The organism is Kitasatospora sp. NPDC040550 (assembly GCF_055594965.1).
On sequence record NZ_JBVIWC010000006.1, the window covers coordinates 141636 to 256978 of the forward strand.

Consider the following 115343-nt stretch of genomic DNA (forward strand, 5'->3'; position numbering starts at 1 on the left):
GCCGGTCACTGGGTCAACGGCGCCTGGTGGAGTGAGCGTTGAGCCCGTCAACGGAACCCGGCCGGCGACGGACGACGAGCCGGACGGAACCACCCGACGGACCCGAGGAGAAGCACCATGGACACCGACGTACTCGTCGTCGGAGCCGGCCCGACCGGCCTGACGGCGGCCAACGAACTGCTGCTGGCGGGCGCGTCGACCGTAGTCGCCGACCGCCTGCCCGCCCGCAGCACCCTGTCCAGGGCGGGCGGCGTGCAGACCCGCACCCTGGAACTGCTCGACCAGCGCGGCCTGCTGGAACCGCTGCTGGCCGGCGGGGACCACCCCGTCGGCGGGAGCCACTTCGCGGGCATCCCGCTGCCGGACGCCCCGGCCGACGCCCCCGGGCCGGGCGCCTTCCGCCCGCGCCGGCCCTGGCGCTCCGTCCCCCAGGTCGTGCTGGAGGCCTTCCTGGAGGAGCACCTCGCCGGGCAGGGCCTCACCGTCCGGCGCGACCACGAGCTGGTCGACCTCGCCCAGGACGAGGAGGCCGTCACCGCGACCTTCGCCGGGGGCCGGGTGGTCCGGGCCCGCCACCTGGTCGCCGCCGACGGCGGCCACAGCACCGTACGCTCCCTGCTCAAGGCCGAATTCCCTGGCCGGGAAGGCACCTTGACCACGATCGCCGCGGACGTACGGCTGAGCGGCGCCGACGACCTGCCCACCCACCACCGCAGCCCGGACGGCCACTGGACGGGGATCTTCCCGCTCGGCACCGACGGCCGGGGCCGGCCGCTGCGCCGACTCGCCATGGGCGGGCCGGGCCGGTCGCTGCCGAGGGACGTGCCGATCACCGAGGAGGAGATCCGCGAGGGGCTGCGGGCTGTGTTCGGCGAGCGGGTGCGGCTGCTCGAACTGTGCCACGCCCGCCGCATCACCAACGCGGCCCGGCAGGTCGCCCGGTACCGGCACGGGCGGGTGTTCCTGGCCGGCGACGCGGCCCACGTCCACCTCCCGCTCGGCGCCCAGGGCATGAACGGGGGGATGCAGGACGCCTTCAACCTCGGCTGGAAGCTCGGCGCCGCCGTCCGGGGCTGGGCGCCGGAGGGCCTGCTCGACAGCTACCACGCCGAACGCCACCTGGCCGGGACCACCGTGCTGCGCAACGTCCAGGCGCAGGGCCTGCTGATGGACTGGGCGGGCAGCCGCGACCCGGACGTGCTGGCCACCCGGGACCTCTTCACCGAGCTGATCGCCCTGCCGGAGGTCCACCGCCGGCTGAGCGAGGTGATGTCCGGGACGGCGACCCGCTACCCGATGCCGGACGCCGGCCCCCACCCGCTGCTCGGCGGGCCGGTGCCGGACGCGGACCTCGGCCCGGCGCGGCTGCACCAACTCCTGCGCTCCGGACGGGGCGTGCTGATCGACCCGCGGGGCGTCCTCGCGGAGGCCGTCGCCCCCTGGTCCGACCGGGTGGACCGGTTCGGCGGGGGAGCCCCCGTGGAGCCGATGCTGATCCGCCCGGACGGCCACGTCTGCTGGGTGGGCACCCCGGAGACCCTCCGGCCCTCCCTCGCCCGTTGGTTCGGCACCCCGCACCGGGTCGCCTGACGTACCGTCAGTCTGGTGGCGCCCCCGTACCGTTCCTGGTGCGGGGGCGCCACGGCTCACCCGGTCGGCGACGGGTAGCCCCGGGCGCGGACCAGGTCGTGCGCGAGCGCGGTGAAGGCCCCGGTGGCGGCGCTCCGGTAGGCCTCGGTGCGGTGCAGCAGGGCGACGGTGCGGGTGGGGAGGGGCGGTTCGAGCGGGATGCGGGCGAGCCGCGGGTGGTCGTGGGTGACGGCGTCCGGGAGCACGGTGGCGAGCGGGGTGCGCTGGACGACCTCGGTGAGGGCCTGGACGGAGTTGGCCTCGACGGCGATCCGCGGGCTGACGCCGTGCCGGGCGAGGTAGTCGTCGATGTGGCCGCGGGTGGCGAAGTCGCCGCTGAGCAGGGCCAGTCGGCGGTCGGCGAGTTCCCGTACCGGGAGCGGGCCGTCGAGGCCGGTGCCGGTGCCGGTGCCGGTGCGGGTGCCGGTGACCAGGGTGAGGTGCTCGGTGAACAGCGCGGTGGCGGTGACGCCGGGCAGGTGGGGCCCGCGGAAGGCGATGCCGAGGTCGAACTCGTCGGTGAGCAGCCCGGTTTCGATGCGGTCCTGGCTGGTCTCCCGGACGGTGAGGGTGATCCCGGGGTGCCGGGTGTGCAGCTCGGCGGCGAGCGGGCCGACGAGGTAGGCGGTGAAGGTCGGCGTGACGGCCAGCCGCAGCCGTCCGCGCGAGAGGTCCTGGACGTCGTGGACGGCGCGTTCGGCGGCGGCGAGGTCCCGCAGCGCGCCGCGGGCGTGGTGGGCGTACGCCCGGCCGGCGTCGGTGAGGCGCACGGTGCGGCCGGTGCGGTCCAGCAGCTGGGCGCCCAGGGTCCGTTCGAGCTGCTTGACCTGCTGGGACAGCGTCGGCTGGGAGATGTGCAGCTCCTCGGCGGCGCGGGTGAAGTTGCCGTGGTCGGCCACGGCGAGCAGATAGCGCAGGTGGCGCAGTTCCAGGGCCATGAATCGAACTATAGACCCCATCGATGGAAAGCATCGGCAACAGCTCTTGGACGCTATAGCCCCAGGTCGTGCACTGTGGACCTCGCCAGGCCGCACCGGCCCGGCGCCACGAGAGGGAGTGACCCCATGCGTGACTTCACCGAGGGCCTCGCGCACTTCCAGCGGGACGTGTTCCCCGCCAAGGAGGAGCTCTTCGCCCGGCTCGCCGCCGACCACAGCCCGCACACGCTGTTCATCGGCTGCTCCGACGCCCGCGTCGTGCCGGAGCTGATCACCGGCTCGGACCCGGGGGAGCTGTTCGTGATCCGCACCGCGGGCAACCTGGTGCCCGCCTACACCCCCGGAGCCGACGGCGTCACCGCGAGCATCGAGTACGCCGTCGCCGCCCTGGGCGTCCGGGACGTCGTGGTCTGCGGGCACTCCGGATGCGGCGCGATGACCGCCCTCGCCCACGGCCACGACCTCAGCGGAGCCCCGGCCGTCGCCGACTGGCTGCGGCTCGCCGACGCCTCGGTGGCGCGCACCGCCACCACCGGAGACGTTCCGGCCCTGGTCCGGCAGAACGTGCTCGCCCAACTGGCGAACCTGGCCACCCACCCGTCCGTCGCCCGCGCCCTGGCCGCTCGGGCGCTCACCCTGCGCGGCTGGGTCTTCGACATCGCCACCGGCGGCGTCGAGGACCTCACCGCCACCACCGGCCGGGCCGCCGCACTCGCGGCCTGACCGACCCCAGCCCCCCGGAGCGGCCTCGCCGCGCCACCGGGAACCCCACCGACCACGAGAAGGAACCTCCCATGGTGCACGCCCAGTTCGACCCCACCGCCCGCCAGCTGCTCGCCGTCTCCGCCGTCGAGGCCAAGATCCGCAAGGACCTCACCTGGCAGCAGATCGCCGACGTCTCCGGCCTGTCGGTGGCCTTCACCACCGCCGCCGTCCTCGGCCAGCACGCCCTGCCGAAGGAGGCCGCCGAGGCCGTCGCCGAACTGCTGGGCCTGGACACCGACGCGGCCCTGCTGCTGCAGACCATCCCCACCCGCGGCTCGATCCCCGGCGGCATCCCCACCGACCCGACCATCTACCGCTTCTACGAGATGCTCCAGGTCTACGGCACCACCCTCAAGGCCCTCGTCCACGAGCAGTTCGGCGACGGCATCATCTCCGCGATCAACTTCAAGCTCGACGTGCGCAAGGTCGCCGACCCCGAGGGCGGCGAGCGCGCCGTGATCACCCTGGACGGCAAGTACCTGCCGACCAAGCCGTTCTGATCCGCCCCCTTCTTCCCGTGCGGCGGGGCGGCGCCACCACCCGCCCCGCCGTCCCGACCCCACTCAGGAGGACTCCGTGGACTTCGTCCAGCGCACCATCGACCTCGCCCGCCGCAACGTCGAGGAGGGCGGCCGCCCGTTCGCGACCGTCATCGTCAAGGACGGCCGGATCCTGGCGGAGAGCGCCAACCAGGTCGCCCAGACCGGCGACCCCACCGCCCACGCGGAGATCCTCGCCATCCGCGAGGCCTGCACCGGGCGCGGCACCGAGCACCTGACCGGCGCCACCATCTACGTCCTGGCCCACCCCTGCCCGATGTGCCTGGGCTCGCTGTACTACTGCTCGCCGGACGAAGTGGTCTTCCTCACCACCCGCGAGGCCTACGAGCCGCACTACGTCGACGACCGCAAGTACTTCGAACTCGACACGTTCTACGGTGAGTTCGCCAAGCCCTGGGACCAGCGCCGACTGCCGATGCGGCACGCGCCGAGCGAGGACGCGGTCGAGGTGTACCGCCTCTGGCAGCGGCGCAACGGCGGCGAGCGCCGGGTCGCGGGCGCCCCGACCGCCCCGACCGCGCCCACCGCGCCGACTGCGGGCTGAGGCCGGGACGGCCGGGGCGCTCGGGGTGATCGAGAAGGCGGCCTGGGTCCGGTCCGGTGGCCACGACGTTCCGCCGCCGTGCGGGCTCAGGGCGCGGTGAGCCCGGGCAGGGGGCCGAACTCGGTGCGCGCCCACCCGGCGCAGGTTCCGCGCGGCGGGGGCGGCGACCTCGAAGGGGACGTCCGCCAGGAGGACGGCCGTTCCGGCGTCCAGCGCCAGGCCGGCCTGCCAGAGGCTCAGCCCCGTCACCGTGCGGACCGCCTTGAGCCGCACCGCGCCCCGGGGCGAGGGGCCGGCGAGCCGGACGGTGAACTGCGGGTCCTCCACAACTCCCCCTTCGCCACGCGGTCTTCACGGCCTCGGCAGGCCGGTCAACTCCCCGCCCGGCCACCGCGCCAGCGGATTTCCGTCCGCGTCGATCCGGGAGTCCAGCCCCCCTCCACGCCGTCGTCGTGGGCGGGCCTGGCAGGCTGGGGTCGGACGGGGCGCCGGCCGGGTGTCCGTCCGGCGAGGGGGTGTTGGTGGTGGGTGGTTCGGTGGGCCGGCGGGTGCCTCCGCTGGATCCGGAGGTGCGGCTGGCGGTGGAGGCCGCCGGGGCGCGGGCGTGGGAGGTGCTCACCCCGGAGGGCCTGGTGGCCTGGCAGGAGCGGGACGCGCGCGCCCGGCCCCGGCCGACGCCCGACCGGCTGAGCGACGGCGGCCGGTTCGAGGTGACGGAGCTGCGCGTGCCACGGGCCGACGGCGACGGCGCGCTCACCTTGGTCAGCGCGCGGCCCGCCGGCGTCCGCGAGCCGCTGCCGCTGCTCTACTACCTGCACGGCGGCGGGATGGTGACGGGCAACGCGTGGTCCGTCCTGCCCCGGGTGCTGCGCTCCTGGGCGCTGCCCCTGCGGCTGGCCGTGGTCTCCGTCGAGTACCCGCTGGCGCCGCGCACCCGCTTCCCCGGTGCCGTCGAGGACTGCTACGCCGGACTCGGCTGGGTGGCCGAGCACGCCGACGAACTGGCCGTGGACGCCGGGCGCCTGGTCATCGGCGGCAAGAGCGCCGGCGGCGGGCTCGCCGCCGCCCTCGCCCACCTGCTCCGCGACCGCGGCGGACCGGCGCCGATCGGCCAACTGCTGCTCAGCCCGATGCTCGACGACCGCGGCGACACCTTCTCCAGCCACCAGATGGTCGGTCACGACACCTGGGACCGCTCCTCCAACGCCACCGCCTGGGAGGCCGTGCTCGGCGACCGCCACGGCGCCGCCGACCTCTCCCCGTACGCGGCCCCGGCCCGCGCCACCGACCTCACCGGGCTGCCCGCCGCCTACCTGGACGTGGGCTCCGCCGAGACCTTCCGGGACGAGGCCGTCGCCTACGCCGACGCGATCTGGCGGGCGGGCGGCGAGGCCGAACTCCACGTCTGGCCCGGCGCTTGCCACGGCTTCGACACCCTCGCCCCGCACTCCGCCCTCGCCCGGGACGCCCAGGAGGCCCGCACCCGCTGGCTCCGGCGCGTGCTCCGGCGATGACGCGGTGACGCGGCGGTGCCGCGGCGACGGTGCGGCGGTGCCGTGGTGACGGTGCGACGGTGCCGTGGCGGCCCCCGGGGCCGAAATCGGTTCGACCGGGGCGGCCGACCGGCGGGATGCTACCGGGATGGAGTTCCTCTGCTACCACCGCGACCGGCCCGGATCCCTGCCGCTGCGCGACGAACTGCTCGAAGCGCACTGGTCCTACATGGACGGGTTCGCGCGGGAGATGATCGCCCGGGGGCCGACGCTCACCGACGACGGGGCCCTGCCCACCGGCAGTGTGCACGTCCTCGACCTGCCCGGTCCCGCCGCCGCCCGGGCGTTCGCCTTCGAGGAGCCGGGCTACCAGGCCGGGGTCTACCGGGACGTACTGCTGCGGCGGTGGCGCAACCTGCTGGGGCGCACCATGTGGGACTTCCCCGGCGGCCGGACCGAGGGCACCCGCTACCTCGTGCTCGGCCTCGGCGGCGGGCAGCCCGTCGACCTCGCGGTGCCGGCCGACCGGGAGGAGCTCATCGCCTACGGGCCGCTGCTCTCCGACGACGGGACGGCCTGGCTGGGCACGGCGGTCCTGGTCAGGGCGCCGGATCCGGACGCGGCACGGGCGGTGCTGGCCGCGGACGGCTACGCCGACGTCGAGGTGCACCGCTGGCAGTTCGGCGGCCGCCCGTCCTGACGGCCCGGCCCCCGGCGAGACCCTAGTGTCCTGAGTCAGGACACTAGTCCCCGGTGTCCGTGCGTTCCTCCGGCCGGCCGGGCTCGGCCCAGCGGGTGTGGTAGCTGCCCGGCCGGTCGGTGCGGCGGTAGGTGTGGGCGCCGAAGAAGTCGCGCTGGCCCTGGATCAGCGCGGCGGGCAGCCGCTCGCTGCGCAGGGTGTCGTAGGAGGCCAGCGCGGCGGAGAACGCCGGCACCGGGATGCCGTGCTGGGCGGCCCCGGCGACGACCGTGCGCCAGGCGGCCTGGGCGTCGGCGACCTCGGTGGCGAACTGCGGTTCCGCGAGCAGGCTGACCAGGTAGGGGTTGGCGGCGTGGGCGGCGCGGATCCGGTCGAGGAAGGCGGCCCGGATGATGCAGCCGCCGCGCCAGATCTTCGCCACGGCGCCGAGGTCGATGTCCCAGCCGTACTCGGCCGCCGCGTCGCGGATCATCGTCCAGCCCTGGTCGTAGGCGATGACCTTGGACGCGTAGAGGGCCTGTTCGACGTCCCGGGTGAAGCGCTCGGCCTCGTGCGGGTGCAGCGGGTGCACGGTGCCGCCGGGCAGCGGCCGGTAGGCCTCGCGCAGCGCCGTCCGGGAGGAGGCGACCCGGGCGAAGGTGGCCTGGGCGATGGCGGTGACGGGGGAGCCGAGGTCGAGGGCGGTCTGCACGGTCCAGCGCCCGGTGCCCTTCTGCTCGGCGGCGTCCTGGACGATGTCGACGAAGGGCTTGCCGGTGTCGGCGTCGGTGTGGCCGAGGACCTCGGCGGTGATCTCGATCAGGTAGGAGTCGAGCCGTCCCTGGTTCCAGCGCTCGAAGATGCCGGCGATCTCGGCGGGGGAGTACCCGCCGACGTCCCGGAGCAGGTGGTAGGCCTCGGCGATGAGCTGCATGTCGGCGTACTCGATGCCGTTGTGGACCATCTTCACGAAGTGGCCGGCCCCGTCGGTGCCGATGTGGGTGCAGCACGGCTCGCCGTCCACGTGGGCGCTGATCCGCTCCAGCATGGGGCCGAGCACGGTGTACGACTCGGCGGAGCCGCCGGGCATGACCGAGGGGCCGAGCAGGGCGCCCTCCTCCCCGCCGGAGACGCCACTGCCGACGAAGTGGATGCCGTGCTCGCGCAGCGCCCTCTCCCGGCGGCGGGTGTCCGCGAAGTGCGCGTTGCCGCCGTCGACGATCATGTCGCCGGGCTCCAGCAGCGGCGCGAACTCCTCGATGACCTCGTCGGTGGGCCCGCCGGCCTTCACCATGATCAGCAGCCGGCGCGGACGTTCCAGCGCGGCCACGAAGTCCTGCGGCGACTCGGCGGGGACGAAGGTGCCCTCGTGGCCGAACTCCTCGACCAGGGCCCTGGTCCGGGCCGGGGTGCGGTTGTGCACCGCGACCGTGTAGCCGTTGCGGGCGAAGTTCCGCGCCAGATTGCGGCCCATGACCGCCAGGCCCGTCACGCCGATCTGTGCCGAACCGATCGCGGATGCGTCCATGAGCTGTGCTTCCTTCCTCGGGGCCGGCCGACGGAGGGGTGCGCGCCGACCGCGTGCCGCGCACGCGAAGGACCGCCCTGGGCGGTCGGAGTCCAGGATCACCGCCGGACCGTGCCGCCCGCCCGGGGGGTTGGGCCGTTCAGGTGCCCGGCGGCGCCCGCCGACCCCGCCGGACCGACCCTACCCCCGCGTGAAGTCCCATGGCAGGGCAAGGCGTTGGTGGGCAGCGGGTAAAATCCCGGGCCGCCCGGCGCAGCGGACCGGTGCTGTTCACGTTCCGGCCGCCACCGGTACACCGGGGCCTCCCACCCTGGGGGCCGCACCGCCGCAGTCACCTCCCCTCCCCCTTCCACAGGAGACCTCCGTGACCCGTCGTTACGTCCGACTGGCCGCCACCCTCGGCGCCGCCGGTGTGCTGGCCGGATCCACTGTCGCCCAGGCCGCCGCCGCCGAGGAGGGCCGCGGCGCCCACCGCGCCCAGCACGTCCTGCTGGTGTCGGTGGACGGCCTGCACCAGTCGGACCTCGCCCGCTTCGTGGCGGCGCACCCGCAGTCGGCGCTGGCCCGGCTGGTCCGCGGCGGCGTCGAGTACACCAACGCCGCCACCACCGACCCGTCCGACTCCTTCCCCGGCCTGGTCGCCCAGCTGACCGGCGGCGGCCCCGGCACCACCGGCGTCTACTACGACGACACCTACAACGCCGCGCTGCTCCCGGCCGGCACCACCGACTGCGCGCACGCCAAGCCGGGCGCCGAGGTCGACCTCACCGAGGATCTGGACCGGAACAAGGACGCGCTCGACGCCGGCCAGGGCCTGTCGGGCCTGCCCGGCTCCATCCTGCGGATGACCGGCAACCCGCAGACCCTGATCGACCCGGCCAAGCTGCCGGTCGACCCGCGGACCTGCCGGCCCGTCCAGCCGCACTCCTACCTCCAGGTCAACACCGTCTTCGAGGTGGCCCGACAGGCCGGACTGCGGACCGCGTGGTCGGACAAGCACGCCGCCTACGACATCCTCAACGGCCCCTCCGGCGAAGGCATCCAGGACCTCTTCACCCCAGAGGTCAACAGCAACGCCACCGGCTACAAGGGCGACTGGACCAAGGACAACCAGGCCACCGAGCAGTACGACTCGTACAAGGTGCAGGCCGTCCTCAACGAGATCGACGGCTACGACCACGGCCGTGCGCAGCGGGTCGGCACCCCGGCCGTCTTCGGCCTGAACTTCCAGTCCGTCTCCACCGCGCAGAAGCTGGCCGGCTCCGACGGCCTCCAGGGCGGCTACGTCGCCAAGGGCGTGCCCGGCCCGCTGGTGGAGAAGAACCTGGCGTACGTCGACCAGCAGATCGGCACGCTGACCGCCGAACTGCGCAAGCAGCACCTCGACCGCTCCACCACCGTCATCCTCTCCGCCAAGCACGGCCAGTCCCCGACCGACCCGGCCGCGCTCAACCGGATCGACGACGGCCCGCTGCTCGACGGCCTCGACGCCGCCTGGAAGGCCGCCCACCCGGGCGCGGGCGCCCTGGTCGCCCACGCGGTCGACGACGACGGCGTGCTGCTCTGGCTCAACGACCGCTCCGCGGCCGCCACCTCCTTCGCCAAGGCCTACCTGCTGGCGCAGCACGGCAACGGCGTCGACATCAACGGCAAGGCCCGCCCGTTCACCGGCAGCGGCGTCCAGAAGGTCTACGCCGGCGCGGACGCCGCCGACCACTTCGGCGTCGCCCCGGGCGACCCGCGGGTGCCGGACGTCTTCGGCGTCGCGCAGTACGGCGTCGTCTACACCGGCGGCAGCAAGATCGCCGAGCACGGCGGCGACCACGCCGACGACCTGAACGTCCCGCTCGTCGTCTCCGGCGCGGCCACCCCGGGCGGCATCCGCCGGGAGGAGAAGGTCGAGACCAAGCAGATCGCCCCGACCATCCTCGACCTGCTCGGCCTCCAGCCGCACGCCCTCCAGGCCGTGCGCGCCGAGCACACCCGGGTGCTGCCCGTCCGCTGACCCCCGGTGAACCGAGGGCGGCCCGCTCCGCGGAACCGCGGATAATCACCTGATCCCTGGTGTTCCGTCAGGTATCGTCGCGCGTCGTCGGACCAGGCCTTTCGGTCCGACGACCCGCGACGAGGAACCCAGGGGGAACGAATGACGGTCAACCAGCCAGGACAGGTCCTGATCACCGGAGCCGCCGGCCGGATGGGCAGCTGCCTGCGGGAGCTGCTGCCCGGGTACGGCCACCGGCTGCGCAGCTTCGACCGGCTGCCCGTGCCCGGCGAGCCCGGGGCCGTCACCGCCGACCTGCTGGACGTCGAGGCGCTGTCAGCGGCGATGGACGGCGTCGACGCGGTGGTCCACCTGGCCGGGATCCCGGGGGAGGCGCCGTTCGCCGACATCCTGGCCGCCAACATCGAGGGCACCTACCGGCTGTACGACGCGGCCCGGGCGGCCGGCGTCCGCCGGATCGTGTACGCCAGCAGCAACCACGCGACGGGCTTCACCGAGCGGCCCGCCGACGGCGGTACCGTGCCGGTGGACGCGCCGCAGCGGCCCGACACGTACTACGGGGTCTCCAAGTGCTTCGGCGAGAGCCTCGCCTCGCTGTACGCCGACCGGCACGGCATCGAGACCGTCTCGCTACGCATTGGCTCCTTCACCGACCGGCCCCGCAGCATCCGGATGCTCGCCACCTGGCTCAGCCCCGGCGACTGGGCCCGCCTCGCGCACGCCGCCCTCACCGGCCCCGTCACCGGCCACACCGTGGCCTACGGGATCTCCGCCAACACCCGCGCCTGGTGGGACCTCTCGACGGCCCGGGCACTCGGCTACGAGCCGCAGGACGACGCCGAGCCCTTCGCCGCCGAACTGATCGCCGAACTCGGTGAGTTGTCCCCCGACGACCCGGAGCACCGCTACCTCGGCGGCCGCTTCACCCAGACCGGGCGCTGACCGCCGCCCCGGACATGGAAGACTCGGCCGGATGATCGTGATGCAGCCCGTCCTGGAGGCCGGCCCCCTGAACGGCTTCGACCTCTGGCCCGTCGCCGACACCGGGTCGGCCGAGTTCCTCGCCCTCGACGGCGGGCTGTCGCCCGCCGAGGTGGGGACGGCCGTGCTGCTGGTCGCCCGCTGCAACGACCTCGATCCCGACCTCGATCCCGCGGGCGAGCGCCCGCCCCGGCCGGCCGACCCGCTGGGCTCCTTCCTGCACGGACTGCTGACCTTCGAGGACGTGTACGCGGCGGGCGGGCTGCGGGTCACCGACCGCACCGCCGGCATCGTGTTCCAGCCCGGCTGCTGCGACGGCCTGGAGGACTGGCGGGACTGGCACGGGCTGGCGGAGCACGGCGGGCTGGTCGGCTACGGGCACGAGCCGGTCTCCCCGGTCGCGGAGCGGTTCGGCAGCACCGTCCGGCTCACGGTCAACGCCGACCGGCCCGACAGTCCGGTGATCGTGCTGCCCGTCGCGGACCTGGGTGGGCTGCTCGCCGGGGTCGAACGGGACCTGGCCGACTTCCTCGGGCTGGCCGCCGACTGGGCCCGTCGGTACCTGCCGCCCGGTCATCGGGCCCCCGTCACCGCCGCCCTCGCCCGGGCCCTCGACCTGCCCGCGCCGGCCGTGTCGGGCTCGCCGACCGTGCCGGGCTCGCCGCCGGAGGAGTAGGCCGGCGGCTCGCGCCGCTCCGGCTACCTGAGCAGGAAGTCGTAGACCGCCTGCCGTCCGGCCGGGTTGGCCGCCCGGTTCTGCACCGAGTGCGCCGCCCCGGGGACGATCACGATCTCCGGGTCGTGCGCCAACTCGGCCTGTTCGTAGAGCAGTTCGTACGGGGTGGCGAGGTCCCGGTCGCCGCCGAGCAGCAGCACCGGGACATTCGGCAGCTTGCGGTGCGCCGGGGGCACCGGCGGCACCGGCTCGCGCGGCCAGTCGAGGCAGACCAGCAGGCTGCCGAGGCCGGTCGCGGTCGCCGGGTCGTACGGCCAGGTCTGTTCGGCGGTCAGCCGCTGCCGGGTGCGTTCCAGCGCGGCCGCCCGGCCCGCTACCGGGGTGTCGGTGCTGCCCCAGGGGAAGCGCCCGTCGGCGCACAGGGTGGCGGAGTGCAGGCCCTGGCTGAGGTCCTCGGCCGGGGCGGCGTCGACCTCGCGGTGGACGAGGGCGAAGAAGTCCTGCAGCTTCGCGGGCTGCCCGGCGGCGGCCTCGTGCAGGATCTCCGGGACGGCGCCGAAGTCCGGGTCGATGAACTCGTAGCCGGTGAGCGCGCTGAGGATCTGCGCGCCGTTGCCGTACCGCCGTACGGTGGCGGCGAGGTCGGCGGCCGGGTCGGTGGTGCAGCCGGTGGCCCGGCAGGCGGCGCGCAGGACCCGGGCGGTGGCGGGCAGCGCGGCCAGGTCGAGCGGGTCGAAGCCGCTCGGCGGCGCCACCGAGTCGAGCACCAGGTGGGCCACCCGGGAGGGGTGGGCGAGGGCGTAGCGCTCGGCGACGATGGTGCCGTAGGAGACGCCGTCCAGGGTCAGCCGCCGGTCGCCGAGGGCTTGGCGCAGCAGGTCGATGTCGGCGACGGTGTCCGCCGTGCTGTAGTGGCGGGCGCTCGCGCCGAGGGCGGTGGCGCAGTCGGCGATCGACTGCTTGCGGGGCACGGCGAGGTCGGAGGAGCCCATGTCCTCCTGGAGGCCCGGGCACTGGAGGGCGCCCCGGCCGGTGCCGCGCTGGTCGAACACCACCAGGCGGTAGTCCTTGAGGACGGGCTCCAGCTTGCCCGCCATCCGTCGGATCGACGAGACGCTGGACTGCCCGGGGCCGCCGGAGAGGAAGAGCAGATCGCCCTTGGGTGGCCTGCTGTTGTCGGTGAAGGCGACCTGGAGGTCGAGGGTGCCGGGGGTGGCACCGCTGTGGTCGAGCGGGACGGTGAGGGTTCCGCAGGTGAATTCGGGCGCGTCCGGGCAGGGTGCCTGCCCGGTGATGCCGCCGCCGTGGCGTGGTGGTTCGGCCGGGGCGGCGACGGCGGGGCCGGCCAGGGTGGTGCCGGCCACCATCGCGACGGCACCGAGCAGGGCGGCGACGCGGACGCGCCTGCTCGTCGGAGCCGTGGGGTTCGGCACGGTCGTCATGGGTGTCGCGGGTGTCATGGGTGTCCGGGTTCCTTCCGCTCGCACCGCGCCCGCGTGGACGCGGTCAGGGAACCAGCCTGCGCACCGGGACACTTCGTTGGCGAGCGTTCGGACGCGATTCGTCCCGGCAACGGACCGTCAGGGCCTGGACGGCCCCGCGCGCGAGGGCGCCACTCGATGATCCGACACCCCCTCAGCCGGGCAGGTCGGTGGTGAGCCATCCGTCGCGGACCTCCCAGGCGCCGCCGGCCGCGGTGGCGCCGCGCAGGCCGTGCAGGGTGTCGGGGCCCGCGAGGGCGATGGTGCGCGGCTCGGCGAGGGCGGCGGAGCCGAAGGTCCGTTCGGCGGTCCAGGTGGTGCTGTGCCGGAGCCGCCGGGCCAGTTGGGCCCAGCCGAGGGGTGCGGCGGCGACCACCCAGGCGTCGGGCTCCTGGGCGGTGAGGCGTCGGGCCGGGCGCAGCCAGGAGGCGGCCTGTTCGGGCCAGTCGATGACGGCGAGGACGGTGCCGCCGGTGGCCTGCCAGGCCTCGGCGAAGGCCCGGGCGGTCGCGCGGGAGGCCTCGTCGCGGCTGTGGCCGACGGCGACGGTGTGCACCCGGGGGCGGTGCGCGGCCAACAGGCGTAGCAGAGCGGCGAGTTCGGCCTCGGTGTGCCGGGCGGGCGCGGGCAGCGGCCGGTCGGCGGAGAGGAGGGAGGAGCGCTCGGCCGGGCCGGGCGGTCGGAAGGGGCGCCGGTCGGCGGGTACGGGGGTGGGCACGGTGTCCTCGGCTCAGGCGTCGTGGAAGACGAGCCCGAGGGCGTGGCGCCGCCCCGAGCGTACGGTGCTCACGCCGTGGCGTACGGGGGCGGCGGAGTAGCCCCGGGTGGAGCGGACGGGCCGGTCTCGGGTGGTGAACACCAGGCCGTGGCCCTGGGGGAGGACGGTGCTGGTGCCGCGGGACTGGGCGCGGGGGCGTTGTTCGACCAGGAGGAACTCGCCGCCGGTGTAGTCGGTGCCGTGCCGGTCGAGGCCGATGACCACCTGGAGCGGGAAGACGAGGTCGCCGAAGAGGTCGCGGTGCAGCGCGTTCCAGTCGCCGGGCCCGTAACGGAGCAGGATCTGCGAGGACTTGGCCTGTCCGGCCGCGTGGCACCGCTCCAGCCACTCGTCGAGGGAGTCGGGCCAGGGCGCGGGGCGGCCGAGCTTCGCCGCCCAGTCGCGGGCGATGGTGAGCAGGTGCGGGTAGAGGGCCCGGCGCAGGGCGTCGACGGGTGGCGGCGGTTGGTGGGTGAAGTAGCGGTACCGGCCGGAGCCGAAGCGGTGGCGGGCCATGTCGACGGTGCTGCGGAACAGTTCGTCGTGGTCGTAGTGGGCGGCCAGGTCCCGGCATTCCGCGGGGGTGAGGAGCCGGGGGGTGAGGGCGCAGCCGTGGGCGTCGAGCTCTTCGGCGAGGGCGGGCCAGTCGGCCGAGTCGACGCGCTGCCGTACGGGCGCGGGGGAGGTGGTGGTTCGGGTGCTCACGGGCCCAGTCTGCGGTCCGTGGCCGCCCGTCGCCGGCGGCTTTCGGACCGGGAGGTGTCGGCGGATCCGCAGGTGGCGGCGGGGCGCGCCGGTCGCCCTCCCCATCCGGCGGGGAGGGCGACCGGCCGTGGCTCAGGAGACGTTGACGGCGGTGTCGTCGAGGACGAAGGAGGTCTGCTTGGTGTAGTCCTCCGTGCCGGAGAACTTGAGGGTCACGCTCTGGCCGGCGTAGCCGGAGAGGTTGAAGCTGTGCTGCTGGTAGCCGGTGGCCGCGTTGACGTTGGAGTAGGTCGCCAGGGTGGTGCCGTTGGCGGTCACGGTCAGCTTGTCGAAGGCGGTGGTGTTGCTGGCGGCGGTGTCGATGTGCAGCCAGAAGCTGAACGTGTAGGTGCTGCAGCCGGCCGGGAGGGTCACGGTCTGGGCGAGGGTGTCGGTGTTGGTGCTGCCGTACCCGTCGAGCCAGGCGTCGTAGCTGCCGGAGTGCGGCGGCTCGTTGGAGCTGCTGTTGACGGTGCTGCTGCCGCTGGTGTTGGTCTCCGTCCAGCCGGTCGTCGAACCGGCCTCGAAGCCGGGGTTGGCGAGCAGCTGGGCGGCGGTGCAGCCGGTGCCGCCGCCGGTGGGCTGGACGGTCCAGGTGAAGGTGACGGAGGAGGACGGGCCGGTGGAGTCGGTCGCGGTGGCCGTCACGGAGTACGTCCCGGCCGTGGTCGGCGTGCCGCTGATCAGGCCGGTCGTGGTGTTGAGGCTCAGCCCGGCGGGCAGGCCGGAGGCGCTGTAGCCGAGGGTGCCGCCGGCGGTGTCGGTGGCGGAGAGCTGGAGACTGGTGGCGGTGCCGGCGGTGGCGGTGCGGGCGCCGGGGTTGGTGAGGGTGACGCTGCCGGTGGTGCTGCCGCTGCCGCCGGCGGCGAGCCAGGCGGTGGCGTTGAGGCCGAGGGCGGCGTCGGTGCCGGCCGGGTCGTTCCAGCCGTTGTAGACGGTCTTGCCGGGCTCGCCGGTGCCGTCGTCGATGGCGGAGCTGTCGCCCCAGATGGCGACCCGGCCCTTGCCGAAGCTGCTGGTGGCGAAGAAGGCGCCGGTGGTGCCGGAGGAGCCGGTGCGGTAGACGATGCCCTTGACGGCGGGGTTGTCGGCGGGCTTGAGGGTGAAGGTGGTGCCGTTGCGGATGATGCTGCCGGTGACGGTGCCGAAGGGGCCGTGCAGGACGGGGTCGGTGGCGTCGTTGACGGCGGTCGGGTTGTCGGTCTGGATGTTGAGCAGGTCGACGGAGAGCCCGAACGGGTCCTTGCTGTTGACCGAGTTGGTGGTCATCAGGTCGTTGATGACGGCGGGGGAGTCCCAGCCGTCGTTGTTGCGGTCGCTGCCGGTGTGGTCGGAGATCAGGAACAGGCCGCCGCCGTTCTGGACGAACGTCATGACCGCGGTCTTCTCGGCGTCGCTGAGCCGGACGTTGGGCTCGGGCAGGACGAACTCGTCGAAGTTGGCGAGGTCCAGCGCGCCACCGGTGCCGTAGGTGATGGCGGAGCCGCTCGGCAGGGTCTTGAGGCTGTACTGGCCGGTCTTCTGGAGGGCGACGCCCCAGCTGGAGATGGCGCCGGTCCAGTCGGTCTCGGACTGCGGGTCGGCGTTCTCGGCGAGCGGGTCCGGCTGGCTGGTGCTGATGATCCAGTCCGCGTTGCCGGCGGTCTCCGCCTTGCTGTTGTCGAACAGGACGCGGTGCTGGGCGGCGGTCGCGGAGGTGGTGGCCGTCGTGGTGGCCGCGGTGGTGGCCGCCGCGGCCGGGTGGGGGGCGGTGCTCGCGACGGCGAGCACGGTCAGGACGGCGGCGCCCAGGGCGAGCGGGCGTATCGCGGTGAGGCGTCTGAGCATCGGTCAAGTCCCTTGGTCTGTGGGGATGCAGGGGAGAGCTACGCGCGTAGGCGCAGTGGCACCGTCCCATGATGGGGTAATCGGAGCTTGAACGGAACGCGACGAAACGGCTCATCGGTGCGCCGTCGGGCCTTTCGGCGGAAGCCTGCACAGCTGCGACACGGTTGGGCCACCGGACCTCCGCGCGTGGGCCGCGGCCCTTGCCGAAGCCTTTAACGAGGGCTCCGGCAAGGGCCGCGGTGACAGGACTCCGGCGAGCGGCGCGGGACCCCGGCGACCGGAGCGGCTGCCCCAGGAGCCGCTGTCCCCGGGCCGGCCGCTACCCCCGGGCCGGTCGCTACCCCGGGCCGGCCGCTACCCGCGGGCCAGCCGCCCCAGGGCCAGACCCGCGAGCAGTGCGGCGCCGTCGCCGAGCACGCCGTCGTCGAACTCGGCCTCCGGGGAGTGGTTGTAGGGCGCGGTGAACGGGTCGCGCCCGTCGGCCGGGACGGCGCCGAGCAGCAGGTACGCCGACGGGACCAGCTCGCCCAGCACGCCGAAGTCCTCCGAGCCGGCGATCGGCTGGGGCATCTCCAGGTACCGCCCCGACCCGAACAGCCGGGCCGCCAGGCCGGACGCGAACTCCGTCTCCGCCGGGTCGTTGACGGTCACCGGGTAGCCGGGCTCCACCTCGGCCGTCACCTCCAGTCCGTGGGCCGCCGCGATCCCGTGCACCACCCGCAGGGCCTCGGTGCGCACCAGTTCGCGCGAACGCGGCGAGAAGGAGCGGATGGTGGCCTCGAAGCGCGCCTCGTCGGGGATCACGTTGGCCGCCGTACCGGCGCCGAGCGAGCCCACGGTGAGCACCACCGGGTCGAAGGCGTCGATCCGGCGGGTCACCATCGACTGGAGCGCCAGGACCGTTTCGCAGAGCGCCGGGACGGGGTCGAGCGCCGAGTGCGGGCTGGAGCCGTGCCCGCCGCGCCCGCGCAGGGTGGCCCGCAGGGTGTCGGAGGCGGCGAGCACCGGTCCGGGACGGGTGGCGACCACCCCGTTCGGCAGCATGGCGGCGGCCACGTGCAGGGCGTAGGCGGCCACCACGCGCTCCCCGGCCGCTTCCAGCACACCCGCCTCGACCATCAGCCGGGCGCCCTCCGCCCCCTCTTCGCCCGGCTGGAACATCAGGACCACGTTCCCGGCCAGTTCCGCGCGCCGCTCGCACAGCAGCCGGGCCGCGCCGACCAGCGCGGCCACGTGCAGATCGTGCCCGCAGGCGTGCATCACCCCGGGGACGTCGGAGGCGTACGGCAGCTCGGTGCCCTCCTGCACCGGCAGTGCGTCCATGTCGGCCCGCAGCAGTACGTTCGGGCCCGGCCGGCCGCCGCGCAGGACGGCGGTGATCGAGCTCAGGCCCTTGCCGAGGGAGAGTTCCAGGGGGAGGCCGTCGAGCGCGGCGAGCAGCCGGGCCTGGGTCCGGGGGAGGTCCAGTTCGAGCTCCGGATGCCGGTGCAACTCCCTTCGCAGCAGCGCGAGCTCGGGTTGCAGGCGGGCGGCCGAGCGGAGCAGCTCGGGCAGGTCGAGCCGCTCCCACGGTGCGGCGGGCGTGCCGGGGGCGGCGCTGGGCAGGTCGGACACGGGGGACCTCCAGGGGTGGACGGACCGGGGGGAGCCCGGGGTGGCTGGTGCCATGACTGGTGCCATGACTGGTGCCATGATCGGAGGTTGCCCACCCCGATCGGGCCCGGCACACGGGACGGCCGTGAATCCGGTCCGGACTCCACGGGAGGCGCTCCGGGGCGTGGCCGACCTCCGGGTTCGTTGAGATGGTCCGACGGAGTGACTATCGTCATGGGGTGAGTGAGCGTGTGATGCAAGAACCCACCGTGATGGTCCTGACCGCCCTCGCGGACGCCCCCCGGCACGGCTACGCCATCGCCCAGGAGATCAAGGCGATGACCGACGGCCGGGTCGCCCTGCGCACCGGTGCCCTCTACGGGGCCCTGGACCGCCTGCTGGCCGACGGCCTGATCGAGGTCGAGCGCGAGGAGGTCGTCGACGGCCGCGCCCGGCGGATCTTCACCCTCTCCCCGTCCGGCCGCGAGCGGCTGGCCGCGGAGGCCGAACGCCTGGCCGCGACGGCCCGGGAGGCGGCCCGCCGACTGTCCGCCGCCCGCCCGGCGGTGACCGGCACGTGATCGACCACCTGCTGCGCCTCTACCCCGCCGCCTACCGGCGCGCCCACGGCGCGGAGATCGCCGCGACCCACCGCGAGATGACCGCCGGCGAGCCGCTGGGCACGCGCCTGCGGGACGCGGCGGAGCTGGCGGGGCACGCGCTGCGGCTGCGCGCGGGCCTGGGGCCGGGCTCCGCCGCCGCCCGGCTGCTCGGGACGGCGTTTCCGTTCGTCCTGGCCGCCTCGGCCGCCGCCTGCGGTCTGCACCTGCTGCGCTGGTACGCCGGCGTGGCCGCCTCGCCGACTCCGTTGGGGCTGCAGCTCCGGTCCGACCTGTCCGGGGTGTGGGGCGCGCTGCTGCTCTCCTCGCTGCTGGTGTTCGCGGGGGCGGCCGCCGCCCTGGCCGGACGGTGGCGGGCGGGCGTGCCCTGCACCGTGGCCGGGCTGCTCGCCTTCGCCGCGGCCGCCGTGGCCGGCGGGCCGGCGTTCGGCGACCCGGTCGCCGGCCCCGCCGCCGCGGTGCTGGCGGCGGCCGTGCTGCTCGGCTGCCCGCCGGACCGGCGCGCGGAGGCCCTGGCGGCCGGCCGGGCGGGCACGGCCGGGGTGGCGGTCGCGCTGGTCCTGGTGCCCCGGGCTGCCGTCGCCGCGCACGCCGTGCCCTGGGTCAGCACCGACTACGGCTGCTGGCCGCTGCTGGTGCTCGCCGCGGCCACGGCGGTGACGGCCTGGCGCCACGGCTCCCGGGGCGGCCGCGAGCTGGCCGCGCTGGCCCTGGCCTCCCCGGCCCTGCTCGCCCAGGCCGGCACGGTGGCCTGGGGAGACCCGACCGCGCTCGCCGCCCTGGCGACCGTCCTGACGGCTGCCCTGGCGGCCGTCCCGCTCGCCGGGCGCCTGGGACGGGCCCCGCGCTGAACGATCCGACCCCGCCGAGCGGCCCGTACCGGCCGAGCGGCGGGGTTCGTCGCGCACGTATTACTCCGTTTGACGTAGCATTCCGTTCAACGGACTATTGAGCCGTCGGCTCCACCGGATCCGGCGGGCCCGCGCGAGAGGATGCCCATGCCGTTCACCCTGTCCCACCCGGCAGCCGTCCTGCCCCTGCTGCGCACGCCGTTCAGCCGGACCGCGCTGGTGGCCGGGGCCGTCGCGCCGGACCTGCCGTACTTCCTGGTCACCACCGGACTGCCGGTCAGCGCCCAGTCCTGGTACGAGCCCTTCGCCAACGCCACCACCACCCACACCCTGCCCGGCGCCCTCACCGTCGGCCTGCCGTACACCCTCGCGCTGTGGGCGCTCCTGCTGGCCGGGCGGCGGCCGCTGGCCGCGCTGCTGCCGCTTCCGTCGCCCACCGCGCGGGAGGCCGGTGTGCGGGAGGCCGCCGCCGGGGAGGCCGGTGCGCGGGAGGCCGGTGAGCCCGGTACGGCCGGGGCGGTGGCGCGGCGGGCCGGGTGGGTCCTGCTGTCCGCGCTGATCGGCCTCGCCACCCACCTGGTCTGGGACTCCTTCACCCACGTCGACGGCTTCGTGGTCACCCGCGCGCCCTGGCTGAACACCACCCTGGCGGGCGGCCTCACCTGGGCCCGGGCCCTGCAGCACGCCAGCACCATCGGCGGTCTGCTGGCCATCGCCGTCTTCGGCCGGCGCCGACGGGCCCGGCTGCGCACCATCGGCGGCCCGGCCGCCAGCGCGGGCCGGCGTCGGCACGTCCTGCTCGCGCTGGCCCTGTGCGCGGCCACCGGGGCCGTCGCGCACGCCTGGTGGTGGCTGGCCGGCCCGCAGGCGGTGGTCGCCGGGCGGCCGCTGGGCGCCCTGCTCGAGGGCGTGCTCTCCGACGCGGCGAAGGGCGCGGGCGCCGGCCTGATCGCCGCCCTGCTGCTGTACACCACCGCCTGGTGGACCCGCCGTGCGGCCATCGCGCTGCGCGGCCGCGCGGGCGCCGTACGGGCCGGCACCACGGCCTGATCGTGGCGGGCCGTCGTGCCGCCCGACGGGTCGGCAATTCCCGCCCGTGACGCAGGACTTCGCTGCCCTTCGACGTTTCGGGGGCGCCCACCGGGCGCCCCCGAAGGGCCGGACGCGGGGTCCGGGTGGTGGCCGGCTCCGCTGCATCGGAGGGCGGCCGTGGTCCCTGGGTGTCGATTGCTCGCGACCGGGACATCGGGTTCAAGGCTGGCGGGGAGCGGGGTCGGAACGCCCAGTTGCGTGCTGCGGAGCCGGACGGCGCGGTGGCGGCGGGAGGGGAAGGGGCTGGGTCGACGGCGGATGACCTGGGCCCTTTCCCGTTCCGACGGGTGCGATTGTTGCGGAGGGTTCCGGACTCGTGCGCAAGAAATACCGGGACGGGCGTCCACCGGGAGGGAAAACCCGGACAGGGGCGCGATCCGGCGTGTGCGGGGGCGCTCACAGTGGCCGCGAGCTGCGGATACCTCCGTCGATCATGCGATGTTCTTTCAGAGGGGAATGCCGGTAGGGCCGTTCGGGGAAATCGTGAGGCCCGTCGTACCCGAGAATGAACGCCGGGTGCCGGGCGGGAGCTGCAATCTCCGGTCCGGGTCTTCAAGACTCGATTGAACGTCATTTCGATTTTAGGGACTTCGTATGAGTGTGCCGCGTCCGCGGCGGACGGCGGCGGGCAGCAGTGTGCTGCCCGTTCCGGTCGTCGTCCTGGCGTTGGGTGTCCTGACCGCGGTCGTCGTGCTCGCCCTGGCCGGGGTGTCCACCGAGACGATCATCGCCCTGTCGAGCGCAGCGGTCTTCGCCGCGGCCGAGCTGACCAGAAGGCTGGTCGCCGCCGTCGCCCGCGGACGCCGGCGCAGGTGAGCGTGCGGCATGGGACGGCACAAGAAGGCGGTGCCGGACGGTGCGTTCGCGGAGCGGCTCGCCGTGTACCTGCGCGGCCTGCGGGAGCGCAGCGGCAAGACCTACGAGGCCATGGAGCCCTTCTCCGTCGCGACCTTTTCGCGTGCGGACTCCGGTGCCTCCAGGCCGAGTTGGCGGGTCGTGGAGGCCTACGTACGGGCCTGCGGCGGACGGCCGTCGGAGCTGCGCAAGGCCGCCCGGCTGTGGCAGGAGACGCCCGCGAGCCAGCCGGCGGCGGACGCCCCGGCCGACGGTGCGGACGCCTGGCCCGAACCGGACGCCCTGGTGGCGCCCCACCAGCTCGGTGAGGTCATGCGGATCGCGCGGAAGGCGTGCGGCGGCCCGCCGTTGCGCGACCTGGAGGCGCGGGCGGCGCGGCTCGGCGAACAGCTCTCCCGCAGTACGGTCAGCGACGCGCTGCGCTCGCGCGGCGGGCCGCAGTTGCGGACGTTCTGCGCCTTCATGCGGGTGATCGCGGACTATCCGGGGTCACCGGCCGCCGGCTACCCGGCCCGGGTGTGGGCCGAGGCGTGGCACCGTGTGCAGGAGGGGAGCGACCGGGCGGCGCCCGCGGTCGGGCCCGGGCGGCGTCCGACGACGGTGCGCGGGCGCGCGCCGTCGACCGGGGAGGGGCGGCGGCGCCCGCGGCTGCTGACCCGGCCGTGGGCGCCGCCGGGGCCGCTGCGCGACCTCAAGGACGCCCTGCACGACCTGTACCTCTCGGCCGGCGCGCCGTCCCTGGCCGACATCGCGGGCGCCGTCCGGCTGGACGACTCGCTCGCGGCCGCACCGGAGCGGGACAGCATCCGCCGGCTGCTGCGCTCACCCCAGCTGCCGCCCAACCCGCACGACGCGGTGGCGGTGGCCTCGGTGCTGGCCCGGATGGCGGGGGTCGGGGCGGGGGAGGCCGCGCTGCGCGCCCGGAACCTGTGGATCGCGGCGGCGGCGGAGCCCCCCTACGGGCACGCCGTCGCGGACCTGCTCGATCCGATCGCCCTCGGCGTCCGTCCGACCTTCGCCTTCCCGGACATGCCCGACACCCTGCCGACCCTGACCCCGTACGTGGACCGGCTGCACGACCGGGCGCTGCTGGACGTGGTGCGGCTGGGGGTCGGCGGGCACAGCGGCATCGTCATCGCGCGCGGTGAACCGTCGACCGGCAAGACCCGCAGCTGCTGGGAGGCCGTGCGGTCGCTGCCCGCCGACTGGCGGCTGTGGTACCCGGCCAACCCCTCCGACACCGGGCAGGTGCTCCAGGCACTGGCGGGGGCCGGGCCCAGGACGGTGGTGTGGCTGGACCGGATCGACCGCTACCTGGACGCCGTCCAGGGGGTGACGGCCCAGCGGATCCACGACGAGATCAGGCAGGCGGTGTCCGACACCCGACGCGCCCCGGTCCTGGTGATCGGGACGGTCTCCGACTCCGCCCGGATGCTGACCGGGGAGGGGGGCGAGGACCTCCCGAACGCCGCCGCCCTGATGCTGATCGAGGAGGCGGGCGTCAACGTCCCCAACTCCCTGACGGGCAGTGAGCTGCTCGGGCTGGCCGCCCTGGCGGACCGGGACCCCCGGCTGTCGCTGGCCGAGGCCACCGCCAAGGAGACGGCCGTGCAGTTCCTGGCCAGCAACCACGGCGCCCACCCCGTGGTCAACGCCTACTCCTTCCACACGGCCGTGACCACGGGGGACACCGACACGCTCGTGGTGGGGGCGCGGCTCCTGCACGAGACCGGCCGGCCGCGGGAGGCGGTGGCCTGGTACCAGGCCGCGGCGGAGGCCGGAGACAGCCAGGCCGTCCGGTCGGCGGCGAGCCTGCTCAGCGAGAGCGGCGACCTGGCCGAGGCGATCTCCTGGCTGCGCGAACGGGCCGACGCCGGCGACACCCACGCCGCGCTCGAAGCGGCACGCCAGCTGGAGCACGACGGGCAGGACGAGGAGGCGATCACCCTCTACCAGCGCGCCGCCCAGACGGGGGGCAAGAGCCAGGCGCTGCGCTCGGCGGCGGCGGTGCTGCGCCGCCACGGCCGGGCGCCCGAGGCCCTGGCGTGGTTGCAGGGCCGGGCGCGGGACGGCGACGAGAAGGCCCACCGGGAGGCCGCCCACCTGCGCTGGACCACCGGTGACCGGGAGGGCGGACTGCGCTCCTACGAGGAGGCGGTGGCCGCCGGCGACACCACCGCCCTGCGCGAGGCCGCGGAGCACCTCCAGGCCGCGGACCGGGTCGAGGAGGCGATCGACTGGTACCGGCGCGCCGTGCGCGGCGGCGACAAGGTGGCCCTGCGGCCGCTGGCCGACCTTTTGAAGGCCGAGGGCGACCTCGACGGCGCCCTGCCGTACTACCTGCGGGCGGCGGAGCTGTCCGACGTGCTGGCCATGCACCAGGCGGCCGCCCTCTACCGGTGGGGGAGGCAGCCGGCCCGGGCGCTGCACTGGTACCGGGAGGCCTCCCGGCACGGGGACGACTCCGCGCTGCTGCACATCGCCGCCCTCCACCAGGAGGCCGGACGGATCGACACCGCGCTCACCTGGTACGCGAGGGCGGCCGACAGCCGGATCCGGGACGCCTACCGGGAGGCCGTCTGGATGCTCTGGGACGCGGGGCGGCTGGACGACGCCTACGCGTGGCTGGCGGGCCGGGTCGACAACGGCGACCGCCGGGCGCTGCGCGAGCTGGGCGACCTGCTCCGTGAGGCGGGCCGGCTCCCGGAGGCGCTGGCCTGGTACCGGCGGTCGGCGGAGCTCGGCAGCAAGTACTCCCTCCGGCACGTGGTCCGGCTGGAGGCCCGGCTGGGCGTCCCGCCGGGCCGGTGATTTTCGGCCACGCCGCGGCCGGATTCCCCTGCGAACTTCACGAGTTACTTCACCCCAGTGATTCCGGGCCGTTCCGGCGGTGATTACCGGGGTAATCGAAGAAATGACATGTCTCAGGAATGTGAGCAAGATGTGTGCCCCGGTATGTCCGTCTTTGCTGGGACAAGTCGCCGGTGGTGAGGCGCGTAGACAGCCGAGGAATTGCCTGGGCACTACCAACTCTTGACCTTCACTAGGCGATTACGTAGCCTCCTGATCAATACGGAGGGCCGGTCGCCGGGATGTTCGAGCGAGCCAGTTGCCGCCGTGTGGGGACCAATTCGAATCCGTGGGGGATCTCGTGTACGACGTCATTGTTGTCGGTGCCCGCTGCGCCGGATCGCCGGTGGCCATGCTGCTGGCCCGGCAGGGGCACCGGGTGCTGGTGGTGGACCGGGCCTCGTTTCCCAGCGACTCCGTGTCGACGCACTACATCCATCAGGCCGGCCTGTTGAAGCTCCGGGAATGGGGGCTGCTCGATGAGATCGTCGGCGCCGGGACACCGGCGCTGCGCACGATGCACTACGCCTACCGGGGCATCGAGCTCAACGGCTTCGCCGAACCGGTCGACGGCATCGACGCCGTCTACTGCCCGCGCCGCACCGTGCTCGACGAGATCCTCGTCAACGCGGCCCGCCGGGCGGGTGCGGAGGTGCTGGAGGGCTTCACCCTGACCGACCTGGTCTTCGACGGCGGCCAGGTGGTCGGCATCCGCGGCCGCGAAGGCGACGGCCCGGAGCGGGAGTTCCGCTCCACCGTGGTGGTCGGCGCCGACGGCTTCCACTCGACGGTGGCCAAACGCACCGGCGCCGAGCTGTACAACGTGCGCCCGGCCGCCGGATTCATCTACTACTCCTACTACACCGGCCTCGAGGACTGGGGGCTGCACCACAGGACCGGCATGAACGAGCGCTGGTTCGGCACCTGGCCGACCAACGACGGGCTCCAGATGCTGGCCACCATCTGCACCCGGCGCCAGCTCAAGGAGTTCCGCCAGGATGTCGAGGGCCGCTTCCAGGCCGTGTTCGACGACGTCTCCCCCGAGATGGGGGCCCAACTGCGGGACCAGGGGCGGCGCGTGGAGGACTTCAAGCCGATGCGCTACCCGGACAACTACTACCGCCGCGCCTACGGACCGGGCTGGGCCCTGGTCGGCGACGCCGGCTACCACAAGGACCCGTACACCGGGTGGGGCATCACCGACGCCTTCCTGCACGGCCAGCTGCTGGCCGACCGGCTCCACCAGGGTCTGGCCGGGGAGCGGCCGATGGAGGAGGCGCTCGCCGAGTACAACAAGCTCCGGGACGAGGAGAGCGGTGACGTCTACGACTTCACCACCACGCTCGGCGAACTCACCGAACTGCCGCCCTTCTTCCGCGCCACGATGTCCGCGATGAGCGCCACCCAGGAGTGGACCGACCGGATGCTCGGCCTGATCGGCGGCATCGTAGAGGGCCACGAGATCTACGCGCCGGACGCTCTGGAGCGCCTCTACGACAGCGCGGGAGTGCCGCAGGACCAGCGGATCTACGACCCGGCGGGCTGAGCCGGCCCGCACTCCTGATGGTCCGTCACGTCGTCGCCGCAGCAGTCGTTCCAGTCCGCCGAGGGAGCCAGCAGATGACCAACGCCGCCAGCATGTTCGACCTCATCAGCGAACAGCCCGAGCAGAGACCGTACTTCGAGACCGGCGGGATCGGCCGGTCGCACGAGTTCTACACCGGCGAGGCGCAGCACCGCAGGGAGATGGAGCGGATCTACGGCCGCCGCTGGCTGCCCGTGGACCACGTCTCCCGGCTCAAGGAGAAGGGCGCGTTCAGCACCCTGAACATCGGTACCGGATCCGTCCTGCTGCTGCACGGCGACGACGGCATCCAGGCCTACCACAACTACTGCCGCCACCGCGGCTACAAGCTGGTCGAGGAGGCCGCCGGCAAGCGGCAGAGCCTGGTCTGCCTCTACCACTGCTGGGTGTACGACCGCAACGGCGCGCTCAAGAGCCTCAACGGCACCTACCTCGACCACTTCTTCGCGAAGGAGAAGAACGGGCTGCTGCCGATCCGCACCGAGATCCGGCACGGCGTCGTCTTCATCGCCTTCGCCGACGACGCCCCGGACCTGGACGAATCCCTCGGTGAGTTCGGCGAGTTCGCCCGCGTCTACCACCTGGCCGAACTGGAGTGCATGGAGGCCAAGGACTACCCGGTCGCCTCCAACTGGAAGCTCGTCGCGCACAACGTCAACGAGAGCCTGCACTTCCCGACCGCCCACAAGGACCTGCACCGCATCACCGACTTCGACGACGCGGGCACCTACTCCCTCGAGGGCGACATCGTCGGCGCCTGGCAGTCGATCCGCGGCGGCTTCAACTCCGTCTCCATGACCGGCCGCAGCCGCCGCGAGCCGATGCCGCTGGTGCCCGAGGCCGACCGGCAGCGGATCAACTGGATCACCATCCTGCCCAACCTGCTGTTCGGCTTCACCGCCGACTACGTGATGATGCAGTGGGTCTGGCCGGAGAGCCCCGGCACCTGCCTGGTCCGGCACTTCTGGCTCTTCCACCCCTCGGAGACCGCCAAGGAGGACTTCTCCCACGAGGCCGTCTTCGCCCTGTGGGACAAGGCCAACTACGAGGACTGGACGATGTGCGAGCGCACCCACCGGGGCCTGGCGAACCCGCACTGGGCCCCCGGGCAGCTCTCCCTCGACGAGGAGGTGGTCTCCCAGATCGACGCCTGGGTCGTGGAACAGACAGCTGAGATGGACCCGACAACTCACCCCGTCAGCTCCGACACCTCCCCGGCCGGCGAGGCCCGCGCATGACGACGAACTGCTACCTCATCGGCGGTACCCGGGTCCTCACCCAGTGCGCCGCCCAACTCCTCGACGCGGGCGTGCACATCGAGGGCGTCCTCAGCGACGACCCGGCTGCGGCAGCCTGGGCCGCCGAGCACCGGATACCGCTGCTCGACCCGCGCGGCGACCTCCGGACGCTGCTCTCCCGACAGCCGTTCGACTACCTGCTCAGCACCGTCAACTTCCGGATCCTGCCCGCGGACGTGCTCGCGCTGCCCAGGATCGCCGCCGTCAACTTCCACGACGGCCCGCTGCCCCGCTACGCCGGCAGCCACGTCCCGGCCTGGGCGCTGTACGAGGGCGCCACCCGCCACGCCGCCACCTGGCACCGGATGACGGAGACCGTCGACGCCGGTGACGTGCTGCTGGAGCGCTGGTTCCCGATCCGCGAGCACTCCACCGCGCTGTCGCTGACCTACGAGACGGCCGAGACCGGCATCGAGCTGTTCCGCGAACTCGTCCCGCACCTGGTGGCCGGCACCCTGCCCGAACCGGTCGACACGGCCGGCCGCGAACGCCGCTTCTACCGCCGCTCCGCCCGGATGGCCGACGGCGGCGTCATCCACGCCGGCACCACCGCCGCCGAAGCCGTCCGCACCGCCAAGGCCCTCGACTACGGCTCCTTCCCCAACCCGCTCGGGCTGCCCGTGTACGTCACCGGGCAGGGCGCCGTGTTCACCCGGCAGGTCCGCTCGATTCCCCGCGGCGACGCCCGCACCGGCACCACCGCGCTCTCCGTGACCACCTCCGCCCTGACCCTGGCCGGACCGGACGCCGACCTCGTGCTCAGCGACTTCACCGCCGTCGACGGCACCGCCCTCAGCGGGCAGGCCGCCGCCCAGTGCCTCGGCATCGTCGAGGGCGCCCCGGTGCCGCCCGCCCCGCAGGAGCTGCTCGCTGCCCTCGCCACCGCCCAGCAGCAGCTGCGACCCCACGAGCCCTGGTGGCGCGCCCGCCTGACGGACCTGCGCCCGGCCCGGCTGCCCGCCGGGGACTTCACCGCCGCCACGGCCCACTACGGCCGCTACGAGCTGGCGTTCACCCCCGCCTCGCCCGAGGACACCGCCGAGGTCGTCCGCGCCTTCCTGCGCGCGGTCGCCGAGCGCACGGACACCCCGGCCGACCAGGACGCCCCCGGCGGTTTCGACTTCGCCTGGTCGCCGTCCGCCGCACGGGACCTCGCCGAGCGCACCCACGGACTCGTCACCGCCCGCCACCCCGTCCGCTTCGACGCCGAGGACACCGCCGCGACACTGCGCCGCAAGTTCGACCGGGCCGCCGGGAAGGGCGGCTACACCGCCGACCTGGAGGCCCGGCTCGGCCTGGCAGGGCGCCCGCTGGGAGCACAGGAGCCGACCTTCACCCGGGTGATGGTCCTGGAGCGCGGCGCGGGCGAGGAAGCCTCCGCCGAACCGCACACCGAGGTCGCGCTGCTGTGCGTGCAGGACGGCCCGCCCACCGTGTTCGTCCGGGAGACGGCCATGGACGCCGAGGAGGCGTCGGCCTTCACCGAGCGGGTCGAGGACCTCTTCCTGGCCGCGCTGTTCCACGGCGAGGACGCGACGCCCGCGGCGAGCGGGAGCACCGGGGACGCCGCCCCGGCGATCACGGACACCGGGGCCACCCCGGCGACCGGGGCCGCGCCGGTCGCCGCCGAGGGCCCGACCGTCCTCGACCTGGTGGCCGCCGCCGTCGCCGCACGGCCCCGCGCCGTCGCCGTGCGCTGCGGCGACCGCACCCTCGACTACGCCCACCTCGACGCCTGGGCGGACGCCATCGCCGCCCGCCTCCACGACCACGGCATCGAACCCGGCTCGGTGGTCGGCATCCTGACCGAACGCGGCCCCCACCTGCTGCCCGCCCTGCTCGGCGTCCTGCGGGCCGGCGCCGCCTTCCTGCCGCTGGACCCGGGCTACCCGGCCGACCGGCTGCGCCGCTACGCCGAGGTCGCCCGGTGCGACCTCGTCCTCACCGACGACCGCACCCACGCCCTCGGCCAGTCGCTCGGCACCGCGCTGCGGGTACCGGAGGCGGACGGCGCCGCGATGGCCGTGCCGGCCCCGGTCGGCGGCCGCGACCTCGCGTACGTGCTGTTCACCAGCGGATCCACCGGCGAGCCCAAGGGCGTCGAGGTCGAACACGGCGCCCTGGCCAACTTCCTCACCGGCATCGGCGCCCGCCTGGCCGTACCGGCCGACGCCCGGGTGCTCGCGCACACCACGGTCGCCTTCGACATCTCCCTGCTGGAACTGCTGCTGCCGCTGACGCTCGGCGCCACCGTCGTCCTCGCCTCCCGCGAGATTGCGCGCGACCCGCAGCGACTGGCCGAACTGACCGGCGAGGTGACCGTCGCCCAGGCGACCCCGAGCCTGTGGCGCCTGCTGCTGGAGACCGGCTGGACCCCGCCCGCCTCGCTCACCGTCCTGTCCGGCGGCGAGGCGCTGCCGGCGAGCGTCGCCCGGCAGCTGCACGCCTCCGCCCGGGAGCTCTGGAACCTCTACGGCCCGACCGAGGCCACCATCTGGGTGTCCTGCCACCGGATCACCGACACCGACGCCCTGCTGCCGCTCGGCGAACCCCTGCCGAACCTCCGACTCCACGTCCTGGACGAGCGCCTGGAGCCCGTCCCGGCCGACGGCACCGGCGCCCTGTACCTCTCCGGCGCCGGACTCGCCCGCGGCTACGCCCACCGCCCCGACCTCACGGCGGACGCCTTCGTCGTCCACCCCACCAGCGGCGTACGGCTGTACCGCACCGGCGACGAGGTGCGGCTGCACCCGGACGGCGCCGTCGAGTGGCTGGGCCGGGCCGACGCCCAGGTGAAGGTGCGGGGCAACCGGATCGAACCGGCCGAGATCGAGCGGGTGCTGGAGCGCTTCGACGGCATCACCGCGGCCGTCGTCGGCGCCGCCCGCTTCGAGGGGCGCGGCGAACCGCGCCTGACGGCCTACCTGGTCGGCGGAGCGACGGCCACCAAGTCCCGGCTGGACGCCTTCGTGCGCGCCGCGCTGCCGGACTACATGGTCCCCGACGCCTACGTGCGCATCGACGCCCTCCCGCTCACCGACAACGGCAAGGTCGCGCGCACCCGGCTGCCCGAGCCGAAGCGGGACAACATCGTCCGCGCGGCCGACGGGGCGGCCCTGCCGCGCCCGGCGGTGCAGGACCGCACCGCCGGGATCGCCCGGGTCTTCGCCGCCACGCTCGGGCACACCGAGTTCACCGCGGACGACAACTTCTTCGACCTCGGCGGCGACTCGGCCAGCGTCACGGTGGCCGCCGCGCAGTTGAGCACGGCGCTGGGCGTGCGGATCAGCGCGGCCGATGTCTTCGCGACCGGCACGCCGGCCAAGCTGGCCCGTCTGCTGGGCGCGGGGGAGGGGGAGCCGGCGCCGAGCGTGCCCGTACCCGCCTCGGTGGTCGAGGTCGAGGCCGCTCCGGCCCTGGTCCCGGTCCCGGCTCCGGCTCCGGTCACCGCCGAGGAGCCGGCCGCGCCCGCCCCGGCGCCCGCCGCCGCGCAGCCCGTACGGCCGCAGCCCGCTGCGCGCCCGGTCGAGGACGGCGCGCTGGCCGTCGTCGGGATGGCCTGCCGGTTCCCCGGCGCCGCCACCCCGGACGAGTTCTGGCGCAACCTGATGGACGGCGTCTCGGGCGTCGGCCCGGCCCCGGCCGGGCGGCGCGGCTGGGCCGAGCTGTGGTCCGACACCGACGACGTGCCGACCGGCTGGCTCGACGGCGTCGAGTCCTTCGACCCCGCGCGCTTCGGTCTCAGCGACCGTGAGGCCCGGCGGATGGACCCGCTCCAGCGCCTGCTGCTCAGCGTCACGGCCGAGGCGCTGGAGAGCTGCGGCCACGACCACACCTCGCTCGGCGCGGACACCGGCGTCTTCGTCGGCACGATCGCCAGCGACTTCCCCGAGCTGGTCGCCCGCAGCACCGGCCACGCCGACCCGCACGCGGCCACCGGCACCGCCATGTCGATGATCGCCAACCGGCTGTCGCACGTCTTCGACTGGTCGGGGCCGAGCATCGTGGTGGACACCGCCTGCTCCTCCTCCCTGGTCGCCCTGCACCAGGCCGCCATGCACCTGCGCGCGGGCGACGTGGACGCCGCCGTGGTCGGCGCGGCCAACCTGGTGCTCACCCCGGACAAGTCCCGCTCCTACGCACGCACCGGCATGCTGTCCCCGCAGGGGCGGTGCCGCACCTTCGACGAGGCGGCGGACGGCTACGTACGGGGCGAGGGCTGCGGCGTCGTCGTCCTCAAGCGGCTCGCCGACGCCGAGCGCGACGGGGACCCGGTGCTCGCGGTGATCCGCGGCACCGCCGTCAACCACACCGGCGGCAGCGCCGGATTCCTCACCGCGCCCAGCAAGCCCGCCCAGGAAGCGGTGCTGCGCAAGGCCCTCGCCACCGCCGGCCGCACCGCCGACGACATCGGCTACATCGAGGCGCACGGCACCGGCACCCCGCTGGGCGACCTGATCGAGCTGGAGGCCCTGCACGCCGTCCTCGGCCGGGGCCGGGAGGCCGCCAGGCCGCTCCCGATCGGATCGGTGAAGACCAACCTCGGCCACCTGGAGCCCGCCGCGGGCATCGCCGGCCTGATCAAGACCGTCCTCGCCCTCCAGGCGGCGACCATCCCGCCCTCGCTCAACTACCGCACCCCGAACCGGGCGTTCGACTTCGCCGGCTCGCCGCTGGTGGTCGCCGACCGGGCGCTGCCGTGGGACGGGCCGAAGGCGGCGGGCGTCAGCAGCTTCGGCTTCGGCGGCGTGAACGCGCACGTCGTGCTGGAGGCCGCGCCGGACGCCAGCCCGGTACCGCCGACCGACGGCGGGCCCCGGCTGGTCGTCCTGTCGGCCGGCTCGGAGGCGGCGCTGCGCACCCTCGCCGAGCGGCTCGTCCTGATGCTGGACTCCCCGCACTGCCCGCCGCTCGCCGCCCTCAGCGAGGCCGCCCTGCGCCGCCCGGCCCAGGCGCACCGACTCGCCTGCGTGGTGAACGGCGTGGAGCAGCTCGACGACAAGCTCAGGCTGTTCCTGGCCGGTGCGGGCACCTCGCGCTCGCTGCACACGGGCGTGGTCTCCGGCACCGCCAGGGCCGGCCGGGAGCCGCTCGCCCCCGGTGCGTCCAGGGCACAACTCAACGATGCGGCACGGCAGTTCGTCACCGGCGTGGACCTGTCCAGTGGACCGGGCCGGGCCGGCGTGCGGTTCCCGACCGCACCGCACGAGGAGCGCTTCCTGTGGTCGGCACCGGCACCGGCATCGGCACCGGCCACCTCCGCCGCCCCCGTGGCGGCAGCGGTCCCCGCCGCCGCGCCCGCGCCTGCGCCCGCACCTGAGCCGGCCGGCCCGTCCGTCCGCAGCTGGGAGGGGCAGCCCGAGGCCGCCGAACACCTCGTGCTCGGGCGGCCGACCCTGCCCGGCGCCGCCTACCCCGCCCGGGTCGCCGAACTCCTCGGCCGGGACGGCTTCACCCTGCGCGACCTGACCTTCCGGATGCCCGTCGAGGGCGCCGACACCCTCACGGCCGAGCAGGACGGACCCTCCGTCCGGTTCCGCAACGCCGCCGGAGCACTGGTCTGCGACGGCGAGGTGACCGCCGCCGAGGCGCCGTCCCCGTTCGCCCCGCCCGCCGCCCACGGCCTGGCACCCGTGGACCTCGACGCGATGTACCGGGCCCACGAACAGGCCGGGCTGCACTACGGCCCCGGCTACCGCACCGTCACCGCGCTGTCCACCGGCCCCGGACAGGCCGTCGGCACCCTCCGCGCCGACGACCGGCCGTACGGCCCACTGGACGCCCGACTGCTCGACGGCGCCTTCCAGGTCGCGCTCGCCGCCTGCGGCGCGCGCGGACTGTACGTCCCGTTCGCCGTCGAGCGGCTCACCGTCCGCGGCCCGCTGCCCGCCACCGCCCGGGTGCACGCCCGGCGCGACCGGGAGACCGGCCCCGACGCCGGGCTGCTCACCGCGAGCCTGGTGGTCCTGGACGGCGACGAGGCCGTGCTGGAGGCCCACGGGATCACCTGGAAGCGGATCTCGCCGACCCCGCCGGGGCCGGCGCCCGAGCCCGACCCGCGGCGGGCGACCGCCCACGGCACACCCGCGCCCGCGAGCACCGGCGGCACCCGGCCCACCGCACCGCCGCCGTCGCCCCGGCGGACCGGCGGCACCCTCCGGGCCACGCTGGCCCAGTGGGTGGCGTCCGCCCTGGAACTGGACGCCGACGCCCTCGAAGGCGACCGGCCGCTCCAGGAACTGGGACTCGACTCGGTCCTGGCCGTCTCGCTGGCCCAGGACATCCGGGCCCGGCTGGACGTGGACATCCCGATCACGCTGCTGCTGGAGGTCGGCACCGTCGACCGGCTGTCCGCCGCGCTGCGCGACGAGTACGGCGTCACCGACGGCCCGGCCGAGTCGGCGGCGCCCCAGGCGGTCGCGGCCCGGCCGGAGCGCACCGGGGCCGCTCAGGCCACCGACGCCCCGGCGGCTTCCGCGGCTCCCCGCGACGACCACCCGGACGACGGCCCCCGCGACGACGACCGCCACGCCATCGCCGTCATCGGCGTCGACGGCGTCTTCCCGAACGCCGCCAACCCCGCCGAGCTCTGGCGGGTCCTGGCCGAAGGCGAGGACTGCCTGCGCGAAGTGCCCGCCTCCCGCTGGGACATCGACGCGTACTACGGCACCGGGGGCGAGCCCGGCACCGTGTACCTGCGGCGGGCCGGCTTCGTCGACGGCCTGACCGACTTCGACGCGGGGTTCTTCCGGCTCTCGCCCGCCGAGGCGCAGTGGATCGACCCCCAGCAGCGCCACCTGATCCAGTCGGCCTGGCGCGCCCTGGAGGACGCCGGCACGGCCGGCCGGGAACAGACCTCCACCGGCGTGTTCGTGGGGGCCAGCTACCAGCACTACCGGGACATGGTCGTCGGCGAGGTCGTCGAGACGGCCGCCGGGCTGGGCAACCACAACGCGATCCTGGCCAACCGGTTGAGCCACTTCCTGGACCTGCGCGGTCCGAGCATGACGATCGACACCCTGTGCTCCTCCTCGCTGGTCGCCCTGCACACCGCCGTGCGCTCGCTGCGCGCGGGCGAGTGCGAGCAGGCCATCGTCGCCGGCGTACACCTGGGCATGTCGCCGCAGTACTTCCAACTGGGCTCCCGGCTGAGGTCGTTCTCGCCCTCGGACGCGATCCGGCCGTTCGACGCGGCCGCCGACGGCTTCGTGCCGGGCGAGGGCGTCGTGTCGGTCGTGCTGAAACCGCTGACGGCGGCGCTGCGCGACGGCGACCGGATCCGGGGCGTCATCCGCGGCACTGCCGTCAACCACGGCGGCCGCACCAGCGGCCTGACGGTGCCGAGCAGCGGCGCCCAGGAGGACGTGGTGCTGGCGGCGCTGCGGGACGCGGGCGTGTCCCCGGACACGATCGACCTGATGGAGGCCCACGGCACCGGGACCGGCCTGGGCGACCCGATCGAGGTCGAGGGCCTCACCCGGGCCTGGCGGCGCTCCACCGACCGCGCGCAGTTCTGCGCGCTCGGCTCGGTGAAGTCCAACATCGGGCACCTGGAGCCGGCCGCCGGACTGGCCGGACTGGTCAAGGTCCTGCTCGCGATGGAACACGGCACGATCCCGCCCTCGCTGCACCTGCGCCGCCCCAACGACCACGTCCGCTTCGAGGGTTCGCCGTTCTACCTGGCCGACCGAGCCCTCGACTGGCCGCGCGGCGGCGGGCGGGTGCGCCGGGCGGCGGTGAGCGCCTTCGGCATGGGCGGCGTCAACGCCCACGTCATCGTGGAGGAACCGCCCGCCGTCCCGGCCCGCAGCCAGGGAGCCCAGCGCAGCCACCTGATCCGGGTGACCGCCGCCGACCAGGACGCCGTCCGCACCCTGGCCGCCGCCTACGCCGACCGGCTGGGCTCCGCGACGGCCGAGGAACTCGGCGACATCGCCTACACCGCCAACACCGGCCGGGCCGCCCACCGCTGGCGGGTCGCCGTGCACGGCAGCACCGCCCGCGAACTGGCCGAGCGCCTCACCGAGGTCGCCGACGGCCGCACCCCGGCGGTCCGGCCCACCGGCCGGCCCGCCACGGCCTTCCTGTTCACCGGCCAGGGCTCCCAGTACCGGTCCATGGCGAGCGGCCTGCTCGCCACCGAACCGGCCTTCCGCGACGCGCTGCACGAGTGCGCCGACCTGCTGCGCCCGCACCTCGACGTCCCGCTGCCGGACCTGCTGCACGGCGACGCCCGGCACCTGCTGGACGAGACCCGCTACGCGCAGCCCGCCATCGTCAGCGTCCAGGTCGCCCTGGTCCGCCTGCTCGCCGGGGCGGGCGTGCACCCCGACGCCGTCGCGGGCCACAGCCTCGGCGAACTCACCGCGGGCTGGGCCGCCGGCGTGCTCGACCTGCCCGACCTGCTGCGGCTGACCGCCCTGCGCGGCGCCCTCATGCAGGAGTGCCACGGTGCGGGCGGGGCGATGGCCGTCGTCCACACCGACGCCGACACGCTCGTCGAGGCGCTGCGGCACCACCCCGGCGTCGAGATCGCGGCCTACAACGCGCCGCGCGTGCACACCGTCACCGGCCCGGCCGAGGCCGTCGCACGGTTCTGCGAGCGGACCCCGCACCGCACCCAGCGGCTCGCCGTCGGCCACGCCTTCCACTCCGCCGCGATGGAGCCGGCCGTCCGGCCGTTCGCGGAGGCCGTCGCGCGGACGCCGCTCCGGGCACCGGCCCTCCTGTTCGCCTCCACCCTCACCGGCCGCCCGCACACCGACACCACCGCCACCGACCCCGAACACTGGGCGGCGGCGATCCGCGAGCCCGTGCGCTTCGCCCAGGCACTGGCCGTGCTCGGCGAGAGCACCCCGGACACCGTCTGGGAGGTCGGCCCGCACCCCCAGCTGCTGCCGTTGGCCCGCACCGTCCTCGCCGAGCCGCACCCCGCCTGGATCCCGACCCTCCACCGCGACCGCGACGACCAGGCCCAGCTGCACGCGGCCCTGACCACCCACCACAACCGCACCGGCGCCGACCTGGACTGGAGCGCCCTGCACGCCGGCCGGGACGGCCGCACCACCACCATCCCCGGCTACCCCTTCCACCGGCAGGAGCTGACCGCGCCCCCCGCTCGCCGCCTCGCGGCGAGCGCCGTCGGCCACCCGCTGTTCGACCGCCGTTACGAGAACGGGAACGAGGGCCAGTGACGACGCATCGAGCCGACTCCCACGAGACCCACGGGACGAACGACCTCCACGGGACCCACGGGACGAACGACATCCACGGGACGCGTGAGACCTACGAGAAGACCTTCACCGGGCGCGAGCGCCTCATCGCCCAGCACCGCGCCGACGGCCTCGGCCTGCTGCCGGCGGCCGTGCAACTGGAGATGGCCCTGGCGGGCATCGCCGGGCTGCGCCCCTTCGCCCCGTCCGAGCTCACCGACGTGGCCTTCCTGCGCCCGCTCACCCTCGCCGAGGGCGCGTCGGCCGCCGTGCGGCTCGACGTGCTGCGCACCGGGCCCGACCGGACCGGCTTCGAGCTGAGCACCGTCCTGGCGGGCGAGCGCAAGGCCCTGTCTACCGGCACCGGGCGCCTGCTCGGCGCCGGGAGCCCCGCCCCGACGGCCTGGCAGGTCGGCGCGCCCCGCACGGTCGACCCGGCCGAGCTGTACCGGGGCTGGGCCCGCGAGGGCCTCGCCTACGGGCCCGACTTCCGCACCGTCCGCGAGCTGGCCGTCGGGGACGGCACGGCCCGCGCCGTGCTGGCCACCGACGCCGAACCGCTGCCCTGGCACGCCCACCCGCTGCTGGTGGACGGCGTCTTCCAGGCCGCCGCCTGCGCACTCCAGGACCTCGCCGACGGCCCGCGGCCCGTGCTGCCGATCGGCATCGCCCGGATCACCGTGCACGCCGAACTGTCCGGACGGACGGGCGGCGCCACCGTGCTGGTGCGCCGCACCGGCGACGAGGGCGCCTACGCGACGGCGGACGCCCTGCTGCTCGGCCCCGCCGGCGAGGTCGTCGTCGAGTTCACCGGCCTGCGGATGCGCCGCACCACTGGGCAGGTGGCGGGCCCCGCCCACCCGCTCTCCCGGATCCGCTGGCGCGAGACACCCGGCCCGGTCCGCGAACCGGCCGAGGGCACCTGGGTGCTGCTGCACCACGGCGCCGCCGACGGCCCTACTGCCGACGGCCCTACCGCCGACGGGCCTGCCGAGCGCACCGCCCGCCGACTGCGGGCGGAGGGCGCCCGCGTGGTGGAGGCCGTCCTCGGTATGGACCCGGCCGCCGGCGGACCCGACCGCGTCCTCCTGCCCGCCGCCGACGAGGAGTCCTTCCGCCGGCTGTGGGAGTCGGTGGGCCAGCCGGTGACCGGGGTCGTCCACCTGTGGAACACCGGGCCCGCGCGCGAGCGGCAGGCCGAACTCGACCAGGGCCTGCACGGCTGCCTCGCCGCGCTCAGGACCCTCGGCGAACGGCAGCGGAGCGCCCGCTTCTTCGCGGTGACCGCCTCCGGCCAGCCGGTCGTGGACGGCGACGTCCCGGTGCCCGCCCGCGCCGCGCTCTGGGGCCTGGTGCGCACCGCCGCGATCGAGTACCCGGGACTGCGCCCGCGCCTGATCGACCTGGACGGAGCCTCCGCCGACGCGCTGGCGGGCGAGCTCGGCGACGGCCCCACCGAGGTCGCCTACCGGCGCGGCGTGCGCCACGAACCGGTGCGGGTGCGCACCCGCCCGGCCCGGCCGGGCGTGCGGGCCGTCCGGCCCGGCGGCCGCTACCTCCTGCTGGGCGGGCACGGCGGGCTGGGCCGCGAGCTGGCCGCCCGCCTCGCCCGGGAGGGCGCCGGCCTGGTCGCGCTGGTCAGCCGCTCCGGCGGCGCCGGAGTGGACGGAGTGGCCGGAGTGGCCGGAGTGGCCGGAGCGGCCGACCTCCCGGGCTGCACGGTCGTCTCGTACGCGGCCGACATCACCGCCCCGGGTGAACTCGGTGCCGTCGTCGACCGGATCCGCGCCGAGTTCGGCGAACTGCACGGCGTGGTGCACGCCGCCGGCACCCTCAAGGACGGCCTGATCCGCTCCGCCACGCCCGCCGACCTCGCCGCGGTGCTGCGGCCCAAGGTGGACGGCGTCCACGAGCTCGCCGCCGCCCTCACCGGGACGGACCTCGACTTCGCCGTGCTGTTCGCCTCGGTCTCCGGGACCTTCGGCAACCTCGGCCAGGCCGGGTACGCCGCCGCCAACGCCTACCTGGACGCCTTCGCCCACGCGCACGGCCGGCCCTGGCTGAGCGTCGACTGGGGCCTGTGGGGCGAGGTCGGCATGGGCACCGCCGTCGCCGACCAGCTGCGCCGGCGCGGCGTCCGGCCGCTGGGCACCACCGAGGCCCTGGACGCCCTGCTGGCGGTGCTGGGCGAGGACACCCGGCAGGTCGTCATCGCCCACCCCGACGCCTCGGTGGTCCTCCCCGAGGACGAGCCCCCGGGCGCGCGGCCGCCGGGTGCCGAACCCGCCGACGAGGTGCGCGCGCCCGACGCGCTGCACGCCGGAGGCGCCGGCCCCGAGCGCGTCGAACAGGCCCTGGAGGGCTTCCTGACGGAGCGCCTCGGCCTGGACCGCCTCGACCGCGACGCGCCGCTGTCGGACTACGGGATGAGCTCCATCACGAGCGTCGAACTGTCGGAGGAGCTGTCCCGCCGGTGGGGGATCCACCTGCCCGCCACCCTGTTCCTGGAGTACGGCGGCTTCGCCGAGCTGGCGCAGGCGCTGACCGAGCGGTACGGGGCGGCCGAAGCGCTGCCCGCGCCGACGGCCGTACCGGACCCCGTACCGGAGCCCGTACCGGCTCCGGCCGCCGCTCCCGTCCCGGAAGCGGCGGAGCCTCCGGCCACCGCCCGTACCGCCGACCGATTTGCCGCCCGCCCCGGGGACATCGCCGTGGTCGCCGCCTCCGGCGACCTGCCCGGCGCCGCCGACCAGGACGGCCTGTGGGCCCTGCTGCGCGCCGGCGGCCACGCCTTCACCGAGATCCCGGCCGACCGCTGGGACATCGACGCCCACTTCGGCCCGCGCGCCCCGCGCCAGACCGGCACCTACTGCCGCACCGGAGCCTTCCTCACCGACATCGACCGCTTCGACCCGGCCTTCTTCGGCATCTCCGTCCGCGAGGCCGAGGAGCTGGACGTCCAGCAGAAGCTGCTGCTGGAGCACGCCTGGGCGGTGCGCGACGAGAGCGGACTCGCCGACCGCCGCGACATCGGGGTGTTCGTCGGCGCCACCTACACCCACCACCGCGACGCCCAGGGCCTGGAGAGCGTCGGCCCCTACAGCGCGCTCGGCTCCATGAACGCCCTGCTGGCCAACCGGATCTCCTACGCCCTGGACCTGCGGGGCCCCTCGCAGACCGTCGACACGCTCTGCTCCTCCGCCCTCGTCGCCGTCCAACAGGCGGTCGCCGCCCTGCGCGCCGGCCACTGCGGCGCCGCGATCGTCGCGGCCTGCCACGTCGGGCTGACCCCGTGGTACTACCGCAGCCTCAGCCAGCTGGGCGCGCTGTCCGAGGGCCTGCCCCGCCCGTTCGACGCCCGGGCCGACGGCTTCGTCCCGGGCGAGGGCGCGGTGGCCGTCATGCTCAAGCCGCTGACCGACGCCGAGCGGGACGGCGACCGCGTCCTGGGTGTCATCCGTGGCGCGGCCGTCAACCACGGCGGCCGGGCCGGCGCCCTGCCGGTGCCGCGCAGCGAGGCCCAGACGGACGTCATCCGGGCCGCCCTGGCGGACGCCGGAGCGGCCCCGGCGGACATCACCCTGATCGAGGCGCACGGCACCGCCACCCAGCTGGGTGATCCGATCGAGACCGCCGCGCTGGCAGCCGTGTTCGGCGCCGACCCGGCCCGCCGGGCCCCCTGCCACCTCGGCTCCGTCAAGGCCAACATCGGCCACCTGGAGCCGGCCGCCGGACTGGCCGCCCTGCTCAAGGTGCTGCTCTGCCTGCGGCACCGGGAGATCCCGCCGCTGGCCGGCTTCGACACCCCGAGCGCCCAACTCGACCTGGCCGACGGGACGTTCGTCATCCCGACCGGGCCGGTGGAGTGGTCCGCGGAGGGGCCGCGCCGAGCCGGGATCAGCGCCTTCGGCATGGGCGGCACCAACGCCCACCTCGTGGTGGAGGAGTACCTGCCGGAGCCCGCCGACCGGACCGCCGCCCCGGCCGGGGCGCCCGAGGCACTCGGCGAGCACCTGCTCGTGCTGTCCGGACACACCCCCGAGGCGCTGGCCCACCGGGCCGCGGACGTGCTCCGCCTGCTGCGCGACGACACCCCGACCGACCTCGCCGCGCTCTGCCGCTCGGCCGCCGTGGGACGCGACCACCGGCGCCACCGGATCGCCGTCCTCGGTTCCACCGCCGGGGAGTTGGCCGCCGGGCTCGCCCGCCACCTGCGCGACGGGCAGCGGCCGGTCCTGCGCGGCGACGCCCCCCTGGACGGCGCCGCGACCGTCCCCGACGAGGCCTTCCTCGACCTGGTCGCGCGGTTCACCACCATGAGCGCCGACCGCCTCCGGGCCCGGCTTTACCTGCCCGAGCAGCGGCTGAGCACCGCGCTGGCCCTGCACCACGTCGCCGGTGGAACCGTCGACTGGCGCGCCGTCCACCAGGGCGCGCCCGCCCGGCGCACCGACCTGCCGCCCTACCCCTTCCGGGCCCCCGCCGAGACCGCCCGCCGACTGACCCGCGCCCACCGCGTCTTCGGTGAGCCGACCGTGCCCGGCGCGCTGCCGCTGGCGCTCGCCCTGCACCGGGCCGACCTCCTGCACCGGGTGGCCTTCCTCGGCCGGGGCACCGGTGAGGGCCCGCTCAGCAGCGACCTGGACGACCCGGCCCGCACCGGCGCCGCCACCTTCCGCCACGGCGGGCGGACCATCGCCCGGATCGAGCCGGCCGGCCCGGACGCCGCACCCGCCCGCACCCCCCGCGCGGCGGACCTCGACGCCCTGCGCACCCGCCTCGGCCGCACCCTCGAACCGGACGGCCTGTACGCCTGGTTCGCGGCGAAGGGCATGGACCTCGACGCGCCGCTGCGCTCGCTGGGCGAGGTGCGCTACGGAGCGGACCGCGTGCTCGCCCGCGTCGACCTGCCGGAGGGCGGGCCGCTGGAGCGGACGGTGGTCGCACTGGACGCGGCCCTGCAGTGCATGGCCGTCCTCACCCTGGCCGACCCGTCCGCCGCGACGGAGACGTACCTGCCGGAGTCCGTCCGGCAGGTCGAGCAGTGGGGCGACCCCGCCCGGACCGCCTACGTGCTGCTGGAGACCGAGGACACCGGGACGGACCGGGTCCGCCGGGGCGACGCGACGCTGCTCGCCGCCGACGGCGCCGCGCTGGCCCGGCTCACCGGCATCGAGTACCGGACGGCGCAGGGGCGGGGTGCGTCGGCCGAGCCCGCTGCGGTCGGGTCCGCTGCGGAGGGGACCGCCGTGGCCGGGTCCGGAGCGCCGGTCCCGACCGTACCGGACGGGCACGGCGCGGCCGTCGAGGCCGCCGTCCTCGGGATCGTCCGGGACGCCTTCCGCGATCCGGCGATCACCCCGACCACCCCGCTCTCCACCGTCGGGCTCGACTCCCTGCTGGCGACGGCCGTCGCGGCGGACCTGGCGGCGGCCCACGGGCTGCGGCTGAGCCCCGGCGAGGTGCTGGAGCACCCCGACTGCCGCTCCCTGGCGGCCCACCTGGCCGGACAGTTCCCCGCCCTGCCGGTCGCCACCGACGCCGACAACGCCACCGACGCCACCGACGCCACCGACGCCACCGACGCCGACAACGCCGACAACGCCGACAACGCCGACAACGCCGACAACGTCGCCGCTGAACCGGCGAACGTACCGGTCGTCGTGGAGCCCGAGTCGACGGACATCGCGGTGATCGGCTTCGCGCTCGCGCTGCCCGGCGCCCGCGACGAGGACGCGCTCTGGTCGCTGCTCGCCGACGCGGGCAGTGCCCTCGGCCCGGCTCCCGCCCACCGCTGGAACGGCTCCGCGGCCGTGCGGACCGGCGACGTCGGCGGATTCCTCGACAACGTGGAGGAGTTCGACGCCCGGTTCTTCGACTTCTTCCCCAAGCAGGCCGAGGTCCTGGACCCCCAGGTCCGCTGGCTGCTGCGGACGACCTGGGAGGCGCTGGAGTCGGCCGGTCTGCCGCCGCGCGGCCTCGACCGCGACACCGGCGTGTTCGTGGGCGCCAGCTACCAGCACTACCGCGAGTACAACCTCGCGCCGGAGCTGGACGCCCACAGCGGCCTGGGCAACCACAACGCCTTCCTGGCCAACCGGTTGAGCCACTTCCTCGATCTGCGTGGTCCGAGCATGACGATCGACACCTTGTGCTCCTCCTCGCTGGTCGCCCTGCACACCGCCGCGCGCTCGCTGCGGGCGGGCGAGTGCGGGCAGGCCGTCGTCGCCGGGGTGCGGGTCGGGCTGTCGCCGCTGCACTACACCGCGATGAGCAATCTGCGCGCACTCTCGCCGACCGGCCTGGTGCGGGCCTTCGATGCGACCGCCGACGGCTTCGTGCCGGGCGAGGGCGTGGTGTCGGTGGTGCTGAAACCGCTGACGGCGGCGGTGCGCGACGGCGACCGGATCCGGGGCGTCATCCGCGGCAGTGCCGTCAACCACGGCGGCCGCACCAGCGGCCTGACGGTGCCGAGCAGTTCGGGACAGGAGGACGTGGTGGCCTCGGCACTGCGCGAGGCCGGAGTGTCCCCCGAGTCGATCGGTCTGGTCGAGGCGCACGGCACGGGCACCCGGCTGGGCGACCCGATCGAGGTGGACGGGCTGACCCGGGCCTGGCGCGAGCACACCGACCGCGCGCAGTTCTGCGCGCTCGGCTCGGTGAAGTCCAACATCGGGCACCTGGAGCCGGCCGCCGGTCTGGCCGGCCTGGTCAAGGTCCTGCTCGCGATGGAGCACGGTACGATCCCGCCCTCGCTGCACCTGCGCCGCCCCAACGACCATGTGCGGTTCGAGAGTTCGCCGTTCTACCTGGCCGACCGCGCCCGCCCCTGGCCGCGCGGGGAGCAGGCCCGCCGGGCGGCGGTGAGCTCCTTCGGGATGGGTGGGGTCAACGCCCACGTCATCGTCGAGGAGCCGCCCGCCCTCCCCGTCCGCCCGCCGCTGCCGCACGGCAGCCACCTGGTCCGGGTGACGGCGGCCGACGAGAACACCGTCCGCACCCTGGCCGCCGCCTATGCCGCCCGCTTCGAGGCGGTCCGCGACCCGTGGGAGACCGCCGACCTGTGCCGCACGGCCAACACCGGCCGCTCCCCACAGGACTGGCAGACGGCCGTCCACGGCCACGACGCCGCCGAACTGGCCACCGCCCTGCGCGCCGTCGCCACCGGCCGGGTGTCCGTCGCCCGCGCCGACCGGGAACCGGCCGACGACGTGCCCACCCCGGACCACCGCACCGCCGCCGAGCGGGCCAGGGCCGGGCACACCGACCTCGACTGGGCCGCGCTCGGCACCCCCGGCGCCCGCACCGCCGACCTGCCGACCTACCCGTTCGCCCCGGACACCTACTGGCGGACCCGCACCGGCGACGACCGGACCGGCGGAGCCCCCGAGCCCGGCGGAGCCCCCCGGCCCGGCGGCACCCGGGCCCTGCGCACCGCATGGCATTCCCAGGAGCCGGCCGCCCCGACGGCGGTCCCCGGGACCGTCCGGCTGGTCGGTGCCGGGCGGGAGCTCGGGCAGCTGGTCGAGGCCGAACTCCGCGCCCACGGCGCCCGCCTGGCCCTGCCCGGCCGGGCCGCCGACACCGTCCTCATGATCGATGCCTCGGACGACGCCGACGGTGGCGACGGCGAGGAGCTGGGCCCGTTCTGGAAGGAACTCGGCGACCAGATCAGGGAGTTGCCGCCGCACGGCCGCATCCTGTGGGCCGGCCGGCACAGCGCCGCCGTGCACCCGGGGGAGCACGCCGCGCTGCGCCCGGTACGGTCCGCCGAGGCGGCGGCGGTGGCCGCCGCCTGCGCCGAGAGCCGTAGGTCCGGCACGGTCGTCCACCTGGACGCGGCCGATCCGGCCGAGGCGTGGGCCCGGCAGCTCGCCGCCGAGTACGCGGTCCTGGGCCACGGCCCGGAGGGCCAGGACGGTGAGGACGGCGCTGTGACCGCTGTCGCCTACCGCGGCGGCGTCCGCTACGCCCCGCAGCCCGCCGACGCGGCGCCCGGTCCCAACTGCTCCCTGTCCGGGGACGGTTACCTGCTGGTCACCGGCGGGCTCGGCGCGGTCGGCCGACGCCTGGTCGCCCGGCTGGTCGAGCGCGGCGCCCGCCGCATCGGCATCGTCGGCCGGTCCCCGCTCGACCCCGGGCGCTCCGCCGCGCTGCGCGAGCTGGCGGGCCCGGCGGAGCTGGCGTACCTGCCGTGCGACACGGCCGACGCCTCGGCGCTCGCGGCCGTCGCCGACGAACTGGGCGCCCGTTGGGGCCGGTTGCGCGGTGTGGTGCACGGAGCCGGGGGCGTCAACCCGTTCGGCGCGATGCACCGCCGCCCCTGGGGCGATGCCGCCCGGGTGCTGGCCCCGAAGGTCGCCGGCTCGCTGAACGCCGTCCGACTGGCTCAGCAGCGCGGCGCGGACTTCGCCGTCCTGGTGTCCTCGATCGCCGGCGCCCAGGCCCGGGCCGGGCGCGGACTGGTCGACTACGCCCTCGCCAACGCCTACCAACTGGCCCTGGCCGAACGGGAGAACGGCGCCACCGGCACCGTCGTCACGGCCCATGCCTGGCCGGACTGGACGGGGGTCGGCATGGCCGCGGACGCCTCCTTCGCCGCCGCCCACGCCATCGACGCCGAGGAGGCGGAGGCCGCCTTCCTCGACCACGCACTGACCGGTGGCGCCGTGGTCTTCCCCGGGCGTACCACCGCCGAGCAGCCCGTACCGGCAGAGGGAGAGGCACAGGCACCGGCACCGATCCGCGTCGTCATCCCCGCCGCCGTCTCCGCAACCGTCCCCGCAGCCGTCCCCGCCGTCGTGCCCGCAGCGGCGACCGGCCGGGACCGCGCGGCAGCCCGCGAGGCCGTCCGCGCGGCGTTCGTCCAGGTCCTCGGTGAGGACCCCGGCGAGCGGGCGCTGCCCGGCCTCGGGCTCGACTCCCTCGCGATCGCCGAACTGGCCACCGCCCTGGAACGGCACACCGGACGCACCGTCGACCCGTCGCTGCTGATGCGCACCCGCACGGCCGACGACCTCGCCGCCGCGCTCGCGGTGACCGTGCCCGCCCAACCGGGACCGGACCGCCCGGGCCCCGCCCCGGACGCCGACGGCCGCAGCACCGCGCTGCGGGCCCTGCTGCGCCCCCTGGTCGGCGCCGGACCGGGGCCGGTGGCGCCGTGACCTTCATCGCCCGCCGCACCGGCGGCCCCACCGACCGAACCACCGACCGAACCACCGACCGAACCACCGACCGAACCACCGACCGACCCGCCGACGAAAGGACCAGCGTGGACCGCCCGGACCGCCGCATCGCCGTCATCGGCCTCGCGGTACGCCTCCCCGGCGCCGAGGACGCCGTCGACCTGGCGCACTTCCTGCACCAGGACGGCACCGAGGTCGGCGAGGTCCCGCCCGGCCGCTGGCGCCGCGAGCTCTACCTCGGCGACGGCCCCCACCAGGGCTCCCACCACCGCGGGGCGTTCCTGCTCGACCCGTACTCCTTCGACCACGCCGCCTTCGGCCTCAGCGCCGAGGACGCGCTCCACCTGGACCCGCAGCAGCGCACCATGCTGGAGGTCGGTGCCCGGGCCCTGGAGGACTCCGGCCAGCTCGGCGCCGGGCGGCGGAGGCTGAACGCGGGCGTGTTCATCGGCGCGCGGATGAACTCCTACGGCTTCGACCACGGCCGCGGCCTGGCCGCCCGGCTCCCCGAGGCCCCCCGCCCGGCGGCGCTGTGGGGGCGGTCGCAGAACTTCCTGGCGGCCTGGCTCTCCGACCGCCTCGACCTCGCGGGCCCGAGCCTGGTCGTCGACACCGCCTGCTCCTCCTCGCTGACGGCGCTCTGGCTCGCCTGCCAGAGCCTGACCGCCGAAGCCTGCGACCTGGCCGTCGTCGGCGGCGTCGACCTGCTGATCGACCCGCTGACCTTCGTGCTGCTCTCCCGCACCGGGGCGCTGTCCCCGGACGGCCTCTGCCACACCTTCGACGGCCGGGCCAACGGCTACGTCCCGGGGGAGGGCGCCGTCGCGCTCGTCCTCAAGCCGATGGCGGCCGCCCTGGCCGACCGCGACCACGTGCTCGGCGCGATCAGCGCGAGCGCGGTGAACAACGACGGCGCCACCATGGGCGTCACCACGCCCAACCTGGACGCCCAGGTGGAGCTGCTGGACCGGGTCTACCGGAGCGTCGACCCGGCCACCGTCCAGTACGTCGAGGCGCACGGCACGGGCACCGCCATCGGGGACCCGATCGAGACCCGGGCCCTCACCGAGGTCTTCGGCCGACACGGCGTGCCGCGCAACTCGGTGGCCCTGGGCTCGCTCAAGCGCCGCATCGGCCACCTCCACTCGGCCTCGGGCCTCGCCGCGCTCGCCAAGGTCCTCGTCCTGCTGCGCGAGGGCGTCATCCCGGCGGCGGGCGTGCCGGCCCCCAACCCGCGCCTGGGCCTGGCCACCGGCCCGTTCCACCTGCCCACCGCCGCCGCCCCCTGGCCCGAGGCGCCGGTGCGCCGGGCCGCGGTGAGCGGCTTCGGTTTCGGCGGCACCAACGCCCACGTGGTCGCCGAGGCCGTCCCCGACTCCGTCCCGGAGCCTCACCCCCCGGCTCCGGGACGGGCCGTCCACGTCCTGCCACTGTCCGCCGGCACCCCGTACGCGCTGCGCGAGCTCGCGGCGCAGTGGCTCGGCCTCCTGACGGCCGACGGAGCGGACCCGGCGGACGCCCGCGCCACGGCGGACGCCTGCGCCACGGCGCGACTGGCCCGGCCGCACCGCGCCGTGCGCACCGCCGTCACGGGCGCCGACGCCGCCGAACTGGCCACCGCCCTGCGGACCTGGCTGCTCGGCCGCGCGCCGGAGCCCCGGGCGACCGTCCGGCTCCGCCCGGTGGCGGCGCCGACCCCGCCCGCCTGGCTGGCGGCCCTGGACCGGACGCTGCCCGCCGTGCGGGATGTGCTCGACCTGTTCGAGGCCGCGACCGGCACCGAACTGGCCTCGTTCTCGGGCGAGTTGCTCAGGATCAGCGAGGGCGTCGCGCTCGCGGTGGCGCTGCGCGGTCTCGGCCTGCCCGCCGAAGCGGTGGACCTGCCGCCGGGCTGGGAGGCCGTCCGGGAGTTCGCCTGGGGGAGTGCGCCGCTGGAACAGGCGCTGGCCGACGTCCTGCGGCAGGAGGCCGAGGCCGAAGCGGCGGCCGACCCCGACGCGGACGCGGCGGAGCTCTGCGCCCGGCTCGACCGGGCCCGGAGCGACCAGGAGGTGGCCGGGACGCTCGCCGCGACCGTGGCCGAACTCTTCGCGGCGGGCCGGGAGATCGACTGGACGGCCTTCCAGGGCGGGCACGCCTGGCGCAAGCGCCCGCTGCCCGCGGCCCAGTCCACCGGCCCGGCCCTGGACCTGCGCGAACCGCTGCGCTCCGCCGAGCCCGGCACACCCACCGCGCTGGACTCCGACGAGGGCGCCGCCGGCTACACCTTCTCCCGGGTCTTCGGCCCCGGCGAGGCCCCGATCGCCCAGCACGCGGTCTACCGGCGCACGATGCTGCCGGGCGTGGCCTGGTTCGACTTCCTGCGCGAGGGCGCGGCCGTGCGCGGCGAGGCCTTCCACGGGCTCGGCGACGTGCTCTTCCACCGCCCGCTGATCCCGACCGCCGCCCGCCGGGTGGTGTGCCGGGTGGACGGCGAGGGCCGCTTCACCGTCCAGGACGGCGAGCACGGCGAGCCGTTCGTCACCGGCCGCTACCTCGCGCACCGGGCGCCGCAGCCCGCCACCCTCCCGATCGCGGCGCTCCTGGACACCTGCTCGGCCGAGCTGCACGCCGGCTCGCGGCTGTACCGCTGGCTGCGCCGGATCGGCTACCACCACGGCCGCTACTACCGGAACATCTCCTGGGTGGCCGGCCTGCCCGGCGGCGGCACGCTGGCCCGGATCGAGGGCGAGCGGCAGCGGGAACTGAACCCGGGCGGGGTCGAGCTGTACCCCGGGCTGCTCGACAGCGTGACGATCGCCGCGATCGCGCCCGACAACCCGGTGTTCGGCGCCGCCGAGGCCACGGCCTTCATCCCGCTGTCGGTCGGCCGGCTGGACGTCCACGGCCCGCTGGCGGAGGCGGCGTACGTCCGCACCGAGACCGCCTTCTGGAACGACGAGGCCTGCCGGGTCACCCAGACGGTCACCGACGCGGCGGGCCGGCCGCTGCTGGTGCTGGCGGACATCTCCTCCAAGCGCGTCCCCACGGCGGCCTTCGACGAGCACCCGGAGCCGGGCGGGCGCCCGGACGCAGCGGCGCCCGAGGCCGGCCCGACGTCTGACACCGTGTCGGCACCCGAGCCCCCGCCGGCGGTCGAGCCCCCGCCGGCACCCGGGCCCGAGCCGGTGGCCGTACCGCAGCCGGCTGCCCCGGCCCCCGCCGTCGCCGGTACGGCGGACCCGGCCGCGCGGATCCTCGCCTGGTTCCTGGAGCTGACCGGGACGGCCGACGCCGATGCCGACACCGAGTTCCTGTCCGCCGGATCCGACTCCGTCGGCCTGGTGTCGCTGAGCGAGCGGATCTCCCGGGAGCACGGCCTCGCGCTCTACCCGACGGTGTTCTTCGAGTACCCGACCCCGCGCCGCTTCGCCGCCTTCCTGGCCGAGGAGGCCACGGAACTGGCCGCGACGCTGCCCGCCCCGACGGGCCCCGCCGCCACCGGCACTCCAGCCGCCCCGGCTCGTCCGGTGGACCCCGCGCCGCGGGCCGCCGAACAGCGCCGCCCCCGCCCCGCGCCCGCCCGCCCCGAACCCTCCCGCGCCGCCACGGCGCCCACCCCCCGCCCGCGCGACATCGCCGTCGTCGGCGCGGCCGTCCGGCTGCCCACCGCCGCCGGTCAAGCCGAGTTCGCCGAGCTGCTGCGCGAGGGCCGCGACACCGTCCGCCCGCTGCCCGAGGGCCGTCGCCACCCGGGTGCCCCGGTCCCCGAGGCCTCGTTCCTCGACCGGGTGGACGGCTTCGACCCCGCGCCGTTCCGGATCTCGCCCCGGGAGGCGCCGCTGATCGACCCCCAGGCCCGGATCGTCTACGAGACGATCTGGGAGGCCCTGGAGGACGGCGGCCGCTCCGGCGCCCGGGCCGAGGGCGCCACCACCGGGCTGTGGATCGCCTACAGCCACGACCACTACCACGAGGAGCGGGTGCGCCACGGCGTCGCCGACGGGCGCGGGCTCGGCCTGGAGGCGATGATCGCCAACCGGCTCTCCTACCTGATGGACTGGCACGGCCCCAGCACCCTGGTCAACACGCTCTGCTCCTCCTCCCTGGTCGCCCTGCACACCGCCGTGCAGCACCTGCGCTCCGGGGAGGTCGACACGGCGGTGATCGGCGCCGTGCACGCCGGCATCAGCCCCGAGTACTTCCGCTCCATGGGTGAGCTGATGGCTCTGTCGCCCCGGCACCGCTGCCGCTCCTTCGACGACGGCGCCGACGGTTTCGTGCCCGGCGAGGGCGCCGTCGCCGTGGTGCTGCGCCGCCACGCCGACGCCGAGCGGGACGGCGACCGGGTGCGCGGCCTGGTCCGGGGCACGGCGGTCAACCACGGCGGCCGCACCACCCGCTACTCGGCGCCCAGCCCGGCCGCCCAGCGCGACGTCGTCGCCGCGGCGCTGCGGGACGCCGACGTCTCCCCGGAGACCATCGACCTGGTCGAGGCGCACGGCACGGGCACCCGGCTGGGCGACCCGATCGAGGTGGACGGGCTGACCCGGGCCTGGCGCGAGCACACCGACCGCGCGCAGTTCTGCGCGCTCGGCTCGGTGAAGTCCAACGTCGGCCACCTGGAGCCGGCCGCCGGATTGATCGGCCTGGTCAAGGTCCTGCTGGGCCTGGAGCACGAGCAGCTGTGGCCGACCCTGCACGTCACCCGGCCCAACGACCACATCCGCTTCGAGTCCACCCCCTTCCACCTGGTCGACCGCGCCCGCCCCTGGCCGCGCGGCGAGCGCCCGCGCCGGGCCGCCGTCAGCGCCTTCGGCATGGGCGGGGTGAACGCCCATGTGATCGTCGAGGAGGCGCCGGCCGCTCCCGCCCCCGCACCGCTCGCCCAGGACAGTTACCTGGTGCGCCTCGGCGCGGCGAGCGAGCCGGCGCTGCGCGCCCTGGCCGCCGCCTACGCCGGGCACGTGGCCGCCCTCCCGGCCACCGGGCTCGGCGACTTCGCCCGGACCGCGAACACCGCGCGGGCCGCGCACCGCCACCGGGCCCTGGTGCACGGCGGCACCCCCGCGGAGCTGGCCGCCCGGCTCGCCGCCGTCGCCGACGGCAGCGCCCCGGCGGCCCGGCACACCGGGGGCCCGGCCCGCACCGCATTCCTGTTCACCGGTCAGGGCTCGCAGTACCCCGGCATGGGCGAGGGCCTGTACGCCACCGAGCCGGGGTTCCGCGCGGCGCTGGACGAGTGCGCCGAACTCCTCGCCCCGCACACCGACGTGCCGCTGCTCGACCTGATCCACGGCGACGCCCGGCACCTGCTGGACGAGACCCGCTACGCGCAGATCGGCATCGTGAGCGTGCAGGTCGCCCTGGTGCGCTGGCTGGCGGCGGCGGGCGTCCGGCCCGACGCGGTCGCCGGGCACAGCCTGGGCGAGCTGACCGCGGCCTGGGCGGCGGGCGTGCTCACCCTGCCCGACCTGCTGCGGCTGACCGCGCTGCGCGGCCGGCTGATGCAGGAGCAGCCCCGGGGCGGGGCGATGGCGGTCGTGCACACCGACGCGGACACCCTCACCGGCCTGCTCGCCCGCTACCCGGGCCTGGAACTCGCCGCCCACAACGCCCCGCGCCTGCACACCGTCAGCGGCCCGGCGGAGGCCGTCGAGCGGCTCCGGGCCGAGAGCACCGTGCGCGTGCAGCCGCTGACGGTCAGCCATGCCTTCCACAGCGCGCTGATGGACGGCGCGGTGGCCCCGTTCGCCGAGGCGGTGGCCGGCGTCGAACTCGCCCCGCCGGTCCTGCCGTTCGCCGCCACCCTCACCGGCAGCTGGCACACCGCCGCGACGGCGACCGACCCGCAGTACTGGGCCCGGGCCGTCCGCCGCCCGGTCCGGTTCGCCGAGGCGGTCGCCACCCTCGGCCAGGAGCAGCCGGACACGGTGTGGGAGATCGGCCCGCAGCCGCAGCTGCTCCCGCTGGCCCGGGCCGCGCACACCGGCGACCACCCCGAGTGGATCGCCACCCTCCGGCGCGGCCGGGGCGACCAGGCCCAGCTGCACGCCGCCCTGGCGGCCCACCACGACCGCACCGGCGCCGAACCGCGCTGGAGCGCCCTGCACGAGGGCAGGGGCCAGCGGATCACCACCCTCCCGACCTACCCCTTCCACCGGCAGCGGTACTGGATCACCGCGGCCGCACCGAACCCCGACGAGCACACCGAGCACACCGAGCACACGAAGAGGCCCGAGCACCATGGCTAGCGAGTACGGACTCAAGCGACACTTCAACGGCGAGGCGGCCCGCCTGATCGGAGGCAGGATCCGCGCCGCGCACCCCGGCTTCGACGTCGACGGCTACGCCGCCGAGGTCGAACGGCGCGTGCCGGGCAAGGAGTTGAAGGACCGCGTGCTGGTGCTGGCCGAGGGCCTGCGCACCCGGCTGCCCGCCGACTACCCCGCCGCCCTGCCCCTGCTGCTGACCGTCCTCGGCGACGAACTCGCCGAGGGAGAGGGGATGTTCAACGCCAGCTGGTACCTGATGCCGGTGGCCAGGTTCGTCGAGGAGTACGGACTCGACCACCCCGAGGCGTCCCTCGACGCCATCGAGGAGATCACCCGGCGGCACACCGGCGAGTACGCGATCCGGCCCTACCTCGAGCAGCACCACGCACCGACCATGCGGCGGGTCGCCGAGTGGGCGCTCAGCCCCAGCCACAACGTGCGGCGGCTGGCCAGCGAGGGCGTGCGCCCGCGGCTGCCCTGGGCCCGCACCCTCGGCGTCTTCGTCAAGGACCCGCGACCCGTCCTGGAGATCCTCGAACCGCTGCGCAGCGACCCCTCCGAGTACGTGCGCAAGTCCGTCGCGAACAACCTCAACGACATCTCCAAGGACAACCCCCAGCAGGCCCTCGACACCGCCCTGCGCTGGCTCGAGCAGAGCCGCACCCCCGAGACCGCCTGGATCGTCAAGCACGGCCTGCGGACCCTGGTGAAGAACGGTGACCAGCAGGCCCTGGCCGTGCTCGGGGCCACCGGCGGCGAACACGTCCGGGTGCCCCGGCTGAGCGTCACACCGCACGAGGTGACCGTCGGGGACACCGTCCTGGTCGAGCTGGACGTCGAGAACACCGACACCCGCGCCCACAGCGTGACCGTCGACTACGTCGTCCACCACGTCCGCAAGAACGGACGCAGCATCCCCAAGGTCTTCAAGCTGACCACCCTGGAACTCGCCGCCGGCGAACGGCGAAGCCTGCGCAGGACCCACCCGGTCAAGGAGGTGCAGACCCGCAACTACTACCCGGGCGAGCACCGGGTCGACATCCAGGTCAACGGCCTGGTGAAGGCCACCGAGCGATTCGACCTGCGGACATGAGCGCGCCGACGCTCGTCCTCGACGCGGCCGATCCGGTGGTCGCCGACCACCGGATCGGCGAGCACCCCGTCCTCGCCGCCGCCGTCCAGGCGGACGCGCTGCTCCGCGCCCTGGACACCCGGCGGCCGGGCCGGTCCTGGACGCTGGAGCAGGTCGCCTTCCGCGCGCCGCTGCGGGTGGACGGACCGCGCGTCGAACTGGCGGTGGTGACCGGCGAGGACGGGCAGTGCGCCGTGCGCGGCACCGGTACCGGCGCCGACGCGGCGACCGCGTACAGCACCGCCCGCGCCCACGGCGTCCCGCTGCCGCCGCCGCGCCACCTCGACACCGCCGACCTGCGGGCCGGCTGCCCGGACGCCGTCCCGCTCGCCGAACTGGACGCCTGGCGGCGCGCCAGCGGCATCGCGTACGGGCCCGCCTACCGGGTGGTCCGGTCCGCGCAGCGGGGGCCCGGCCGGATCGCGGCGGTGCTGCGCACGGCCGAGGACGACCCGCGCGCGGCGGCCTTCGTGCCGCCGCCGCTGCTCGACGGCGTGTTCCAGCTGCTCGGGCTGCTCGACGGGGGAGCGGCCGGGGCGTGCCTGCCCTGGTACGTCGGCCGGATCGCCGCCCGCCGCCGGATCACCGGGACGGTGCTGGCCCTGGTCGAGCTCGACCCGCCCGGACGGGGCGGTGCGGGCGGTGCGGGCGGTGGGGTGCGCGGGCGGGCCACCGTCTGCAACCAGCAGGGCGAGGTGCTGCTGGAACTGGACCGGATCACCCTCAAGGCGGCCGGGCCCCGGCGCCCCGCACCTGTGGCTCCGGTGGGGACGGTCGAGTCCGTCGAGTCCGCCGTCGGACTGATCGAGGCTCCCGGGTGGCGGCGGACCGAGCCGGCCCCCGCGCCGTGGGCCGCCGACCGGGCGGTGCTGCTGATCGCCCCGCCGGACACCCCGCAACCGGACACCCCACCCGTCGCCCGCCTGGCGCCCGGGGAACTGACGCAGGAACGGCTCGACGCCGTCCTCGCCGAGCACCCCGTGCACGAGGTGGTGTACGTGGCACCCCGGGGGACGGCGGGCGCGGACGGCGCGGCGCAGGCCCTCCAGGGCGTCTTCACCCTGGTGCGCCGGCTCGCCGCCCGGCCCCCGATGCCCGACCTGCTGATCGTCACCACGGGGGCCCACGACGTGACCGGCGGCGAGCCCGTCGACCCGGTCGCGACCGCGCTGTGGGCGCTGGCCCGCACCCTGCGCGCCGAGCACCCGCGCACCGCCGTGCGACTGGTCGACCTGGCACCGAGCGAGGTCGCGCCACCGCCCCGGTACGCCGAGCCGGACCTGGCCCGACGGTCCGGCACCTGGTACGCGCCGGTGGTCGAACCCGACCGTTCCGCCGCCGCCCGCCCCCCGCGCCTGCGCGGCGGACGCTTCCTGATCACCGGCGGCCTGGGCGGCATCGGCCTGCGGGTCGCCGAGTTCCTGGCCGAGGAGGGCTGCGCCCACCTCACCCTGGTCGGCCGCACCGCCCCGGCGGCCGGCGAGGTCCGGCAGCGCCTCGACCGGCTGGCCGCCCGGTGCGACCTGGAGACGGTGGCCGCCGACGTCCGCGACCTGCCCGAGCGGCTGGCCGGCGCCGCGCGCTACGACGGCCTCCTGCACGCCGCCGGAGTGCTCCGCGACGGCCTGGCCCGGAGCCTGACCCCGACCCAGGTGGGGGAGGTGTTCCACCCCAAGCTCGGTGGGGTGCACGCCCTCGCCGAGCTGGCGGCCCGGCACGACCCACCCGGTTTCGTCGCGCTGTTCTCCTCCGTCGCCGCCGTGCGCGCCAACCTCGGCCAGAGCGCCTACGCCGCCGCCAACGGGTACCTGGACGGCTACGCGGCCCGGCAACGCGCCGAGGGCCGGCCCTGGTACAGCCTCGGCTGGGGCCTGTGGAACGTCGGCATGGGCGAGCACATCGCCGCCCGGGCCGCCGCCCACGGCGTCCCCGCCCTCACCCCGGACGACGGCGTCGCGCTGCTGCGCGCGGCCCTCTGCCGTCCTCCCGCGCACTACGTCCTGACTGCCACCGCCCGAGCGAAGGGGGCACCCATGACCACCACCCTGACACCGACGAGCGAGCTGTGGCCGCCGCTCACCGCCGCCGTCCGGAAGATCCTGCTCGTCGACGACGTCGCCCGTGAGGACGACCTGCTGGAGCTGGGGCTCGACTCGATGATGGCGGTCGAGCTGGCCGCGGCGCTGGCCGGCTCCGGGCTCGACGTCGACCCGATGGTCTTCTTCGAGCACAGCGGCGTCGGCGCCCTGCTGGGGCACCTGGAGTCGCTGCCGCGCACGGGGGCGGCCGCCGAGCGCCCGGTTCCCGCGCCCGTGCCCGAGGCCGCGCCCGCTTCCGTCCGGGCGGCCGCCGACGCCTTCGTCCCCGAGTGGGACCGCTACCGCGACCCGGCCCCGCACGCCGAGCCCGCACCCGTGCGGCAGCCCGAGCCGCGCCCCGAGCCCGTCGCCCCCGCACCCGCCGTCCGTACGGAACCCGCCCCGGCCGCCGCTGTCCCCCCGGTCGTCCCGCACGCCCCGGCGCCGCGCACCCGCACGCCCCGGCGCACCCTTCCCGCCCGGCTGTCCGGCGCACCCGGCGGCAGCTTCCTGGAGCGCCGGATCGACGCGCTCTCCACCGAGGACCGGCAGATCGTCGCCAGGGACGAGTACTTCTACGAGCCGGTGATCGAACGCGCCGAGGGCGCCCGGATCAGGTTCGACGGCCGCTGGTTCCTCAACTTCGCCTCCTACAGTTACCTCGGGCTGATCGGCCACGACTACATCGACCAGCAGGTCCTGGACGCGGTGGAGCGCCACGGCACCGGCGCCCACGGCGTGCGCCTGCTGGCCGGCACCCTCCACCTGCACCGCGAACTGGAGCTGGCGGTCGCCGACTTCCTCGGCGCCGAGGACGCCGTGGTCTTCTCCAGCGGGTACATGGCCAACGTCGCCACCGTGGGCGCCCTGGTCGGCGCGGGCGACGTGGTCATCGGCGACGTCTACAACCACGCCAGCATCCTCGACGGCTACCGGCTCTCCGGCGCCGAGGTGATCACCTACGCCCACAACGACCTGGCCGACCTGGAACGCGCGCTGAGGAAGGCGGGCGACCGGGGCCGCCTGGTGGTCACCGACGCCGTGTTCAGCATGGACGGCGACATCGCCGACCTGCCCGGCATCGTCGAGCTGTGCGAGCGCTACGACGCCCCGCTGATGGTCGACGAGGCACACAGCCTCGGCGTCCTCGGCGACACCGGACGCGGCATCACCGAGCACTTCGGCCTCGACCCGGCCCGGATCGACGTCAAGATGGGCACCCTGTCCAAGACCGTGCCCAGCGCGGGCGGTTACGTCGCCGGCTCGCGCGACCTGGTCTTCGCGCTCAAGAACAACGCCCGCGGCTGGATGTTCTCCGCCGCCGCGACCCCGGCCCAGGTCGCCGCCGCCAAGGCCGCGATCGAGGTGATGGCCGCGGCCCCCGAACGCACCCGCGAACTGCGCGCCCGCACCACCCGCTACCGCGAGCAGCTGCGCGCCCTCGGCTTCGACACCCTGCAGAGCGAGACCCCGGTGGTGCCGGTGATCTGCCGCAGCGCCGAACAGGCGGGCGCGATGGCCCGGTCGTGCCAGCGCGACGGGCTGTTCGTACAGCCGATCGTCTACCCGGCCGTGCCGCGGACGCTGCCCCGGCTGCGCACGATCGTCAACCTCGCCCACTCGGAGGCCGACCTGGACGAGGCGGTCGCCGTGCTGGCGCGCGCCGGCCGGGCCTGCGGCCTCATCCCCTGACCGATCCGCGCGCACATCCGCCTGTACATCCGTCCGTACATCCGTCCTCACACCCGCCCGTACATCCGCGCACCGCATCCCGGAGGGGAGCACCGCATGACCGCCGCACCCGACACCGAGGCGTTCTTCTCGGCCGTCCTGAAGGCCATCGCCGTCACCCGCAACCACGCCACCGACCCGCAGGAGCACACCCGGGGCGTGGTCGAGCCGGCCGCGCGCATCCGCGCCGCCGAGCAGCGGATCGGCGCCGGCCCGATCAGCCCCGCCGAGGCCGCCGAGGTGCTGGACCTGCTGGAGACCACCTTCCGCACCAAGCGCACCCCCGACGAGGAGCGCGAGCACTACCTGGCGTACATCGAGAGGGTCTCCGGCGTGCGCCGGGCCCCGCTGGGTGCGTCCGCCGCGTGAGCCTTCCCGAACTCGCCTGGTACAGCCACGAGCTGTGCTTCTGGCACGACCCCGGGCCCGGCGCCGGCTACCTGCCGGTGGGGCCCGGGATCGAGCCGCTGCGACAGTTCGCCGTCGACCCGGACCTGCGCCGGGCGGAGGGCCTGGTGCGGGCGGCCGGCGTCCTGGAGCGGTTCACCGCGGTGACCCCGACGCCCGCCACCGACGAGGACCTGCTGCTGGTGCACACCCCGGAGCACCTCGAACGCGTCGAGGCCGCCTCGGCGGCCGGCGCGGGCGACGCCGGGGTGTACGCACCCGTCAACTACCACAGCGCGCGGGCCGCCCGGCTCGCCGCCGGGGCCTGCGCCCAGGCCGTCACAGCCGTCCTGGACGGCCGGTTCGGCCGGGCCTACTGCCTGGTCCGCCCGCCCGGCCACCACGCGGAGCCGGACCGGGCGATGGCACTGTGCCTCTACAACAACCTGGCGGTCGCGGCGCGCACCGCGCGGCGGCACGGCGCGCGCCGGGTGCTGGTCCTCGACTGGGACGTCCACCACGGCAACGGCCTCCAACGGGTCTTCTACGAGGACCCGGACGTGCTGTACGTCTCGGTCCACCAGGACGGGCTGTTCCCGGCGGCGTCCGGCCTGGTCCTGGAGACCGGTGCGGGCGCGGGCGCCGGCACCACGCTCAACGTGCCGCTGCCCGCGGGCTCCGGGCACGAGGCCTACCTCGCCGTGGTGGAGCAGCTGGTGGCGCCCGCCGCCCGGGCCTTCCGCCCCGACCTGATCCTGGTCGCGGCCGGGGTCGACGCGGGCGGGCACGACCCGATGGGCCGGATGCTGTGCACCAGCCGCACCTTCCACGCCATGACCTCGGCCCTGTGCGGACTGGCCGACGAACTGGCGGACGGACGGATCGTGCTGGCCCACGAGGGCGGCTACTCGGCCTGGTACCAGCCGACCCTGGTGCTGGCGACGGCCTGCGCGGTCGCCGGGCTGCCGGCCCCCGACGACCCGTTCCTGCACTCCCTGGAACACCTTCCGGGCCAGCGCCTGCAACCCCACCAGCGGCGGGTGGTCGACCACCTGCGCGCCCACCACCCGCTGTTCGCGGGCCGTCCGGGCCCGGCCGGCCCGCGGGCGGAGGGGGCCGGCGATGGGTGACTGGTGGACGCGCCTGGGAGCGCCGGCCAAGGGCTCCGGGCCGCGCCCGCGCCGCCGGGTGGTGGCGCTGCCGCACGCCGGCGGCTGGCCGTCCGCCTTCCGCGGCTGGCGGGAGGTGCTGCCCGCGGACGTCGAACTCCTGGTGGCCCAGCTGCCCGGCCGCGGCGTGCGCCTCGGCGAGGCGCCGCCGACCAGGGTCGAGCCGCTGGTCGAGGCACTGGGCCGGGAGCTGGCCGAACTCACCGGGGCGGATCCGCTGCCGTACACGGTGGTCGGACACAGCTTCGGCAGCATCCTCGGGTACGAGCTCACCCGGACGATGGAGCACAAGGGCCTGCCGCCCGAGCTGCTCGCCGTCTCGGCCCGCCAGCCGCCGTGCTTCACCGGCGGGCCGCCGTCCGCGCGGGACCGCACCGACGCCCAACTCCTCGCCCATCTCCAGGAGATCGGCGGCATCGCGCCGGGGCTGCTGGCCCGCACCGACCTGCTCGGGCCGGCGCTGCGCGCCATCCGGGCCGACCTGGAGGCGATGGAGGCCCATGAGCGGCCGCTGACCGGCACGGCCGTGCCGATCCTCGCCCTCGGCGCCACGGACGACCCGGTCGTCCTCCCCGAACGCCTGCACCTGTGGTCGCTGGAGACCACCGCGGGCTTCCGCCGACTGATGTTCACCGGCGGCCACTTCTACCTGTACGACCACGCCAACGCGCTGGCCGTCACCCGGCACCTGGTCGGTCCGACCCCGCCGGGCCCCGCACGACCGCCCCACCGGGCGGAGACCCCGTACACCCCCGGACTCCCGGAAAGGAACCCCGTTGAGCACCACCGCCGACTCCCCCCAGCAGGCCGGTCCACGCCAGTGGCTGGGGCTGGCCGTACTGGCGCTGCCCACCCTCCTGCTCTCCATCGACGTGAGCGTGCTGCACCTGGCCGTCCCGCACATCAGTGAGGCGCTGGCCCCGTCGGCCTCCCAGATGCTGTGGATCATCGACATCTACGGCTTCCTGATCGCCGGGTTCCTGGTCACCATGGGCACCCTCGGTGACCGCATCGGCCGGCGCCGGCTGCTGCTGATCGGCGCCGCCGCCTTCGGGGTGGCCTCGGTGGTCGCCGCCTGGACCAGCGACCCGGCCGCGCTGATCGCGGCCCGGGCGGCGCTCGGGGTGGCCGGGGCGACGCTGATGCCCTCCACGCTGGCGCTGATCACCACGATGTTCCCCGACCCCCGCCAGCGCGGGATGGCCATCGCGGTGTGGGTGACGATGTTCTCGGTCGGCATCGCGCTCGGCCCGGTGGTCGGCGGCGCCATGCTGGAGTACTTCTGGTGGGGCTCGGTCTTCCTGCTGGCCATCCCGATCATGGCGCTGCTGCTGATCGCCGGCCCGGTGCTGCTGCCGGAGTACCGCGACGAGAACGCCGGCCGCCTCGACCTGGCCAGCGTGCTGCTGTCGCTCGGCGCGATCCTGCCGGTGATCTACGGCCTCAAGGAGATCGCCAAGGGCGGCGCGGGCGTGCTGCCGGTGCTGGCGCTGGTGGTGGGCCTGGCCGTGGCGGGCGCCTTCGTCCGGCGCCAGCGCACGCTGGCCGGCCCGCTGCTGGACTTCCGGCTGTTCGCCGGCCCCACCTTCCGCACCGCGCTGGCCACTCTGCTGGTCAGCATGCTGGTGGCGGGCGGCACCTACCTGTTCGTCACCCAGTACCTCCAGCTGGTCGGCGAGCTGTCGCCCATGACGGCGGGCCTCTACCTGCTGCCGGCGGCCTTCGCACTGATCGTCACCTCGGTGGTCTCCCCGATCGCGGCGGCCACGGTGCGGCCCGCGTACGTCGTCGCGGCCGGCCTGGCGGTGTCGGCGCTGGGCCACGTCATGCTGGCGACGGCCGACAGCACCTCCGGCATCGCCCAGGTGGTCACCGGCTTCGCCTTCGTCTACGCGGGCGGCGGCCCGCTGGTGGCCCTCGGCACGGACATCGTGGTCGGCTCGGCCCCGCCGGAGCAGGCCGGCGCGGCCTCGGCCCTCTCCGAGACCAGCACCGAGCTGGGCATGGCGCTCGGCGTGGCGCTGCTCGGCAGCCTCGGTGCGGCCGTGTACCGGGCCGGGGTGGCGGTGCCCGGCGGGGTGTCGGAGGACGCGGGCGGCACGCTCGCCGGGGCGGTGGAAGCGGCCAAGGGCCTGCCCGCCGACACGGCGGGCGCGTTCCTGGACTCCGCCCGGGCCGCGTTCACCGACGGCATGAACGTCATCGGCGGGATCGGGGCCGTGCTGGCGCTGGCCAGCGCGGTGCTGGTGGTCCTGGTGATCAAGGCCCCGCCGGCGGGGGCCGGGGCGGAGGAGGAGGCCGGCGCGGAGCCGGTGGTGGCCGCGGTGGAGTAGCGGCCGCGGCGGCGCGGCGCGGCGCGACGGCGCCGAGGCAGCACCCGACGGCCGGTCCGGGGACGGGACCGGCCGTCGGCGCATGTCCGGAGGCCGTCCGGCGGGGCCGACGGGGCCGACGGGGCCAGAGGGTACGCAGGGGCCGCAGGGGCCGCCACCGACCGTGTTGACATACCGACGGTACGCAATTAGGTTCAATTGACATACCGTTGGTACGTGAATGGGGATGCCGTCCATGCTGGCCAGCTTCCGTCCGGTGATCTGTACGTCCCGCCTCGGCGAGACCCGCGCGTTCTACGCCGGGCAGTTCGGCTTCGAGGTGGTGCGCGGGACGCCGTGGTGCCTCGTCCTCGGCCGCGCCGCACCCGGGCGGCCCGTCGAACTCACCCTGGTGGACCCGTCCCACCCGGAGACGCCCGAGGAGTGGCGGCGGCCGGTGCGCGCGGTGCGGATCGTCCTGGAGGCCGGGGCCGAGGGCGGGTGCGCGGCCGGGCGGACGGTGGTGGACCCCAACGGCGTCCGCGTCGACGTCGTACCAGGGGGTGTCGCGAGCGGAGGCGCCGTACCGAGCGACGCCTGAGCGGGCGATGCCTGGCCCGGTGATGCCCGATCGAAAGACTGCAAGGGACCCAAGGGGAGAGGTGCCATGGCCGGAAGAATCGATCCCGACGCGGCGGCCGCGGTGATGCGCGCGGCCGGCCTGGAGCCGCTGGAGCCCTACCCGGGCGCCAACGTGGCCTGGAACTGCCGCTGCACCCACGGCGCCCACCGCGTCGCGCCCACCTTCACCCTGGTGCGCACCGGCCGGGGCACCGGCTGCCGCGAGTGCGGGCGCACCGCCGCCGGCCGACGGCGCCGCGCGGCCGGGCAGGAGCGCGCCGAGGCGGACATGCGGGCGGCCGGCTACGAGCCGCTCGACCCCTACCCGGGCGCCCGGGTGCGCTGGCGCTGCCGGCACCTGCCCTGCGGCCGGACCGTCCACCCCCGGCTGTTCAAGATCCGTGCGGGCGGCGGGGGCTGCCTCGGCTGCGCGGGCCGCGCCCCGGTGGACCCGGCCGCCGCCGTGGCGGAGATGCGGGCGATCGGCCTGGAGCCGCTGGAGCCCTTCCCCGGCCGGGTGCGCGACCAGTGGCGCTGCCGCTGCACCCGGTGCGGCCACATCGGCACCCCGATGCTCAACAACATCCGCCGCGGCCAAGGCGGTTGCTACCCCTGTGCGCACCGCCACCGGCAGCCGTCCCGGCTCACCGCGCGCGCAGCGCCTCCAGTAGCCGGGTGAGCGCCCGGACGGTGTCCGCCAGGTCGTCGGGGCCGCCCGAGGCCGCCAGCCACAGGGCCGCCTCGTTCATCGCACCCGACAGCAGATGGGTGAGCGGCGCGGCCGGCTGGGCGGGGATCGTCCCCTCGGCGATCAGCACGGCGAGCACATCGGCCAGGTGCCGGCCGGAGGTGGCCTCGTTCATGGCCCGCCATTCGCTCCAGCCCAGGACGGCCGGCCCGTCGACCAGCAGGATGCGCTGGACCGACGGGTCGGTGGAGGTGCTGAGGAAGGCCTCGCACCCGGCCACCAGCTGCTCCCACGGCTCCTCCCGGGCGTCCGCGGTCACGGCGATCCGCTCGGCCACCTCCTGCTGCACCTCCTCCAGCACGGTGCGGAACAGCGCGGTCTTGCTGTCGAAGTGGTGGTACAGCGCGCCCTTGGTCACCCCGGCGGCCGCCACGATCTCCGCCAGCCCGACGGCGCCGTACCCCACCGTCGAGAACAGCCGCCTGCTCTCGCGCAGCAGCGACTGCCTGGTCTGCTCCCGCTGCCGGGCCCGCACTCCCTGCGCCATCGTGGCCCCCTGTCCTTGACGTACTGAAGGTATGCCAACACGGTACCGGCCCGACACCCCTCCCACCGGCCGCGGTCACCCGACATCTCCCGCACCGCTCCTGTCGGGTGACCGCGGCCGGTGACGCCCCAGGCTGGGGGCATGGACGACACGACCCTGACCTCCCGCTTCCTCCGCGACGGCTTCGTGAAGCTGGAGGGCGCCGTCGCGCCCCGGGTGGCCGCCGACTGCGAGCGGCTGCTGTGGCGGGAGACGGGCTGCGACCCGGACGACCCGGCGACCTGGACGCAGCCCGTCCACTGGGTGGGCGGCCTGGCCCAGGGCCCGTTCGCCGCCGCCCCCAACTCCCCGGCGCTGCACCACGCGTACGACCTCCTGGCCGGCGCGGGCCGCTGGGAACCGCGCTACTCGCTGGGCACCTTCCCGCTGCGCTTCCCGCACCCGGAGGAACCGGACGACGCGGGCTGGCACATCGAGGGGAGCTACCTGCCGGACGGCGAGACCTGGTACTTCACCAACCTGCGCTCCCGGGGCCGGGCACTGCTGATGCTGTTCCTGTTCAGCGAGGTCGGCGAGCAGGACGCCCCGACCCGGATCAGGGTCGGCTCGCACCTCGACGCGCCGAAGGTGCTGGCGGAGTACGGGGAGGACGGCGCCAGCGGGCTGGTGCTCGCCCCCGACCTGGTGGCGGCCTCCGACCACCGGCCGGTCGCCCTCGCCACCGGCTCCCCGGGCGACGTCTACCTGTGCCACCCGTTCCTGGTGCACGCGGCACAGCCGCACCACGGGCTGCGCCCGCGCTTCATGGCCCAGCCGCCGTTGATGCCGGCCGCCCCGTACGAGCTGGAGCGGTCCGACGGCGCCCACTCACCGGTGGAGCTCGCGATCCGCCGGGGCCTGGGGCTGTCCTGCACGCCCCAGCAGTTCTGACGCCCGTGTGCCTGGTGACGTCAGGTTGCGGGGACGTCCGCTCGGGGGAGCCTCGCGGCGGCCCGCTCACAGCCACGGGTCGACGTGCCACCAGGCACCGGACGGCGAAACGGTGTGCCGCAGGGCCGGATGGTCGAGGAGCCTGCCGTCCAGTCGCCCGACGATGCGGGCCAGCTCGCGCGCGGACTTCGGTGGCAGCGCGTGCACGACCACCTCCAGGAGGTCCCGCCAATCGGCGGGTTCCCTCGGGCAGCAGGAGTCCACGCCGCAGCCGGTGCGGAAGGCGGGTGACCGCCCGTGCGGGGTACGCGCCAGCGCACCCCAGGCGTCCAGCGCCCTGCGGAGGTCACCGGGTTCGAAGCGGGTCCGCTCCAGGCGGAGGATCGCGGCCTGGGCCGGTCCGGAGAGGCGGTCGATCCTCGAGTAGCGCCCGCGCTCGGGCGGGAAACCCCGACGGTCCGCGCGCAGGTCGACGGGCCGCCTACGAGGCATGGCCCTTTCGTGTGATGATCATGGCGACATCCTGCCAGATGACCCGCAGTCACCGCAGAGTATTTCCTTCCCGGCCGACAGCGGCCGACCACGGCCGACACCGGCCCGCGACTCCCCTCCCGGCCGGTCACGCCTCGACGGGGACCCCGAACCGGATCGAGTAGCGCTGCTCCAGCTCGGCGACCCGCCCGGGCAGGGCGTCGCGGACCCGGGCCAGCTCGGCCCCGTGTTCCCGGACGAAGGTGTCCCGCAGGGCCGCGCGCAGCGGTTCGCGGGCCGCCTCGACCGGCCGCATGCAGAGGGCGTAGGCCGCGCCGAGGCGGCGGTCCTCGGTGCGGGCGGCCTGCTCGGTCGGGGCGCTCTGGAGGGTGCGGTCCACCTGGTCGAAGAAGTGCTGTTCGCTGTCGGCCCGGACGCCCTGCGCGGACAGGCAGTCCGGCAGGCCCCGGCGGGCGGCGAGCACGGCGTCGTCCCGTTCCAGTACGGCGAGGCCGGTGAGCCAGGCGGACTGCAGGGGCCCGTAGTCGGACCGCAGTCGGTCGGCGGCCGCCGTGCCCTCCCGGTCGCAGCGCTGCTGGGCGGCCGGGTCGGCGGACGTCGCGGACGTCGCGGACGTCGCTGCCGGGGCGGGGGCGGTCGGGGAGGGGGCGGTCGGGACGGTGCTCGGGCTGAACCCGTGGCGGGCGATGTGGGCCAGGTCCGGGATCTCGAACTGACGGATGAACATCGGGGGCGGGGCGTCGGGCACCTGGACGCGGGCGGTGGCCAGGCAGTCGCGCATCGCCCGGTCCCGGAGCAGGGCGGTGAAGCCGTCGAGCCCCTGGGTGAGCCGGGTGTCCGGGCCGTTGGCCGGCAGCAGCATCGGGGTGAGGTCCACCGGCAACCGGTAGGCCACGGCGGCCTGTTCGGCGGCGGGCGGCGCGGACGCGGCGGTGGGTCCCGGGTCGGCGGCCGAGCATCCGGCGGTCAGGGCCAGTGCGGCGCAGAGCAGCCCGGCCGCCGGGCGCGGGGCGGTGGAGCGGCGTGGACGCCGGTGGACGCGGGGCATGGGCGGGGGACTCCGGCGGGGCAGGGGACGAGGAGGGGACGGGTGGCGGCTGCGCGGCGCCGTGGCCCCCGCCCACTGCCGGGCGGGGGCCACGCACAGGCGTCAGTGCACGACGACGAGCTGGTCGCCCGGGTTGCGGCTGATCACGGTGAACTGGGTGCCGGGGCTCAGGTCGGTGATCAGGGTGTTGGCGGGGTTGTTGATGTCGTGAGTGCCGTTGTCCAGCTGGACGTAGCCGCGCGAGGCACCGATCCAGCCGCTGCTGGACGACTTCCGGTAGTAGCCGGCGTAGCCGGAGTAGGCGCCCCACGGGTTGTACGACCAGGAGACGTTGACGTCGTGGCACGGGGAGTTGGACTTGGTGAGGACCGTGACGTTGTTCAACGTGGTGCCCTGGCTGGTGATGCTGTTGGGCACGCAGCCGGCGGCCGAGGCGGCGGGCGCCAGCGCGACCACCGAGGTGGCGGCGGTGCCGGCCACGGCGAGGGCGGCAAGGAACTTCTTCATGAAATGACTCCCAGGGGAATGACACGGGCGGCGGAAAACCCGGCAGGTGCCGCCCAAAGCGCCGCAAGGTTATCCCGGGAAACCGCCCCGACCTGCACGATCGTCTGCTTTACGGCGTCTTTGCATGATCTTGTGATCGTATTGAAATAGTTTTGGAGTGCATTGGGCGCACCGCGCTCGCCGAGGACCGGTCGTGGGCGGCGAGGAGCGCGGCGGTCACGACGTCGCCGCAGTCGGCGAGACGGTGGCGCAGGGCCTTCGCCCGCCGGGGGTGCCCCGTCGATTCGTGGTCGACCAACAGCACGAGCATCGCGTCCGGGTCACCCCGGTCGACCGCCCGCCGCAGGAGCGCGCGGCGCTCCTCGGCCTCGGATTCTCGGATTCGTCGGAGACCGTGCGGAAGCCGACGGCGGCCAGCGGTTCGCCCGCCAACGCGGCCGCCCGGAACACGTCCTTGGCCTCCTGGTCTCGCCGAGCTCCTTGAGCGCCATCCCGAGGAACGGGACACCCTCCTCCGCACGGCTCCCATGACCCCGCTCTGTGGCCGATCGGCCGGTGCCGGGTGCGGAGGGGGGCTGCTACTCGCCGATGCCCCGGGTGAGCAACACGACGGTGACGAAGGCGCGGTAGAGGCGGACGGGGTCCTCGTCGGTGATGCGCACGGTGAGATCGTCGTCGCGGACCACTCCGGTGACCCAGGTCGCCATGTCGGCGAGGTCGGCGTTGCGGAAGCGGACGGAGAGGGTGGCAGGCAGGGCGATCACCGGAGGCGCGGCGTCCCCGAGCCTGCGTACGGCGGTGTGGGCGCCGTCCCGGATCAGTTCCCTCGCCTGTTCCGGGTGCAGGCTGTCGGCGGCGAACCGGGAGACCGAGGTCTTGACCACGACCGCCTCGACGCCTGGGCAGAACGGTTCGATCTGCCTGGCGGTGACGTCGTCGCCGGTGATCAGCACGACCGGTACCCGGTGCCCGAGCGCGACCAACGCGTTGATGCCCGCCTCCCCGGCCGCGATGCCGTTCAGCCGTACCTCGGCGATCGCCTGCGGGTTGTACGTGTGTGACAGCGTGGACGCGGTGCCGGACATCGAGCCGTGGTAGGAGACGAAAAAGACGGCGTCGAACGACGGGTCGAGTCCCTGCATCATGTAGAGGGGTTTGTGCCGGCCCGACAGGTAGCGGGCGCGGCGCGCGAGGCGGTCCGGTCGGAGGTTGGACATCGCGGAGTGCGAGTCGTTGACCAGGAACTCGGTGGCTCCCGCGTCGCCGGCGCCCTCGATCGCCGCATTCACCTCCCGTTCGAGCAACTCCCGGTAGTAGCCGTACTGGGAGCTGGCCGGCCGGCACTGTTCCCAGTCGACGATCCCCGCAGTGCCCTCCATGTCGGACGAGATGAAGATCTTCATCGGTGTTCTCCTCGAGGCCGTGGCCACCTGGACACGTCAGGACCGCATCATCGCGTTCGGAACGCGGATCCGGTAGGTGGCCAAGCCGTGGAGTGACGGGACACCCGGGAGTCGGCCGTCGCCGTGTCCGGGTGTCCCGCCGCGAGCACGCACCGGAGCGCACCGATGCCCACACAGCGGCTCGGCACCGAGAGCACCTGTGTGGGAGCCGAAGCCGGACGGGACCTCCGAGGCGCTGCGGATCGCGCGGACCGCGCTGACGGCCTCCCCCCGGCGGAAGTGTCGGGTCAACGTCGGGTGAACGTCGTGGTCGGGCGGTACGGGCCGCGGTGAGGATGGACCCCGCGCCGGCGACGGCGGTTCCCACCGACCGGGGGCAACGAATGAGGCACCGGTAAACGGCTGTGCTCGGCCTGGCGGCCGCGCTCGTCACGGTGATCGGCACGTCGGGAACGGCGAACGTCTACTACAGCCAGGACAACCTGGTCGTCGGCAGCGCCCAGTTCTTCAACTTCGCCGTGCGCTCCTGGCTGGACAACGGCAACAACAGCCCCTACCTCTTCCTCGAGGAGGGCTGCAACAGCAACAACCCGTACCAGAGCTGGTACCTGACGCGGTAGCGCGCGGGCCGGGACCGGAAAGCAACCACCGACAACACCAGGAGACACCGATGATCACGAAGCGCACCGCCGTCCGCCTCGGCGCCGTCGCCACCGTCGCCGCGGTCGGCTTGGGCCTCAGCACCGGGATCGCGTCGGCCGACACCACCTACCCGGCGAACGTTCCCGGTTGCGCCGGGGGCATGGTGGTCTCGTTCTACAGCGGGCACGACCACGTGCGGGGCTACGCGATCTCCACCGGGGGCAACGCCTGCAGCGTGGTCCTCACGCAGTCCAACGGCGGGAGTTCGAGCAACTGGACCAACATCCCCCACGACACGGCCTGGACCGACACCCTGCTGGACGCCGGGATCACCTCGTACGTCGTGGTGTGCAACGGCGACACCGGCCGGTGTGCCACCAGCGCCTCGTACTGACAGGCGCCGCCGGTCCCGTCCAGGCCCCCGCTCGGGGGCCCGGACGGGACCGGTGCCGTTTCCGGCCGACCGCCCGGCCCCGTGGGCCGGGCGGTCGGCCGCGTCTCACCTCGTGATGTCGCCGTCCGGCAGGTCCTGGACGGTGACCTTCCCGCGCGGCTGGCCCAGCAGGCGGGCCACCGCGTCGCCGATCCCCTGCGCGTCGCCGGTCGGTCCGGGCGGGGCCGTGTCGGTGTACCGCTCGATGGACTTCCGGAAGTACGAGGGGTTCCAGGCCCCGACAGCCCCGCTGACGTCGACGGACTGCACCGGCCGGTGGCCGACGGCCCGCCTGATGGCGGGGAGGATCTCGTCCGAGCTGTACTTCCCCGGGACCTGGAACAGGCTCGCATGGCCGCCGACCTTGCCGCCGTCCCGCAGCAGGACGGTGACGACCAGGCAGCTGGTCACCGACGGGTAGGTGATCGTCCCCCACGGACCCACCTCGCCGACCTCGCCCTCCGTGATCCGGACCCCGGCCGGCTCGGCGGCGGGCCGGACCACCGTGCCCGACCCGAGCGGGGCGGCCGACGCCCGGTCACCCCCGCCGGTCGTGCAGACCGCCAGCACCAGCGCCGCTCCGAGGGCCAGCCCCGCCCTTGCCACGCCCCGCCCGGACATCACCAACGTCATGACCCCACATCACATCCCAGAGGAACCGGCCTGCGCACACCTGCGCGGACCCGCGCACGCGCGCGGCCACACATGCTCCCGAGTACGAACGATCACGTCAACTCGATGCCCGGAGGTTCAGCTCGCCGTTCAACGTCCGGCTTCGAACAGGCGAGTCCGGTGACCACTCGCCCGGTGCTCCTGGGGGCAGGGGCACGGCTACCGGGGTGTGATCGAGACACGCGCGCTGTTCTGCCAGCGGCAGAACACCGGCCGGACCGGGCTCGACGATCACTACAGTCCAGCCTCATGAGGACGATGACGACGCGCACGGTCGAGTACCCGGCGGACGGTTTGACGATGATCGGCCACCTCGCCCTCCCGGCGGGTGCCGACCGCCGCCCCGCGGTGCTGCTCGGACCGGAGGGCATGGGGCTGAGCGACGTCGAGCGCCGCCGGGCCGACGCCCTCGCCGAGCTCGGATACATAGCGCTGGCCTTCGACCTTCACGGCGGGCGCTACCTGGGCGCCCCCGAGGAGATGCTGGCCCGGTGCATACCGCTGCTCGCCGATCCGGACCGCATGCGGGGCATCGGCCGTGCTGCGCTCGACGTGCTGCGCAGCGAACCGCGGACCGACCCCGACCGGATCGCCGCCGTCGGCTACGGAACCGGAGGCGCCGTCGGGCTGGAACTCGGGCGCGACGGCGCCGACCTGCGCGCGATCGGGACGGTGAACGCACTGACCACGGGCCGGCCGGGCGAGGCGGCGCGCATTCGCTGCCCGGTGTGGGCCGGGGTCGGGTCGGAAGACCCGATCATGCCGCCCGAGCAACGGAACGCGTTCACCGCTGAGATGCAGGCCGCAGGCGTCGACTGGCGCCTCACGGTCTACGGCGGCGCCTTGCACGCCTTCCACCACCCCCCGGTCGACCACCCCACGGTCCCCGGCGTCGGCTACCACCCACAGCACGCACAGCGAGCCTGGCGCGACGTCGTCAACCTGCTCGCCGAGTGCCTACCCGTGCCGGAGGCTCCGGGGGCATGACCCAGCCAGACCGCCCGGCACCAGGCCGACACACCGCAGCTGCACAAACCTTCCCTTGAGGGAGCTGAGCCCGCTCGAACAGGCGGCCTCTGTGATCACTCGCCCGGGGGGCACTGCCGTGCTCGCGGATCGGCTCGACCTCCAGCGCGTGGTCGCCGATCGTGAACTGGGCACGGCTGGCCGTCTCCACCAACTTGCGCAGCTCGGCGACGATCTCCGCGCACCGCTCGAAGCTGACGCTGCCGACCTTGTCGACCTTCTCGATCTCCTCGGGCGGCTGACGCCACCAACCCGGGCTCCGGGCAAGGCCGTTGGCCGCGACGGGGACACTGGCTTGCAGATGAACGGATTTGACCGCAACTGACCGGATGTGCCGTTCGTGATGCGGTCACCGTGACCGTTCGCCGAACGGTCCGTTCCGCAACTGCCAGGCCCTCGTCATGCACCGCCACGGGCAGTGGGCCGCGTTCGGCCGCCGATCCACCCCGGTCACCCGCTGAGCACCGCACACCGGGCACTCGACCCGGCGGGCGCCGCTGGTCTCGGCCGCCACCCCCGCTTGCGGAGACGGCACTCCACTCGCCACCGCCTGGTACGACACGCCGTGGAACAGAACACCGCATCGGGCCGGGGTGCCGTGTCCCGTTCCGGTGTTCCAGGCCGGTGGTGTTCCCGCAGCTCAGAGCCCGTCCCGGCGTTCCAGCGTCCCCAATCTGCCGGTGGGCCTGGCGGTCGGGACGGAGCGGACCGCATGCTCCGGTCGTCGAGGTGACGAGCCGCTCGACCGCTCCACCGCTCGACCGTGCGATCGCAAGCCGAAGGAGCCTGACCGGATGTCCGTCCGCACCACCCGCACCCGTCTGATCACCGCCGCCGCGAGCGTCGTCCTCGCCATCGTCTGCCTGACCGCCTGCGGCAGCGGTGACGGCAGCGGTGGCAGCGGCGGCAGCCGGGGGAGCGGTGACGGCAGGGCGGCGGCCACCACGGCGGCCACCACCTGCGCGACCCGGGAGGGCCCGGCTGCGGCCACCGCCACGAACCACCAGCGGCCCCGCTGCCACCACCTGTCCTGGCACCAGTGCTGCCGCTGACGCGGGCGAGGTCAGTCGGTGGCCCGGGCGGCGGCCGGCAGCGGTTCGACCCCGACGACCCGGCGGATCCGGGTGGGCTCGATGAACACGGTGACCCGCCGCTCGCCGGGGATGCGCCAGCCGTACTCCTCGACGCCGAGGTACTTGTGGGCGAGGCGGTCCATCTGCTGGTCGGCCTGCTCGCCGGTCACGAACTCGACGGCCCGGCCGTGGATCTGGACGCGGTCGTAAGGGTCGGCCGGGTCGGAGCCGGAGAGGCAGACCCGGGGGTCGTGGCGCAGGTTGCGCTCCTTGATCCGGCCGATGGAGGTGTTGAAGTACACCCGCTCGCCCTCCAGGCCGACCCACATCGGCGTGACGTGCGGGGCGCCGTCCGCCCCGGTCGTCGCCACGAACCAGATCCACGGCTGCGCCAGCCGCGCCCGGAGTTCCTTCGTTCAGATGCCCACCGGTCGTCCTCTCGCGTCGTTCCGCAGCGGTCCCCGACCGGGCCACCCTGCTGATGCCGCCTCAGCGTAGCGAGCTGCCCGTAGCGGAGCAGGAAGTCGACCGGGCCGACTTCCTGCTCCAGTACCGGGCGGTACTGGGCGATCCGGTTGCACGGCCCTGGAAAGAATCCGCCGGCGCCAGCTGGGAACCTGCCCCTCGACCTCGGCCCCGCCCCGACCACGAGGAGCCGGCGGATTCGGGACGGGCGGTGCGGTGAGTACTTCGCCGAGAGCGCACGGATTGCGCCGTTCGGGTGAGCGCGGGGTTCGGCAGGGCGGCCCGGTGGGCAGAGCCTGCGACATGACGACACCCGGGACCAGCCGCCGCCGCCACCGCCGTTCCACCGCGCCCGCGTCCGCCGCGCCCGTGTCCACCGCGCCCGCGTCCGCCGTCCAGGCCCGGCCCGTGCGGCAGCCGGTTCCGGCCGCACCGGGCGGCCGGTGCTGCCGCACGTGGTCCAGCGAACACCTCACCCGGAGCGGCCGGGCCGTCCGCACCACCTGGCACGAGCCCGCCTGCCGGTCCTGGCACACCACCCCGTGACGGGCGGTGCCCGCGCCGGTGCGTCGCAGCCGGTGACCGCGCGGCGCCGGACCTGATCGGCGGCAGGACGGGGGCGCCGCCGCTGCTGCCCGGCCCCGCCGTTGCTGCCCTGCCCTGACCTGCCGCTGCCCGGCCCCGCCGCGCCGAACATCGGGGGCGACCTACCATGAGAGGCGAGGTCTGCTGTGGCCCGTACCTTCCCTCGCTGAAACGGTAGGGAGGCCGGCATGGAGTTCGGGACCGGATCCAGAGGTGGGGGCGGGGGCGGAGCGCGCTATCTGCCGATCGCCGAGCACGGGTTGATCGGTGACCTCCGTACGGCCGCGCTGGTGGGGACGGACGGCACCATCGACTGGTACTGCTGCCCGCGGTTCGACGCGCCCAGTGTGTTCGGGTCCATCCTGGACGCCGAGCGGGGCGGGTCGTTCGAGCTGGCCGCCGATGTGCCGGCCCGGACGCGGCAGTTCTACTTCCCCGACACCAATGTGCTGATCACGCGGTTCTACGCGGCCGACGGCGTGGCGGAGATCCAGGACTTCATGCCGGTGGTCGACGAGTCCCGTGAGGCCTCCCGGCACCGGCTGATCCGGCGGGTGGTGTGCGTGCGCGGGACGCTGCCGTTCGCGGCGCGGATCGCACCCCGCTTCGGTTACGGAGCGGAGCCGCACACGGTGCGGGTGCGGGCCGGCGAGGCGGTTTTCGAGGCCCCGTCGATGGCCCTGGCGCTGACCTCGACCGTGCCGCTGGAGGGTGACGGCCGGGACGTCCGCTCGCACTTCAAGCTCCTGGAGGGCGAGTCCGTGGTGTTCGCGCTGGACCGGATCGGCGAGGACGTGCGCCCGCGGGCGTGCCCGCACGCCGAGGCGGAGGCGCAGTTCGAGGCGACCGTCCGGTTCTGGTGCGACTGGCTGAGCCGCTCGCGCTACCGCGGCCGGTGGCGGGAGATGGTGCACCGCTCCGCGCTGGTGTTGAAGCTGCTCACCTATGCGCCGACCGGCGCGATCGTGGCCGCGCCGACGACCAGCCTGCCCGAGCGGGTCGGCGGCGAACGCAACTGGGACTACCGGTACGTGTGGGTGCGCGACGCGGCCTTCTGCGTCTACGCCATGCTCCGCCTGGGCTTCACCTCGGAGGCCGAGGCGTTCATGGGCTTCCTGTCGGAGCAGGGGATCATGCGGGGCGCCGGCCCGTCCGGCCCGCTGCAGATCATGTACGGCATCGACGGGCGCAAGGACCTGCCCGAGTCCGAACTGGACCACCTCGAAGGGCACCTGGGCTCAGCACCGGTACGGGTCGGGAACGGCGCCACCCACCAGCTCCAACTGGACATCTACGGGGCGCTGATCGACTCCGTCTACCTGTACGACAAGTGGGGGCAGCCGATCAGCAGCGACCACTGGGACGAGGTCGGCGCCGTCGTGGACTGGCTCTGCGACCACTGGGACCAGCCCGACGAGGGCATCTGGGAGACCAGGGGCGGCCGGCGGGACTTCGTCTACTCACGGCTGATGTGCTGGGTGGCGATCGAGCGGGCGATCCGGATGGCCAACCGGCGCGGCCTGCCCGCGGACCTCGGCCGCTGGCTGCGCAACCGGGACGCGATCTACCGGCAGATCATGCGGGAGGGCTGGTCCGCCGAACGTGGGGCGTTCGTCCAGTCCCTGGGCGCCGACGTCCTGGACGCCTCGGTGCTGATGATGCCGATGGCCAAGTTCGTCTCGCCCACCGACCCCAAGTGGCTGGCGACCCTGGACGCGCTCACCCGGGACCTGGTCTCCGACTCCCTGGTCTACCGCTACGACCCGGCGGCCAGCCCGGACGGCCTGCACGGCACCGAGGGCACCTTCTCGATCTGCTCCTTCTGGTACGTCGAGGCGCTCACCCGGGCCGGCCGCCTGGAGGAGGCCCGGCTGGCCTTCGAGAAGATGCTCACCTACGGCAACCACCTCGGCCTCTACGCCGAGGAGATCGGCCGCACCGGCGAACAACTCGGCAATTTCCCCCAGGCGTTCACCCATCTCTCACTGATCAGCGCGGCCTTCAACCTCGACCGCGCCCTCGGCTGAGGGCGGCGATCGAGGCGGGTGGCCGCCCCTGCACCGGGTCAGGCGCGGCTCCGGAGGTCGGCGACCATGGTCAGGGAGTCCTCGCCCTCGCGAGGGTCGTGGACCAGGAAGCCTTCGCGCTCGTAGAGCCGCAGGGCGGGGTTGGCGCGTTCGACGCTCAGTGAGACGCGTTCGACGCCGGACTCCCGGGCGATCCGCAGCAGGCGCCTGAGCAGCACGGTGCCGACGCCGCGGCCGCGTTCCGCTGCGCGGACGCCGATGCTGAGCTCCGGGACGTCGGGGCCGACGAAGCCGTAGCCGGGTTCGTCCTCGGTGAAGTAGCGCAGCCACGCGGCGCCGACCGGGGTCGGGTCGGCACCGTAGGCCTCCCGGGACGCGACGGCCACCAGGCCCAGGTCGCCGTGGCGGGGCCAGCCGTCCACGTAGCGGGAGTTGCCCGGCTCGGACTGCACCGCCTCGGGCGCACGGCCACGGCCGGGTTCCCGGTTGGCGGCGGCGACCGACAGGCATTGGACACAATCGATGATCTTCGCGCCAATGAGTTCCCACACGATCGGCCCGGTCCGGCGAAGTGAACGGGGAAAGTGGATGGGAAGTGGAGGGGGAGGCGGCCGGGAGTGCCGGGAGTCGGGCCGGCACGGTCGGCTGGACTGCCGGTCATCGGTGCGGCGAGATCGCTGATGCATGAACCTTCAAGTGCTGCAGAGTGTTCCCGGGGCGATCCGATCGGCCGGGTCGGGTGCGGGATGCGGCTGGTACGCTCCCGGCATGAGCACTCGGGGCGAGGGGTCGGGGCAGTCGGCGGACGAGCACGCGGATCTGTGGCTGAGTACCGGGGAGCTGGCGTCCTGGCTGTCGGTGGTCCGGCTGATGACCAGGCTCCCGTGGGCGATCGACGCCCAGTTGCAGCGTGACGCCGACCTGAGCATGGTCGAGTACATGACGCTCGCGATGCTGTCCGAGGCTCCCGACCGGACCCTGCGGATGAGCACGCTCGCCGAGAACACCAGCACCTCGCTGTCGCGACTCTCCCACCTGGTCAAGCGGCTGGAGGGCCGCGGTTACGTCCGGCGCGAGCCCGACCCCGCCGACGGGCGGTTCACCAACGCGATCCTGTTGCCCGAGGGGATGCGGAAGCTGGAGGCGGCGGCTCCCGCGCACGTGGCCCAGGTCCGGCGCCTCGTGGTGGACAACCTCTCGGGGGAGCGGCTGCGCCGGCTGGGCCAGGATGCCGAGCGCATCCTCCAGCGCATCGACTCGCCGGCGAGGTGAGCTGACAGGTCAAGTGACCTGCGCCGATCCGGGCCGGAATATTCGCCCTGTTCCGCTCCTTGTGCTCAGTGATGACTTGAAGCGTAAAGTGAAGTCAGCAGCAGCCGCGGGTCGGCCGTCGGGTCGGCTCCGGATCGGTACCGAGACCGGGAGAGATCGAGATGTCCCACGACAACGAGAGCGTCGTCCGCGCCGCCTATCAGGTCGCCGAGGACCAGGACGTCGCCGGCTGGATCGCGGCGTTCACCGAGGACGGCACTTTCACCGACATGTCCATCCCGCACACCTACCGGGGGCCCGGTGAGCTCGGCCGGACGGTCGAGGTCTACGCCAAGGCCTTCCCCGACATGCACCGCGAGCTGGAGCGCTTCTACCTCGACGGCGACATCGTGATCGTCCAGCTGCGGCTGCAGGGCACCCACGCCGGTCCGCTGGAGCTGCCGGGCGGCACCGTCCCGCCGACCGGGCGGCGGATGGACGCACCCTGCTGCGACGTGTTCGAGCTGGTGGACGGCAAGATCAAGCGCTTCGACTGCTACCCCTCCGGCACGGTCGTCGCCGCCCAGCTCGGCCTCGCCTGAGCGGTCGGGGGCGAGGACGTCCGGCCATGCCCATGGACTTGAGCCTTCACGTCCATGGGCATGGCCTTCGACGTGAAGGTTCAAGCAGAAGGAGAGATCGTCATGACCAGCGAGCACCTGTCCGGGCGCGACGCCGTCAGTGCGCTGATGCGTCGCAACCTGCTCGACGTCTTCGACGAGCCGGATCCGGACCGCCGTGCCGCGGCGATCGCCGCGGTCTACTCCGAGGACGTGGTCTGGCACGAGGCCGGCCGGCAGGTCCTCCGAGGGCGGGCGGCCCTCGCCCGGCGTGCCGCCGAGCTGCGCGCGCAGGCTCCGGACTGGGTCTTCCGCCCGGACGGCCCGGTTTCCGTGAACGACGACCTGGGGCACCTCGGGTTCCGCTTCGGCCCGCCCGGGCGGCCCGCCGTCGTGACCGGGATGGACATCGCCCGCTGCCGGGGCGCCGTGATCGTCGAGCTGTACACCTTCGTCACGGAAGGGCCGGGTGGGGCGGCCGGGGCGCAGTGAGCCGACGGATGGGGGCGGGAGGGGGCGGTGGTGCAGTTCAGGCCACTGAGTGACATGTTCACGACAGTAGCGTGATCTCTCCGTCACTGTACGTGCCAGTACCGCCATGCTGTTCCTACGGAGACGAACGGGCTGCCGGAGCGCACCGGCAGCCCGCCGTCGCCTCCGGCGGCGCGGCCACACGATCGAGTGGTTGTCGTCTCATCCTGCAAGCAAGTGATCCGCCGTCCGTCCTGACCAAGGCTGACGAGTTGCCGCTGCAGGCCTCAACTTCTTTATGAGCAAAGGTGATTGACTCATGCTGCCCACCATGTCGCAGAACGCCCGGGAGACCTTCCTCGCCGACCGCCGGGTCGGGGTGCTGAGCGTCGCGGACCCCAGAGAAGGCGACCGGGCGCCCCTGTGCGTGCCGGTCTGGTACGGCTACGAGCCCGGGGGCGAGATCCTCGTCCAGACGGGGCGCGAGACGGTCAAGGGCCGACTGCTGCGCGCCGCCGGCCGGTTCAGCCTCTGCGTGCAGGACGAACGGCGGCCCTACCGGTACGTCAGCGTCGAAGGGCCGGTCGTCACCGTCGAGGACCCGGTGCCGCCGGCCGTCCGGGACGCCCTGGCGCACCGCTACCTGGACCCGGACGAGGCCCGTGGCTACCTCGATGCCACCGCCGACCAGCTCAAGGACGACATCCTGTTCCGGCTGCGCCCTCAACGCTGGCGGACCGCCGACTTCTCGGCCTTCGCCGCCGACTTCACCGAGCCCGCCGAACCGGCGGCAGGCTCCGCCGAACCCGCCCGGCCCGTCGAACCGGCCCGGCCCGTCGAACCCACCCGGCCCGCCGAGCCCGTCCGGCCCGCCGAACCCGCCGCCGACAGCGCGGACTGACCTGGCGTGCCGTCGGCACCGGCCCGCAGCCGCGGCCGACGGAGCCACCTCCTGAGAAGGATCCATGACCGACATCGACGTTTCGTCACGCCCGCTCCACCTCCCTGCCGCCCGCCCCGCGGCCCGGACCTCCCGCGCCGACCTGCCGCAGGACCGCACCCTCCCGGAGCTCTTCGCCCGCCAGGCGGCCGCCCGCCCGGCCGCACCGGCGGTCCGCCACCGCGACCGCACCCTCAGCTACGGCCAGCTCGACGCCGGATCGACCGCCCTGGCCGCCCGCCTCCTGGCCGCGGGCATCACCCCCGGCGAACCCGTCGGAGTGTGCGGCAGCCGCTCCCCGGAAGCCCTGATCGCCCTGCTGGGCATCCTCAAGGCCGGCTGCGCCTACGTCCCGCTGGACGACGACCTGCCCCCGGCCCGTCTGCGCGCCATGGCCGAGGACGCCGGGCTGCGCGCCGCCGTCACCCTGCCCGGCACCGAACGCCGGGTCCGCGGCCTGCGGGTGAGCATCCCGGCCGTCGGTGACGGTGACGGCGACGGCGACTGCGCGCCGGCGCCCGCCCGGCCCACCGGCGTCTTGTCCGAGCCCGGCGACTGCGCCTACGTCGCCTTCACCTCCGGTACGACCGGCCGCCCCAAGCCGGTGGCGATCCCGCACCGGGGAGTCGCCCGACTCGTCCTGGCCGACCGCCAACTGCCCCCGCCCGGGCCGGGCGACCGGATCCTGCACGGCTACGGCCTCTCCTCGGACGCCTCGACCATCGAGATCTGGGGCGCCCTGCTGACCGGCGCCTGCCTGGTGATCGCCGACCGCGAGGAACTCCTCTCGCCGACCGCGCTGGAACACCTGCTGCGCGACCGGGGCGTCACCGTCGCCTACCTGACCACGAGCGTCTTCCACCTGCTCGCCCGGACCCGCCCGCAGGCGATGGCGGGCCTGCGGTTCGTCTCGGCCGGCGGCGAGGCGATGGACCCGCGCCTGGCGAACACCGTCCTGGCCGCCTGTCCCGGCACCACCGTGGTCAACTTCTACGGTCCGACCGAGAACTCGGTGGTCTCCACCGCCCACATCGTGCGCCCGCTGCCCGAGGACGCCGACGGTGTCCCGATCGGCCGCCCGTACGCCGCCACCACCTGCCACGTGCTGCGCGCCGACGGCAGGCCCACCGCGCCGGGCGAGGAGGGCGAGCTGTACGTCGGCGGGGACGGCCTGGCCCTCGGCTACCCGGGCGACGAGCAGCTGACCGCGCAGCGGTTCGTCCGGCTGCCGCAGGTCGAACCCGGCGGCCGCCTCTATCGCACCGGCGACCGGGTCGTCCGCACCGCCGACGGCCTGCTGGAGTACCGCGGCCGCGCGGACCGCCAGGTCAAGCTGCGCGGCGCGCGGATCGAACTGGACGAGGTGGAGGCCCGGCTGCGCGCCCACCCCGCCGTGGCCGAGGCCGTCGTCGAGACCGACGGCGAGGCGCTGACCGCCTACCTCACCCCCACCGCCCCGGGGGAGCCGCTGCCGCTGCCCGAGCTGCGCGGCTACTGCGCCCGCTGGCTGCCGCCGCAGGCCGTGCCCGTGCTGGTCGCCCTCGACCGCTTCCCGGTGACCAGCGGCGGCAAGGTGGACCGCAAACGGCTGCGCGCCACCGCCACCGCCGTCGTCACCAGCACCGCCACCAGCACCGCCGTCGTCACCAGCACCGCCACCAGCACCGCCGTCGTCACCAGCACCGCCACCAGCACCGCCGTCGTCACCAGCACCGCCACCGCGGACCGGACACCGCACCAGCAGCCGGCCGAAGAGCTGGCCGGGCTCCTCGCCGGGATCTGGCAGCAGGTGCTGCGCACCCGGCCCGCCCCCGAGGACGACTTCTTCCACCTCGGCGGCGACTCCCTGCTCGCCTCCGAGGCCGTCACCCGCACCCTCGCCGCCCTCGGCCTCGACGCCGCACTCAGCTCCACCCTCATCCGGGCGCTGCTCACCGCCCCCACCCTCGCGCGCTTCACCGAGGCCGTCCGGGCCGCCCGCGACGGCGCCCCGGGCGGGGCCGCGGAGCGCACCGTCGACTTCGTCCGGGAGACCGAACTCGGCTTCCGCCTCCCACCCGCCCAGGGCCCCGCGCCCCGCCCCCGGGACCCGGAGCACATCCTGCTCACCGGCGCCTCCGGCTTCGTCGGCGCCTTCCTGCTGACCACCCTGCTGCGCCGCACCGCCGCCCGGATCCACTGTCCCGTCCGCGCCGCGAGCCCCGCCCACGCCGAACAGCGCGTGCGCACCGCCCTCGCCCGCTACGGCCTGCACCTCGACGAGGCCGACCGGCAGCGCCTGGAGTGCTTCCCCGCCGACCTCGCCGAGCCCGGCCTCGGGCTGTCGGCCGAGCGGTGCGCCGACCTGGCCGCCCGCCTGGACCTGATCGTCCACAACGGGGCCCAGGTCAACTTCCTCTACCCGTACGAGCAACTGCGCGCCCCCAACGTGGACGGCACCCGCGAGATCGTCCGGCTCGCCGCGCCCCGCCGCGTCCCGGTCCACTTCCTGTCGACCGTCGCCGTCGTCGCCGGTTCCGGGGCGGCCGGGGTGCGCGAGGCCGCCGAGGACGCCCCCCTGGCCCACGCCGACGGGCTCACCATGGGCTACGCCGAGAGCAAGTGGGTCGCCGAAGGGGTGCTGCGCCGGGCCGCCGAGCAGGGACTGCCGGTGGCCGTCCACCGCCCGTACGAGGTGACGGGGGACCAGATGAGCGGGGTGAGCAACACCGAGACCGCGATCTGCTCCCTGTTCCGGACGATCGCCGAGACCGGGCTGGCCCCGGACATCGCCCTGCCGATGGACTTCGTCCCGGTCGACCACCTCGCCGAGGCCGTCGTCCACATCGCCACCCGGCGGGACGCCGACGGCCGCACCTACCACCTCACCAACCCCCGCCCCGCGATGCTGTCGGACGTCATCGACCGGCTGCGCGCGGTCGGCTGCGCGGTGCGCACGCTGCCCTACCCGCAGTGGGTCGACGAGCTGGTCCGCCACGTCGCCGCGAACCCCACGAGCGCCACCGCGCCCTTCGTATCGCTGTGCGTGGACCGCAGCCGCACCGCCGACATGTCCGTCAAGGAGCTCTACTTCGAGGGCACCTTCCCGGTGCTCGGCCGGCGCAACGCCGAAGCCGCCCTGGCGGACAGCGGGCTCGACTGCCCGCCGGTCGACGCCGCCCTGCTGGACCGGTACCTGGAGTACTTCTTCGCCTCCGGCTACCTCCAGCGCCCCACCACCAGCTCCGCGGCCACCGGCCCCGCCGCCACCGCCGCCGTCCGGGAGAGCACCCGATGACCGACACCGCCGCCCCCGCCCCGATCCCCGTCCCCGAGGTGACGCCCGGCGCCGCCGGACCGCCCTGCGAGTACGCCCGGCTGCGCGCCGAACAGCCCGTCGTCCAGGCGCAGTTGCCCAACGGCGAGACCGCGTGGCTGCTCAGCCGCTACGCGGACGCCCGCGACGCCTTCGCCGACCCGAGGCTGGTGCGGCCCCTGCTGTCCGCCTGGCCGCCCGTCGAGGGCGACGACGCGCCGCCGCCGTGCCTGCCGACCTTCCTGGAGATGCGGGGCGAACACCACGAGCGGGTGCGGCGCGCCGTCCTGCCGCTGTTCGGCCGCGGACGCCTGGAGTTCATGCGACCCCGCATCCGCGCCATCGCGGAGGAGCTGATCGACGCCATGACGGCCGGCTCGCCCGACCGCACGGCCGACCTGGTGGCCGGCTACGTCGAACCGCTGCCGCTGCGCGTGCTGTGCGAGACCATCGGCCTCCCGCACGAGGACCGCGACCGCTACCTCCCGCACACCCTCACCCTGCTCAGCGCAGCCGGGCTGACGATGGACGAGATCCTCACCGCGCTGTACGCCCTCCAGGACTACGCCTCGGAGCTGATCACCCGCAAGGAGGACGAAGAGGGGGGAGCGCGGCAGGACGGGGACTACATCCGGCTGCTGCTCGCCGAGACCCGACGCCCCGGCAGCGAGCTGGTCAGGGACGACGTGGTCAGCTTCGTCGTCACCATGCTGATGGCCGGCTACAAGACCAACATGCAGCACACCGGGAACGCCCTGCTCACCCTCCTCGCCCACCCCGACCAGCTCCGCCGGCTGCGCGAGGAACCCGCCGGGATCGCCACCGCCGTGGACGAACTGCTGCGCCACGTACCGCTGATGAACGCGATCAACATCCTCGTCGCGGAGGAGGACCTCACCCTCCACGGTCAGCTGATCCGGGCCGGGGACGCCGTCGTGCCGGTGCCCGCCTCCGCCAACCGCGACCCCGAGGCGTTCACCGACCCCGACCGCCTCGACCTCGCCCGCACGCCCAACCCGCACCTCGCCTTCGGCCACGGCCCGCACGCCTGCACCGGTGCGCACCTGAGCCGGATGCAGCTGGCCGTGGTGATCCAGGTGCTGCTGGAGAGGCTGCCCGGCATCGAACTGGCCGAGCCCGTCGAGTCGTTGCCCTGGGACGAGACCACCCCGCTGCGCGCGCCCGCCCGGCTGCCGGTGCGCTGGTGACGGCGGCACCCCCGCCGCGCACCCCCACCGCACAGCTCCGCCCCACACTCCCGTGGCACAGCTCCGTCCCGCATCACGATCCCGTACAGCACAGAGAGGACCGCGCCGCATGAGCGCACCCCAGGCGCCCGCCACCACCGACCAGGCCGCGGGCGACGCCCCGGGCCGGGCCCCGGCCCACACCCCGGACGGGGAGGCCCTGCCCCGCTACCCGTTCAGCACGGACGGCGACCGCCTCGCCCCCGAACTGGACGAACTGCGCAGCCGCTGCCCCGTCGCCCGGGTCAGGACCAACGCCGGCGGCGAGGCCTGGCTGGTCACCGGCTACGAGCTGGCCCGCGACGTCCTGCGGGACCGCGCCTTCGCCCGCTCCGTACTCGGCGAGGCCGACAGCCCGACCCAGGACGCCCCGATCCTGGCGCCCGAACTGCTGGACGCCATGAACCACCTCCAGCAGGCCGGGCTGCGCGACGAGGTGCTCGCCGCGCTCGGCCGCAACCAGCCCGAACTGCCCGCCGACTGGGTCGCCGAGGTGACGCGGGAGGGCCTGGAACGGATGGCCGCCGAGGGCGCGCCGGGCGACCTCCAGCGCCACTTCGCCGAGTGGGTCGCCGCGCAGTGCCTGTGCCGGCTGCTCGGCCTGCCGTTCGAGGACCGGGAGTGGCTCGCCGAACGCGCCGACAAGGACCTCACCATGGCGACGTACTCGGACGAGGAACTGGCCGTCAACTGGGAGGAGCTCCGCGCCTACACGGCGGCCTTCCTGGCCGCCCGCACCCCCGGGCAGCCGCGCGGCCTCGCCGACCGGCTCGCCGACCTGAACGCCGAGCAGTCCGCCGAGGGCCGCTCCGGGCGGAAGGGGCTGAGCGAGGAGCAACTGTCCAACATCGTCTCCGTGCTGTTCGTCAGCGGCTACGAGGACTTCGCCAGCTTCCTGGGCGTCGCCGCCGTCAACCTCCTCCAACACCCCGAGGCGATGGCGGAGTTGCGGGAGAGTCCGGAGGCGACACCCCGGCACGTGGAGGAACTGCTCCGGTGCAGCGTCGTCCTCGGCAACGCCATTCCGCGCTTCGTCACCGAGGACACCTCCCTGGGCGGCGAGCAGGTCAAGGCGGGCGAGCTGGTCCTGCTCTCGCTGGACGCGGCCAACTACGACCCCGGCACCTTCGCCGACGCCGAGCGGTTCGAGCCCGCCCGCTCGCCCAACCCCCACCTGCGGTTCGGCCACGGCCGTCACCACTGCCCCGGCGCCCACCTGGTGCGGCGGCAGTCCGACACGGCCTTCCGGGTCCTGCTCCAGCGGTTCCCCGGGCTGCGCCTGGCGGTGCCGGTGGGCGAGGTGCCGTGGCACCCGAACCGGATGGCCATCATGGCCGCCGCCGTTCCGGTGACCTGGTGACCTGGTGACCTGACCCCGTCCTGAGCCCGACCGCACCCCCTGCCCACCACCCGGGCAGGGGGTGCGGTCGGGTGACGAGTGCGCCGCCTCAACGGCCCCCGACGCGGCCTCCTTCCGCTGCGTCCCGGCCGACCGGCGCTGAGCCGCCGCCACGGCACTGTGGCCCGCGCCCCGAACCGGGGTGCGGGCCACGGTGCCGCCGTCGGGGGTCAGCGGGCGGCCCCGCCGGACCGTTCCGGCAGGACCAGCGGCACCCCCGTACGCGGGTGGGGCAGCACCTCGACGGGGTGGCCGTAGACCTCGCTGAGCAGCGGTGCGCGCAGCACCTCGGCGACCGGGCCGTCGGCGATCGTGGTGCCGCCGGTCAGCAGGACCACCCGGTCCGCGTAGGCGGCCGCCAGGGACAGGTCGTGGAGCACCACGACCACGCCGTCCCCGGCGGCGGCCCGCTCCCGGGCGACCCGCAGCACCAGTTCCTGGTGGCGCAGGTCGAGGGCGGCGGTGGGTTCGTCCAGGAGCAGTAGCGGCGCGCGCTGGGCGAGCACCCGGGCGAGTGCGACCCGGGCCCGTTCGCCGCCGGAAAGGGCGGTGAAGGGCCGCCCGGCGAAGGTGGTGGACTCGGTGGCGGCCATCGCCTCGGCGACCACCGCCTCGTCCTCGGCGGCGGCCGCCGTCCCCGTCCAGGGCGCGCGGCCCATCCGGACCACCTGGTCGGCGGGGAACGGGAAGGACAGCGTGGCGGACTGCGGCAACAGCGCCCGGTGCAGGGCGAGTTCGGCTGCGCCGTAGTCGGACAGCGGGCGGCCGCGCAGGGTGACCGTGCCGCCCTGCGCGGCGGCGTCCCCGGCGAGGACGGAGAGCAGGGTGGACTTGCCCGCGCCGTTCGGCCCGAGCAGCGCGACCACCTCCCCGGCGGTGACCCGGACCGAGGCGCCGGCCAGCAGCGGGCGGCCGCCGACGGTCATCCGTACGGCCTCGGCGGTGAGCAACTCGGAGCCGGGTAGCGGGCGGTCGGGGACGGGGCGGGACCGGTGCAGCCTCATGCCCAGCCTCCCTGCTTGGTCCGGGTCCGGCGCAGCAGCCAGAAGAAGAACGGGCTGCCGATCAGGGCGGTGAGCACCCCGAGCGGCAGTTCGGCCGGGGCGGCGAGGGTGCGGGCGGCGAGGTCGGCGGCGACCAGGACGAGTGCCCCGCCGAGGGCCGAGGCGGGCAGCAGGAAGCGGTGCCCGGGCCCGGCCAGCATCCGCAGCAGGTGGGGGACGACCAGGCCGACGAAGCCGATGATGCCGCTGACCGCGACGGCGGCGGCGGTGAGCAGGGCGACCACGGTGATCAGGGTGAGCCGCATCCGTTCGACGTCCACCCCGAGGTGGCGGGCGGGGCGTTCGCCGAGTGCCAGCAGGTCCAGCTTGCGGGCGTACAGCGGGGCGACGGTGAGTCCGACGACGGCGAAGGGCAGGACGGCGAGCACCTTGCCCCAGGTGGCCTGGGAGAGCGAGCCGAGCTGCCAGAAGGTGACCTGGCTGATCGCGGCGGAGTCGGCGGTGAACAGGAGGAGGCCGATCAGCGCGCCGCAGAAGGCGTTCACGGCGACGCCGGTGAGGATCAGCGTGACCACCTCGGTGCGGCCACCGGCCCGGGCCATCAGGTAGACCGCGAAGACCGTCAACAGCCCGCCGGCGAAGGCGAACACGGTGACCGTCCAGCCGCCGAGGGCGTCCAGGCCGAGCACGATGCAGGCCACCGCGCCGACCGCGCCGCCGGAGGAGACGCCGATCACGGCGGGTTCGGCGAGTGGGTTGCCGAACACCCCCTGCATCAGGGCGCCGGCGCAGCCGAGCGAGCCGCCGACCAGCAGGGCGAGCACCACCCGGGGCAGCCGGACGTTCCACAGCACCGATTCGGGCACCCGCTCCAGGGCGTGCCCGCCGAGGCCGAGGCGGTGGGCGGCGGAGCCGAGGACATCGCCGAGCGGGATGCGGTAGGCGCCGGTGCCGGCCGCGAGCAGGGCGCAGAGCACCAGGGCGGTGGCGAGCACGACGGTGATCAGGGTGCTGCGGGAGGGGCCGGGGCGGGCCTTCGCCCGGCTCTCCGCCACGCTCTTCTCCGGTACGGCGGTGGTCACTTGGCGCCCGCCGGGTGCAGCTGGGCGGTGATCTCCCGGAGCACCTGGGGGGTGCGCGGGCCGTAGCTGAGCAGTTGGCCGTCCTCGATGGAGACGATCCGGCGGTCCAGCCCGGCGGGGGTCTGGGCGACGCCGGGGAGCTTGAGCAGGCCGTCGACGCCGCCGACCGAGTCGAGTCCCTTGCTCATCACCAGGATCGCGTCGGGCGCGGCCTCGACCAGGGCTTCGCTGGTGAGCGGGGTGAAGTCGCCGGTGAGTCCGGCGGCGGTGCCGGCGTCCTGGCCGCCGACCGCCTCGATCAACGAGCCGGCGCCGGAGGCGGGGCCGCCGAGCAGGTAGACGGAGGCGCTGCCGCGCAGGTAGAGGAACGCCACCTTGGGCCGGCCGCCGCCGGTCGGCACGGCGGCCTCGGCGGCGGCGGTCCGCTGCTCGGTGCGCTCCCTCAACTGCCGTCCGGCGTCCGGGACTCCGAGTGCGGCGGCGACGGTGTCGATGCGCGGGCCGACGTCGGCCAGGCGCTTGGCGTCGTCCAGCACGAGCAGCGGGACGCCGGCCGCGCGGATCTGGTCGATCGCCTCGGCCGGGCCGGTGGAGCGGTCGGCCAGGACGACGGTCGGGTGCAGTGACAGCACGCCCTCGGCGGAGACCTCGTGGGCCTGGGTGATCACCGGCAGGGCGGCGGCCTGCCGGAAGGTGGTGGAGACGTCCCGGGCGACCGCCTTGGGGCCGAGGCCGAGGCTGAACACCAGCTCGGCGACGCTGCCGTTGAGCGGGATGATCCGCTCGGCGCTGGTGACGGTGACCTGGCGGCCGTCGGCGGAGGCGGTGGTGGCCGGGAGCCGGGGGACGGGCTCGACGGGCAGCGGCTCGACCGCGTCGGGGGCGCGGGTGGCGGTGACCGTCGCGCCGCCGGTGCCGGTGGCGGTGCCGCCGCAGGCGGTGAGGGCGAGCACCAGGCCGAGGAGCAGCAGCAGGAGGGCTGGCCCGCGGGCCACCTGGGGTCGGATCGTACTGCTGCTCAACGGGCTTCCCTTCGTGGGGTGTTGTCGTCCGCTTCCGGTCGGGGAGACCGGTGGCGGGGCTCTTGACTCACATATTAGGTTAGCCTTACCTAAATTCTGCAAGGGGGTCGGTTTCCCGGCCGCCCCTCCTTCGTCGTGCGCTTCGTCGTGCCCGCACGGCCTGCCCACGGCCCGCCCTGCCCCCTGCCCCCGTCCCCGTGACCTTCCGAGGAGTGATCCGCGTGTCCCTGCCCAGTCGGCTCCGCCGCCTGGCCGCCACCCTGGTGGCCGTACTCGCCGCCCTGTCGGCGGTGGTCCTCTCGCCGTCCCCGGCGGTGGCCGCCGAGGGCAAGGTCTCCGGCGGGCGGCTGGACTGGGGGATCAAACAGTCCTTCCTGAGCTACGTCACCGGGCCCATCGCCAAGGGCAGTTGGGCGCTCACCGGCGGCGCGGCCACGGTCGGCGGCAATACCTTCCGGTTCCACTCCGCCAACGGCACCTACGACCCGGCCACCGGCGCGCTGACCGCGGCCTTCTCCGGCGGCGTCCGCTTCACCGGGCACCAGGAGAACGGCAGCAACGCGCTCGACCTCAGCCTCGGGCGGCTCACCTTCCGGGCCGCCCCCGGCGGCGCGGCCGGGCTGTACGCCGACGTCAGCAGCAAGTCCAAGGAGACCGGCCAGGTCAGCACCGTGAGCCAGGCCAAACTGGCCGAGCTCTCGCTGGCCGGTGTCGACCTGCGCGGCGCCGCCGGGACCCTCAACCTCGCCGACGTCCCGGCCACCCTCACCGACGCCGGGGCGAAGGCCTTCGGCAACTTCTACCAGGCCGGCACGGCCCTGGACCCGCTCGGCCTCTCCGTCAACCTGCCCACCGCGCAGCCGAGCCCGGCGGCCGCCGCCCCCGGTGCCCGCTCGGGCACGACGCCGGGCGCCGCCCCGGGCACGACGGCCACGGCGCCCCCGGCCGGGGCCGCGACCGCCACCCAGCCCGCCGCCCGGACGCCCGCGCGGACCGAGTTCGGCAACGGCGCCCTCGACTGGGGCGTGCGCCGCACCTTCCGCGACTACGTCACCGGCATGATCGCCCAGGGCCGTTGTGAGCTGGGCGGCGGCGCGGCCGACGGCGGTGCCTTCTTCCGCTGGACCCCGGCCAAGGGCGGCTACGACCCCGCCACCGGCGAACTCACCGCCGGCTTCACCGGCACCGTCCGCTTCACCGGTCTGCGCAACGGCGAGACCTACGGCCTGGACCTCACCCTGGCCGACCCGGCCGTGAACGTGGCCGACGGCCGGGGCCGCCTGCTCGCCGACGTCTCCGGACGGACCCCGGACGGCGCCACCCAGCAGCTGACCGGCGTCGAGCTGGCGACCTTCGACGCCTCCGCCCTCAAGTCGGAAGGCGGCCTGCTCAAGGCCGTCGAACTGCCGCTCAAGCTCGCCGAGGGCGGCGCCGAGGCCTTCGGCGGCCTCTACCCGGCGGGAACCGAGATGGACCCGCTGAGCTTCGCCGTCGCCCTCGACCCGGCCGCCGCCCTGCCCCCGCTGCCCGACCTCGGCAGCGCCCCGGCCACCCCGGCCACCCCGGCCGCCGCGGCCACCCCGGTGAGCCCGGCCGCCTCGCCGGTCGCGGCCGCCGCCGACTCCTCCTCGGGAGGCTTCCCGGTGGCGGCCACGGCGGGCGGTGCGGTGCTGGTCGCCGCGCTCGCCGTGACCGGCGGGTGGCTGGTGCGCCGCCGCCGCGCGGCCACCGCGCCGGGCCCCGACCGGACGGCCTGACCCGTCCCCCCTCCCCGTTGTCCGTCCCCGTCCCCCTCACCTGAACGGAGCATCACCATGTCCCGCAACCGCACCCGGCTCGCCGCCCTGGCCGCCACCACCGCCGGCCTCGGCCTGACCGCCCTGGGCGCCCCCGCCCTGGCCTTCGCCGGCGGCGCCCCGGGCAGCGTCAGCTACGACACCGGCGCGCTCGACTGGGGGGTGAAGGCCGGCTTCCGGAACTACATCGAGGGCCCGGCCTCCCAGGGCGGCGCGGTCGAGCTGACCGGCGGCGCGACCCGCAACACCGACGGCACCTTCCACTTCGGACTGGCCGGCGCCACGTACGACCTCGGCACCCACGTGCTCAACTCCTCGTTCACCGGCGGCGTGCACTTCACCGCCCACCACGGCGCGCTGGACCTCGCGCTCAGCGACCTGCGGATCACCACCTCGGGCACCACCGGCACCCTCACGGCCGACACCGCCGCCAAGGAGACGGTGGGCGCCACCGAGACCACCCGGCGCGACGACGTGCCGCTGGTGACCTTCACCGTCGGGCGGGGCACCACCTCCGGGGTGCCCACCGCCGCGAAGCTCACCGAGCAGGGCGCCAAGGCCTTCGCGAGCTTCTACGGCGCGGGAACGGACATGGACCCGCTGTCGCTGCTGCTCGAGCAGAGCCCGGTGACGCCGACTCCGACGGTCACCCCGTCCGCCGGCGCCTCGCCGACGGCGCAGCCGACCGGGACGCCGTCCGGCTCCGCCTCGCCGACGGCGACCGCCTCGCCGTCCGCCACGGCCAGCACCACCGCCACCGCCACTGCCACTGCCACTGCCACCGCCACTGCCACTGCCACCGCGACGGCGACGGCGAGCGGGAGCGCCACCGCGACACCCCTGCCGACCGGCACCCCCGGCGCCGGTTCCGACCGCCTGCCCGTCCTGAACGGCACCTTGAACTGGACGGTCAAGGAGAGCTTCCGCAAGTACCTCGAATCCCCGATGGCCGCCGGCAAGGTCGAGTTCGGCGGCGGCGCGGCCGACTACCGCTTCGGCGGCGGCACCGGCACGTACAACACCAGCGACCACACGCTCACCGCGGGCTACACCGGTTCGGTCCGCTTCCTCGGCCACCCGGGCAAGGACGGCTGGGCGCTCGACACCACGCTCTCCAAGCCGGGGCTGGTCATCGACAAGGACGGTGCCTTCCTGACCGCCGACGTCAACGGCAAGTCCCCGGACGGCCGGTCGACCGCGCTGACCGGTGCGCGGATCGCCAAGCTCGACCTCCCCGCCGCCGCCGTGAAGCCGGTCAACGGCGTCGTCACGCTCACCGGTGTCCCGGCCACGCTGACCGCGGAGGGCGTCCCGGTGTTCTCCAACTACCCGGCGGGTACGGCCCTGGACCCGGTGAGCGCCACCCTGGCCTTCGACAAGGACGCCGAGCTGCCGACCGTCGGCTCCTCCGGCACGACCGGCGGCGGCAACCCGGCTGCGGGCAGCCAGGGTTCGAGCGGCCCGGGTTCGGGCGGTGGGTCGGGCAGCGGAACGGCCGGTGGCCCCTCGCTCACCACCGGTGCGCTGAGCGGCACCGACACCGGCGCGCTGGCCGCGACCGGCGCGGACACCCCGGTGGTCCCGCTGCTGGCCACCGCGGCGGGGTTGCTGCTGGTGGGCGGCAGCGCCACCGTCCTGGTGCGCAACCGCCGTGGCGCGGCCCAGGCCTGAGCCCGGCGCGGAACGCGCGCCGGCCCCCGCGAGTGGGTACTCGCGGGGGCCGGCGCGTTCGCGGCGGGTGCCTGAGCTGCCCGAGTGTCTGAGCTGCCCGAGTGCCTGAGCCGCCCCGGTGCCCGAGCTGCCCCGGTGCCCGAGCCGCCCCGGGCGTCGAGCGCCCGGGCAGCTCAGGTCCGGTCGGTCAGGCGCTCAACGGATAGCGGCCGTCCAGGTCGTGGAAGACCGCGCCGTTGAGCACGAAGGCCCGCTTGCACTCCTCGACCACCCGGCGCCGCTCCACCTCGTCCATCGCCGCGCCCGCCGCGTCCAGCTTGGCCCGGTAGTCGCGCTTGAAGGCGGCCGGGTTGGTGACGTCCTCGAAGACGTAGAACCGCACGCCGTCGCCCTTGCGCTCGAAGCCCCAGGTCTTCTCGGCCAGGCCCCGGATGATCTGGCCGCCCGACAGGTCACCCAGGTAGCGGGTGTAGTGGTGGGCGAGGTAGCCGCCTGGCCACTCGGCGGCCAGCTCCTCGATCCGGGCCACGTACGCGGCGGTGGCGGGCAGCGGTGCGAGTCCGGTGCGCCAGTCGGGCCCGCGCAGGTGTGCCAGGTCGCGTTCGATGGCGGCGGTGCGCAGCAGCGCCGGGTCGATGAACGGGCCCGCCAGTGGGTGTTCCGCGAGCTGCTCGGCCCGCTCCTCCAGTGCCCGGTAGACGAACCAGAGCTGGCCGGTGAGCTCGGCGTAGGCGTCGATCCCGAGCTGCCCGCCGAGCAGGCGGCTCATGAACGAGGAGTGCTCCGCTGCCTCGTGCTCCTCGCTGCTGGCGGTGCGGAGCACGGTGGAGAAGGGGACGGGCTCGGGCGTGGGCATGCGGCCTCCAGGGATCGGATGCGGCCGGGGCGGAAGCACCCCGCTATTTTTGGTTAGCCTAACCTGAGTTCATGACTTCCCGACACTCTGTCGGTAAAGGTAGCGGAGCGGCCCCGGAAACGGCAGGGGCGGGGCGAACGTGGCCGCGCGGCCCCCGGCCCCGGCCGGTGCCGACATGCCGACGCCCCGCCGGTCCGGCCCCGAGGGGGAGCCGGACCGGCGGGGCGAGGGGCCTGCGGGTCAGCGGGCGCCGCTGCGACGGCGGCGGAACACGAGGACGCCGCCCGCCAGCGCCAGCGCCGCGGCCGCGCCGCCGATCACGACGGGCGCCGAGGACGGGGCCGCCGCCGTCCGCGCCGCGGTGCCGTAGCCGCTGGACATCCCGGCCGCGGCGTACTCCGAGCCGGGCAGCTTGTCGGCGTAGCGGGCCTTGACCAGCTTCTGGTACTCGCTCAGCGAGGCCGAGGGCCGCCCGTTCAGCCCTTGCCGTGCCTGGTCGTTGAGCGGCTCGACCGTGGTGATCCGCAGCTGGTACCAGCCGCGGATCTGCGGCTCGCTGAACACCAGCGTCCCTGGTGCGGCCTTTCCGGCGTAACCGGCGTCGACGGCGCCGTCGCGCACGCCGGCCAGGTGCCAGCCGCCGCCCTCGGTGGGGGCGAGCATGACGGTGGCATTGCGCCCGTTGACCGTGGTGTTCAGTGCGGAGACCAGATAGCTCAGCCGGATCGCCTGGGCGGCGATCGGCAGGGCCGTCCCGGCGACGAACTCGGGAGTGAGCTCGTTCAGGGCCAGTGGGTTGTTGACGGTGAAGGCCGGGAGGCCCGCGCACGGGTCGGCCGGGTCCGGGATCGTCTGGGCCGCCGGGGGCGCGTCCCCTTGGGGCAACGGGACGCTGAGGAAGCGGCAGACGGCGTTGCGGACGTCGGCGGACTTCACCAGGTCGAGGGCGGCCCCGTAGTCCGGGATGTCCGCCGGGAGCGGGTCCTTGGCCGGGGCCGCGTGGACGGGCCCGGCGAGCGGCAGCAGCGCGCAGGCGCCGGCCGCCAGCAGTGCGGCCAGGCGGAGGCGGCGGGTGCTCGCCGGCCCGGCGGGTGTCGTGGTCCTGTGCATGGCCGTCCGCCTCACCTGGAGATGCCGATCCGGGAATGGGTCCACTTGAACGAGCTGTTGCTGACGTAGTCGGCGTAGTTCCACCAGGTGTAGGTGGCGGTGTCCGGCCACGGGTCGGCGACCCCGATGGTGTTCTTCGAGGTGTCGAAGCCGTAGACCACGTTCATGTGGCCGCCGCCGGCCGTCCAGCCGATCCGGGCGGCGACCGGCCGGGCCGCCTTGACGTCGGTGTAGACCTGGTTGAAGGTGGCCGCGCTGTTCAGGCCGGTGCCGAGGTTGGTCATGCCGAGGCTCTTCCAGCCCTTGGCCATGTCGTCGAGCGTGGCCGGCTGGTTGTTGCAGCCGTAGTAGGGCTGGGCCCGGGTGCAGAAGTCGGCCTGGGTGGTGCCGTAGCCCTGGAACTTGGCGATGGTCAGGCCGGAGGCGACCCAGCACCACTGGGACTTCTCCTGCTTGAGCATGGCGATGTTGTCCTGGCCGGCCTCGGCGTGGGCCTGGCTGCCCGCGGTGGCGAGCAACGCCGAGGCCGTCAGGAGGACGGCCGTCGTCGTGGTCGTGAATCTGGATCTGCCCATGGGTCTGCCTTCCCGTGCGGTGCGCGATGGGTGTCGGGGATCAGCAGTGCCATGACAGCACGGAACGGTGCGATTACGGAGCGTATGCGAAGGAGTGTTGCGAACGGGTGCGGACCGCGACGCCGGAAGTCGGTGCGGTGGCCGGTCGGGTCGGACCTCCACCTGTGCGCGGTGTGAGCGGCGGTGACTTCCCCCGGAAGGGGACACGTCGTGGTGCGGCGGGCCGATCGTGGTGACGTAGGGTGATAGGAGGTCAACAGGGGGGAGTCGACGGTCCGGTCGGCCGCAGCGCGCGGGCCCGCCGTCGAACCCCCGTTCCACCCCGGCCCACCCCACCCCGTCCCGTTTCCGGCCGTGGCGGGTGCCCCGGGTCGCCCGCAGACAGGAGAGTTGAGTTGTCGTCCGACAGCACGCAGCGTACGCAGTGGGTCCAGGACCGTCCGGCCACGTCCCGTGCCCCCAGAGCGGACCTGCTGCTCGACGGCCGCTCGCTCACCGTCAAGGAGACCGCCGCGGCCGCCCGTCGCCCGCAGGGGTGGCGGGTGGCGCTGTCGGACGGTGCGGTGCACCGGATGAAGCGCTCGGTGGACCTCAAGAACGCGATCGTCGACTCCGGGCAGCGGGTGTACGGTGTCACCTCCGGCTTCGGCGACAGCAACACCCGGCAGATCTCGCCGCGCAAGGTCGAGGCGCTCCAGGCCAACCTGATCCGCGGCTTCAACTGCGGCCTGGGCCCGGCGGCTTCGCCCGAGGTGGTGCGGGCGACGGTGATCGCCCGGGCGAACTGCCTGGCGCGCGGCAACTCCGGCATCCGCCCCGAGGTCGTCCAACTGCTGCTGGACTGCCTGGAGCAGGACATCCTCCCGGTGGTGCCGGAGCGCGGCTCGGTGGGCGCCAGCGGCGACCTCGTCCCGCTCAGCTACCTCGGGGCGATGCTCACCGGCCACGGCACGGTGCTGCACCGGGGCGAGGCCCGGCCCGCCGCCGAGGCGCTCGCCGAGGAGGGCCTGGAGCCGGTGGTGCTCGCCTCCAAGGAGGGGCTGGCACTGGTCAACGGCACCTCCTTCATGGCCGGCTTCGCCGTCCTGGCCCTGCGCGACGCGACCGAACTGGCCTTCGCCGCCGACCTGTGCACGGCGCTCGCCTCCCAGGTCCTGAACGGCAACCCGCGCCACTTCGACCCGTTCGTCTTCGACCACAAGCCGCACCCGGGCACCGCCGACTCCGCCCGGACGGTGCGCCGGCTGCTCGGCCGGCTCGGCGACGGCCCGTACGCGGGCGACCAGGAGGGCGGCCCGGCCGAGCGGATGCCCGACGGGACGGGCTACCGCCGGCTCGCCGAGGCCGTCCAGGACCGGTACTCGATCCGCTGCGCCCCGCACGTCAACGGCGTGCTGCGGGACACCCTCGCGTTCGCCGCCGACTGGACCCACGTGGAGATCAACTCCTCCAACGACAACCCGCTGTTCGACACCGACACGGGCGTGGTCGTCAACGGCGGCAACTTCTACGGCGGCCACATCGGCCAGGCGATGGACTCGCTCAAGACCGCCGTCGCGAGCGTGGGCGACCTGCTGGAACGGCAGTTGCAGCTGGTGGTGGACGAGAAGTACAACAACGGCCTCACCGCGAACCTCATCCCGCGCTTCCCGGACGACAGTTGGGACGCCGGCCTGCACCACGGCTTCAAGTCCCTGCAACTGGCGGCCTCCTCGCTGGTCGCCGAGGCGCTCAAGCTGACCATGCCGGCGACCTCGTTCTCCCGCTCCACCGAGGCCCACAACCAGGACAAGGTCAGCATGGGCACCATCGCCGCCCGGGACGCCCGGACGGTCGTCGAGCTGGTGCGCGAGGTGGCCGCGATCCACCTGCTGGCGCTCTGCCAGGCCGCCGACCTGCGCGGCCCCGAGCGGCTCAGCGGGCCGACCGCGGCCGTGCACGCGGCAGTGCGCGCCGTGTCGCCGGTGCTGGACGGGGACCGCGGGATGGAGCGGGACATCGCGCTGGTGGCGGAACTGATCGGCGCCGGACGGCTACGGGAGGCGGCGGCCGGGGCCTGAGCCCGGCCCCTGAGGGCCCGCGGGGGCCGGGCCCGCACATGCCGGGCCCGCACACGCCGGGCCCGCACATGCCGGGCCCGCACGCCCCTGCTACTCGGTGGGCTCGGCGAAGTGCTCCACGACGGCGGCGTAACTGTCGTCGGCGTGCCCGCGCGCGGTGACCGCCTCCAGTACGGCCGTCAGGTGCCGGGGCAGGGCCGGGTTGAGGCCGCGCCGCTCGCTCTCGTCCAGCAGGTGGCCGGCCGCCGCCAGGTGGGTGCGCAGTGCCGAGTCCTCGGCCGGGTAGTCGCCCTCGTCGACCTGGCGGGCGTACCGGGCCAGGAAGGCGCCCATGCCCGCGAACAGCAGCTCGGCGCTCGGCGCGAAGTCCGTCGCGCCGATCCCGGCGGTGCGCAGCAGGGCGGCCGCGTGCAGGAAGCCGTTGAGGCCCGACCACAGGACGGCCAGCAGGGCGACGTCGTGCAGCGAGGCGAGTCCGGGGCCGTCGCCGAGGTGGACGGGGCAGCCGCCGAGCGCGGTCAGGGTCGCCTCGTGGGCGCGGAAGGCGGCCTCGGGGCCGCTGTAGAGCACGGTGGTCCCGGGGAGGCCGATGGTGTCGGGGGTGGCCAGCAGGGCGCCGTCGAGGCTCCGGGCGCCGTACCGGGCCGCCGCCTCGGCGACGGCGGCGGCGTCGGCGGAGGTGCCGGAGGTGACGTCGACCAGGACCCGGCCGGCCAGGGCGTCCCCGGCGGCTGCGAGAACCTCGGCCACGGCGCGGTGGTCGCCGAGGCAGAGCACGACCAGTGGCGCGGCGGCCACCGCCTCGGCGGGCGTGGCGGCGCGCTGGGCGCCCCGGGCGGCCGGGCCGTCGGCGCGGGCGGGCGTGCGGTTCCAGACGGTGGTGCGGTGTCCGGCGGCCAGGAAGGCGTCGGCGAGGGCCGTGCCCATCAGGCCGAGGCCGAGTACGGCGACGGGGGCGGGGTGGCGGTCGGTCGTCACGAGGTCTCCTTCGGGTGGTCCGGCAGGGGGACGATCGCGGTGCGGCGGCGGGGTTCGTTCAGGGCGCGCACCATCGGTTCCTCGACGAGGGCGTGCAGCAGCCAGGCCGCGGCCAGGGACCCGGCCACCAGGAGGGCCGTGTACAGCGGCGGCCGGAGTCCGTCGGCGGTGCCGTCCGGGTCGAGCAGCGCGTCGCCGTACTCGATCACCAGGTAGTGGGAGAGGTACAGCGTCAGCGAGAGGGCGCCGAGGCGCTCGGCCATCGGGTGGGCGAGCCGGGACGGTCGTCCCAGCCGGTCGGCGTTGGCGGCGCCCACGATCAGCGCGGCCAGCGGCAGGGCGGTGATCGCGGCGACGCCGAACAGCAGCGGGGAGAGCTGGTCGAGCGGGTAGAGCAGGGTGAAGGCGACGGCGCCGTGCCAGGTCCGGACGCCGTCGAGCCGGCCCTCCCGGACCAGCCGGGCCAGTACCACGCCGAGCAGGAACTCCGGCAGCCGCGCCGGGGGGAAGGTGTAGCAGAGCCAGATCTGGCGCAGCGTCACGCCGAGTCCGAAGGGCGGTCCGCCGCTTCCCGGCCGTGCCGCGGTGAGCAGCACCGGGATGAGTACGGCGGCCGCGACGGCCGCCGCCGCCCAGGCCCAGAGGCGCTCGGAGCGGATCGTGGCCGCCCGCCGGGCGATGACCGGGAACAGCAGGTAGAACAGCAGGTCGCAGCAGAGCGACCAGGACACCCCGTTCACCCCGGGGTCCAGCAGGTCGAAGCCGGGGGACCAGGTCTGGACGAGCAGCGCGTTCGGCAGCCAGGCCCACAGCGGCACGGCCCGCCCGGCGGCGGCCAGCAGCAGGACCCCGATCAGCAGGGTCACCAGGTGGGTCGGCAGGATCCGGGCCACCCGGCGGAGCCAGAACTCCCGGACCGGTTGCCCGGGCCGCCAGGACCAGGTCAGCAGGAAGCCGCTGAGCAGGAAGAAGAACGTCACCGCGGCGAACCCGAGTCGGAGCAGGGTGGCGCTCTCCCCGTGCCCGTGGGTCCAGATCAGGCTGACGTGCTGGGCGACGACGGCCGCGGCCGCGATGAAGCGCAGACCGGAGAGCGAGGGCAGCCGGGACGACCTGCCGAGTGCCAAGAGCGTTCCCGAGATCTCGGAGCGGGTGGGGGAAGGCCCGGTGATCGTATCCGAACTCGCCGACGTGGTTTGCTTTTGACGAATCGTCGGAGAAGCCGGGCCGATTGCATGCTCTGCATACTTTCCTGGTGAAAATGTTGACGGCGGGTCAGATCTGATAGAGATCAGGTGCCCCGGCTAAGGTGCGTGCGCGATCGTCCGACGTCGCGCCGCCCTGCCCGCCCGCCCAGGACCGGAGACCCACGTGGCCGACAATGACACCCTGCGCCAGTACTTGAAGCGCGTGGTCGCCGACGCCGTCGACACCCGGGAACGCCTGCGCGCCCTGGAGGAGCGGCAGTCGGAGCCGATCGCGGTGCTCGGCGCGGCCTGCCGCTACCCCGGCGGCGCCGATTCCCCGGAAAAGCTCTGGCAGTTGGTTGCCGACCGGGTCGACGCGGTCTCCGGATTCCCGTCGAACAGGGGCTGGCCGCTCGACTCCCTGTTCCACCCCGACCCCGACGTCATCGGCACCAGCTACGTCGAACAGGGCGGATTCCTGTACGACGCCGATCGGTTCGACGCCGAATTCTTCGGCATGTCCCCCAGGGAGGCCCTCGGCACCGACCCCCAGCAGCGCATCCTGCTGGAAATCGCCTGGGAGGCCTGCGAACGCGCCGGAATCCCGCCCGAGGCCCTCCGCGGCAGCCGCACCGGCGTGTACGCCGGGGTGATGTACAACGACTACGGCAGCCGGCCGCAGCTGCCCCGGGAGGACTTCGAGGGCTACCTGTTCAGCGGCAGCGCCCCCGGCATCCTCTCCGGCCGACTCGCCTACGCCTTCGGCCTGGAGGGCCCCGCCGTCAGCGTCGACACCGCCTGCTCCTCCTCCCTGGTCGCCCTCCACCTGGCCTGCACGGCGCTGCGCCGCGGCGAGTGCGACCTCGCCCTGGCGGGCGGCGTGACGGTGATGTCCACCCCCGCGGCCTTCCTCGGCTTCTCACGCCAGCGCGCCCTCGCCCCGGACGGCCGGTGCAAGGCCTTCGCGGCGGCCGCCGACGGCGTCGGCTGGGGCGAGGGCGCCGGACTGCTGGTGCTCGCCCGGCTGTCCGACGCCCGCCGGGACGGCCGACGGGTGCTCGCCGTGGTCCGCGGCTCGGCCGTCAACCAGGACGGCGCCTCCAACGGGCTGACCGCGCCCAACGGCCCCGCCCAGGAACGGGTGATCCGCGCCGCCCTCGCCGACGCCCGGCTCACCGCCGAGGAGGTCGACGCGGTCGAGGCCCACGGCACCGGGACGGCGCTCGGCGACCCGATCGAGGCCCGGGCGCTGCTGCGCACCTACGGACAGCGGTCGGCGGAGCGGCCGCTGTGGCTGGGCTCGCTCAAGTCCAACCTCGGCCACGCCCAGGCGGCCGCCGGGGTGGGTGGGGTGATCAAGACGGTGGAGGCGCTGCGGCGCGGCCGGCTGCCCGCCACGCTGCACGCCGAACAGCCCTCGCCGCACGTGGACTGGGAGTCGGGCGCGGTCGCCCTGCTCACCGAGGCCCGCGACTGGCCCCGGGGCGACCGGCCGCGCCGGGCGGCGGTCTCCTCCTTCGGCCTGGGCGGGACGAACGCGCACGTGATCCTGGAGGAGGCGCCGCCCGAGGAGGCCGGGGAGGCGTCGGTGGTCCTGCCGGTGGTGCCGTGGGTGCTCTCGGCCCGGTCCGCCCGGGCGTTGGCGGAACGGGCGCGCGACCTGCTGGCGCTGGTCGGCGGCCCGGGGGCCCCGGACTTCCGGGACGTCGCCCGGGCGCTGGCCACCACCCGGGCGGCGCTGCCGTACCGGGCGGCGGTGGTCGGCGGTACGGCCGCCGAACTCCGCGAAGAACTGGGCGAGTTGGCGGGATCGGTCGCGGCGGACGAGGTCCAGCGGGTGGGCGGGGAGGTCCGCCCGGTCGTGCTGTGCCCGGACGGGGACGGGCCCTCACCCGAGGCGGTGAGCCAACTCCGGTCCGCTTTCCCGGTGTTCGCCGCGGCGTACCAGGAACTGGCCGAGGTTCCCGGAGTGCCGGCCGGCTTCGCCGCGCGGGTGGCGCTCCACCGTCTGTACGCGGCTTGGGGGTTGAGCCCGGCGGCGCTGGTCGGCCGGGGCCGTGGCGAGGTGGTGGCCGCGCACCTCGCCGGGGTGCTCTCGGTGCCCGACGCGGTGGTCCTGCTCGCGGCCCGCGAGCGGCTGCTCCGGAAGGGCGGTGGGTCGGCGGCCCGGGCGGAGTTCCGGCGGGAGCTGGCGGAGTCGGCCTTCGCGGCGCCGACCGTCACCCTGGTGTCGGCCGCGAGCGGTCATGAGGAGCCGGCGGAGCGGTGGACGGACCCGGAGGCCTGGGCCGAACGCATCCTGGCCGAGGGCGGATTGCTGCCGGAGGGGCTGGTGCTGAGCCTGGAGATCGCTCCCGGCGAGCAGGCGCCGTACGCCGTCGTCCGGGAGCTGGCCCGGCTCCACACGGCCGGGGCCGCCGTCGACTGGTCCGCCTTCTTCGCCGGGACCGGCACCCGACACGTCGACCTGCCGACGTACCCGTTCCAGCGCGAGCGCTACTGGCTGGAGCCGACCGGACCCGCGCCCGCCGGGGCCCCACCCGCCTCGCCGTCCGTCCGGTCGGAGGGTGAGGGAACGCTCGCCCGGAGCCTGGCCGACCTCCCCGCCGGGGAGCGGCGCGCCCACCTGCTCGACGTGGTGCGCGCCGAGGCGGCCGCCGTGCTCCGGATCGCCGACCCGGCGGCCGTCGAAGTGTCCCGTCCCTTCCGCGAGTTCGGCTTCGACTCGCTCACCGCCGTCCAGCTGCGCAATCGGCTGGCCGCCCTCGCCGGGATCGAGCTGCCGGTCACCGTGCTGTTCAACCACCCCACCCCGGAGGCCGTCGCCGACCTCCTGCTCGACCGCCTGTCAGCCGCGGACCGGCCGGACGCGCTCGCCGAAGTCGACCGGCTGGAAGCCGCGTTGGGGCGGCTGCCGGCCGGCGGCCCGGAGCTGCTCGCGGTCACCGAACGCCTGCGGGAACTCCTCGGCCGCTTCGGACGGCTCGAAACCGCCACCAAGGACGAGCTGTTCGACCTCATCGACCACGAGCTCGGCCGGGCCCGTACCTGACGGCACGCCCGTCTCAGCGCACGCCCGCCCGGCCGTACGCCCGCCGAGAGAGGAAGCCCAGCATGCCGGACGAGGAGAAGCTCGTCGACTACCTGCGGTGGGTCACCGCCGACCTGCACGACGCGCGCCGGAGGATCGCTGAACTCGAGTCCGCCCAGGGCGATTCGGCACCGGACGACCCGATCGCGATCGTCGGCATGGCCTGCCGCTACCCCGGCGGCGTCGGCTCGCCCGAGGACCTCTGGCGGCTGGTGCTGGACGGCCGCGACGCCGTCACCCCCTTCCCCACCGACCGGGGCTGGGACCTCGACGCCCTCTACGACCCCGACCCCGAGACACCCGGCACCAGCTACGCCCGTGAAGGCGGCTTCCTGGACACCGCCACCCGCTTCGACGCCGGGTTCTTCGGCATCTCCCCGCGGGAGGCCACCGCGATGGACCCGCAGCAGCGGCTGCTGCTGGAGACCGCCTGGGAACTGTTCGAGCACGCGGGCATCGACCCGACGGCGCTGCGCGGCACCGACGTCGGGGTGTTCGCCGGCGCCACCGAACAGTCCTACCTCGGCCCGGACACCCCGGCCGAGTACGAGGGCTACCTGCTGACCGGGCGGCTGGGCAGCGTGGTCTCCGGCCGCATCGCGTACACCTTCGGCTTCCAGGGCCCGGCCGTCACCGTGGACACCGCCTGCTCCTCCTCCCTGGTGGCGCTGCACCTGGCCGCCCGCTCGCTGCGCGGCGGCGAGTCCTCGCTCGCCCTGGCGGGCGGTGTGACGGTACTCGCCTCGCCGCTCGGTTTCGTCGACTTCGCCCGCCAGCGCGGCCTGGCGCCGGACGGCCGCTGCAAGGCCTTCGCCGCCGCGGCGGACGGCACCGGCTGGGCCGAGGGCGCCGGGCTGGTCCTGCTGGAACGGCTCGCCGACGCCCGCCGGCACGGACACCGGGTGCTGGCGCTCCTGCGCGGCTCGGCCGTCAATCAGGACGGCGCCTCCAACGGGCTGACCGCACCCAACGGCGCCGCCCAGGAGCGGGTGATCCGCCGGGCCCTGGCCGACGCCGGACTCACCCCGGCCGAGGTCGACGCCGTCGAGGGCCACGGCACCGGCACCCGGCTCGGCGACCCGATCGAGGCGCAGGCCCTGCAAGCCGTCTACGGCGCGGACCGCCCGGCCGGACGACCGCTGCTGCTCGGCTCGGTCAAGTCCAACCTCGGGCACGCCACGGCCGCCGCCGGGATCGGCGGGGTGATCAAGACGGTGCAGGCGCTGCGCCACGGCGTACTGCCCGCCACGCTCCACGTGGACGCGCCGACGCCGCTGGTCGACTGGCGGGCGGGCGGGGTCGAGCTGCTCACCGAGCAGCGCCCCTGGCCGCAGGCCGACGCCCCGCGCCGGGCCGGCGTCTCGGCCTTCGGGGTGAGCGGGACCAACGCCCACCTGCTGCTCGAACAGGCTCCCCTGGACGAGTTCGAGCCGGACTCCGGCGGGCTCCCCGCCGTGCCCTGGCTGCTCTCCGCCGCCACGCCCACCGCGCTGCGCGTCCAGGCCGCCCGGCTGCTGGCGCACGCGCAGCGGCACCCCGACGCCGCGCCCCACGAGATCGCCGCCGCCCTGGCCGGGAGGGCCGCGCTCACGTACCGGGCCGCCGTGGTGGGCGCCGACCGGGAGGAGCTGACGAGCCGTCTGCGGGCACTCGCCGACGAAGCGCCCGCAGAGCCCGTACGGCCCGGCAGGCTCGCCTTCCTGTTCCCCGGGCACGGGTCCCAGCGCCCGGGGCAGGGGCGCGAGCTGTACCGGGCGTTCCCGGCCTTCGCGACGGCCTTCGACGAAGCCTGCGCCGAACTGGACCCGCACCTGGGGGTGCCGCTGGCCGCGGTCCTGTCCGGCGGGGGAGAGCTGGAGCGCTTCGGCTACGCGCAGGCGGCGGTGTTCGCCTTCGAGGTGGCGCTGTTCCGGCTGCTGGAGTCCTTCGGGGTGCGGCCCGACGTGGTGGCCGGGCACTCGGTCGGCGAACTCGCTGCCGCCCACGTCGCCGGAGTGCTGTCGCTGCCGGACGCGGCGACCGTCCTGGCCGTCCGGGGCCGGCTGGTCGAGGCGCTGCCCGCCGACGCGGCGGTGGTGGCCCTGGAGGCCTCCGAGGCCGAGGCGGTCGACCTGCTGGCGGGATACGGCGGACGAGTGTCGCTGGCGGCGGTCAACGGCCCCGCCTCGGTGGTGGTCTCCGGCGCCGCCGAGGCGGTGGGCGCCGTCGTCGCCGAGATCGGGCAGCGCGGCCGCCGGGCGCGCCGCCTGACGATCAGCCGGGCCGTGCACTCGGCCGAACTGGACCCGCTGCTCGCCGAGTTCCGGCGCGCCGTGGCGGGTGTCCGGCTGGCCGCGCCGACGCTGCCGTTGGTCTCCACGGTCACCGGGCGCCTCGCCACCGCGGCGGAGCTGCGCTCCCCGGACCACTGGACCGCGAACCTGCGCCGGCCGGTGCGCTTCCTCGACGCCGTCCGCACCCTGGCCGCCCAGGGCGTGGGCACCGCGCTGGAGGTCGGCCCGGACGCGGTGCTGTCGCCGCTGGTCGCCGCCTGCCTCGACGGCGACGACCGGCAGGTCACGGCGGTGCCCGGCGTACGGTCGGGCACCGGGGAGGTGGCCGGGCTGGTCGGCGCGCTGGCCGCGCTGTGGACGGCCGGGGTGCCGCTCGACCGGCGCGCCGTCCTCGGCCCGCCCGGACGGACGGCGGCGGTCGCGTTGCCGACGTACCCGTTCGAGCGGGAGCGGTACTGGCTGACGCCCCCGCGCGCCACGGGCCGGGGAACCGCCGGGCGGGCGCTCGGACACCCGCTGCTGACCGGCGTCACCGAGCTGGCCGGGCGCGCGGAGCTGGCCTTCCACGGGCGGCTGCCCGGACGCTCTCCGGCCGAGCTGGTGGAGCTGGCGCTCCGGGCGGGCGAGGAGGCCGGGTGCGCGGTGCTGGCCGAGCTGACGGTCGGATGCCTGCCGGCGCCGCCCGAACGCGGCACGCTGGAGGCGCAGTTGGTGCTCGCACCGGCAGACGGCCGGGGCCGGCGGCCGTTCACCGTGCACACCCGGGCGGGCGAGAGCGGCGGTTGGGCGCCGGTGGCCTCGGGGGCGCTCGGCCGGGGCGGCGTACGGACGGACGCCGACGAGGGGGCCTGGCCGCCGCTGGGCGCGCGGGCCGTGACGGCGGACGTCGACGGCGTGACGGCGCTGTGGCGGCTGGACGGCGAGCTGCTCGCCGAACTGGCGCTCCCGGACGGCACGACGGCGGACGGCTGGGGACTGCACCCGCAGCTGTGGGACGCGGTCACCCGCTGCGCCGGCCCCGGAACCGCCGCCGAGTGGCGCGCCGTCCGGCTCCACGCGGCGGGCGCCACCCGGCTCCGGGCCCGGATCACCCCCGGGCCGGACGGCGCGGCACTGCGCCTGACCGACCCCGCCGGGCGGCCGGTCGCCTCCGCCGAGGCCGTCCGCCTGCGGCCCGCCGAAGGGCCCGACCGGACGGCCGAGGCGCGGCGCGGCCGCGCCCGGGACGGGCTGTTCCACCTCGACTGGACGCCGCTGACCCTGCCGTCCTCGCCGCCGCGAGTGCGCTGGGCGGTGCTCACGGACGGCGCCGGACCGCTGCCGGACCGGGCCCACCGGATCGCGCGGGTCGAGGACGTGCTCGGCGCGATCGGCGGCCACGACGCGGTGCTCGCCCCGCTGCTGCCCGGAGCCCGTCCCGACGTCCCGGCCCGGGCCCACGAACTGGCCGCCCGAGCCCTGGAGCTGGCCCAGCGCTGGCTGGCCGACCCGCGCGCCACCGGCGTACCGCTGGTGGTGGCGACCCGGGGCGCCGTGGCCGGGGTGACCGACCCGGCGGCCGCCACCGTCTGGGGCCTGCTGCGCTCGGCCCAGTCCGAGGCCCCGGACCGGATCGTCCTGGTCGACCTGGACGAGGACCCGGCCTCCACCGCCGCCCTCCCCGCGCTGCTCGCCACCGGCGAACCCCAGGCGGCGATCCGCGCCGGGCGGGTGCTGGTCCCGCGCCTGGCCCGGGCCGGGCGGCCCGACGGCGGCTCCGCGACCCCCGCCCCGCCCTGGCCCACCGACGGCACCGTGCTGCTCACCGGCGGCACCGGCGCCCTCGGCGCCGTGTTCGCCCGCCACCTGGTGCGCCGGCACGGCGTGACCGAGCTGCTGCTCACCGGCCGGCGCGGGCCGGCGGCCCCCGGAGCGGCCGCGCTGGTCGCCGAACTGGCCGCCCTCGGCGCGCGGGCCACCGTCGCGGCCTGCGACGTCGCCGACCGGACCGCGCTCGCGGACCTGCTGGCCGCCGTCCCCGCCGACCGGCCGCTGACCGCCGTCGTGCACGCGGCCGGCGTCCTGGACGACGGCCTGCTGGCCACCCTGAGCCCCGAACGGCTCGCGGCGGTGCTGCGCCCCAAGGTCGACGCGGCCTGGCACCTGCACGAGCTGACCCTCCCGCACCGGCCGTCCGCCTTCGTACTGTTCTCCTCCGTCGCCGGGATCGTCGGCGGGCCGGGCCAGGCCAACTACGCCGCCGCCAACACCTTCCTGGACGCGCTCGCCGAGCACCGGGCCGCCCTCGGACTGCCCGCGACCTCCGTTGCCTGGGGCCTGTGGCAGGACGAGGGCGGCATGGCCGGGCACCTCGGCGAGGCCGACCTGCGGCGGATCGCCCGCAGCGGGCTGCGTCCGGTCACCGCGGCCGACGGCCCGGCGCTGCTGGACGCGGCCCTGACCGGGCCGCGGGCCGCCGTCCTCGCCGCACCGCTGGACCTGGCCGCGATGCGGCGTCACCCCGCCGAGCTCCCCACGGTGTTCACCGGCCTCGCACCGCTGCCGCCCCGGCCCCGCGCCGGGACGGCGGAGGACGCGGCGGAGCCGTTCGCCCGGACGATCGGCGCGCTGTCACCGGAGCGGGCCCGCGCGGAGGCCGTCGAGCTGGTCCGTCGGGAGGCCGGCCGGGTGCTCGGCCACCCCGACGCGGCCGCCGTCGGCGCCGAGGACGCCTTCCCCGCGCTGGGCTTCGACTCGCTCGCCGCCGTGCAGCTGCGCAACCGGCTGGACGCGCTGACCGGTCTGCGGCTCGCGCCCGGGGCGGTGTTCGCCCACCCGACACCGGCCGCGCTGGCGGACCACCTGCTGGCGGTGCTCGCCGCGCCGCAGGCACCCGCCGGGACCGGCACGCGGACCGGGGCCCGTGACCAGTTCGGCGCGGATCCGTCCGGTGCGGATCAGGCCTACGGGGATTCGGGCGGCGGGGATTCGGGCGACGGGGACTCGGACGGCGGGGACTCGGGCGGCGGGCCCGACCCGGCCGGGGAGTTCGCCGCCGACGTCCGCCTGGACGAGGACGTCCGCCCGGCCGCCGATCTCGTCCCGGACGCCGTCGAGCCCCAGGAGATCCTGCTCACCGGCGCGACCGGCTTCCTCGGCGCCTTCCTGCTGCGCGACCTGATGCGCTCCACCAAGGCGACCGTACACTGCCTGGTGCGCGCCGCCGACCCGGCCGCGGCCGCCGAACGGCTGCGCGAACGCCTGAGCTGGTACCGGGTGTGGGACGAGATCGAACCGGACCGCCTCGCGGTCGTGGTCGGCGACCTCGCCCAACCCCGACTCGGCCTGACCGAGCTGGAGTTCGACCGGCTCGCCCGGATCGTCGACGTGGTCCACCACGCCGGGGCCGCCGTCAACTGGCTGCGCCCGTACGGCGAACTCCGGGCCGCCAACGTGGACGGCACCCGGGAGGTGCTGCGGCTGGCCGCCCGGCACCGCACCGTGCCGGTGCACCACGTCTCCTCCACCGCCGTGTTCGCGGAGGAGGGCGCGGAGCCCGGCCCGCGCGCCGTGTCCGCCCCGACCGGCCCGCCGCAGGCGCTGGCCAACGGCTACGCCCAGAGCAAGTGGGTGGCCGAGCAGGTGGTCGGGATCGCCCGGGAGCGCGGGCTCCCGGTGACGGTCTACCGGGTCGACGTGGTCTGCGGCGACCAGGTCCACGGGGCCTGCCAGACCAGGGACTTCTTCTGGCTCAGCCTCAAGGGCCTGGTCCAGTCCGGGGCCGTCCCGGCCGGGCTCGCGGGCGCGGGCGCCGTCCACCTGGCCCCCGTCGACTACATCAGCGCGGCCGTCACCACCCTGGCCGGGCAGCGTGGGAACGCCGGCCGGACCTTCCACCTGCAGAACACCAGCACCGAGGGGTACGGCGAAATGACCGGCTACCTGAGGGAGTTGGGCTACTCGCTGCCCGAGGTGGAGCTCGCGCGGTGGTGCCGGACGGTGCGCGCCGACCCGGGCAACGCGCTCACCCCGCTGCTCGACCCGTTCGAGCGGATCGCCGGCCACCGGGCCGTGCACCCGCTGATGGACGTGTCCGCCGCCGAGGCGGCGCTGGCCGGGACCGGGATCGCCTGCCCGCCGATCGACCTGCCGCTGTTCCGCCGGTACGTGGACTTCTTCGTCCGCACCGGCTGGCTGCCGCCCGCGCCTTCACCCGCGCCTTCACCCGCACCATCGGCCGCACCGTCGCCCGCGCCTTCGCCCGCTCCGGAGTCGCCTGCTCGGGACCCCGACGCCGCCGGTCCGCCCGCGCCCACCGCCTGACCGCGCCCCGCCCGCCCGACCAGGAGGACGACCATGCATCTGGAGATCACCCCGATCGACGCGCTGCGCCGCGCGGCCCGGCGGCCCGGGGCGGGCCCGGCCCTGCACTACGAGGAGGCCGAGATCGGCTACCCCGAACTGCTGGACCGGGCCGGCCGCCTCGCCGAGGTGCTCGCCGACGGCGGTGTGACGGCCGGCCGCCAGGTCGCCTACCTGGGTCTGAACAGCCCGACGCTGCTGGTGACGTACCTCGCCTGCGGCTGGCTCGGCGCCGCCTTCGTCCCCGTCAACCACCGGCTCGGCGCCGCCGAGGTGGCGGAGCTGCTGCGGGACTGCGAGGCGCACACCGTGGTCGCCGAACCGGGCCACGCGCCGCTGGTCGACCCGGCGTCCGGGGCGCGGCTGCTGCTGGTGGACGACGACCCGGCCGTCCCCGTGGCCGGCCCGCCCGACCCGCGCTGGACGCCGCTCGCCGCCGCCCTGGCGGCGGCCCCCCAACCGCCGCGCCAGCCCGCGCCGCTGGACGCCGAGGACCTCGCCGTCCTGCTGTACACCTCCGGCACCACCGGCCGGCCCAAGGGCGTCCGGCTCACCCACGGCAACATCTGGTGGAACGCCGCCAACATCGACGCGGCGATGACCACCCGCGAGGACGACGTCAACCTGGTGGTCACCCCGCTGTCGCACATCGGCGGGCTCAACTGCTTCACCCTGCGCAACCTCGGCCACGGCGGCACCACCGTGCTCCGCCGCCGTTTCGAGCCCGAGCGGACCTTGCGCGACCTGGTCGCCCTCAGGGTCGACACCTTCTTCGCCGTCCCCTCGATGTACGCCCTGCTGGCCCGGCAGCCCGGCTTCGCCGAGGCCGACCTGTCCGCGCTGCGCGGCGCCGTGGTGGCCGGTGCCCCCGTCCCGCCCGGGCTGGTCCGCGACTACGCCGCCCGCGGGGTGCTGCTCCAGCAGGCCTGGGGCCTGACCGAGACCGCCTGCTTCGCCAGCTACCTGCCGCCGGAGCTCACCCTGGCGAAGGCCGGCTCGGCGGGCCGGGCGATGCCCTTCACCCAGCTGCGGATCGTCGACCCGGAGACCGGCGCGGACGTCGCCGACCCGGACCGGCCGGGCGAGGTCTGGGTGCGCGGCAAGCACGTCTCGCCCGGCTACTGGCGCGGCGAGGAGCAACTCCGGGACGCCGACGGCTGGTTCCGCACCGGCGACCTCGGGCGGCTGGACGCCGACGGCTGCCTGTACCTGGTCGACCGGCTCAAGAACGTGATCATCCAGAACGGCGAGAAGGTCTACCCCGCCGAGGTCGAGCGCGCCCTGGCCGACTGCCCCGGCCTGCGCGAACTCGCCGTCCTCGGCGCCGCCCACCCGGAGTGGGGCGAGACCGTCGTCGCGGTGGCCGCGGCCGAGCCCGGCAGCGCCCCGACCCTGGAGACGGTACGGGAGTTCGGCGCGGCCCGGCTGGCGCCGCACAAGCTGCCCGTCCGGCTGCACCTGGTCGCGGAGATCCCGCGCAACGGCGCCGGGAAGGCGGACCGGGCGGCGCTGCGGCGGCTGCTGCCCGCGGTGACGGAAGCCTCCGGTCCGAAAGCCCCCGGGCCGGAAGTCTCCAGGCCGGAAGCTGCCGGGCCGCCGCGCCCGGACGGTCTGGCCGGACTGGTCGCCGCCGCGACCGAGTCGGCGCTCGGCTTCCCGCCCGGCCGCCGCTACGGCGCCACCGCCAGCTTCGCCGAACTCGGCCTGGACTCCCTCCGGGCCGTCGCCCTGCGCGACCGGCTGGCCGAGGCCACCGGCCTGAGCCTGCCCGCCACGCTGGCCTTCGACCACCCGACCCCGGCGGCCGTCGTCGCCCTGCTGCGTGCCCGGCTCGGCGAAAGCCGGGCCACGGACGGCGAGTTCGACCCCGACCCCGACCCCAAGTCCGAGACCGTGCCCGAACCCGAGGCCGAGGCCGTGCCGGTCGACGACCCGGTGGTGATCACCGGCATGGCCGTCCGCCTCCCCGGCGGCATCACCACCCCCGAGGCGCTCTGGCAGCTGCTCAGCGAGGAGCGGGACGCCGTCTCCGGCTTCCCCGAGGACCGCGGCTGGGACCTCGCCACCCTCGCCGACCCCGACCCCGAGGCCCCCGGCCGCTCCGACACCCGGCACGGCAGCTTCCTGCGCGACGCCGCGCTCTTCGACGCCGACTTCTTCGGCATCTCCCCGCGCGAGGCCGCCGCGATGGACCCCCAGCAGCGGCTCCTGCTGGAGACCAGCTGGGAGGCGCTGGAGCGGGCCGGCCTCGCCCCGACCGACCTGCGCGGCCAGGACGTCGGCGTGTTCACCGGCGTGTTCGCCAACGGCTACACCGAGCGCGTCCCGGTCTCCCGCGCGGCCGACGGCTACCGGGTCACCGGCAGCGCGACCAGCATCGCCGCCGGCCGGGTCGCGTACGTCCTGGGCACCCACGGCCCGGCCGTCGCCGTGGACACCGCCTGCTCCTCCTCGCTGGTCGCCCTGCACCTGGCACTGCGCTCGCTGCGGGCCGGCGAGTGCACGGCCGCGCTGGTCGGCGGGGCGACGGTGATGGTCACCCCGGACGCCTTCGTCGAGTTCTCCCGCCAGCGCGCCATCGCCCCCGACGGGCGCTGCAAGCCCTTCGCGGAGGCCGCCGACGGCACCGGCTGGGCCGAGGGCGCCGCCGTCCTCGTCCTGGAGCGGCTCTCCGCCGCCCGCCGGGCCGGCCGCCGCCCGCTCGCCGTGGTGCGCGGCTCCGCCGTCAACCAGGACGGCGCCTCCAACGGGCTGACCGCGCCCAACGGCCCCGCCCAGCAGCGGGTGATCCGCCGCGCCCTGACCGACGCCGGACTGCGCCCCGACGAGGTCGACGCGGTGGAGGCGCACGGCACCGGCACCGTACTGGGCGACCCGATCGAGGCCCAGGCGCTGATCGCCGCGTACGGGCCGGAGCGCGCCGAGCCCCTGCTGCTGGGCTCGGTGAAGTCCAACCTCGGCCACACCCAGGCGGCCGCCGGCGTCGTCGGCGTGGCGGCCACCGTACTGGCCCTCCAGCACGGCGTACTGCCCCGCACCCTGCACGTCGACCACCCCAGCAGCCGGGTCGACTGGTCGGGCGGCGCGGTGCGGCTGCGCAGCGCCACCGCCCCCTGGCCCGAGCGGGGGCGTCCGCGCCGGGCCGGGGTCTCCTCGTTCGGGATCAGCGGGACCAACGCCCATGTGCTGCTGGAACAGGCCCCGGTGGAGGAGCCCGCCACCACGGTCGGGCCGGAACCGCTGGTGCCGCTGGTGGTGTCCGCCCGGACCCCGGCGGCGCTGGCCGCCCAGGCCGGGCGGCTGGCCGAGCTGGTGGACGGCGGGGCCCGGCCGCAGGACGTGGCGCGCTCCGCACTCGCCGGGCGGGCCCTGTTCGAGCACCGGGCCGTCGTGCTGGCGGCGGACCGGGCGGACACCGGCGCTGCGCTGCGGGCCCTCGCTGCGGGAGCGGCCGACGCGGCCGACGCGGCCGGCGGGGTGGCCCCAGGGGTAGCCCCCGGGTTGGTCACCGGCACCGCGCCGGCGGACCGGGCGGACCAGGGCGTGGTCCTGGTCTTCCCCGGCCAGGGCGCCCAATGGGCCGGAATGGGCCGGGAGTTGTGGCACTCCGAAGCGGTCTTCGCGGAGCGGATGACCGCCTGCGAACAGGCCCTCGCCGGGCACGTCGACTGGTCGCTCGCCGACGTCGTGCACGGCGCCCCCGACGCCCCACCGCTGGACCGGGTGGACGTGGCCCAGCCGGTGTCCTTCGCGGTGATGGTCTCGCTCGCCGCCCTCTGGCAGTCGTACGGCGTCCGCCCGGCGGCCGTCCTCGGCCACTCGCAGGGCGAGATCGCCGCGGCCTGCGCGGCCGGCGCGCTGACCCTGGCGGACGCCGCCCGGACGGTCGCGCTGCGCAGCCGGGCGATCGGCGCCCGCCTTGCGGGCAGCGGCGGCATGCTCTCCGTGCCGCTGCCCGAACGCCGGGTCCGGGACTGGATCCGGGCCTGCGGCGGGGGAGTCGAGATCGCCGCCGTGAACGGGCCGGAGCGCACCGTGGTCGGCGGGGACAGCGCGGCGCTCAGCGGGTTCCACGCCGAACTGGAGCGGCGCGGGATCGACGTGCGGATGATCCCGGTCGACTACGCCTCGCACACCGCGCAGGTGGCGCGGCTGGAGCCGGAACTGCGGCAACTCCTCGACGGCGTACGGTCGTCGGCGCCGACGGTGCCCTGGTACTCGACGGTCGACGGCGGCTGGGTCAGCGGCCCGGTCGGGCCCGACTACTGGTACCGCAACCTGCGCCACCCGGTCCGCTTCGAACCCGCCGTACGGGCGCTCGCCGAGCAGGGCTTCACGGCCTTCGTCGAGGTCGGCGCGCACCCGGTGCTGGGCGCGGCGATCGAGGCGACGCTGGCCGACGCCGGGGTGGGCCGGGCGGCCGTGGTCTGCGGCAGCCTGACCCGGGGCGAGGGCGGCCGGGCGCGGTTCGCCCGTTCACTTGCCGAGGCCTTCGTCCGGGGCGTCCCGGTCGACTGGACACCCCTGCTGCCGCCCGGCGCGCGCCGGATCGACCTGCCGACCTACCCCTTCCGGGGGCGGCGGTACTGGCCGGAGCTGGAGCCGGAGCCGGTGTCGGTGTTGGTGGCGCAGTCGGTGCCGCAGTCGGAGCCCGGGCCGGGGCAGGCGTTCGCCAGCACGGGTGAGCTGTTCCGCCTCGCCTGGCGGGACCTGCCCGCCCGGGGCGCGGCGCCCGTCCCGGTGACACCGGTCGCGGACCCGGCGGCGCTGCCCCCGGACGCGTCCGGTTGGCTGCTGCTCCCGCCCTCCGCCGCCGACACCCCCGACACCTCCGACGCCGCCGGCGCCCCCGACGTCCCCGCCGAGGACGCCGCGCGGGTCCGGCGCAGGACCGCCCGCGCCCTGACGGCCGTCCAGCACTTCCTCGCCGACCCCCGGCACGAGGGCGGCCGCCTGGTCGTCGCCACCCGCCACGGCGTCGCGACCGAGAACGGTGAACCGGTGGACCCCGCCGAGGCCGCCGTGTGCGGCCTGGTCCGCTCGGCCCAGGCCGAGCACCCCGGCCGCCTGGTGCTCGCCGACCTCGACCTGCCCGCCGACGCGACCCCCGAGGACTGTGCCCGAGCGGTCGCGACCGCCCTGGGCGAGGCGGCTGCCGCCGACGAGCCGCAGTTCGCCCTCCGCGGCCGGGCCGTCCGGGTGCCCCGCCTGGCCGCCCGCACCGCCGCTCCGGCGGGCGGCCCGGTGCTCGACCCGGCCGGCACCGCGATCGTCACCGGCGGCACCGGCCTGCTCGGCCGACTGATCGCCCGCCACCTGGTGACCGGCCACGGCCTGCGCCGCGTCCTGCTCGCCTCCCGACGCGGCGAGGACGCCCCCGGAGTCGCCGAACTCTGTGCCGAACTGGCCGAGTTGGGTGCCCACGCGGAGGCCGTCCGGTGCGACGTCGCCGACCGCGAGCAGGTCCGCGCCCTCGTCGCTGGTGTGCCCGCCGAGGCGCCGCTCACCGTCGTCGTGCACGCCGCCGGGGTGCTGGACGACGCGGTGGTCGGCTCCCAGACCCCCGACCGGTTCGACACCGTGCTGCGCCCCAAGGCCGACGCCGCCGTCTGGCTCGACCGGGCCACCCGTGAGCTCCCCGCGGCCGTCGCGCTCGTGCTCTGCTCGTCCGCCGCCGGTGTCCTGGGCACCGCGGGCCAGGCCGGGTACGCGGCCGCCAACGCCTTCCTGGACGGCCTCGCGAGCCGCCGCCGGGCCGCCGGGCTGCCCGCGGTGTCGCTGGCCTGGGGGTCCTGGGACGCGCCCGACGGCATGACCGCCGCCCTGGGCCGGGCCGACCGGGCCCGGCTGGCCCGCACCGGCGTCCGGCCGCTCCGACCCGCCGAGGGGCTGCGGCTGTTCGACGCGGGCCTCGCCGACGGCCGGGCCGTCCTCGTCCCGCTCGCCCTGGACCTCGGCGCCGTCCGGCACCCGGTCCCCGCGCTGCTGCGCGAACTCGCCGGGCCCGCACCCGAAGCCACCGATCCCACCCGGGGCACCGCCGGCTCCACCCCGGGCACGGCGGCCGCCGAACCGCAGGCCGTCCGGCTGGTCGCCGCCGACCCCGCCGCACTGCTCGACCTGGTCCGGGTCGAGGCCGCCGAGGTGCTCGGGGCGGACGAGCGGATCCCGGCCGAGGAACCCTTCGAGTACGCGGGCTTCGACTCCCTGATGGCGCTCGAACTCCGCGACCGGCTGGCCCGGCTCACCGGCGCCCGGCTCCCCGCCACCCTGGTCTACGACCACCCCAGCCCGGCCGCCGTCGCCGATCAACTGGGCCGCCTGCTCGGCTCCGCCCGGGAACACCAGCAGGCGGCCGCCGCCCTGGACACCCTGGAACGCACCCTCACGGCCGTGGACGAGGAGTCCCGCGCGGACCTCACCACCCGGCTGCGCACCCTGCTCCAGCGGCTCGAACCCGCCGCCGCCACCGCCGCTCCGACGGCGGCCGCCCCGACCGGGGAACCGGCCCGGGAAGCAGCCAAGGACCTGGCCGAAGAACTGGCCGACGCCGACGACGACGAACTCCTCCGCTTCATCGACACCCGGCTCTGACCGGCACCGCCAGAGAGGCACCGCGATGACCACCACCGGACTGGCCGAACCCTTCCTCCGCGCCCAACTGGAGTCCCTGGGGCTGGCCGTCGAGTACGTCCGCGCCGAGGGCGACACCCTCTACCGGCGCGGCGACGACGGCCGCGAGCTCCCCGTGCTCGACCTCGTCGGCGGCTTCGGCGCGACGATCCTCGGCCACAACCACCCCGAAATCCTCGCCCTCGCGCAGGAGTTGCTGAGCGCTCGGGTGCCGGTGCACGCCCAGTTCTCGCTGCACCCGTACGCCGAGACCGTCGCCCGGCGGCTCAACGAGATCCTCCACCGCGACACCGGCGACCCGGGCCCGTACACCGCCGTCTTCGCCAACAGCGGCGCCGAGGCGGTCGAGGCCGCCGTCAAGCACGCCGAACTCGACCGCAGGCTCAAGGCGGCCGAGCTGCTCGCCCGGATCGACGAGGAGGTCGACCGGGCCCGCCGGGCCGTCCGCGCGGGCGCCGTCCTCTCCGCAGCCGCCCAGCAGTTCGCCGACGGCGGGGACTTCGAGACCCTGGCCGCCGCCCTGACCGCCGCCAACCGGTCCCGGGCCGAGGAGCCGCCCGTGCTGCTCGCCCTGGCGGGCGGCTTCCACGGCAAGCTCGTCGGCAGCGTCCAGCTCACCCACAACCCGGTCGTCCGGGAGCCCTTCCGGGCCCTGGCCGCCCCCTGCCGGTTCGTCCCCGCCGAGGACCCGGCCGCCCTCGCCGCGGCGATCGCCGAGGAACACCGGGCGGTACTGGGCCTCACCGTCTCCGACGGCACCGTGGACCTCGTCGAGCACCGACTGCCCCGGCTGGGCGCCCTGGTACTGGAACCCGTCCAGGGCGAGGGCGGGGTCCGGCCGCTCACCGCCGGGTACGCGCGCGAGCTCCAGCGGATCTGCGCCGAGGCGGACTGCCCGATCGTGGTGGACGAGGTGCAGAGCGGCATGGGCCGCACCGGCAGCTTCCTGGCGAGCTCCGCCATCGGGCTGCGCGGCGACTACTACGTGCTCGCCAAGAGCCTCGGCGGCGGCCTCGCCAAGGCCGCGGTCATGCTGGTGCACCACCGGCGCCACCGGCCCGGATTCGAGCTGCTGCACAGCTCCACCTTCGCCAAGGACGCCTTCTCCACCCTGATCGCCGCCCGCACCCTCGACCTGCTGGAGGCCGACGGCGGCGCCCGCTACCGGCAGGCCGCCGAGCGCGGTGAGCGGATCCTGGCCCGACTGGAGGGCATCCGCGACGACTTCAAGGACGTCGTCGCCGACGTCCGCGGCCGCGGCCTGATGCTCGGCCTGGAACTGCGCGACCAGACCGACTCCACCTCCCCGGCCCTGCGCGAACTCTCCCGGGCCGGCGTCCTCGGCTACGCCGCCGCCGGCTACCTCCTGCACGCCCACGCCCTGCGGGTCTTCCCCACCGCCAGCGCGACGACCACCCTGCGGATCGAACCCTCCGTCCACATCACCGACCCCCAGATCGCCCAAGCCGAAACCGGCCTGCGCGCCCTCTGCGAACTCCTCCGCGCCCAGGACGGCGACCGCCTCCTCGCACGGTGACGCAGCGGCGGCACCTCTCGCGCATTGAACCGCAAAGGGTTCTTCGCGAATAACCCTTTGCGAAGAACCCTTTGCGGTCTACCGTGTGTCGCATGGCTGACGCAGTGGAGAGGCCGGACGGCCCGAACGTTGACGAGGACTCGGTTGTCCTGGATGCCAAGGGGCTGCGCGCCCTGGCGCATCCGGTGCGCGTGCAGTTGGTCGGGCTGCTGAGGAAGTACGGCCCGTCGACGGCCACCCGCCTCGCGGAGCGGCTGGGCGTGAACTCCGGCACGGCCAGCTACCACCTCCGGCAGCTCGGCGCAGCCGGTTTCGTCGACGAGGACACCGAACGCGGCAACGCGCGGGAGCGCTGGTGGCGTTCGGCGCACCGGACGACCTGGTTCAACGATCCGGAGCTGGCCGAGCAGGAGCCCGAGGCCGCACTGGCCTACCAGCAGTCGATCGCCGCCATCTACACCCTGCGCACGCAGCAGACCCTGAACGGGCTCCAGACGATGCCCCGCGCATGGCGGAACACCTTCGACATGAGCGACTGGTCCCTGCGGCTCACGCCTGAGGAAGCCACGACCCTGTACCGGGAGTTGGCGGACGTCATCGCGCGCTACCGGCGAGACACGCCGGAGGCGGCGGCAAGTGCCCCCGAGGGAGCCGAACGGGTCGCCGTGATCACGAAGATCCTGCCCGAACCGGATGCGCCTGCCGCGTCGTCGCTCCCTTCCGGCCCTCAGGAAGCGGAAGGAAGCCCGACGTCATGACCGACGACGCCTCGGAGACCGGGGGCATACCCCGCAAGAGGTCCTTACGGCCGCTGGCCGCGGTCCTGGCAGCCATGGCCGTGTCGCTGACCGGCACTCGGATCTCCGTGGTGGCGCTGCCCTGGTTCGTCCTCGTCACCACCGGCAGCGCCACCCAGACCGGACTGGTCGCCTTC

The 115343-nt window shown here is 75.3% G+C and carries 72 protein-coding genes and 2 pseudogenes (1 of these 74 only partly in view); 51 read left to right on the forward strand and 23 right to left on the reverse strand.

Features of this window, described 5'->3' with window-relative positions; genetic code table 11:
• The first annotated feature begins 117 nt into the window (after positions 1-117).
• Entirely contained in the window at positions 118-1590 is a 1473-nt protein-coding gene (locus tag ACZ58X_RS11780; protein ID WP_470333507.1) for an FAD-dependent monooxygenase, read from the forward strand.
• A gap of 56 nt (positions 1591-1646) precedes the next feature.
• Here the strand turns inward: ACZ58X_RS11780 and cynR are convergent, their stop codons facing one another.
• The gene (gene cynR / locus ACZ58X_RS11785) at positions 1647-2567 is read right to left on the reverse strand and encodes a transcriptional regulator CynR (RefSeq protein WP_470333508.1); all 921 of its coding nucleotides are present in this window, start codon (positions 2565-2567) and stop codon (positions 1647-1649) included.
• A gap of 126 nt (positions 2568-2693) precedes the next feature.
• Between cynR and ACZ58X_RS11790 the strand changes: the two genes are divergently transcribed.
• The 5 genes from ACZ58X_RS11790 to ACZ58X_RS11810 all read left to right on the forward strand — a co-directional run bounded on the left by ACZ58X_RS11790 (position 2694) and on the right by ACZ58X_RS11810 (position 6629).
• Positions 2694-3290: a carbonic anhydrase gene (locus tag ACZ58X_RS11790; protein WP_470333509.1), complete on the forward strand. Its 597-nt coding sequence runs from the start codon at positions 2694-2696 to the stop codon at positions 3288-3290.
• Positions 3291-3361: 71 nt separating this feature from the next.
• Positions 3362-3832 (forward strand): cyanase, encoded by a 471-nt coding sequence (cynS, locus tag ACZ58X_RS11795; RefSeq protein ID WP_470333510.1) that lies wholly within the window; start codon positions 3362-3364, stop codon positions 3830-3832.
• 76 nt (positions 3833-3908) lie between these two features.
• Positions 3909-4436: a nucleoside deaminase gene (locus ACZ58X_RS11800; RefSeq protein ID WP_470333511.1), complete on the forward strand. Its 528-nt coding sequence runs from the start codon at positions 3909-3911 to the stop codon at positions 4434-4436.
• Positions 4437-4984: 548 nt separating this feature from the next.
• Positions 4985-5950, forward strand: a complete 966-nt coding sequence (locus ACZ58X_RS11805; RefSeq protein WP_470333512.1) for an alpha/beta hydrolase — start codon at positions 4985-4987, stop codon at positions 5948-5950.
• A 127-nt stretch (positions 5951-6077) separates the two neighbouring features.
• Complete coding sequence (locus ACZ58X_RS11810) at positions 6078-6629, forward strand: YciI family protein (protein WP_470333513.1); 552 nt, start codon at positions 6078-6080, stop codon at positions 6627-6629.
• A gap of 43 nt (positions 6630-6672) precedes the next feature.
• Here the strand turns inward: ACZ58X_RS11810 and gndA are convergent, their stop codons facing one another.
• Positions 6673-8136 (reverse strand): NADP-dependent phosphogluconate dehydrogenase, encoded by a 1464-nt coding sequence (gndA, locus tag ACZ58X_RS11815; RefSeq protein ID WP_470333514.1) that lies wholly within the window; start codon positions 8134-8136, stop codon positions 6673-6675.
• Between the two features lie 364 nt (positions 8137-8500).
• Here gndA and ACZ58X_RS11820 point away from each other — a divergent pair, with 364 nt between their 5' ends.
• The 3 genes from ACZ58X_RS11820 to ACZ58X_RS11830 all read left to right on the forward strand — a co-directional run bounded on the left by ACZ58X_RS11820 (position 8501) and on the right by ACZ58X_RS11830 (position 11798).
• Positions 8501-10141, forward strand: a complete 1641-nt coding sequence (locus tag ACZ58X_RS11820; protein WP_470333515.1) for an alkaline phosphatase family protein — start codon at positions 8501-8503, stop codon at positions 10139-10141.
• 141 nt (positions 10142-10282) lie between these two features.
• The gene (locus tag ACZ58X_RS11825) at positions 10283-11083 is read left to right on the forward strand and encodes an NAD-dependent epimerase/dehydratase family protein (protein ID WP_470333516.1); all 801 of its coding nucleotides are present in this window, start codon (positions 10283-10285) and stop codon (positions 11081-11083) included.
• Between the two features lie 31 nt (positions 11084-11114).
• Entirely contained in the window at positions 11115-11798 is a 684-nt protein-coding gene (locus ACZ58X_RS11830; protein ID WP_470333517.1) for a hypothetical protein, read from the forward strand.
• Positions 11799-11821: 23 nt separating this feature from the next.
• On the opposite strand, the gene ACZ58X_RS11835 is transcribed toward ACZ58X_RS11830, so the two are convergent.
• From ACZ58X_RS11835 to ACZ58X_RS11855, 5 genes are all read right to left on the reverse strand, one after another.
• Positions 11822-13258, reverse strand: a complete 1437-nt coding sequence (locus tag ACZ58X_RS11835) for an alpha/beta fold hydrolase (protein WP_470333518.1) — start codon at positions 13256-13258, stop codon at positions 11822-11824.
• Between the two features lie 175 nt (positions 13259-13433).
• Complete coding sequence (locus ACZ58X_RS11840) at positions 13434-13997, reverse strand: hypothetical protein (protein WP_470333519.1); 564 nt, start codon at positions 13995-13997, stop codon at positions 13434-13436.
• A gap of 12 nt (positions 13998-14009) precedes the next feature.
• A complete protein-coding gene (locus ACZ58X_RS11845; RefSeq protein WP_470333520.1) occupies positions 14010-14741 on the reverse strand; it encodes a 2OG-Fe(II) oxygenase in 732 nt (243 codons plus the stop codon).
• A gap of 132 nt (positions 14742-14873) precedes the next feature.
• Positions 14874-16607: a putative Ig domain-containing protein gene (locus ACZ58X_RS11850; protein ID WP_470333521.1), complete on the reverse strand. Its 1734-nt coding sequence runs from the start codon at positions 16605-16607 to the stop codon at positions 14874-14876.
• A gap of 354 nt (positions 16608-16961) precedes the next feature.
• Positions 16962-18161, reverse strand: a complete 1200-nt coding sequence (locus ACZ58X_RS11855) for a M20 metallopeptidase family protein (RefSeq protein WP_470333644.1) — start codon at positions 18159-18161, stop codon at positions 16962-16964.
• Positions 18162-18439: 278 nt separating this feature from the next.
• Here ACZ58X_RS11855 and ACZ58X_RS11860 point away from each other — a divergent pair, with 278 nt between their 5' ends.
• The 18 genes from ACZ58X_RS11860 to ACZ58X_RS11945 all read left to right on the forward strand — a co-directional run bounded on the left by ACZ58X_RS11860 (position 18440) and on the right by ACZ58X_RS11945 (position 62111).
• The gene (locus tag ACZ58X_RS11860; protein ID WP_470333522.1) at positions 18440-18781 is read left to right on the forward strand and encodes a PadR family transcriptional regulator; all 342 of its coding nucleotides are present in this window, start codon (positions 18440-18442) and stop codon (positions 18779-18781) included.
• The gene (locus ACZ58X_RS11865) at positions 18778-19671 is read left to right on the forward strand and encodes a hypothetical protein (RefSeq protein WP_470333523.1); all 894 of its coding nucleotides are present in this window, start codon (positions 18778-18780) and stop codon (positions 19669-19671) included. Before ACZ58X_RS11860 ends, ACZ58X_RS11865 begins: the two co-directional genes overlap by 4 nt.
• Before the next feature lie 147 nt (positions 19672-19818).
• Positions 19819-20721 (forward strand): DUF4184 family protein, encoded by a 903-nt coding sequence (locus ACZ58X_RS11870; RefSeq protein ID WP_470333524.1) that lies wholly within the window; start codon positions 19819-19821, stop codon positions 20719-20721.
• A gap of 636 nt (positions 20722-21357) precedes the next feature.
• On the forward strand, positions 21358-21579 hold the full coding sequence (locus ACZ58X_RS11875) for a hypothetical protein (RefSeq protein WP_360231548.1): 222 nt from the start codon (positions 21358-21360) through the stop codon (positions 21577-21579).
• A 9-nt stretch (positions 21580-21588) separates the two neighbouring features.
• Complete coding sequence (locus ACZ58X_RS11880; RefSeq protein WP_470333525.1) at positions 21589-24429, forward strand: helix-turn-helix domain-containing protein; 2841 nt, start codon at positions 21589-21591, stop codon at positions 24427-24429.
• Positions 24430-24757: 328 nt separating this feature from the next.
• On the forward strand, positions 24758-26014 hold the full coding sequence (locus ACZ58X_RS11885) for an NAD(P)/FAD-dependent oxidoreductase (protein WP_470333526.1): 1257 nt from the start codon (positions 24758-24760) through the stop codon (positions 26012-26014).
• Between the two features lie 74 nt (positions 26015-26088).
• Positions 26089-27291, forward strand: coding sequence for an aromatic ring-hydroxylating oxygenase subunit alpha (locus tag ACZ58X_RS11890; protein WP_470333527.1), 1203 nt, complete (start codon positions 26089-26091; stop codon positions 27289-27291).
• A complete protein-coding gene (locus ACZ58X_RS11895) occupies positions 27288-36545 on the forward strand; it encodes an amino acid adenylation domain-containing protein (protein WP_470333528.1) in 9258 nt (3085 codons plus the stop codon). The genes ACZ58X_RS11890 and ACZ58X_RS11895 overlap by 4 nt, the downstream gene beginning before the upstream one ends.
• Entirely contained in the window at positions 36542-45727 is a 9186-nt protein-coding gene (locus tag ACZ58X_RS11900; RefSeq protein ID WP_470333529.1) for an SDR family NAD(P)-dependent oxidoreductase, read from the forward strand. Before ACZ58X_RS11895 ends, ACZ58X_RS11900 begins: the two co-directional genes overlap by 4 nt.
• Positions 45724-51981, forward strand: a complete 6258-nt coding sequence (locus tag ACZ58X_RS11905) for a beta-ketoacyl synthase N-terminal-like domain-containing protein (protein WP_470333530.1) — start codon at positions 45724-45726, stop codon at positions 51979-51981. The genes ACZ58X_RS11900 and ACZ58X_RS11905 overlap by 4 nt, the downstream gene beginning before the upstream one ends.
• Entirely contained in the window at positions 51974-53095 is a 1122-nt protein-coding gene (locus tag ACZ58X_RS11910; RefSeq protein WP_470333531.1) for a DNA alkylation repair protein, read from the forward strand. The genes ACZ58X_RS11905 and ACZ58X_RS11910 overlap by 8 nt, the downstream gene beginning before the upstream one ends.
• A complete protein-coding gene (locus ACZ58X_RS11915; RefSeq protein WP_470333532.1) occupies positions 53092-56904 on the forward strand; it encodes a bifunctional SDR family oxidoreductase/pyridoxal phosphate-dependent aminotransferase family protein in 3813 nt (1270 codons plus the stop codon). Before ACZ58X_RS11910 ends, ACZ58X_RS11915 begins: the two co-directional genes overlap by 4 nt.
• 96 nt (positions 56905-57000) lie before the next feature.
• Positions 57001-57312, forward strand: a complete 312-nt coding sequence (locus ACZ58X_RS11920) for a hypothetical protein (protein ID WP_470333533.1) — start codon at positions 57001-57003, stop codon at positions 57310-57312.
• Positions 57309-58460 carry a class II histone deacetylase gene (locus ACZ58X_RS11925; RefSeq protein WP_470333534.1) on the forward strand — a complete coding sequence of 384 codons (1152 nt, stop codon included), beginning with the start codon at positions 57309-57311 and terminating at the stop codon, positions 58458-58460. Before ACZ58X_RS11920 ends, ACZ58X_RS11925 begins: the two co-directional genes overlap by 4 nt.
• Positions 58453-59409, forward strand: coding sequence for a thioesterase II family protein (locus tag ACZ58X_RS11930; RefSeq protein ID WP_470333535.1), 957 nt, complete (start codon positions 58453-58455; stop codon positions 59407-59409). Before ACZ58X_RS11925 ends, ACZ58X_RS11930 begins: the two co-directional genes overlap by 8 nt.
• A complete protein-coding gene (locus tag ACZ58X_RS11935; protein WP_470333645.1) occupies positions 59324-60832 on the forward strand; it encodes an MFS transporter in 1509 nt (502 codons plus the stop codon). Before ACZ58X_RS11930 ends, ACZ58X_RS11935 begins: the two co-directional genes overlap by 86 nt.
• Before the next feature lie 220 nt (positions 60833-61052).
• Positions 61053-61412 (forward strand): VOC family protein, encoded by a 360-nt coding sequence (locus ACZ58X_RS11940; protein WP_470333536.1) that lies wholly within the window; start codon positions 61053-61055, stop codon positions 61410-61412.
• A gap of 66 nt (positions 61413-61478) precedes the next feature.
• A complete protein-coding gene (locus tag ACZ58X_RS11945) occupies positions 61479-62111 on the forward strand; it encodes a hypothetical protein (protein WP_470333537.1) in 633 nt (210 codons plus the stop codon).
• On the opposite strand, the gene ACZ58X_RS11950 is transcribed toward ACZ58X_RS11945, so the two are convergent.
• A complete protein-coding gene (locus ACZ58X_RS11950) occupies positions 62077-62667 on the reverse strand; it encodes a TetR/AcrR family transcriptional regulator (RefSeq protein ID WP_470333538.1) in 591 nt (196 codons plus the stop codon). The genes ACZ58X_RS11945 and ACZ58X_RS11950 overlap by 35 nt on opposite strands.
• Before the next feature lie 141 nt (positions 62668-62808).
• Between ACZ58X_RS11950 and ACZ58X_RS11955 the strand changes: the two genes are divergently transcribed.
• Positions 62809-63597 (forward strand): phytanoyl-CoA dioxygenase family protein, encoded by a 789-nt coding sequence (locus ACZ58X_RS11955; protein ID WP_470333539.1) that lies wholly within the window; start codon positions 62809-62811, stop codon positions 63595-63597.
• 66 nt (positions 63598-63663) lie between these two features.
• On the opposite strand, the gene ACZ58X_RS11960 is transcribed toward ACZ58X_RS11955, so the two are convergent.
• The 4 genes from ACZ58X_RS11960 to ACZ58X_RS11975 all read right to left on the reverse strand — a co-directional run bounded on the left by ACZ58X_RS11960 (position 63664) and on the right by ACZ58X_RS11975 (position 67047).
• The gene (locus ACZ58X_RS11960) at positions 63664-64089 is read right to left on the reverse strand and encodes a hypothetical protein (protein ID WP_470333540.1); all 426 of its coding nucleotides are present in this window, start codon (positions 64087-64089) and stop codon (positions 63664-63666) included.
• A 127-nt stretch (positions 64090-64216) separates the two neighbouring features.
• A complete protein-coding gene (locus ACZ58X_RS11965) occupies positions 64217-65137 on the reverse strand; it encodes a hypothetical protein (protein WP_470333541.1) in 921 nt (306 codons plus the stop codon).
• Between the two features lie 102 nt (positions 65138-65239).
• On the reverse strand, positions 65240-65644 hold the full coding sequence (locus tag ACZ58X_RS11970; RefSeq protein ID WP_470333542.1) for a hypothetical protein: 405 nt from the start codon (positions 65642-65644) through the stop codon (positions 65240-65242).
• Between the two features lie 578 nt (positions 65645-66222).
• Positions 66223-67047: a M55 family metallopeptidase gene (locus ACZ58X_RS11975; protein WP_470333543.1), complete on the reverse strand. Its 825-nt coding sequence runs from the start codon at positions 67045-67047 to the stop codon at positions 66223-66225.
• Positions 67048-67451: 404 nt separating this feature from the next.
• On the opposite strand from ACZ58X_RS11975, the gene ACZ58X_RS11980 reads away from it, so the two are divergent.
• Together ACZ58X_RS11980 and ACZ58X_RS11985 are read left to right on the forward strand one after the other, a co-directional pair.
• The gene (locus tag ACZ58X_RS11980; protein ID WP_470333544.1) at positions 67452-67667 is read left to right on the forward strand and encodes a hypothetical protein; all 216 of its coding nucleotides are present in this window, start codon (positions 67452-67454) and stop codon (positions 67665-67667) included.
• A gap of 50 nt (positions 67668-67717) precedes the next feature.
• Positions 67718-68083 (forward strand): hypothetical protein, encoded by a 366-nt coding sequence (locus tag ACZ58X_RS11985; protein ID WP_380405623.1) that lies wholly within the window; start codon positions 67718-67720, stop codon positions 68081-68083.
• A 105-nt stretch (positions 68084-68188) separates the two neighbouring features.
• Here ACZ58X_RS11985 and ACZ58X_RS11990 read toward each other — a convergent pair whose 3' ends face one another.
• Positions 68189-68755: a hypothetical protein gene (locus ACZ58X_RS11990; protein ID WP_470333545.1), complete on the reverse strand. Its 567-nt coding sequence runs from the start codon at positions 68753-68755 to the stop codon at positions 68189-68191.
• Positions 68756-69043: 288 nt separating this feature from the next.
• Between ACZ58X_RS11990 and ACZ58X_RS11995 the strand changes: the two genes are divergently transcribed.
• The 3 genes from ACZ58X_RS11995 (at position 69044) to ACZ58X_RS12005 (ending at position 70872) form a co-directional block, all read left to right on the forward strand.
• Positions 69044-69781: a dienelactone hydrolase family protein gene (locus ACZ58X_RS11995; protein WP_470333546.1), complete on the forward strand. Its 738-nt coding sequence runs from the start codon at positions 69044-69046 to the stop codon at positions 69779-69781.
• Positions 69782-69836: 55 nt separating this feature from the next.
• Positions 69837-70145 (forward strand): hypothetical protein, encoded by a 309-nt coding sequence (locus ACZ58X_RS12000; RefSeq protein WP_470333547.1) that lies wholly within the window; start codon positions 69837-69839, stop codon positions 70143-70145.
• A 469-nt stretch (positions 70146-70614) separates the two neighbouring features.
• Positions 70615-70872: a hypothetical protein gene (locus tag ACZ58X_RS12005; protein WP_470333548.1), complete on the forward strand. Its 258-nt coding sequence runs from the start codon at positions 70615-70617 to the stop codon at positions 70870-70872.
• Positions 70873-70883: 11 nt separating this feature from the next.
• Here ACZ58X_RS12005 and ACZ58X_RS12010 read toward each other — a convergent pair.
• A pseudogene (locus ACZ58X_RS12010) lies at positions 70884-71297 on the reverse strand (PPOX class F420-dependent oxidoreductase); the annotation flags it as partial.
• 364 nt (positions 71298-71661) lie between these two features.
• On the opposite strand from ACZ58X_RS12010, the gene ACZ58X_RS12015 reads away from it, so the two are divergent.
• Together ACZ58X_RS12015 and ACZ58X_RS12020 are read left to right on the forward strand one after the other, a co-directional pair.
• Positions 71662-71904, forward strand: coding sequence for a hypothetical protein (locus ACZ58X_RS12015; protein WP_470333549.1), 243 nt, complete (start codon positions 71662-71664; stop codon positions 71902-71904).
• A 227-nt stretch (positions 71905-72131) separates the two neighbouring features.
• On the forward strand, positions 72132-73970 hold the full coding sequence (locus ACZ58X_RS12020; RefSeq protein ID WP_470333550.1) for a glycoside hydrolase family 15 protein: 1839 nt from the start codon (positions 72132-72134) through the stop codon (positions 73968-73970).
• A 38-nt stretch (positions 73971-74008) separates the two neighbouring features.
• Here ACZ58X_RS12020 and ACZ58X_RS12025 read toward each other — a convergent pair whose 3' ends face one another.
• On the reverse strand, positions 74009-74521 hold the full coding sequence (locus tag ACZ58X_RS12025) for a GNAT family N-acetyltransferase (RefSeq protein ID WP_470333551.1): 513 nt from the start codon (positions 74519-74521) through the stop codon (positions 74009-74011).
• 217 nt (positions 74522-74738) lie between these two features.
• On the opposite strand from ACZ58X_RS12025, the gene ACZ58X_RS12030 reads away from it, so the two are divergent.
• The 7 genes from ACZ58X_RS12030 (at position 74739) to ACZ58X_RS12060 (ending at position 83154) form a co-directional block, all read left to right on the forward strand.
• Positions 74739-75242: a MarR family winged helix-turn-helix transcriptional regulator gene (locus tag ACZ58X_RS12030; RefSeq protein ID WP_470333552.1), complete on the forward strand. Its 504-nt coding sequence runs from the start codon at positions 74739-74741 to the stop codon at positions 75240-75242.
• 161 nt (positions 75243-75403) lie between these two features.
• On the forward strand, positions 75404-75823 hold the full coding sequence (locus tag ACZ58X_RS12035; RefSeq protein ID WP_470333553.1) for a nuclear transport factor 2 family protein: 420 nt from the start codon (positions 75404-75406) through the stop codon (positions 75821-75823).
• A gap of 102 nt (positions 75824-75925) precedes the next feature.
• Positions 75926-76333, forward strand: coding sequence for a nuclear transport factor 2 family protein (locus ACZ58X_RS12040; RefSeq protein WP_470333554.1), 408 nt, complete (start codon positions 75926-75928; stop codon positions 76331-76333).
• Between the two features lie 298 nt (positions 76334-76631).
• On the forward strand, positions 76632-77213 hold the full coding sequence (locus ACZ58X_RS12045; RefSeq protein WP_470333555.1) for a pyridoxamine 5'-phosphate oxidase family protein: 582 nt from the start codon (positions 76632-76634) through the stop codon (positions 77211-77213).
• Positions 77214-77277: 64 nt separating this feature from the next.
• Positions 77278-80529 (forward strand): amino acid adenylation domain-containing protein, encoded by a 3252-nt coding sequence (locus tag ACZ58X_RS12050; protein WP_470333556.1) that lies wholly within the window; start codon positions 77278-77280, stop codon positions 80527-80529.
• On the forward strand, positions 80526-81755 hold the full coding sequence (locus tag ACZ58X_RS12055; RefSeq protein WP_470333557.1) for a cytochrome P450 family protein: 1230 nt from the start codon (positions 80526-80528) through the stop codon (positions 81753-81755). The genes ACZ58X_RS12050 and ACZ58X_RS12055 overlap by 4 nt, the downstream gene beginning before the upstream one ends.
• Before the next feature lie 109 nt (positions 81756-81864).
• Positions 81865-83154: a cytochrome P450 gene (locus ACZ58X_RS12060; protein WP_470333558.1), complete on the forward strand. Its 1290-nt coding sequence runs from the start codon at positions 81865-81867 to the stop codon at positions 83152-83154.
• Between the two features lie 209 nt (positions 83155-83363).
• Here ACZ58X_RS12060 and ACZ58X_RS12065 read toward each other — a convergent pair whose 3' ends face one another.
• From ACZ58X_RS12065 to ACZ58X_RS12075, 3 genes are read right to left on the reverse strand one after another with little or no spacing between them, the layout of a single operon-like run.
• A complete protein-coding gene (locus tag ACZ58X_RS12065; RefSeq protein ID WP_470333559.1) occupies positions 83364-84197 on the reverse strand; it encodes a heme ABC transporter ATP-binding protein in 834 nt (277 codons plus the stop codon).
• Positions 84194-85252, reverse strand: coding sequence for a FecCD family ABC transporter permease (locus ACZ58X_RS12070; protein WP_470333646.1), 1059 nt, complete (start codon positions 85250-85252; stop codon positions 84194-84196). The genes ACZ58X_RS12065 and ACZ58X_RS12070 overlap by 4 nt, the downstream gene beginning before the upstream one ends.
• A 23-nt stretch (positions 85253-85275) precedes the next feature.
• Entirely contained in the window at positions 85276-86301 is a 1026-nt protein-coding gene (locus ACZ58X_RS12075; RefSeq protein ID WP_470333560.1) for a heme/hemin ABC transporter substrate-binding protein, read from the reverse strand.
• Positions 86302-86522: 221 nt separating this feature from the next.
• On the opposite strand from ACZ58X_RS12075, the gene ACZ58X_RS12080 reads away from it, so the two are divergent.
• Positions 86523-88058: an HtaA domain-containing protein gene (locus ACZ58X_RS12080; protein ID WP_470333561.1), complete on the forward strand. Its 1536-nt coding sequence runs from the start codon at positions 86523-86525 to the stop codon at positions 88056-88058.
• A gap of 57 nt (positions 88059-88115) precedes the next feature.
• Positions 88116-89768, forward strand: coding sequence for an HtaA domain-containing protein (locus ACZ58X_RS12085; RefSeq protein ID WP_470333562.1), 1653 nt, complete (start codon positions 88116-88118; stop codon positions 89766-89768).
• Between the two features lie 187 nt (positions 89769-89955).
• On the opposite strand, the gene ACZ58X_RS12090 is transcribed toward ACZ58X_RS12085, so the two are convergent.
• From ACZ58X_RS12090 to ACZ58X_RS12100, 3 genes are all read right to left on the reverse strand, one after another.
• Complete coding sequence (locus ACZ58X_RS12090) at positions 89956-90624, reverse strand: biliverdin-producing heme oxygenase (protein WP_470333563.1); 669 nt, start codon at positions 90622-90624, stop codon at positions 89956-89958.
• A 240-nt stretch (positions 90625-90864) separates the two neighbouring features.
• On the reverse strand, positions 90865-91734 hold the full coding sequence (locus tag ACZ58X_RS12095; protein ID WP_470333564.1) for a hypothetical protein: 870 nt from the start codon (positions 91732-91734) through the stop codon (positions 90865-90867).
• Positions 91735-91745: 11 nt separating this feature from the next.
• A complete protein-coding gene (locus ACZ58X_RS12100; RefSeq protein ID WP_470333565.1) occupies positions 91746-92309 on the reverse strand; it encodes a papain-like cysteine protease family protein in 564 nt (187 codons plus the stop codon).
• 395 nt (positions 92310-92704) lie between these two features.
• Here ACZ58X_RS12100 and ACZ58X_RS12105 point away from each other — a divergent pair, with 395 nt between their 5' ends.
• Complete coding sequence (locus ACZ58X_RS12105) at positions 92705-94369, forward strand: HAL/PAL/TAL family ammonia-lyase (RefSeq protein WP_470333566.1); 1665 nt, start codon at positions 92705-92707, stop codon at positions 94367-94369.
• A gap of 90 nt (positions 94370-94459) precedes the next feature.
• Here the strand turns inward: ACZ58X_RS12105 and ACZ58X_RS12110 are convergent, their stop codons facing one another.
• Positions 94460-95347, reverse strand: a complete 888-nt coding sequence (locus tag ACZ58X_RS12110) for an NAD(P)-dependent oxidoreductase (RefSeq protein ID WP_470333567.1) — start codon at positions 95345-95347, stop codon at positions 94460-94462.
• The gene (locus tag ACZ58X_RS12115) at positions 95344-96474 is read right to left on the reverse strand and encodes an acyltransferase family protein (RefSeq protein WP_470333568.1); all 1131 of its coding nucleotides are present in this window, start codon (positions 96472-96474) and stop codon (positions 95344-95346) included. The genes ACZ58X_RS12110 and ACZ58X_RS12115 overlap by 4 nt, the downstream gene beginning before the upstream one ends.
• 250 nt (positions 96475-96724) lie before the next feature.
• Between ACZ58X_RS12115 and ACZ58X_RS12120 the strand changes: the two are divergent.
• The 6 genes and pseudogenes from ACZ58X_RS12120 to ACZ58X_RS12145 all read left to right on the forward strand — a co-directional run.
• Positions 96725-99310: pseudogene (locus tag ACZ58X_RS12120) on the forward strand (type I polyketide synthase); the annotation flags it as partial.
• A 338-nt stretch (positions 99311-99648) separates the two neighbouring features.
• Positions 99649-106200: a thioester reductase domain-containing protein gene (locus ACZ58X_RS12125; protein WP_470333569.1), complete on the forward strand. Its 6552-nt coding sequence runs from the start codon at positions 99649-99651 to the stop codon at positions 106198-106200.
• 33 nt (positions 106201-106233) lie between these two features.
• Positions 106234-112833, forward strand: a complete 6600-nt coding sequence (locus ACZ58X_RS12130) for an SDR family NAD(P)-dependent oxidoreductase (protein WP_470333570.1) — start codon at positions 106234-106236, stop codon at positions 112831-112833.
• A 25-nt stretch (positions 112834-112858) separates the two neighbouring features.
• Positions 112859-114409 carry an aspartate aminotransferase family protein gene (locus tag ACZ58X_RS12135; RefSeq protein ID WP_470333571.1) on the forward strand — a complete coding sequence of 517 codons (1551 nt, stop codon included), beginning with the start codon at positions 112859-112861 and terminating at the stop codon, positions 114407-114409.
• 92 nt (positions 114410-114501) lie between these two features.
• A complete protein-coding gene (locus ACZ58X_RS12140; RefSeq protein WP_470333572.1) occupies positions 114502-115167 on the forward strand; it encodes an ArsR/SmtB family transcription factor in 666 nt (221 codons plus the stop codon).
• On the forward strand, positions 115164-115343 hold the 5' portion of the coding sequence (locus ACZ58X_RS12145) for an MFS transporter (protein ID WP_470333573.1). Its footprint extends 1173 nt past the window's final position; only the first 180 of its 1353 coding nucleotides appear in the window; its start codon is at positions 115164-115166; the stop codon falls past the right edge of the window. Before ACZ58X_RS12140 ends, ACZ58X_RS12145 begins: the two co-directional genes overlap by 4 nt.

Bases quoted from the DNA above. Each gene is read 5' to 3' on its own strand.
- ACZ58X_RS11975 (WP_470333543.1), bottom strand. From the start codon at position 67,047: ATGAAGATCTTCATCTCGTCCGACATGGAGGGCACTGCGGGGATCGTC.
- ACZ58X_RS11965 (WP_470333541.1), bottom strand. From the start codon at position 65,137: ATGCCCCGCGTCCACCGGCGTCCACGCCGCTCCACCGCCCCGCGCCCG.
- ACZ58X_RS11940 (WP_470333536.1), top strand. From the start codon at position 61,053: ATGGGGATGCCGTCCATGCTGGCCAGCTTCCGTCCGGTGATCTGTACG.
- ACZ58X_RS11920 (WP_470333533.1), top strand. From the start codon at position 57,001: ATGACCGCCGCACCCGACACCGAGGCGTTCTTCTCGGCCGTCCTGAAG.
- ACZ58X_RS12065 (WP_470333559.1), bottom strand. From the start codon at position 84,197: ATGAGGCTGCACCGGTCCCGCCCCGTCCCCGACCGCCCGCTACCCGGC.
- ACZ58X_RS11915 (WP_470333532.1), top strand. From the start codon at position 53,092: ATGAGCGCGCCGACGCTCGTCCTCGACGCGGCCGATCCGGTGGTCGCC.
- ACZ58X_RS12040 (WP_470333554.1), top strand. From the start codon at position 75,926: ATGACCAGCGAGCACCTGTCCGGGCGCGACGCCGTCAGTGCGCTGATG.
- ACZ58X_RS11950 (WP_470333538.1), bottom strand. From the start codon at position 62,667: ATGGCGCAGGGAGTGCGGGCCCGGCAGCGGGAGCAGACCAGGCAGTCG.
- ACZ58X_RS11875 (WP_360231548.1), top strand. From the start codon at position 21,358: ATGAGTGTGCCGCGTCCGCGGCGGACGGCGGCGGGCAGCAGTGTGCTG.
- ACZ58X_RS11810 (WP_470333513.1), top strand. From the start codon at position 6,078: ATGGAGTTCCTCTGCTACCACCGCGACCGGCCCGGATCCCTGCCGCTG.
- ACZ58X_RS12030 (WP_470333552.1), top strand. From the start codon at position 74,739: ATGAGCACTCGGGGCGAGGGGTCGGGGCAGTCGGCGGACGAGCACGCG.
- ACZ58X_RS12055 (WP_470333557.1), top strand. From the start codon at position 80,526: ATGACCGACACCGCCGCCCCCGCCCCGATCCCCGTCCCCGAGGTGACG.
- ACZ58X_RS12140 (WP_470333572.1), top strand. From the start codon at position 114,502: ATGGCTGACGCAGTGGAGAGGCCGGACGGCCCGAACGTTGACGAGGAC.
- ACZ58X_RS12085 (WP_470333562.1), top strand. From the start codon at position 88,116: ATGTCCCGCAACCGCACCCGGCTCGCCGCCCTGGCCGCCACCACCGCC.
- ACZ58X_RS11830 (WP_470333517.1), top strand. From the start codon at position 11,115: ATGATCGTGATGCAGCCCGTCCTGGAGGCCGGCCCCCTGAACGGCTTC.
- ACZ58X_RS11890 (WP_470333527.1), top strand. From the start codon at position 26,089: ATGACCAACGCCGCCAGCATGTTCGACCTCATCAGCGAACAGCCCGAG.
- cynR (WP_470333508.1), bottom strand. From the start codon at position 2,567: ATGGCCCTGGAACTGCGCCACCTGCGCTATCTGCTCGCCGTGGCCGAC.
- ACZ58X_RS11945 (WP_470333537.1), top strand. From the start codon at position 61,479: ATGGCCGGAAGAATCGATCCCGACGCGGCGGCCGCGGTGATGCGCGCG.
- ACZ58X_RS12125 (WP_470333569.1), top strand. From the start codon at position 99,649: ATGCCGGACGAGGAGAAGCTCGTCGACTACCTGCGGTGGGTCACCGCC.
- ACZ58X_RS12095 (WP_470333564.1), bottom strand. From the start codon at position 91,734: ATGCACAGGACCACGACACCCGCCGGGCCGGCGAGCACCCGCCGCCTC.
- ACZ58X_RS11955 (WP_470333539.1), top strand. From the start codon at position 62,809: ATGGACGACACGACCCTGACCTCCCGCTTCCTCCGCGACGGCTTCGTG.
- ACZ58X_RS11985 (WP_380405623.1), top strand. From the start codon at position 67,718: ATGATCACGAAGCGCACCGCCGTCCGCCTCGGCGCCGTCGCCACCGTC.
- ACZ58X_RS11835 (WP_470333518.1), bottom strand. From the start codon at position 13,258: ATGACACCCGCGACACCCATGACGACCGTGCCGAACCCCACGGCTCCG.
- ACZ58X_RS11880 (WP_470333525.1), top strand. From the start codon at position 21,589: ATGGGACGGCACAAGAAGGCGGTGCCGGACGGTGCGTTCGCGGAGCGG.
- ACZ58X_RS11850 (WP_470333521.1), bottom strand. From the start codon at position 16,607: ATGCTCAGACGCCTCACCGCGATACGCCCGCTCGCCCTGGGCGCCGCC.
- ACZ58X_RS11825 (WP_470333516.1), top strand. From the start codon at position 10,283: ATGACGGTCAACCAGCCAGGACAGGTCCTGATCACCGGAGCCGCCGGC.
- ACZ58X_RS12100 (WP_470333565.1), bottom strand. From the start codon at position 92,309: ATGGGCAGATCCAGATTCACGACCACGACGACGGCCGTCCTCCTGACG.
- ACZ58X_RS12005 (WP_470333548.1), top strand. From the start codon at position 70,615: ATGTCCGTCCGCACCACCCGCACCCGTCTGATCACCGCCGCCGCGAGC.
- ACZ58X_RS11970 (WP_470333542.1), bottom strand. From the start codon at position 65,644: ATGAAGAAGTTCCTTGCCGCCCTCGCCGTGGCCGGCACCGCCGCCACC.
- ACZ58X_RS12130 (WP_470333570.1), top strand. From the start codon at position 106,234: ATGCATCTGGAGATCACCCCGATCGACGCGCTGCGCCGCGCGGCCCGG.
- ACZ58X_RS12015 (WP_470333549.1), top strand. From the start codon at position 71,662: ATGACGACACCCGGGACCAGCCGCCGCCGCCACCGCCGTTCCACCGCG.
- ACZ58X_RS11910 (WP_470333531.1), top strand. From the start codon at position 51,974: ATGGCTAGCGAGTACGGACTCAAGCGACACTTCAACGGCGAGGCGGCC.
- ACZ58X_RS11780 (WP_470333507.1), top strand. From the start codon at position 118: ATGGACACCGACGTACTCGTCGTCGGAGCCGGCCCGACCGGCCTGACG.
- ACZ58X_RS12060 (WP_470333558.1), top strand. From the start codon at position 81,865: ATGAGCGCACCCCAGGCGCCCGCCACCACCGACCAGGCCGCGGGCGAC.
- ACZ58X_RS11995 (WP_470333546.1), top strand. From the start codon at position 69,044: ATGAGGACGATGACGACGCGCACGGTCGAGTACCCGGCGGACGGTTTG.
- ACZ58X_RS12135 (WP_470333571.1), top strand. From the start codon at position 112,859: ATGACCACCACCGGACTGGCCGAACCCTTCCTCCGCGCCCAACTGGAG.
- ACZ58X_RS12050 (WP_470333556.1), top strand. From the start codon at position 77,278: ATGACCGACATCGACGTTTCGTCACGCCCGCTCCACCTCCCTGCCGCC.
- ACZ58X_RS11930 (WP_470333535.1), top strand. From the start codon at position 58,453: ATGGGTGACTGGTGGACGCGCCTGGGAGCGCCGGCCAAGGGCTCCGGG.
- ACZ58X_RS11870 (WP_470333524.1), top strand. From the start codon at position 19,819: ATGCCGTTCACCCTGTCCCACCCGGCAGCCGTCCTGCCCCTGCTGCGC.
- ACZ58X_RS11790 (WP_470333509.1), top strand. From the start codon at position 2,694: ATGCGTGACTTCACCGAGGGCCTCGCGCACTTCCAGCGGGACGTGTTC.
- cynS (WP_470333510.1), top strand. From the start codon at position 3,362: ATGGTGCACGCCCAGTTCGACCCCACCGCCCGCCAGCTGCTCGCCGTC.
- ACZ58X_RS11895 (WP_470333528.1), top strand. From the start codon at position 27,288: ATGACGACGAACTGCTACCTCATCGGCGGTACCCGGGTCCTCACCCAG.
- ACZ58X_RS12090 (WP_470333563.1), bottom strand. From the start codon at position 90,624: ATGCCCACGCCCGAGCCCGTCCCCTTCTCCACCGTGCTCCGCACCGCC.
- ACZ58X_RS12020 (WP_470333550.1), top strand. From the start codon at position 72,132: ATGGAGTTCGGGACCGGATCCAGAGGTGGGGGCGGGGGCGGAGCGCGC.
- ACZ58X_RS11960 (WP_470333540.1), bottom strand. From the start codon at position 64,089: ATGCCTCGTAGGCGGCCCGTCGACCTGCGCGCGGACCGTCGGGGTTTC.
- ACZ58X_RS12035 (WP_470333553.1), top strand. From the start codon at position 75,404: ATGTCCCACGACAACGAGAGCGTCGTCCGCGCCGCCTATCAGGTCGCC.
- ACZ58X_RS11990 (WP_470333545.1), bottom strand. From the start codon at position 68,755: ATGACGTTGGTGATGTCCGGGCGGGGCGTGGCAAGGGCGGGGCTGGCC.
- ACZ58X_RS12045 (WP_470333555.1), top strand. From the start codon at position 76,632: ATGCTGCCCACCATGTCGCAGAACGCCCGGGAGACCTTCCTCGCCGAC.
- gndA (WP_470333514.1), bottom strand. From the start codon at position 8,136: ATGGACGCATCCGCGATCGGTTCGGCACAGATCGGCGTGACGGGCCTG.